The sequence below is a fragment of the Staphylococcus sp. MZ3 genome (genome assembly GCF_018622755.1).
Taxonomy (GTDB): domain Bacteria; phylum Bacillota; class Bacilli; order Staphylococcales; family Staphylococcaceae; genus Staphylococcus; species Staphylococcus aureus.
The window spans coordinates 1-115,343 of sequence record NZ_CP076026.1 but is presented as its reverse complement, the minus strand read 5'-3'; the positions used below and the strand labels follow the sequence as shown (position 1 = coordinate 115,343).

Below are 115,343 nucleotides of genomic sequence, written 5' to 3'. Positions count from 1 at the left end.
GTCTATTGGCGACATCGTACGAATCGATTGTTGAGGATGATATAGCTCATCACTTTCCCCTAACCATAGTACTGTGCCATTAAGCCTTTCTTCAGCCAAATCAACTTGGATGACATGTTCAAACTGCCATGGGTGTACAGGTATCATCTCAACATCATTTACATGTTTGCCAGACGCTTCAATTTGCTGTACAAAATGTTCATAAGTCTTATCGCCAACTTGTTGACGTAACATTTCGTTAACTACAACATTTCTTGATACCGTCGTTTCTACTTTATCTTTGTCGATAGCTAACCACTGCAGTTTAACGTTTGGTACAAAATCAGGACCAAATTTCAAATTATCACTCAACGTAAATCCTAAACGTGATTTGTAACTTGGATGATACTGATGCCCTTCCATCGCATAAAATTCATAGTCGTTAAATGTCTCAGGTGTTGCTGGTGGGTTTGATTCTCGATACTGCATACTTTGTGTATCTTTTAATTCTGTCTGTAATAACTCAACAATAAATTGTTCTAGCTTTTCATCATTTTTAGGAAATGTAAATACAACCTCTCTCAATAATTGTGTATAGTCTGTTGTTGTATCTGCCTCATCTCCTACGACACGCTCAATTGGTGATGTGATACGTATACGATCAAAGCTATGTGTCTTTTCAGCAGTAAAACGATACTCTGAATCATGTCCTTCTATTGTAAAATGACCGACACCGTCTTGATATGACGCTTTATACACAACAATATTCTCATAAATAAGTGATGATACCAGTTGGTGCATCACTCTAGTCTTTACACGATTAAGAATTGTTTGATTCACAATACGATACCTCCTTGTTATGACAAATTGGATTTGGTATATGTGTATAAATAGGGTTTGCACCACAATCATTCAATTTACTCATCAAATTCGCTTTAGCCGCAATGGTCGGCGTTTGATATAAATCTTCTACACAGTCAACAAACACTGCGTTATTCGCGTATTCTTTTTTCCAAGTCATAAGACGATGCGCTACAAGTTGCCATAACACAACTTCATTTCTAGTCGCTTTACCAATAGTTGATACTAAATGTCCTAAGTGATTTACTACAACGTAATATTTAAGACGATGCCATGCTTCATCATGTGCATATACAACAGGGCTTGATGCTGCCACAACATTTGGCACAAGTTGTTTTTCAGTAGCAATCGTTCTAGATAGACAAATGCCTTCAAGATCTCTGACAAAGCATACGTCGGGTATGCCATCTTTTAATTCAATTAATGTATTTTGTACATGTGCTTCTAGACTAATGCCTGTGTTACTAAACAGCTTTAATATCGGCAATAATGTACGATTCAAATAACATTCAAGCCATGCTTCTGGTGCTAAACCACTTTGCTCAATCACTTGTGATAACTTAGACATCGGTGAATCAGGCATTGTTTCAAATAATGACGCCAATACATGAATATCTTTATCAGCATGGTAATTCGGTATCCCTTCACGAACAATCATGGCACTATTTGTTAATAAATCCATTTCAGGTTCAACTGTTTGCCCTAATGGATTCGGTAACAATGCACGATATCCTTCTTCAAACATCAATTTAAAATGGGGTGTTTCAACCTCATCTTTGACTGATGCGATAACTTGCGCGGCATCAATTGTCCGTTCAATCTGTTCAAGGTCATTCGTACGTATAAAATTAGTGATTTTAACGTGTATCGGTAATTTTAAATAAATGTTTAATGCTTTTGAAAATACAGTTCTAACCGAAGACGTCGGGTACACTGAATCACCGGAAACGCCAAGGTCTTTTATTAAACCTTGTTCACTATATTGCATATACTGTGGATGCTGTCGCAACACATTGATTTGATAAGGATGTGTTGGTAATAAAATAAAATCTTTGGGTATCTCTGATATATCTATGTCTGCTAATTGATACAACACTTTCTCAACCTGATCTTCTTTACCTTCTACATAGCGCGTGAGCAGAACATCTTGATGCACAGCTAAATAATGCAATTGGAATGATGTATGACATTCGGGTGCATATTTCTCTAAATCTGCTTCTGAAAACCCACTTGCACTCTTAGGAGTCGGATGAAATGGATGACCTAAGTATAAAGATTGTTCTGAAACGATATAACGATCCTCTACGTAGTCTATTGTGTTACTTTGCAAATAACGCGCCGTGCGATGAATGCTATTATCGATGTCAGACATAATTTGCGCCATATGTTGTTGCACTGCCGTTTGATTATCTGCACTTTGAGCCATATGTTGCAAAATACGCGCAATTGCTTCTTTATAAGTTGTTATTTTTTTACTTTTTCCATCGATAAGCCATACCTCTGGATGATACATATGATGCCCCATCGCAGACCAATAGCGAAATTCACCCGTTAAAGTTTCGAGCTCTGATAATTGTATAGACCATTGATGATTTTGAGGTGGTACTTGATATAAATTTTCTTCTCTAAAATATTCATTTAAAATGCGTTCGATAGCCGCATACGCTGCATGTTGTATTAATTCTTTATTTTGCACTTTTTTGTTTCAACTCCCATAATTTCATTAATGTGTGATCGTTGATTTGATTAGTGATGGTTGAACAAATTAAAAATAAACTACTTACTGCAAATACTACGCCCATAACGATAAACGTAGTAGCTGGTGTAGTATAACTTGTAATGGCAGCGCCACTAAGACTGCCAATAATTTGACCAACAACTAACATACTGTTCGTCGTTCCAACAAATGTGCCTTTAAGTTGTTGATGACACGCATTCACGACAACAAACATGACACTTTGAATCAATGCACTATATGTTAATCCTTGAAGTATTCTTGCAGCCATTAAAAACTCTATATTCGTCGCTAAACCTTGCAGTATCGCACTACAACCACATGCAATCGTGGCAAATATATATACTGATTTAACATATGATTTATCATTAAAGCGTCCCCATAAAGGCGCGCTTAATATCGAAGCCGTCCAAAATGCGGACTGTAAAAATCCAATCACACTACGGTCATCTATCGCTGTATGATTCACTGATGAAGCAAGTGGTGATAATGCAGTTAGCATGCCATACATAGCAAAGTTTGCTAAAACGCCAACGATAATAAATCGACATGTTTGTTGTGTGCATAATAGACATTGAAATGAACGGCGAATACCTTTATTAATATTTGGTGTTTGTGATTTTGGCATATGTGTCGTTTCAATCAATTTTAATGCACCGAAAATACAGACAATAAAAGTAATAACGGCAATACTCATCAGTAACGCACTAAAACCTAATATCGAAGCTGTAACACCGCCAATTAATGGCCCCACAAGAGACCCTGCGCTGACTGAACTTTGCAGTCTTCCTAATACCTTTCCACGATCTTCAGCTGGCGCCTCTGCACTCGCAAACGCACTTGATGCATCAACAACACCACCAAATAGTCCCTGCAATAACCTCACAAGTACAAACTGTAATGGTGTCGTACACAATGCCATTAAAAATAAGCATACCGCCAAACCAAGTAACGCTCTTAACACCATCCATTTCCGGCTAATCTTATCACCTAGCTTCCCCCATATCGGCGAAGCTATCATCGTCGTTACAGCTGGAGCAGCAATCGCTATACCACTCCACAACTGTATTTCTACGACTGATAGATTTTGTAGTGATGCCATATAAATTGGCAATAATGGCACAAGTACTGTCAGTCCAGCAATCGCTATAAACTGACTGAGCCATAAAATGCGAAAGTTACTGCGCCATATAGACTGATTAATCATATGTCACCATTGGATTTGGTACGGTAGTTAAACCTGAAGGCATACTACCTCCACCACTATCACGTTGATATAGCAATGGTAATAAAATTTGTTTGAATGGCCACGTCTGTTTATCAAATAAAATGTGTCTGACAGCTAGCTGATCAGTTGTAACCCAGGAAATAGTTGCCACTTCATTCTTTAAAATTTGTTTTAACAACGACATAAGTTCATGCTCACTTACACCAAATAAATCTTGAATTGCATCAATAATGGCATATAGATTTACCGATACAGCTAATGTTTGAAAATAAGCAAAGAATGTTTCCAAATCTTCATTAATTAGCGTATTAGGTGTATCTTCTCTGACGACATACTTCGGCAATGAAAGCTGATGTGCTGTTAGCCATGGTTTATAAATTCTGACAGTATCATGATCACGTAACACGCATTTTTGTACACGTCCATCTTCAAATGACAACAATATATTTTGACCATGCAACTCTGGTAATGCGCCGTATTGCATAAATGATAGTGTTACCTTTAAAAAGACTTGCGCGATATCTTCAAATAACGTCATGACATCATTTTTAGAAATATTATCTTTTCCACAAATCATTTGATATAAAGTGCGATCATTTGCCGCGAGTGCTGCCATTGACACTAGCTGTTGCGTATCATTTTTGGCTAGCACTTCGGGATATTTTCTTAGCTGAACAGTTAGATGACCTAATTGATCTTTGAAAATATCATTATCTTGACCCATATATGACCACCAAGCTGTTTCATCACAAACCATGACATACTTAGCTAGTGCTTCATCTTTTTCTATAAGCTGACGTAATAATTGTTCTGCTTGTTCTCCGTTTTTCATGTAACGCGTAGGCGTTAGCCTTAATGCCCCTAATGACTGCATTGCAAATGGTACTTTGACATGGTTATACGGTGCGCCAATATCAATTAATGAACGCATACTTGAAGACGACAGATAATCTCCAAATTTTAACGGTAATAGTACAACCAACTTTTCACTAATCTCTTTCGCAAAGACGTTCGGCAAAATATGCTGATATTGCCAAGGATGTACCGGAAATAGTACATAGTCATCTATTGATAACCCTTGATCATTTAACATGTCTGTCGCTTGTTCTTTTATAGGTGCTGTCAAATTTTCTAATTCATCGATATTTGCAGTATCGCCATGAATCATATGTGTCTTTTTAACTGCTGCAACCATTAAAGGAAATGATTGATTTAATTCAGCTTGATACACTTGATAATCCGCTTCTCTTAATCCTCTTTTTTCTTTAGCTAATGGATGAAATGGACGATCTTTTAAACTTGCAAACTGCTCTGACATCACAAAAGGATGTGACGCTAAATCTAATTCTGATAATTGTTTAGCAAGCTGTGTGGCAGCAGTAGTCAGTCCTTCTTCAACTCGAGCCACTTCCCATTCATGACTTAAATCACAATTCATATTAGCAATTGTTTGCCAAAATTCAGCTGCTGTTAAAGGTTGCTTAGACGCCCTTCCCTCTATCGTAATTGGTTGTGAGCTTTCATAACGAAACATATTTAAAGCACTAAAATAAACAGGTATCTTTATTTGTTGTGTTTCACGTTCGTATATCAAAAGCGTTTGTCCATTTTCTTTAGTAATATCACTATTCGATACAATACCGGCTATATCTTCAAATAATAATGCATCAACTAAATCTCTTAATATTATCGTTTGTGCTGTATTGACTGCTGTATGATTCTGCAATGTTCAGACACCTCGCATTCTTAATATAGGTTCAATGTTGTCCCAATATTTTGTTGTTGTGCCTGTTGATAAATAAAGTAAGCACTTGAAATATCTTCGATAGCCATACCCATCGGATTAAGTAATATGATTTCATCATCGTCTTCACGTCCTGGTATGTCACCTGTCACAAGTTGTCCTAGTTCAGCATGAAGTGCTTCTTTGCTGAATTTACCTTCTAACACCAATTGGTTAATAGTTTTCTTTTCTCGATTACATTGTGACCAGTCGTCTACTACGACTTTGTCAGCTTTAATAAAGACTTCTTTATGCACATCCATGATAGAAATGTTGCTAATAAATGCACCCTTTTGTAACCAATCATATTCAATGTATGGTTGATCCGTTACGGTACATGTAATGACTACTTCACCATTTGATACTGCTTCTTTAGCATTTTCTGTCGCAATAAAATTAATTTCCGGACGCTGTTGTTGCCATCTATCAACAAAGCGTGCACATGCTTCAGAGAATTGATCGTAAACAAACACGCGTTCAATATGATCGAATTGCTCTAACATACTTTGTAATTGCTTGTCTCCGATTAGCCCGCATCCAATGATTGTTAAGTCTTTAAATCCTTTTTTAGCCAAATGCTTAGCTGCAATCACTGAAACTGCTGCAGTACGCATACTACTAATTAAACTTGCTTCCATAACTGCAATTGGATAATTCGTTTCTGGATCATTCAAAATAATGACACCACTTGCACGCTCCATATTACGTTTCGATGGATTGTCGTGCTTACTACCTATCCACTTAATACCTGAAATTGCGTGTTCACCACCGATATGACTTGGCATTGCAATTATTCGATCTGCGATGTGTCCATTTTCAGGATCCTGTCTTAAATACGGCTTAAGCGGTTGTACAAAATCATTGTGCGCATGGGCTGTTAATGCTTCTGTTAATGCGTCCACATAAACTTGTGAATGATTACCTCCCGCTTGTTCAATATCTGATCTATTTAAATACAACATCTCTCTATTCATTCTGATTTAACTCCTTGTCTTGATTTCATTTTTTCTAACCATGTATCTGAATAAACTAAATCTAAGTAACGATCGCCTCGATCTGGTAAAATCGTGACAATTGTTGCACCTTCTTCAATTGACGTTATCAACTGCTCAATCGCTGCAATAATCGAACCTGTTGAACCTCCGGCAAATATGCCTTCATAATCAATCAGTTTTCGACAGCCCAAAGCAGATTGATAATCATCTACATGGATCACTTGATTAATTTCTGATCTATTCAATATTTCGGGTACACGACTAGCACCGATACCAGGTAATTCTCTATTAATAGGTTTGTCACCAAAAATGACTGACCCTTTCGCATCAACAGCAACAATTTGTGCGTTTGGATGCACTTCTTTTATTTTTCTACTCATACCCATAATGCTACCTGTCGTGCTGACTGGCGCGACAAAATAATCTATAGGTTGCTTAATTGTTTCAACAATCTCTGTGCCTGCACCATGATAATGGGATTGCCAATTTAACTCATTCGCATATTGATTAATCCAATATGCATCGTCAATAGTGGCTAACAGTTCTTGCACCTTTGCAATACGAGTCATTAAATAACCCCCATGTGCATCAGGTTCTTCAACCATTTCTACATTGGCACCATAACTTTTAATAATTTTCAAATTTGTTGGTGATATTTTAGGATCAACAACACACGTGAGTTTTAATCCCTTGATTTTAGCTATCATTGCCAACGCAATGCCTAAATTACCAGAAGTACTTTCAATTAAATGTGTATTCTCAGTGATTAAACCATGTTTAATACCATGTTCAATGATGTACTTGGCAGGTCGATCTTTCATGCTGCCTCCAGGATTCATATACTCTAACTTTGCAAACACTTCATGTTTCGGAAATAGTTGATGAAGTTGAACCATAGGTGTTTGCCCTACAGAATCTAACAATGAATCGTGACATGCTTGACTTTTTTCAATCAAAAGCGCTTCCTCCTCAAATTTAAAATTCTATAATATTGTGTGTTACCTAATTGATAATGATTCTCACTATCAAGTAATTAGGATTATATTTTTTATGCATTTATATGTCAAATAATTATAAGTTGCATGTAAATCATAAATATTTTATTGACTTAGGAAAAAATTTAATTCATACTAAATCGTGATAATGATTCTCATTGTCATACATCACGAAGGAGGCTAATTAGTCAATGAATAAAGTAATTAAAATGCTTGTTGTTACGCTTGCTTTCCTACTTGTTTTAGCAGGATGTAGTGGGAATTCAAATAAACAATCATCTGATAACAAAGATAAGGAAACAACTTCAATTAAACATGCAATGGGTACAACTGAAATTAAAGGGAAACCAAAGCGTGTTGTTACGCTATATCAAGGTGCCACTGACGTCGCTGTATCTTTAGGTGTTAAACCTGTAGGTGCTGTAGAATCATGGACACAAAAACCGAAATTCGAATACATAAAAAATGATTTAAAAGATACTAAGATTGTAGGTCAAGAACCTGCACCTAACTTAGAGGAAATCTCTAAATTAAAACCGGACTTAATTGTCGCGTCAAAAGTTAGAAATGAAAAAGTTTACGATCAATTATCTAAAATCGCACCAACAGTTTCTACTGATACAGTTTTCAAATTCAAAGATACAACTAAGTTAATGGGGAAAGCTTTAGGGAAAGAAAAAGAAGCTGAAGATTTACTTAAAAAGTACGATGATAAAGTAGCTGCATTCCAAAAAGATGCAAAAGCAAAGTATAAAGATGCATGGCCATTGAAAGCTTCAGTTGTTAACTTCCGTGCTGATCATACAAGAATTTATGCTGGTGGATATGCTGGTGAAATCTTAAATGATTTAGGATTCAAACGTAATAAAGACTTACAAAAACAAGTTGATAATGGTAAAGATATTATCCAACTTACATCCAAAGAAAGCATTCCATTAATGAACGCTGATCATATTTTTGTAGTAAAATCAGATCCAAATGCGAAAGATGCTGCATTAGTTAAAAAGACTGAAAGCGAATGGACTTCAAGTAAAGAATGGAAAAATTTAGACGCAGTTAAAAACAACCAAGTATCTGATGATTTAGATGAAATCACTTGGAACTTAGCTGGCGGATATAAATCATCATTAAAATTGATTGACGATTTATATGAAAAGTTAAATATTGAAAAACAATCAAAATAATTAAGGAGTTTTACGATGCTACTTAAACCAAAATACCAAATCGTTATTGCTGGTTTATGTCTTGCAATAGTAGCTATCTTAAGTTTAATGATTGGAAATACGCTTGTGTCACCAGGTACGGTGATACAGGCGTTATTCAACTTTGATAGTGAAAACGATTTACATGATGTTGTCACTGGTGCACGGGCGTCGAGAACAATCATTGCGTTATTGACTGGTGCTGCCCTTGCTGTCTCAGGTTTGTTGATGCAAGCACTTACACGAAACCCAATAGCATCACCAGGGCTTTTCGGTGTCAATGCAGGCGCAGTATTTTTTGTCATTTTTAGTATTACATTTATCCAAATTCAATCTTTTAAAATGATTGTAGTTATTGCATTTTTAGGTGCCATTGTTGTTACTGTATTAGTTGTTGCGCTAGGTATGTTTAGACAAACACTATTCTCACCTCACCGTGTCATTTTGGCAGGTGCTGCGATTGCGATGCTATTTACAGCCTTTACTCAAGGCATACTTATTATGAACGAAACAGACTTACAAGGCCTATTATTTTGGTTAAGTGGCTCCGTTTCATTACGTAATATTTGGGATATCCCATGGATTATTCCGCTTGTATTGATACTTATTTTAATTGCATTTAGCATGGCTGCACACATCAACATCTTGATGACAAGTGACGACATTGCAATCGGCCTCGGTCAAAACATAAAATTAATCAAATGGATGATTATTATGCTCATCAGTATGTTAGCCGGTATTTCGGTAGCCGTAGCTGGAGCAATCGTCTTTGTGGGTCTTATCGTACCGAATATTAGCAAACGATTATTACCACCAAACTATAAGTATTTAATTCCTTTTACTGCATTAGCTGGAGCAATCCTAATGATCATTTCAGACATTGTTGCTCGTATAATAATTAAGCCACTAGAGTTGCCTATCGGTGTCGTTACCGCTGTCATTGGCGCTATTGTCTTAATCTATATTATGAAGAAAGGACGTCAACGCTTATGACCGAAAAGATTAATAAAAAAGACAATTACCATCTCATCTTCGCGTTAATCTTTTTAGCCATCGTTTCAGTGGTAAGTATGATGAGTGGTTCAAGCTTTATACCATTACAACGCGTACTGATGTACTTTATAAATCCAAATGACAGTATGGATCAATTCACTTTAGAAGTATTACGCTTACCTCGCATTACACTTGCGATTTTAGCAGGTGCCGCACTAGGAATGAGTGGTTTAATGTTGCAAAATGTATTAAAAAATCCAATTGCCTCACCTGATATTATCGGTATCACAGGTGGTGCTAGCTTAAGTGCCGTTGTCTTTATTGCATTTTTCAGCCATTTAACGATACATTTACTTCCACTATTCGCTGTATTAGGTGGCGCAATTGCAATGATGATACTATTAGTGTTTCAAACGAAAGGACAAATACGCCCGACAACACTCATAATCATCGGTATTTCGATGCAAACGTTGTTTATTGCGCTTGTCCAAGGATTACTCATTACAACGAAGCAATTATCTGCTGCCAAAGCTTATACATGGCTAGTCGGAAGTCTTTACGGTGCTACGTTTAAAGATACAATCATCTTGGGTATGGTTATTTTAGCTGTTGTGCCGTTGTTATTTCTTGTTATACCAAAAATGAAAATATCTATACTTGATGACCCTGTAGCGATTGGCTTAGGCTTACATGTACAACGTATGAAACTAATCCAATTAATCACTTCTACTATACTCGTATCTATGGCAATCAGTTTAGTAGGTAACATTGGGTTTGTCGGTTTAATCGCACCACATATCGCGAAAACAATCGTTCGCGGAAGTTATGCTAAAAAGTTACTAATGTCAGCAATGATTGGTGCCATATCAATTGTTATTGCAGACTTAATTGGGCGTACCTTATTCTTGCCTAAAGAAGTGCCAGCAGGTGTATTTATTGCTGCTTTTGGTGCCCCATTCTTCATATACTTATTATTAACCGTGAAAAAGTTATAACGATATTATTAAAACAAAATGACCTCACAACGAAGTTAGCTAAATGATTCAGTTAACTAACAGTTGCGAGGTTTTTTTATACATATAGTTGTTGTTATTGTTAACAAGCGTCGACTTTCTTAATTACATATTAATACTTTATATACAAATAACACCGACTCATATTCTATAATATCAATCAATATTCTTCGATTTTTCAAATATCGATAACTATTTCTTATTTAAATATAGTGTTTGATAATGTCATTTATTCAAAAACACAAATTTTAATAAAAATATCATATTATTTTTAATTGTAAATTATGGATTATTTTTCTTATTATATTGTGTTATATTAAAATAAAGTGCATATACAAGGAGATAAAACAATGAAATATAATAACCATGACAAAATTAGAGATTTTATAATCATTGAAGCATATATGTTTCGTTTTAAGAAAAAAGTCAAGCCTGAAGTCGATATGACTATAAAAGAATTTATATTACTGACTTATTTATTTCATCAGCAAGAAAACACACTTCCATTTAAGAAGATTGTTTCAGATTTATGTTATAAACAATCGGATTTAGTACAGCATATAAAAGTACTTGTGAAACATTCATATATTAGTAAAGTTCGAAGTAAAATTGATGAGCGTAATACTTACATTTCAATATCTGAAGAACAACGAGAGAAAATTGCAGAACGTGTTACATTGTTTGATCAAATCATTAAACAATTTAACCTTGCAGATCAAAGTGAATCACAGATGATACCAAAAGATAGTAAAGAATTTCTAAACTTGATGATGTATACAATGTATTTCAAGAATATTATCAAAAAACATCTAACATTAAGTTTTGTAGAATTCACAATTCTAGCTATTATCACTTCTCAAAATAAAAACATCGTTCTTCTTAAAGATTTAATTGAAACAATCCACCATAAATACCCTCAAACTGTTAGAGCTCTCAATAATTTAAAAAAGCAAGGCTATCTAATAAAAGAACGCTCAACTGAAGATGAAAGAAAAATTTTAATTCATATGGATGACGCGCAGCAAGACCATGCTGAACAATTATTAGCTCAAGTGAATCAATTATTAGCAGATAAAGATCATTTACATCTTGTTTTTGAATAATATCTCTATTACGCAAGTGTGCTGTATTCTAAAGTGCACTTGTGTTTTCTATTTTTTAATAAAACCTCAGCACATAATGAACAACTATCTATTTTCTATATCACTTAAAACCATTTCCGAAATTAAACCTCAGCACATTCAAAGCCCCACTTTATTCTTAAAAATATTTTTTAACTCATATGTATTAAACCGCTTTCATTATAAAAAATATCTCTATATTTTATCTGTTTTTATTAATCGAAATAGCGTGATTTTGCGGTTTTAAGCCTTTTACTTCCTGAATAAATCTTTCAGCAAAATATTTATTTTATAAGTTATAAAACTTACCTTTAAATTTAATTATAAATATAGATTTTAGTATTGCAATACATAATTCGTTATATTATGATGACTTTACAAATACATACAGGGGGTATTAATTTGAAAAAGAAAAACATTTATTCAATTCGTAAACTAGGTGTAGGTATTGCATCTGTAACTTTAGGTACATTACTTATATCTGGTGGCGTAACACCTGCTGCAAATGCTGCGCAACACGATGAAGCTCAACAAAATGCTTTTTATCAAGTCTTAAATATGCCTAACTTAAATGCTGATCAACGCAATGGTTTTATCCAAAGCCTTAAAGATGATCCAAGCCAAAGTGCTAACGTTTTAGGTGAAGCTCAAAAACTTAATGACTCTCAAGCTCCAAAAGCTGATGCGCAACAAAATAACTTCAACAAAGATCAACAAAGCGCCTTCTATGAAATCTTGAACATGCCTAACTTAAACGAAGCGCAACGTAACGGCTTCATTCAAAGTCTTAAAGACGACCCAAGCCAAAGCACTAACGTTTTAGGTGAAGCTAAAAAATTAAACGAATCTCAAGCACCGAAAGCTGATAACAATTTCAACAAAGAACAACAAAATGCTTTCTATGAAATCTTGAATATGCCTAACTTAAACGAAGAACAACGCAATGGTTTCATCCAAAGCTTAAAAGATGACCCAAGCCAAAGTGCTAACCTATTGTCAGAAGCTAAAAAGTTAAATGAATCTCAAGCACCGAAAGCGGATAACAAATTCAACAAAGAACAACAAAATGCTTTCTATGAAATCTTACATTTACCTAACTTAAACGAAGAACAACGCAATGGTTTCATCCAAAGCCTAAAAGATGACCCAAGCCAAAGCGCTAACCTTTTAGCAGAAGCTAAAAAGCTAAATGATGCTCAAGCACCAAAAGCTGACAACAAATTCAACAAAGAACAACAAAATGCTTTCTATGAAATTTTACATTTACCTAACTTAACTGAAGAACAACGTAACGGCTTCATCCAAAGCCTTAAAGACGATCCTTCAGTGAGCAAAGAAATTTTAGCAGAAGCTAAAAAGCTAAACGATGCTCAAGCACCAAAAGAGGAAGACAATAACAAGCCTGGCAAAGAAGACAATAACAAGCCTGGTAAAGAAGACAACAACAAGCCTGGCAAAGAAGACGGCAACAAGCCTGGTAAAGAAGACAACAAAAAACCTGGTAAAGAAGATGGCAACAAGCCTGGTAAAGAAGACAACAAAAAACCTGGTAAAGAAGACGGCAACAAGCCTGGCAAAGAAGATGGCAACAAACCTGGTAAAGAAGATGGCAACAAACCTGGTAAAGAAGATGGTAACGGAGTACATGTCGTTAAACCTGGTGATACAGTAAATGACATTGCAAAAGCAAACGGCACTACTGCTGACAAAATTGCTGCAGATAACAAATTAGCTGATAAAAACATGATCAAACCTGGTCAAGAACTTGTTGTTGATAAGAAGCAACCAGCAAACCATGCAGATGCTAACAAAGCTCAAGCATTACCAGAAACTGGTGAAGAAAATCCATTCATCGGTACAACTGTATTTGGTGGATTATCATTAGCCTTAGGTGCAGCGTTATTAGCTGGACGTCGTCGCGAACTATAAAAACAAACAATACACAACGATAGATATCATTTTATCCAAACCAATTTTAACTTATATACGTTGATTAACACATTCTTATTTGAAATGATAAGAATCATCTAAATGCACGAGCAACATCTTTTGTTGCTCAGTGCATTTTTTATTTTACTTACTTTTCTAAACAACTTCTGAAACGCCTCAACACTTTCTACTCTGATTACATATATGACATTTTTAGGCATTAAAAAATCGAACTAGACAAGATGCTCATTGCATTTCGTACTAGTTCGATTCATGAATAATTAGATTTAAAATGTCATTTGAATCCAAGTGACAACATTATTTATATTTAGAATATTAACGTTAGTATAAACGTCCAAACACAAATAAAAGCAACAAATATAATACTGTATTTTAACGTCATTTTTAATAATGCAGATTCTTCACCAACTTTTTTAACAGCTGCAGTCGCAATGGCAATTGATTGTGGTGAAATAAGTTTCGCTGCTACACCACCTGCAGTGTTAGCTGCCACAAGTAATGAACCGCTTGTTGAAATTTGTTGTGCCACTGTCGCTTGAATAGGTGCGAATAAAGTATTGTTATTTACAACTGAACCAGTCATAAACACACCAATCCAACCTAATACTGGAGAGAATAATGGGAAAATTGCTCCCGCTTTAGCAATACCTTGTCCAATTGCTACAGTCAAACCACCGTATGTCATAACTTTAGCAATAGCTAGGATAGCTGAAATTGTAAGGATCGGTAACCATAATTCTTTAATTGCTTCGACCAATAAAGCACCTGCACTTTTCCATTTTAACTTCGTAATTAAAATTGTAATAATTACTGTTAATAAAATCGCTGTCCCAGTTGCACCAATTAAATCGAGACGCAACGCAATTCCTTTAGGCGATAAATCACTCACAGTATTTGGAATTGGCAATTTTATTACTAAACTTTCAAGTGCACCTCCAGGTTGGAATAATTTTTTGAAGAATGGTGCACTCCATACTAATACAAAGGCAGTTAAAATTACGAACGGACTCCAAGCAAAGACAATTTCTTTAGGCGTTCGTTTTTGAATTTTATGTTCAGACGCTTCCAATCTGAAAATGTTTTTCGGTTTAAATTTACGACAAACAAATGCTAACACCACCATTGTTGCTAGTGATGGAATAATGTCTGCTAGTTCTGGACCATGGAATATTGTTAATAATAATTGTAATCCAGTATATGTACCACTCACTGTTAAAATGACAGGTAAAATTTCTTTAATACCTTTCATACCATCTACAATGAATACTAAAACAAATGGAATAATAAAGTTTAAAATTGGAAGTGTCAATGCTGAGTATCTCGCAACATCTAATGTTGTAACGCCTCCACTTAAGTTAAACGTATCAATAATACTAACTGGTAAACCAATTGCACCAAAGGCACCCGCCGCACCATTAGCAATTAAACATAACATCGCTGCTTTTAATGGTTCAAATCCAAGTTGAATTAATAATACTGCACAAATCGCAATTGGCACACCAAATCCTGCTGCACCTTCTAAAAATGCGTTGAAACAAAATCCAATTAATAATAGTTGGATTCTTTGGTCCACTGAAATACTTGCAATACTATCTTGAATAATAGAAAATTGTCCTGTTTTAATAGAAACTTTATATAACCAAACTGCCATTAAAACGATATATCCTATTGGGAAAATACCGGCAACAACGCCTTCTGTAATCGCACCTGCTGATACACGCGCTGGTAATTCAAATACAAATAAAGCCACAATCAATGTAACAACCAAAGTTGTCAATGCTGCATAAATGCCTTTCATTTTAAAAACGGTTAAGCATAATAAAAATAAAATAATAGGTACTGCTGCAACTAAGGCTGATAATCCGACATTATCGAATGGATTTACAGTAAGTAGTGTCATAATGACTCCCTCTCTTTATATAAAATATTTATCATTCTGATTAATCTACAACCTATTTCAACTTATATTTTGCGATGATCACATATTTAAAATGTAACACTCCTATATGTGACAGGCAATCGAATTTTTACAAAAAGTTCACAAAATATACACAATATTTAACTATAATAAATAATATATCATTTTAATTATAAATACTAGATATTATTTATAATAATCTCAGGAATTCGCTTCAAAACTGCATCATGAGAGTTTATATTTTTATTGAGAATCTCTCATTTTATGAATTGTAGGAAGTAAACAAAATATGACAAGCGTCAAACCAATGATAATGATAAATATCATATTAAACCATAGTAAATTGAATTGATGATGGTGTTGTATTTGCCAAATTTCTAATACTGTGAAGATAGACATATAGCTCATAATCTCTAAATTTAACGTACTTAAAAATAATTTAATCGCTCGAATTTCACGTGGTGTATGATTATAATGTGACCATTTGGCAAATCGTTCATAGTATCTACCTGCAATGAAAAATATAAGCCAAATCACTATAAATGCGCTATTAATCAAAAGCAGCACCCATTTATCAGCAAAATTATCAGCATCCCCTGCTAAATTATAATGAATAGGCACTTTGGTTGGTAATTTTGGATAGGTCACTACTGTATAGCACATCATAGCTAAGTAAATAAGTAGACTTAATATTGTAAAAGACCTGATTTTAGACATTCTATCGCCTCTTTCTTTACATTTTATGTATAACACTCTGCCTATTTTACCTTTTAATTACATTACCCCAAACGATTAAACAATATGTAATGATACTATAATTGCGTCAGGAGTATCCGCTTGTTAAATGTGCATAGCTTATATTTAGCTGTTTAACATGCCACATAATGATTCGAATTATTGTTTTAATTAAACCTTTTTCACATATGTATAAATTTTATAGAGCGCATGCTTAATATTTTCATTTGATTCAAAGGCAAAAGATAGCCTTATACTCTTTTCTTTACTGCCATAAATGTAACCCGGATTGATTAATATTTTTTCTTTACTTAACAATTCGTAAAATAAATATTTAATATCTATATCTATTTTAAAGACTAACCATACAAAATAACCTCCACTTGGAACCTCCCAATGTGCTATATCCTTAAATAAATTATTGAGGATGTTTAACATAAAGTCTCGTTTATCTTTTAAAACATACCTTAACTTTACTAAGTGTTTATCATAAGACTTATTTTTCAACATCTCATATACAACCATTTGTGACAAAATACTGGATCCATAGTCAATTTGCATTCTTACATCTGCCAATTGCTCTATTATTTTTTCAGAAGCAACAATCCAACCTATTCTTATTGCTGGTGCAATCGTTTTTGAAAAACTGCTTATATGTATAACTTTTCCCAATTTATCATAAGTTTTGATAGAAGGAGTTGGATCGCTAAAGAAAATATCTCTAAAGATATCATCTTCAATGATAGGAATATTATGTCTTTCGCTATAAGTAATTATATTTTTCTTTTGCTCATTCGTTAAAGAACGACCTGTCGGGTTATTAAACCTAGGTTCTATATAAATCGCTTTATTTTTAAAATTAATAAATCTATCAATGATGGTATCAATTTCATTAATTTGATTATAAGGAACATCAATATGTCTAAAATTCAATTGCTCAAAAACATTTGTAGAGTGAATATATGATGGTGTATTCGAAATTATTATGGCATCTTGACCTAAAAACCCAATAGATAAAAGTTGAATGGCATGTAAAGCGCCTGAAGTGATCATTACATTTTCTCTACCTACATTTATACCTTGCTTTGACATTCGTTCAACGATAATATCTCTTAACTTGATATAACCATAGCCATTATTATAACCAAAAGATAAGTCTTCAATATGACTGGCTGTATTAGACATGGCTTTTTTCAATTGAATATGTGGCATTAACGATATACCCAATTCACCTTTACTTATATGTATATACGAATCATCTGTCTCAATTTTATTAATTAATTGCACCGTATACTGACTTCTTTGTTGAGAGGACCATAACATCATTTCAGACCACTTATTTGTAATATGTGCTTCATTCAAATAGTCATTAACATATGTTCCACTACCTACTTTAGTATAGATAAATCCTTCAGCTTCTAATAACTCAATACTTTTAATAATCGTTACTCTATTTACGTTGTACTGTATCGCCAACTGCCTATGTGAAGGTATTTTCATTCCATAAAACCAATCCCCTGTGATTATTTTATCTCTTATGTCACTAGCAATATCTTTATATTTAGCCATCTTCTCCCTCCCTTTTAAAATTGGATAGGTAAATCCATTCAAAATTGGTTGTACTCATTTTAAATCATATTTTTTAATATAGAAACACATAATTAAAGGAGTGATGATATTAATGAATAAACTTCGAGACACTACTTTTCTATCATATTTATTTACTATCATATTGTGGGGATCTGCATTTCCAATGATAAAGATTGCGTTAAATGATTTTAGTGCAGAATCATTGTCGGCATTTCGTTTAATTTTAGCAACAATAATTCTCTTGCCGTTCGTAATTATAAAGAAATTGCCTACCCCTGAACTAAGAGATATCCCTGTTATTTTTATTTTAGGATTTTGTGGATTTGTGATATATCACACAGCTTTAAATTTTGGTGAAACTTTGATTAGTGCAGGTATATCTGGAATTCTAGTCTCTACAACGCCTATTTTTTCTAGTGCTTTAGCTTATATATTTTTAAAAGAGCATTTTTCAAAATGGAATTGGTTAAGTTCACTCGTCGCATTTATAGGAATATCCATTATTTCAATAAGTAAAGATGATTACACAACTATTAATGTATTAGGTGTTTTTATTATTTTACTTGCATCTTTTAGTGAAAGTTTGTATTTTACTTTCCAGAAAAAATACATAGAAAAATACGGCTTCATCGCTTTCACACTATATACAATAATGGCAAGCTCACCATTTATGCTTATTTTTATTCCTGAAATCATCAACGATATACACGGCGCCACTTTTACATCAATAGTATCGGTACTTTATTTAGCTATATTCCCTACTATAATTCCATACGTTTTGCTTGCTTATATTGTGAAGTCAGTTGGTGTCTCTGATGCAACAATGTCTCTTTATTTAACACCTATCGTTTCTTTATTATTATCTTATCTGTTATTAGACGAGCTACCAACAACCCTTGCTATTATAGGCGGAATTATCACTCTACTAGGCGTTAGTTTAAGTAACTTCTTTCAAAATACATAATTATTCCAAGTCCCGCACCTCAGAATCCAAAAACATTCGAGTGATAAAATTTTAAAAATCAAAAATATAAAAATGATCTAATTTCGTCAAATTTACCAATATAAATACTAATATTTGCAATTCACAAAGGGGTATAGTCTGAGTGTATTCCAATACGAAAGGACTTGGTGGATATGTATTACAGTTATGGAAATTATGAAGCATTTGCGCGCCCTAAAAAACCTGAAAATGTAGAAAACAAATCCGCTTACTTAATCGGATCTGGTCTAGCTTCACTTGCTGCAGCTTGTTTTTTAATAAGGGATGGTCAAATGGAAGGTTCTAAGATTCATATTTTAGAAGAGTTACCTAAAGCAGGTGGTAGTCTTGACGGAGAAAATATTCCTTTAAAAGGCTATGTTGTCCGCGGTGGTCGTGAAATGGAGAACCACTTTGAATGTTTGTGGGACTTATTCAGATCTATCCCTTCATTAGAAATCGATAACGCGTCAGTATTAGATGAATTCTATTGGTTAAACAAAGAAGACCCTAACTATTCTCGTTGTCGTGTTATTGAGAAACAGGGTCAACGTTTAGTCACAGATGGAGACTTCACTTTGACTAAAACGGCGATTAAAGAAATTTTAGATTTATGCTTAACGAATGAAGAAGATTTAGATGATGTCAAAATAACAGATGTATTTTCCGATGACTTCTTTAATTCAAACTTTTGGATTTACTGGAAAACGATGTTTGCATTTGAACCGTGGCATTCTGCTATGGAAATGCGTCGCTATCTAATGCGATTCGTTCATCATATTGGTGGTCTCGCAGACTTTTCAGCTTTAAAATTCACTAAATATAACCAATATGAATCTTTAGTATTACCTATGGTTGAATATTTAAAATCGCATGGGGTTCAATTTGAATACGATGTAAAAGTCGAAGATATTAAAATAGATGTTACGACAAGTCAAAAAATTGCCCGAGAAATATTAATTGACCGTAATGGTAATGCAGAATCTATTAAACTGACTATAAACGATCTTGTCTTTGTGACAAACGGTAGTATTACAGAAAGCTCTACTTATGGTGATAATGATACACCAGCGCCACCAACTGACGAATTAGGTGGTAGTTGGACACTATGGAAAAATTTAGCGCGACAAAGTCCTGAATTTGGTAATCCTGATAAGTTTTGCCAAAATATTCCTAAAAAAAGTTGGTTTGTTTCAGCAACTTCTACAACAAACAATAAAGAGATTATCGATACAATAGAAAGTATTTGTAAACGTGACCCACTTGCAGGCAAAACAGTTACAGGCGGTATTATTACAATCAATGATTCTGCATGGCAAATGAGTTTTACAATCAATCGTCAGCAACAGTTTAAAGACCAACCTGAAAATGAAATATCTACATGGATTTATGCCTTATATTCAGATGTAAACGGCGATTATATTAAAAAGCCAATTACAGAATGTAGTGGTAATGAAATATGTCAAGAATGGCTGTATCACTTAGGTGTATCAACTGACAAAATTGAAGACTTAGCAAAACATGCATCTAATACGATTCCTGTTTATATGCCATATATCACATCTTATTTCATGACGCGTGCTATCGGCGACAGACCTTTAGTCGTCCCGCATCAATCTCAGAACTTAGCATTTATTGGTAACTTTGCAGAAACAGAGCGAGATACTGTATTTACTACAGAATATTCGGTTCGTACTGCAATGGAAGCTGTTTATGAACTACTAAATATCGACCGTGGCATCCCAGAAGTCATCAATAGTCCATTTGATCTTCGCGTCTTAATGGATGCTGTATATGAGCTCAATGACCACCAAGATTTGCGTGAGATTACTAAAGATTCGAAAATGCAAAAACTCGCATTAGCTGGATTCCTTAAAAAGGTAAAAGGTACGTACATTGAGACATTATTAAAAGAACACAAATTGTTATAACGAGGCACATTAAATAATTTTATTTGGTGATTTCGAATCATGAGACTGGGACAGAAATAATGTTTTCATAAAAATTATTTCGTTATCCCACTCTCATGATTTTTTTGATGAAACATAATTACATGATTGATTGCATCATTTTGTTAAACAAGTGATTGCAAACCTGCCATTTCACACTGAAAATTTACATAATAAGTGACGATATTTTACAAGTCATATACAAATAACATATATTGTTAAATAATTTTACCTAATCTTAACATTAAATTTACAATTATAAGCGATAATCTAAATATAAAGCTTATTTGAGGTGAAATAATGGAAATGTCGGTTACAGAAGTCATTTTCTCCTTTTTAGGTGGTTTAGGTATTTTCCTTTACGGCTTAAAAATCATGGGAGACGGGCTTCAAGCATCAGCAGGAGACAGGCTACGAGATATTTTAAACAAATTTACATCAAATCCAGTATTAGGTGTTATTGCAGGTATCGTTGTAACTATTTTAATACAAAGTAGTTCAGGTACGACAGTTATCACAATCGGACTGGTAACAGCTGGATTTATGACATTGAAACAAGCCATTGGAGTGATAATGGGTGCTAATATCGGAACAACGGTAACTGCATTTATTATCGGTATAGATTTAGGCGAATATGCAATGCCAATTTTAGCATTAGGTGCATTTTTAATCTTTTTCTTTAAACGCTCTAAAATTAATAACATTGGCCGCATACTATTCGGTTTCGGTTCTCTATTCTTCGGTCTAGAATTTATGGGTGATGCCGTTAAACCTTTAGCATCATTAGATGGATTTAAGCAATTAATGCTTGATATGTCATCAAATCCAATACTTGCTGTCATTGTCGGCGCAGGGTTAACAGCACTAGTTCAAAGTTCAAGTGCGACGATTGGTATTTTACAAGAATTTTATCAACAAGATTTAATCAGCTTAAACGCAGCAATCCCTGTGTTACTAGGCGATAACATTGGTACAACGATTACAGCTATCTTAGCTAGTTTAGCCGGCTCAATCGCTGCAAAACGTGCGGCGCTTGTACACGTCATCTTTAACTTAATCGGGGTAATTATCTTCACAATTTTCTTGCCAGTTGTGATTCATTTGATTAGTTTGTTACAAGATGTATGGCACTTAAAACCAGCGATGACGATTGCAGTATCACATGGTATCTTCAACATAACAAATACTTTGATTCAATTACCATTTGTAGCAGGTTTAGCATGGATAGTTACAAAGCTTGTCCCAGGTAAAGATATTGCTGATGACTATAAACCTCAGCACTTAAACAAAGATCTTGTTTATCACGCACCTGGTGTTGCATTACAAGAAACTCAAAAAGAATTACAAAATGTGGGTCAGATTGTCTTAACGATGTTTGAAGACATTCGCGAAATTACAAAAGACGATAAAAAATTGATCAAAAAGCTTGAACAAAAGCACCAAGCTGTTGAAACAATCAATGATAGTATTCGCAATTATTTAGTTAGAATTTCTACAAAAGCCATTACGAAGGCAGACGTTGAGCGTTTAGCAGTTATGTTTGATGTCAATCGCTCTATTTTAAAAGTAGCAGAGCTAACAGAAGAGTATGTCGCTCAATTAAAACGCCAACATGATGAAGATATTCGCATTACAGAAGATGCACAACGCGGTATGGATAAATTATTCAACCATGTTGCTGAGTCATTTGATAAAGCCATCGACATGTTAGATGTTTATGACAAAACGAAAAAAGATGAAATTGTAGAACGTAGTAGAGAATCATTTAATATTGAACATAAACTACGCAAAGGTCATATTAAACGCCTTAATCGTGGTGAATGTACAACAAAAGGCGGATTACTATATATCGATATGATTGGTGTTCTTGAACGTATCGGTTATCATTCACGAAATGTTTCTGAAGCACTTGTTGGCCTTAACGATGATGTACCTACAGATGAAGAAATTGCAACAACTGAAATTTAATTTTTACTGTCTTATTTAAATTCATATCTTATATAAAATTAGAGATTCAGATGCATGTAAAACAGGCTGGGACATAAATCCCTAAAAAACAGTAGTAAGATAATTTTCAATTAGAAAATATCTTACTGCTGTTCTATATTTATACAATACTTCGTATTGAATGGCTTCGCTTTCCTAGGGTGCCGTCTCAGCCTCGGTCTTCGACTGGCACTGCTCCCTCAGGAGTCTCGCCATTAATACTACGTATTAACATGTAATTTTACTTTTAAATACTTTAAAAAATAAGACACTTTGTCCAACTTACACTACCAATAGAAACTTCTGTTAGAATTCCTCAAAATGATATTTCGTGATATGTTAATGAAATTGTTGAAACGATACCTGATAGTGAATTCGATGAATTCAGACACCATCGTGGCGCAACATCCTATCATCCAAAAATGATGTTAAAAATTATCTTATATGCATACACTCAATCTGTATTTTCTGGTCGTAGAATAGAGAAATTACTTCATGACAGTATTCGAATGATGTGGTTAGCTCAAAATCAAACACCTTCTTATAAAATTATTAATCGTTTTAGAGTAAATCCTAATACTGATGCATTAATTGAATCTTTATTTATCCAGTTTCATAGTCAATGTTTAAAGCAAAATCTTATTGATGATAATTCGATTTTTATTGAATGTCACAAGCTCTTTTATATTTAGCAAACTTTGTTATCTTAAATCGGCTATAATCACTGATATAATAATGCTTCATTAGTATGCGGTAAGCATGACGGACACTGTTCTCGGAGTCTGACCCCGAAACGTTTAATATACACTTTTACACGTCGCCTTCATTGAAGCGAATAGCCATTATCTTCACATTAGATATAGTTCCTTCTATATAAATGTCCAAATTTTTAGAACAACGCAATAAATAACCATCCACCTAACTTATCAAAAGTTTAAGTGGATGGTTTTTCATTTATATTTATATTAGTGTTAATCCAATCATAGATTTATCTATATGCACTGCTCTATACATTTCCTCATTTAATTTGCTTTACTTTCATTTATATCATTATCAAAACACTTGGCGTGTCATCGTTATTATTTCGCATCTTTGACACGTTTATCATCATTAGGAATCGCGAATAAAATTGCGATAAATGCCATGATTCCCATTAATACGTTAACCCAAAGTGCAATCATCGCACCTGTATGAATGCTCGTTGCAGCAACTGCACCAGCATATACAGCACCACTAATTGCGACACCGAATGCGCCACCAAGTGATGAAGCCATTTTATAAATACCTGAAGCAACGCCAACTTTATCTAACGGTGCATTCGAAATAGCTGTATCTGTAGAAGGTGTTGCATAAATACCTAAGCCTAGTCCGAAACATAAATATCCTACGACACAACTGATAACATAAAATATGCCTGGTAAGAATACTAATGAAATAAGTGCAATACCAATGACCACAATGAATGTACCTAATAACATTGGTCGCTTAGAACCCATTTTTTGTAATAATTTTTCACCAACTCGAATCATCAATAACACCATGATTAAATAAGTAATTGATAAGTATCCTGCCTGCAATGCTGTATAACCTAAACCTTGTTGCACGAATGTATTCGCTACAATTAATGTACCTGCAACACCGTTTAATAAGAAGTTCGAAATCGTTGCACCTGTATATGGTTTATTTTCAAATAATTTAAAATCAATAAGCGGATTATCTACTTTTTTCTCAACTTTTAAGAAAATAAAGAATGCTACAATTACGATTGCAATCAAACCAAAGAACCATAATGATGTGTAACCAAGTGCTGCACCTTTAGTAATGACAACGTTTAAACTTAGCAACATAACTACTAGAACAATTAGCCCTGCAACGTCAAATTTATGTGTATTGGTAATTTCTGATTTCGTTTCAGGCGTCCCTTTGATGAGTAACATTGAAAGTACGGCAACGATAATTGAGAAGATGAAAATCCATCTCCAACCCATAGTTGTCGCAACTGCACCACCGAAGAGTGAACAGATACCACTGCCACCCCAAGAACCGATAGACCAATAACTTAAGGCACGCTGACGTTCAGCACCCTGATAATAAGTTTTCATAATGGCCAATGTGGAAGGCATAATACACGCTGCTGATACACCTTGTATAACACGACCTAAAATTAATAATGCCGGTAAATTCGTAATAATAATTAATGCTGAACCAATAATACTTAACAATAAACCGATATTCGTCATTTTCACGCGCCCAATTTTATCTGCTAGACCACCTGCTCCAACGACAAACATACCTGAAAATAGTGCAGTTAGACTGACCGCTATACTAATTGTCCCCATGTCTGCACCAAAACTTTGTTGTAAATTTGGTACAACATTTACAAGTGATTGTGCAAACAACCAAAATGTAATAACACCTAATACAATACCTAAGATTAACTTGTTGCCCCCGCGATACGTTTCATTCATGTTAGTTATCTCCTTTAAGGTAATCTAAAACAACTGTCCCTACAGCTTCTGCCGAAATAAGTAATGATTTTTCTGAAATGTTAAATTTAGGATGATGATGTGGGTAAATTTCACCATCTTCCACAGCTGCACCTGTATAAATAAAGGCACTTGGACGTTCTTTAGCATAATATGCAAAGTCTTCTGAAGGTGGTTGTGGTTCACACATTTCAACACCAAAATCAAGGTTTGCTTCTTTCAACGTCTTAGCCACGTACTCAGTAAACTCTGGATCATTATATAATGCTGGATAATCATCGTTATATTCTAAGGTGCAAGTTACACCATACATATCCTCTAATCCTTTTGATAAACGTTTAATTTCTTTTTCAATTGTTGCTTTTGTAGCATCTGTTAATCCACGTACATCACCTTCAATTTCAACAACATCTTTAATGACATTGAATTGACCTTTACCGTCAAATGAACCGATTGTGACAACACCGGTTTCAAATGGACTTAGTCGTCTAGATACAACTGTTTGTAACGCTGTGACGAAGTAGCTACCTGCAACAATGGCATCATTGGCCATATGTGGTGATGAACCATGACCACCTTTACCTTGAACTTTCAATTTGAAGAATGCGCGTCCTGTTTGAACATAACCAGGTCTGTAATACACATTACCTGTTTTCATTGTGCTCATGACGTGTACACCTAATACATGATCAACACCGTCTAATACACCATTTTCAATCATTGCTTTAGCACCACCTGGTGGTACTTCTTCAGCTGGTTGATGTATCACAACGACTTTTCCTGTAAAACTATCTTTCATTTCAGCAAGCGTCTCTGCTAATACAAGCATGTATGCTGTATGTGCATCGTGACCACATGCGTGCATAACACCTTTATTTTGTGATGCAAAAGATAATCCTGTATCTTCAGTAATGGGTAATGCGTCAAAGTCTGCACGGATTGCTAATGTTTTACCAGGTTTCCCCGAATCAATCGTTACTTTAATTCCACGTGGTCCGACATTCGTTTCTACTTCCACATCTTTACCTTTGTAAAATTCAGCGATGTATTTCGCCGTTTCATCTTCATGAAAAGATAATTCTGGATGCTGATGTAAATAACGTCTGATCTCAATCATTTTGTCTTCTTTAGATTTTAAAGCTTCAATTAATTGTTGATTCATATCCTTCATCTCCTTAGTTACATCATAAATGATTAATCATTATTTATATTGCCAACAACAGAGATGTTAACCATTAATTTTTTGCAATTTTAACTTTGAATATAAAAATCACAAATTCTGCATATCAAAATTTGTGATTTGTGATCATTTTATGAACTTGGGTAACGTTTTACTTCAATTAAGTGAATCCCATTCGTAATCATTTTAATGTTTAATGCCAGTGTGTCCGTGATATCTATATCATATACTTCTAATTTCGGAAAACTCATTCGATTAACGTAATCTATAGAGTCCTTGTCCATGCCATGTATCGTATGATGTTTGCGCCAAAGATTAAATAACGCACCATTTTCTTTATCTAAGGTAAAATGTTTAACCTTATACATACCGTCTTCTAGGGCATTAATGTTCAAATGAATCATTTCCGTCGCACGCATATTCATTTGATTGTCCAGCGCTAAGTACGGATTAAAATGCTTTGCATCATATAACAATATTTGAAAATTTGAATCAGTTCCCGTGACAATACATGTATCATCAGAATACAAAATATTGCTTGTTAATTTATTAAATAGCAATGCCGTGAAATAGACCGGACGTTTTCCATTATATTGATGAAACAGTTCAATTGAATTCATATAATCGCGTTCATTTCTACAATGACTGACGTGCAAATCATAGTTCAACCAATAACCGATACCCTCTACTTTAGAACTTAATTTTAATAATTGCTCAATGATGATACCACCTCTAAAATATTCGCCGTTTGTAATAAATGTATCACCCGTCAATGTATTCCAATTGAGTAAAATGAGTGGACGCTTTAGGCGATGACGATGCATTAAGTCGATAAGGTAATTCGTTTTATTAATAATCATTTGACTCGCGGTTTTAAATTCATCATCATTCATTTTATTAAAATCAACAGCGTCATTTGAATTGGCATCAAATACAAAATGGTCGATGTGTGGCTCAAGTCGTTTCAACAATGGTAGATGTCTTTCCGTAGCTTGATCTAAGTGAATGTACAAGCCACCATTAGGGAATAATGCTTTAAAATAATCAATCATTTCAATCAAAGACGTGTGCAATGTCGTCACATACAAGTTGAACTTCAAATCTTTTCTATGACTGACATGCAGGGCAACGTGATGGATAAAAATTTTAAATGCATCGATATAATCACGTGAGTCATACTGATCCAAATGCATGGTCAAACTAAAGTTATGATCTAATAAAAAGTCTAAACACAAATCAATATCATAAAATATATTCGAAATTTCTGCATCATATGTGAATGGCGCATTGAGCTTTTTCATGATATATGGAATCACATCATATGCTAATACTTCATTGACTTGAAAATCATGATGACATGTAAGCAACTGTGATTGATACTGTGTATTGAGCAAATTCCTCAAATAGCCCACTTGAATAATATGATTAAATTGATTTAGTTGTTGATTAGTTGGTTTAAAGGCAATCTCTTTATAGTTCATCTTTTCAATATCTTCAATGAAATGATTCATTTCTTCAATGTAGTCATTTAAAAGTAATATCAATTCACGGTCGTGATAATCATGTTGTGCCGATTGCTGGTTTTCAGTGATTGCTGGACGATCACCTCGATATTGTTTAGGTGTTTGATGCGTAAAGTGTTTAAATGTTCTCGCAAAGCTCGCTGCACTTGAAAAGCCATTTTGCAATGCAATATCAGTAATGGTTTCATCTGTGTATGTTAAATCGAGTTTCGCATGCTCAATTCGCGTCGTATTTAAGAAATGCTGGAATCCTACACCTAGCGATTCTGTAAACTTTTTAGACAGATGGCTCTCTGACCACCCAACGTATTCGCTTAATTCTGAAAGGCTTAAATCTTCATGAAAATGTAACTCGATATAGTCGCATACTTGATTCACTTTATCATCATTTAAGATACTTTGGTTCGAATGATATGTACGCGGGACATAATGAATCATATGCATAAGCAACTGAATGACAAGTTGTTGCTCAGTCAATTTAGACAACTCATTATGTCGGATATGTGTTGAAACCAGTCTTGCCATTATATTTCTCAGTTGATGTATATTCTTTGTTGTGGTCGCATCTGTTAAGTGAAAATATAGACAATGCGCATCATCAAACTTGTCTGCTAAATATTTCATTTGGAATTGGATATAACATATGATGCCATCTTGTTGAAGTTGAAATCGATACAAGTCGCGGTGGTTAATAATGAAAATGTCGCCACTGTTGCATTGCGTCATATTATTTTCATCATAAATATGTGCCTCACCTTTAATAACAAAACCAATCATTAAACCATTGAGCCTTTTGAAATCTGGCATGCTTTCAGTTTCTACTCGAATTAAATAATCACGTTGCATACTATCCCTCAATTCAGTAATATGAATACGTTTATTTTACATTATTTTACAGCAATATATTTGAAATTCGTGTTGAATTGTGTGGGAGGCAGGAGGTTATTTATCCTCACTCGGTTCAAGATGTAGACTATCACTAAAGTATATATTTTCACCTTTTTTCTCCACAAAAGTAAATTCAATATCTTTATATCCAACTGATGAGCCTTTTAAATTACCTGTACCTTTCAACAATAACTTTGGTGCTTTATTCGTTGGTATATTATATCTTTTTCTTAATTGTTTTACATTATAATCATCATTAGTTAATTGATATTTGGCTGAATAACTCGGTACCTCTGGATTGTATGAAATATCTCCATCTTTGTACTTCGACAAATCTTTAAAATCGCCGTATTGAACAAAAAACTTAAAGTTTTCGATTTCTTTTTTTATTTTTTCGTCTTTGATATCTTTAGTTGGTATAATTTTATTGCCGACCATTTTAACGGGATATTCTTTATCTTTACTCTTAGGTCTACCATCTTCATCATGAAGTGTTTCACTCACTATATACTTCCCGGTTGTAGTCTTAGTGTTTCTATTCATATATAGAACCATACCTTTTGATTTCATACGTTCCCCTTTAGGTTGAACAACCATTTCAGAATTAATAATCCATGTGCCTTTATCGTTTTTATCAAATTGATCATCACGATAGCCTTCTTTATCGTATAAATCCTCTAGATTTTTAATCGGATACATACTCAATGTTTTTTCAAAACTTTTCTTTATTTCCGCTTCTTTACCTATGCCACAACCAGCAGTGATACTAATGACTAAAAATAAGAAACTAATACCTAACACTAATTTATTTAAACGTTTCATCACCTTACAACTCTCTTCTTTTTATTTTGTTTCCTTGAATCGATTTCATACTCTTTATTAGTCACGATTATTCATCATTACTCGGTTTAAAATGTAGGTTAGCTGTAAAGTAAGTGTTTTCTCCTTTTTTCTCTACGAAAGTAAATTCAATTTTTTTGTATCCAACTGATGAACCATCTAAATTTCCTGAACCTTTTAACAATAACTTTGGAGCTTTATTCGTCGGTATATCATATCTTTTACGTAATTGCTTTACATTATAATCATCATTGGTTAGTTGATATTTTGCTGAATAAATCGGGGCTTCTGGATTATATGAAATATCTCCACCTTTATACTTCGTCAAATCTTTAAAATTGCCATACTGCGCGAAAAACTTAAAGTTTTCGATTTCTTTTTTTATTTTTTCATCTTTGATATCTTTAGTTGGAATGATTTTATTGTCAATCATTTTAACGGGATATTCTATTTGATTATCCAGAGGTCTGCCATTTTCATCCTTCTTTATCGCATTAACATAGTAAAATCCTTTTGCACTTCTTGTATTTCTATTTAACTTCAAAACCATACCTTTTATATTTAAGGCTTCTCCCTTTTTCTGAATTGCCATTTCAGAACTAATAGTCCATGTTCCTTTATCATTTTTATCAAATTCGTCATCACGATAGCCTTCTTTATCGTATAAATCCTCTAGATTTTTAATCGGATACATACTCAATGTTTTTTCAAAACTTTTCTTTATTTCCGCTTCTTTCCCTGTACCACAACCAGCAACGATACTGATGATTAATATCAAAAAACTAATGTACAATACCAATTTGTTTAATCGTTTCATCATTTCACAATCCTATTTCTTTTTATTGTTTTTCCTGGATCGATTTCATAATTTGATCGAATCATGATTATTTATCCTCACTTGGATTAAAATGTAGCCCATCACTAAAGTATATATTTTCTCCCTTTTTCTCTACGAAAGTAAATTCAATTTTTTTGTAGCCAATTGATGAACCTTTTAAATTCCCTGTACCTTTCAACAATAGCTTTGGTGCTTTATTCGTTGGTATATTATATCTTTTTCGTAATTGTTTTACATTATAGTCATCATTAGTTAATTGATATTTTGCTGAATAACTCGGCACCTCTGGATTGTATGATATATCTCCGTCTTTGTACTTCGACAAATCTTTAAAGTCGCCATATTGAACAAAGAACTTAAAGTTTTCGATTTCTTTTTTTATTTTTTCAACTTTAATTTCTTTAGTTGGAATGATTTTATTATCGACCATTTTAACCGGATATCTTTTTTCGTTATCACGATGTATACCTTTATCTTCTCTTTCTATAACATCAACATAGTAATAGCCATTTGTTGTTCTTGTATTTCTATTCATATATAAAACCATGCCTTTTATATTCATATCTTTTCCATTAGATTGAATCGACATTGACGAACGAACAATCCATGTTCCCTTATCATTTTTATCAAATTGATCATCACGATATCCTTCTTTATCGTATAAATCCTCTAGATTTTTAATCGGATACATACTCAACGTTTTTTCAAAACTTTTCTTTATTTCCGCTTCTTTCCCTGTACCACAACCAGCAGTAATACTAATAACTAATATCAAAAAACTAATGTAAAATGCCCATTTACTTAAACACTTCATAACCTTACAACTCTCTCCTTTTATTAGGTTGTCCTGGATTGATTTCATATTCTGGTTAAAAGATGATTATTTATCCTCGCTCGGTTCAAGATGTAGACTATCAGTAAAGTAAATATTTTCATTTTTATTCTCTAAAAAAGTAAATTCAATTTTTTTATATCCAACTGATGAACCTTTTAAATTCCCTGTACCTTTCAACAACAGCTTCGGCGCGTTATTTGTTGGTATGTCATATCTTTTACGTAATTGTTTTACATTATAATCATCATTAGTTAATTGATATTGAGCTGAATAACTCGGCACCTCTGGATTATATGATATATCTCCATCTTTATAATTCATTAAATCTTTAAAATTGCTATATTGCGCAAAAAACTTAAAGTTTTCGATTTCTTTTTTTATGTTTTCTTCTTTAACTTCCTCAGTAGAAATGAATTTATTATTAATCATTTTAACTGGATATTTTTTTTGATTATCCTGAGCTACTTCGTATTTCTCCGTCTTTATTTCATTAGTATAGTAAAATCCTTTTGCACTTCTTGTATTTCTATCTATCTTCAAAAGCATGCCTTTTATTTTTAGAGCTTCTCCTTTATTTTGAATTGCCATTTGAGAATTTACAATCCATGTTCCCTTATCATTTTTATCAAATTGATCATCTCGATAGCCCTCTTTGTCATATAAATCCTCTAGGTTTTTAATCGGATACATACTCAACGTTTTTTCAAAACTTTTCTTAATTTCCGATTCTTTACCCATGCCACAACCAGCAGTGATACTAATGACTAAAAACAGAAGACTAATACCAAGCACTAATTTATTTACACGTTTTATCATTTCATCACTCTCTTTTTCCGGGATTGATTTCATATTCTGATTGAGCCATGATTATACATCTCCGCTTTTTTTATAATCTAAGCTATCACTAAAGTATATATTTTCTTCTTTTTTCTCTACAAACGTAAATTCAATATCTTTATATCCAACTGATGAGCCTTTTAAATTCCCTGAACCTTTTAACAATAACTTTGGAGCTTTACTCGTCGATATATCATATCTTTTGCGTAATTGTTTTACATTATAATCATCATTAGTTAATTGATATTTAGCCGAATAACTCGGCACCTCTGGATTATATGAAATATCTCCGTCTTTATAATTTTTCAAATTTTTAAAGTCGCCATATTGAACAAAGAACTTAAAGTTTTCGATTTCTTTTTTTATTTTTTCATCTTTAATTTCTTTTGTTGGAATGATTTTATTATCGACCATTTTAACCGGATATCTTTTTTCATTGTCGTGCGGTTTTCCTTCATCCTCGTCCTTAGTCACATCGACATAGTAGTAACCATTTGTTGTTTTGGTATTTCTATTCATATATAGAACCATGCCTTTAGCTACCATATCTTCATTATTAGGTTGAATAACCATTTCAGAATTTATAATCCATGTACCTTTATCATTTTTATCAAACTGATCATCACGATAGCCTTCCTTATCGTATAAATCCTCTAGATTTTTAATAGGGTACATACTCAATGTTTTTTCAAAGCTTTTCTTAACTTCCGCTTCTTTACCTATGCCACAACCAGCAGTGATACTAATGACTAAAAACAGAAAAATAATGCCTAACACTAATTTGTTTAATCGTTTCATCATCTTACAACTCTCTTCTTTTTAAAATGATTTGTTTTTGTTAATTACATATATTTATCAATTTATAACTCTTTTTCACTTTAATATTATCAAAAATTCCATAAACAATCTGTTCAATTTATAATATTGTTGAATCATTACTTATTTTCAAAATAAAAACGAGTAGTGAAAATAATTAGAATCTAACTATTTTCATACTCGTCTTAATATCATTATTGAATCCTTATTTATTACTATCTATAATTTCGCTTACGATATCATCATATCCAGGCCACGTATATCCTGCATAGTCAACAATCAGCCAACCCGTTCTAGCTTTCCCATTTGCTTTAATCGTTTTTGCAATTTCAGGATTTATATGTGACGCATAGTTATAAGTACTATTAAATGCGCTGCCTCCAGACGCTACACTCAAGAAATTCACATATACATTGTCTTTGTTACTATCCGTTTTAGCTTTAGCCAATAAATTTTTAACAGCTTCAACTTTTTTATCATAGTAATCTTTATACTCATCTTGTACTTGTAAATTTAAGCTACCATTATTAATTTTCGTTTCAAATGTCGCGTTATCTGCCCATTGAATGCCAGACGTGTCAGCACCATAACCACTTTTTATGTATGTACCACCCATTCTATTGAATAGGACAATTTTACCTTTCGTTTCTTTTAAAGTAGGATTCGCATTACTTCCTGTGTAAAAAAGATTCTGATATTGCGGGTTATTATAATAATATTCTCTAAAAATTTCTTCAAATGTCTTCGTAACTTTAGAATCGCTATCGTAGTCCTTTTTCATAGACATCACAATTGTTTCGTTTGGATAAGCACTCAAGTAATATTTAGCATCATCGAGAAATTTTCCTAATTCATGATGCAAATAAACCATGCCGTGATGGACTGAAATCATATTATCAGCACTTGCTCTACCTCTAATATCAAAAAACCTGACTCCTGACTTCATTTGAGTAAGGTAATCTTTATCTTGAGTCTTTGCCCAAACCGATTTTACTGGATCCTTTAAAGTGAATGAGCCACTATCATGCGAACCCGGTATATTAATCTCAGTTAAATGTTTGCTTTCATCAAGTTTACTCATCCAATTTTCCGGACTTTTACTCAACGAATCTGACGCATGTGCTGAATGATATAAACCACTCATCACTACTAAAATGATACTTAAAAACAAAGTCTTAATACACTTTTTCATAACATCAACTTCTTTCTATATTTAATACATTAATTATACATCTTTTTTAAATAAAAATATGTGTAAAATTTTAAAACTTATTTAAACAATATTTAAGCGTATTAATTATAGAAATTAATGACGTATGATTCAAAACTCTGGAGATAGTTCTTTACATATATAAGTAAAAAAAGGAGCTAGCTTTATAATCGCCAGCTCCTTATCGTTATTTTTTATCTTCCATTGTGTAACATACGAGGCCAAATATAATACCACCTATGCTCCAAACGATTAAATCACTTCTAGTATTTCCTAAGTCAGTGAAACCGTATATATCAGCTACAGTACCTGCTGTCAGCGCCAATGATGTAAATAAAATTGCTACTAAAATTGATTTTAGTTTAACGAAATCCTTACTATTTTTCTTATTTTCTTTATCTTTGCCACGCTTAACATCGTACGCTTTCAAGAAACGCAGTCCAATTAGTGCTTCAATTAAAATCAAAACGATGATGATTTGAGTGGTGATTGATAGTTTAGGCTCCAAAATGTGAATGAATATGTTAGAAATTACTAACGCAAGCAAAACGAGCATTGAATATGCATATAAAATGATAAATTTTGCCCCTTTTAATTCTTCAGTTGTTTCATTCTTGTCTGTTTGAGATCCACTTATTGCATTTAATATCCAGTTGTTAAATTTCTTCATTATTCAATTTTGCTCCTTTTAAAATGTATAAATTGCTCGATAATTAAGTATCACTTGATTAGCCTATAGAAATGCTGTTATTTTCAAAATCCATTAGTAACTTCACAAGTTAAAACAATGGCGATGATAATATGCTGCTTTCAGCGTTTTTTAAACTAGGCTTTTCCGATAATTCCAAACGCCATGTCACGTATAAATGCACACTGATTGTTTATTGCTTCTTGTTCAAGGTTTGATTTAAATTCATCTAGTGAAAAATCATCATTAATGACACCATGTGCTTTCATTCTTGGTAGCATTACATCTACAAGCCATGCTAAATCATTGTCCATTGATGTTTGAATCACTACCTCTGCAAAATAATCTACAACATGCATTCCATTATTATTAAACAAATTATATAAATTTTGACCGATATGAATATTGCCACCTTCTTGCTTCACTGTTTCCCAAATCCATTGAATTGCTGATTGATGTAAAGATAGTGTATCTGCACCAACACCTGCGTTAATAGCATCACTTTCTTGAAAACATAATATACCCTCAGGTTTTAAAATTGATTTCAAAATTTGTAAACACTTTTCAGCATCTGGTAAGTACATTAATACTCTTCTACCAACAATCGCATCAAAATGCCCCATAGTTTCTGGCAATTGATATATATCAGAAGATTGATATGATACATTGTTATATTGATTGTTTTCATTTGCGATTTTAAGTAATGACTCATTCACATCAACACCGACGACTTCACCATTCGTCCCCACACGTTTTGCAATTAATTGAGTGACCTCACCAGTCGCACAACCTATATCCAGTACACGCATGCCTTCTTCAATTTGAGCTCTGTCTAATAGCTTTTCTATAAAATCATTTCTATTTTGCATGAACATAACTTCCTCTATATACTTTTTTGTATGTTATTGAACATTTCTTTCTTTAAAAATCGTCTCATAAAATGGTTTTGTCTGTATTCTTTGCATGTCGCCAATTACATAAAATTCTTTTTTAGCTCTTGTCACTGCAATATCAATTCATAAAACTATTATAATAAAATTCTTTCAAGAAGTGACATACTATATCTACTTCACACAATTATATTTCAAAATAGACAGCTTAGTTTTAAATTAAATCGTACAAAGATAGTAGGCGCGACACCTGCAATGTTATTTTTTCTTGTTCTTCTGTATTTTCACTACTGTTTAGATAGATATCTAGTAGTCCGATAATACCGTTACTAATAAAATTAATATATAAGTCGTAGTCTAAGCCTTTTTCAGTAGCAACACGTGTCTGAACTTTTTTCTTAAATTCTTCTTCAATAAAATGAAGCAGTTTTTTCTTATAATTTGAAGCGTTGTTGATATTAAAAATTTTCATAAAAAATGTTCTATTATTTTCGAAAAACTCAAACCATAACTGTGTGCCTTCTTGGATACCCAGACTCTTTTTGGCTTCAGAAATTTGCTCAAGTTCTATCAATTTTTCCGATACTATTTGATCTAGTAAATCATATTTATCAATATAATGCAGATAAAATGTTTTTCTGCCAATTTGCGCAAATTCAGTAATTTCTTTAATCGAAATAGTATCAAAATCTTTTTCAAAAAGTAAGGTCATAAATGCCTTTTTAATACTAGCTCTCGTTTTAACAACACGTAAATCCCCAACATTCATAATAATACTCCTTTCTTTTAAAACCCATTTTTATAAAACTGTGTATTAAAACACATATGTGCTTCCTTGTTAATTGAATTGTACATTTAAATACTCTAGTATGGCATTATACACACAAGAGTAATAAATATCTACAACAAATGAATGACTTATATAAAAAGATGGAGGCATTTAATCTATGAAACAATCAGTTAATTTTAAAAGTAAAACAAATTTATTAGCAGCGAATTTATATACACCAGAACAATTTGATGAAAGCAAAAAATATCCAGCAATTACAGTTTGTCACCCAGGTGGCGGTGTTAAAGAACAAACTGCAGGTATGTATGCAGAGAAACTTGCGGAATTCGGCTACGTTACGGTTGTATATGATGCATCACATCAAGGTGAAAGTGAAGGCTCTCCTAGATATTTAGAAGATCCATTTGCGAGAACAGAAGACGTTAGAGCTTCAGTTGATTATCTTACAACATTAGACTTTGTGGATAATGACAGAATTGGTGCGCTTGGCGTTTGTGCAGGTGGTGGATATACAGTAAGTGCAGCAAGAACAGAACGTCGCATTAAAGCACTTGCAACTGTAAGTATGGTAGATATTGGCGCTTTATTCCGTAAAGGTCCTGGCGATGTAGTATCAATAGATGATCAACTGGCATTTATGACACAAGTTGCAGATCAACGTACAGCTGAAGCAAATGGTGCAGATTATGGTATCACTGGCTATGTGCCTGAAGAAATTGATGATTCTATGCCTGAAAATTCAACAATGGTACAAGGGCATGATTATTATTTAACTGCACGTGGTCAACATAAAAACGCACCAAACAAACTATTATTAAGAAGTTTTTCAGAAGTATTAACATTTGCGCCATTCACATATATTGATGAATTGTTGACACAACCATTCTTAGCAATCGCAGGTACAGAAGCAGACACGATTGAATATAGCGTTGATGCTGTTGAAAAAGCAGCAGGCGACAACAATGAATTATATAAAATTGAAGGTGCATCACACGTAGATTTATATGATATTCCAGAATACGTAAATCAAGTGTTACCAAAACTTGAATCATTCTATAAAGAAACTCTATAAAAACAACATGCGGTAGTGTGCATTGAGGCGGACGATTTAGTCCGCCTTTTTTAGTGCGTAGAAATATTTTGTAGATGGACTTATTATTAGATTATTGTTTGAAAAAGCATGTAATTAGAATGTCTGTTTTTAATTGCGATGAAGATTGTGGCGTTAATTTTTTACTTTACAGATACTTTCGATAGGATTTCAGCTTCACTTTTATTTTCCACTCACAAATGTTTCTGCTTCTTCATTTGCAACTAAATTTGAACACCAAAAAAGAGCACTCCTGAATGAGCACTCCCTTAATTATCTTTCCATTATATTTGTATTGTCGACGGTTTCGATTTCTTTATTTTTATTTGTAGCTTTTTTCGCAACAATTAACAACGTTGAAAGTACTGCTAAAGCTAAATAAGCATAACCGCCCGCTTGTTTCATTACAAAACTACCGTAATAGTATCTTACGCCACCTTCGTCCATATAAATTTTCGTAGTGTGAACCAAAACTAGAGATAAGCCTAGACAAATTGACAAACCAATCGTAGTGTAAACCATGTATTTTTTAAATGTCTGTTTTTTCTTTTTTTGCTTATAAAACGGTAGAAAACATAATCCATATGGCATTAAAAAAATGATACCTGCAATACCAAAGGTAAGTATGACAAGCCAAAAAAGAAACGCTGATACTATATAATATAGATAAAATTGAGAAATACCCGCCGTAGCCAAGATTAGAAATAAAAAAGTAGTAGCGAATTTATATGTCTCACTTACTTTATTAACTTGGTTTAAAAAGTTATCGATTGCTTTATTCTTTTTTGAAATATGTACTATACCTTCTATAATCACCCAAATAATACCACCAATAACTAGCAAAGCAAAAACTGGGGTTACAAGACTAATTAACATATCGTTCACCTGCTCACCTCTATTTTCAAATAATTGTGATTGAATTGAATCATTCTAGTTTTGTAAAGTTACTTATTCAATTTATTATATTTATTAACTCTATCATAGCAAAAATACTGTTTGTGTATAACAATAAATCGAGATACTCAATAATTTGATAATATGAAATTGATACTTTTCAAAATAGTTGAGTATGGCAATTTATGATTAGTTTTTCAAATCATTTTTTATGAGCTCAAATAAATTAGTGAGATTTATTGCTTCGGTAATGTCTGGAATTAATATCATTTCTTTGGCACCTGGATATGGCGAAACTAATGTATTATCTTGCAATTGATGACGTGCACTTTTAGTCGCCTTAACCAATAATCTATTATCATACAAACCACCTATAACCACGCCATCATAATAAATAATATATTCTCCCATCATCTTTCTTGTCTTAACCGCGTTTGAATTCACATGATTTAAAAACAAATCATTTATATCTTTTTCAGTAGCCATTGTAATCGCTCCTTCAGTTTTACGTTTAATCACATTCGTATTAATGAATCATTTCGTGTTGCTCTTAATTTTATCTATAATTATATGCGTAGTTAAAATCAAACCTATGGAAAAGAAAATAATGATAACAATGTTAAGAAATATAGTTATAAAATTATAGTTTGGAAGGTATGCGAATAGCAGAAACATAGGTATCGCAAAAAATAAATCCCACCAACCTAAACTTTTTAAAGAATGCTTTAAACCTTCCATAATATCACCTTTATAAATTTGTCTTTGTTATAAGATAACTAAAAAATCGCTTTACTGTAAAAGTAGCCAAAGAAAATTCTGAATCATATTCATAAGTAGTGTATCATTAATAATGAACAATTTAATACGATAATCCTTGATCTTTGTATTGATCAACTTACCACAACATTTATTTTAGACTACTCTTAGACTTCCCTTTCAAATGGTTGCATCTATTGAAATTCCTTTTGTATAAGTTAGGCTTTTGTGGTAATATCATCATGCATAAAAAATCGAGATACTAATTATAAAGAGGGTATAAATATATTATGAAAGAAAATTTTTGGAGTGAATTACCACGTCCATTTTTTATTTTGGCACCAATGGAAGACGTTACAGATATCGTCTTTCGACACGTTGTAAGTGAAGCAGCTAGACCGGATGTGTTTTTCACTGAATTTACAAATACTGAAAGCTTTTGCCACCCTGAAGGCATACATAGTGTGCGTGGACGCTTAACTTTTAGTGAAGATGAACAGCCGATGGTCGCTCACATATGGGGAGATAAGCCAGAACAGTTCCGTGAAACGAGTATTCAATTAGCTAAAATGGGCTTTAAAGGCATAGACTTAAATATGGGATGTCCTGTAGCAAATGTTGCTAAAAAGGGTAAGGGTTCCGGCTTAATCTTAAGACCGGATGTCGCTGCCGAAATTATTCAAGCAACTAAAGCAGGTGGGCTTCCGGTAAGTGTTAAAACACGCCTTGGCTACTATGAAATCGATGAATGGAAAGATTGGTTGAAGCACGTCTTCGAACAAGACATTGCCAATTTATCTATTCATCTTCGTACACGTAAAGAAATGAGTAAAGTAGATGCACATTGGGAATTAATCGAAGCTATTAAAAATTTACGTGACGAAATTGCACCAAATACATTGTTAACAATTAACGGTGATATTCCCGATAGAAAAACAGGACTTGAACTTGCAGAAAAATATGGCATTGATGGCGTCATGATTGGTAGAGGCATTTTCCACAATCCATTCGCTTTTGAAAAAGAACCACGTGAACACACAAGCAAGGAACTATTAGATCTATTGAGATTACATTTATCATTGTTTAACAAATATGAGAAAGATGAAATACGACAATTCAAGAGCTTGCGAAGATTCTTTAAAATCTATGTGCGTGGCATAAGAGGCGCTAGCGAACTTCGCCATCAATTGATGAACACACAATCAATTGCAGAAGCACGAGCACTACTAGATGAATTTGAAGCCCAAATGGACGAAGACATTAAAATAGAATTATAGTATGAGTAATAAAGGTTGAGGAGGAATTTAATGTTCCTCCTTTTTTGTTTGTGTTAAAGTCTTTTAGGTATGAACTAGGGTGATTTAAAGCTGAGTGTATTTATACATTACAAACATTTCCTCAAAACAATTTCATCTCTAATTTCAATGCCATTTTTATCAATTGTAGGAATCGACGGCTTTATTTTCCTAGCTTCTGTTACAGCATCAAAAATAACGTCTGTGATTCTATATTTATTTTTTTGATAGAAATAGAGTGCCTTAATATTTTCATTTGTAGTAATAACACGGATACTTCTTTTACTCATATCTGAGGCAATTATTTCAGCATAATTAAGTAAATGACTACCAATACCCTTGTTCTCTACAAAACTATCTAAAGAAATGATTTCAATGTACTCATCATAAACTTTATACGTTAGTAGCCCCACAATATCATTATTTTTATAGGCAACAATACATGGCAACTCAGACAAAATATAACTACCTGTTGAGACTACCATTTTATTATCGAAATTTTTTTCACTTAACAAGATAGATAAAATATTATTACTCATTTTGTTGTAAGATTTATATTCCAAAATAAGTCACTTCTCTCTGTTAAAAATCCTTATTAGTAATTATTTCTGTAAATTAAACAAAAGTTAAACCTATTTATTCTATAATAATTATTAGATTTTCTACTTTAAAAACACCCCTAAAATTGTAATAATATCCGAAGCGAAGCTAGCTATACTAGAAGATGATTTTGCAAATCTTTTCAAAACTGATAAATCTTCATGAGTGGGTGCCATTTGATTATTAAGAGTATTTTGAATATTATTAACAGCAATCATTAAGTCCACGTTACTTATATCATTTAATTCTTCTTCGTATATGAACTTCTTTGCATTTATTGAATTAATAGTTTCTGCATATATATTTATCTGATTCGCTTTTTTGATATCTACAGAGTTAGTATTTATATCAACATTGGTTTTTAATAATGCTACAGCATGCAACTCTATTGTATTATTAAAATATTTATTATAAAACCTTTCGAATCTGTCATTGCCTTTGTAATAAGACTGAAACTTGTAGCATTGGTAATCATTACCACCAAATTCTAAAATGTATTTTTGATTAATTACATAATTCAGCACATCGATTAGTTCTTTATCTTTTTTGCTAATTGGGTTAAATTTCAATTTTATGGTCAACTTATTACTTTCTATTTCCACATCTGTTCTATATTTTTCTATTACTTCAATTACTTCATTTTCCAAAGACAAACAACCCCTTTTTAAACTTATATATTTTAAAAACACAAATATAGAAATTTTTCACTTTATTACATATTAACATAAAAATGGGAATGATATTCAATTTATATAATTATCAATTGTAAGATTATATTAGACAATTAAAAAAGTGTTCTGTGTTAAACATAATAAGTATTCCCCCAAAAAGAAACCTAAGTAGTTAGTATAGAGTGGCTTATACACATAAGTTCATTGTTAAATAGGTTAAATTATGTAAGTCTCTTTTCAAATTCTATTGGACTTAAATAGTTCAATACATGCATTATCGCAACAATTCTCTTTATGACTTACACTCGTAATTTTTTCTGTTTCTCTTAATTTATTTTGACACTTTATCGATGAGTGCTGACTCCATCTATCCAAATGATGAATTAAATCTACAGATAGTTCTTATGTCATTAATGCTCTTTTTAATGACGAAATTACTAGTTCTTTTATCTAACAGCATAAATACCCCTCCAAAGTACAATATAAAAAGGTATAGTTATAATGATGTCAAAAAGTTTATCACATCGGATTCATTAATTTCATTTTTTATTGGTATCGAATTTAATATTAATTCTCTATGGCGGTAATTTTTATCATTCATTCTTAAATCCAATATAGTCAATAATCCTCTATCTTTTGCTGTTCTGATTAATCTACCGGTACCTTGTTTAAACTTCATAATCATCTCTGAAACTATTACCTTTTCAATATTACCCAATAATTTACTCTTTCTTTTTATTACTGGATCAGGAACGGGAAATGGTAGTCTTACTATTATAATTGATGTTAACTCTTTCTCTTTCAATATTTATATTTACTTAGCGTATAATTAAAATGAAATAAGTGATTTGGTGGGAATGATGATTTAACAATGCACAATTTTGATTCTTTAAACATGTGCATTTTAAAATTATTTTTAGCTATAAATGCGAAATTTGAAGTTGCTACTCTTTTAGGTTTACTAAAATAAAAGTTGATATAAAGAAACTTGAACATGAGAACAAATAAAACTAAATTCATGACAATCTTAAACCTCTAAAAATAACATTTTGAAATCACTAATCAAAATTAATAGCTTTATACTTTTAAATTTTTAATATTATTTTAGTAAAATATATCATCAACTATCTCATTCAACTGTTTTTTAATAATAGTAAAATCACTGTTCAAATCTAATGTCTTAATAATGATTTGACTACCACTCATATGAAACTTATTGTTCAAATCAATATTTTCGTCTGTTTTAGCATATAGCAACATTCCTGAGACCTGCATTGCTTTCTTTTTTAAATTTAATTGTTGGTTTTTCACGTAGGTAAATATTTGATACAAGTTAGTTGAATGGATCTTTTTAGTATCATAATAATTGTTTAATGTATTTTTATAAAATTTTGCATCGATAATTAGACATTTATTTTTATATCTCAACATAATATCACTTCTCATTATAGGAAGCATATTCACGTTGTCATAATTATCTAATGACCATTGAATATTTGATGATGTAACAACAAGCTCTGGAAATTCTTTTTTATAGTACTCTAGAACAAATTTTTCATATAGTCGAGATATTTGTTGTTCGTCTACAAACGCCATAAGATTATTTTGTCCCCTGTTTTCAGTTTGTATTACTCCTTGAAAAATTAAAGAGCATATAGATATCAACATTTTATACATCTGATTATTTCGATCAAACAAATGATGCCATTGAATATTTCTATAATCTAAAGTATCAACATTATTAAAATGAATTAATAACTTTCGGATCTTTATCTTATTCTTCCTAGAAATATCTGTTTTTATTAAACATCTCATTGTAGTTTTTAAAATCTTGTTCATGTATGTATTTAATGAAAATTCATCATAAATACAATTAATACGTTGACTTAAAACTCCTAAGCCTTGTATAGAATTCTTAACATCAACTTTTCCCCTAATAACTTTTAGAGAATCTGTCTGTTCTATATATTCATGATGAAGTCCACTATTTAACTGACTTGATATACCTTTTATAAGAATAGCTGAATATAAATCAAATATATTTTCAAATTGTTCTGTTGCTAACTTCTGATATCCTTTTTTGTTAAGTACTGTAAATGCATAAGATAACATATAATAAATATTTTTAATATTAATCATTATTTATCGAATCCCTTAATTTTTCAGACCATACATTTATTTTTGAAGGTTCATCAAACCAATACTCTTCTAGCATAGGAATAATCTCAAATTCTACAATATTAGAAAGTTCATCTTTGTCGATACATTCAATATTGCTAAAATAACTATGACCAATCACAAAGCCATTACCTAACATATCGTCTTGAACAATCTCTTTATTTAATCCTTCTATACAATTAATTACTGACTCTAATTCAGTATTATTAATTGCTTTAAGAAGTTTTTTGAATTTAGTTGTGTGAAACGCTGGTTGCATATTATAAAACGCAAAGCGTCTGCGTAATGCATAATCTAAAATTGCTAAACTACGATCAGCTGTATTCATCATTCCCACAATATAAATATTTTTAGGCACAGAAAATCTCTCACCGCTATAAAGTAATATTAGTTCTTCATCTCTTTTATCACTTTCAATCAACATAAATAATTCACCAAAAATTTTACTCAGATTACCTCTATTAATTTCATCAATAATTAAAAAATATTCATTATCACGGTCTTTATCAGCTTTCTTACAAAAATCATAAAACGTCCCCGTAGTCAGTTCAAAACCTGAACTAGTAGGTCTATATCCCATAATAAAATCTTCATATGAATAACTTTGATGAAATTGAATTAATTTAATTCGTTCTTTACACTTACTGCCAATCAATGAATAAGCAAGACGTTTTGCAAGAAAAGTTTTTCCTACACCAGGCGGTCCCTGTAGTATGACATTTCGCTTCCTTCTTAAAAGTTGTACTAACCTATCATAATCACTTTCATCAATAAAAACTTCATCTAAGAATTCTTGTTTTCCATATGGTATAACTTCAGTTGTTCTACTTCTATTTTGTATTATATTGTCATTTTCACTGACAACATTTTCTTTGATATTAGAATCAAGTTTGTTTCTGTTAGCTTCATTTATCATTTCAGAATAATGCCAAGACTCATAACTTAAATCAATAAAATCATTAATCTCTACTTCCTGGCACTTCAAAACTAGCTTTAACATATCTATCAATTCTAAATAATGTCGACCTGTTAATTTTTCTTTAGGTTTAAGTTGTTCATTAATCAATTCTTTAGGGAGTTTATATGTATCAAAAATGTACCAAATTGACCGTGAATCAAAGTTAGCAAAAGTTTCAGGTGCAATCCAGTACAAACCACTCGTAATCTTACTATTCCCATTTCCTGTTTTAGTAATATTCTTATCAAAACTATGTATAAATTTTAATTTATTATCTTCTGATGGATAATTCGCAAAATTTAATGCAGCGGTAAATAATGTCCACAGGTTCTCTATATCATTATCTTTTCCATAATCTTTAAAATTATAATATGTAGCATTCAGATTATTGACTGTTGGAATACTGTCAAAAACTGACGGAATTTTGGACTTAATATTCAATTCCGAAGCTAATTCTGTTAAAATTTTTATCTTATTAGTTTCTTTCATAGAATTTTTATTAAATAATGCAAATATTGTAAAAGGATCTATATCCATCAATACATTATCACTTGCTAAAGTAGGGAATTTTATTCCCGTTTTTTTATATACTTCCTTCACTATTTCAATTAATTCATAACGTTTATTTTGATAATCTGTTAACTTATCAGCTAATTCTTTATAATAGCTAACCCATGTTTTATCTATACACTTCATCACAATATACCTCCGTTGTAATTACAATGTATTATGAAAAGATAGAAAAATACTACTTTTTCAAAATTTTTCCCTTACAAATAAAATTTTATATAAATCTATTAGTTTCCTAGATTAATAAATTCAATGTCGCTAAGCGCCTTTTATTCTTGTTATTATTTAATTTGAAGAATATGCTTAATCATAATAATCACTTACATAAACATCATAAAAGCTTTATATATTAAATGTTATTTATTGTTACTTTTGTAACTTATATTACTATCCCATTTCATAAGACATGCATATTCTTGAGTTTCTGCTTGAAATTCCTTAGATCTTATTTCAAATTGATGTTTTGTATAAAAATGAATGGCTCCTTCATTTTTCTCATATACATGTAAATTAAGTCCATTATAATCGCTTTTTAATCTTTCCAATAATAAACTTCCTATACCTCTATTACGGTAATTGTCTGTAATAAAAATACCTGCAATATATTGCTCATATAAGCCAGCAAATCCAACAATTTGATTACCAGCATAATACACGTAAATTGATGAATCTGGGAACATTTTTTTCACTTTATCGAAGTTACTAATCCAATACTCACGTTTTATAAAATCATGAGCTTCCAAATTAGAATTTAACCATATATTGGAAATTTTTTCTATTGACTCATAATCTAAATTGTCTAATTTCTTTATCAATTTACTCACCCCTTATTTAAACCATTTCAAAACATTATTAAACCTTAATCAATCATACCTGACTTAATCCATTCATCAAATTTTACTTTTACAACATTACCATGATAATATGTGCCATTATGTATATCACTGTCTTTCGTCCACCAATTTTTAGAATTTTCATTCTTTTCAACATCAATATAATTAGAATAAAAAATGCCTGACATCACAATGGGACAAATGCCCTCTTTATTCCCAAGATCTGCTAAATTCGATGCTGTTGTTACTGCTTTTCCAATCCAAACAAAATCATTTATACCCGAACTTTTTCTACCTGCCTTTACTGCTAAATTTTCATCAGCAGCTAAACCAATACCTGCTTTGATATTTGGAAGATTTCTTTTATCTAATAATTTATTCAACATTTTTAAATAGGTATTAATGTAAACTGCACGTTGATAGACATCAAATATTTCTTCTTTGCTAGCAGTTGAATATACAGCAAATACGCAATCTCCCCTAATACCAATTTCTTTCAATTCCTTATCTTGAGTATCCTTTTATAAAATCTCTATAACTTCAGACGTAAAGCCTCTAATCACCTTGGCAACATCTACTTCTCTATTTTCTGTGAATAATTTAGTAGAATTTCTTAAATCTACAAAAATTGCACTAAGCCAAGCTTTATAGCCATTCTCATATGTAAAATCATCATTATTAGGAAATCTTTCCACTTCATGTATAAAATTAGTATTCTCTAAGATTTCTTCAACTTTTTTCTTTCTTGCCTTGTAATCATAGCCTCTTATTTTCATATTTAAAAACCTCCCGCTTTAACTAAAATAATACCGATAGAATGCAAAATTAAAATTCCTAAAATCCCCCAAAGTACCAATGCTAATCCTTTCTTATAAAAATGATATTTTTTGTAGATATTTTTGAATTTATATAAATCTGTGATAAAATATCATGGATTTCTTCTTCTGATGTTCTATTAATTCTTTGCTTTTTATACTCAGAATAAGTCTTGCTTGAAATGCTTTCAAAATAATATAAGGAGTCATTTTCTATTCCGTTATATGCCTTAACAGATTTTCTTAACTGGGGAAAAAGCACCCTAATTATATTAAATACTCCATCAAAAAATAAAAAATAGACCGCTCCTTCAAATATTAAATAAATTACATTCGAAAAATTTATATTGTTCAATGCGTTTAATACTATTTCTTTTTGACTATCTAACTCGTTTAAAAGCTCATTTTTTAAATTGTTGTTTTCCATCAGATTAATCATCCTTTTGAATTATAAAAAAATAAAAAATAATATTTTCATAATTTAAATTCCTATTTTACAGTCTACTTTATTATGAAAACTCTTACTACAAATAATTATAACAAATCAAGAACTTACGTTCTCTATATATTCATAATTCTTAAGATATAAGTATTTAAAAATGAGACATGGGTTATTTGATGAACAGCAATTGGAGGTGTGGTTGCAAGCAATAATTGGAAATATGGATACGAAAGATGTAAAAGATGTGAATCGTCTACACTTAATTGGACAAATTCTATGAGAATAGAGAACGATATTTTAAAGCAAGTAGCGCTAATCATGGGACGAAAATAGTAGTCATTCTACTAATGATGTAAATGGTCATTCTGAAAAAAGAGGTAAACAGACTTTTAAAAGACATATTTCTGAAAGAATAGAAGAATTTCCTTTATTCAATAAGGAGTTTGGGCATCTTGAAGGAGATACTATTGTTGGTCGTCGTCATGGTAGTGCAATCATTACTTTGGTAGAAAGAGTATCCAAGATGATTATCACCTTACGACCCTTAGGTCGTAAGGTAACTGATATAGAAAACGCTCTACACTCAATGTTTTCATCTTTACCTTCTCATATATTTAAATCAATTACTTTTGATTGTGGTAAGGAGTTCTCAAACTGGAAAACAATATGTAACTGTCACGATATATCTATATTTTTTGCTGATCCAGGCACGCCATCACAGCGAGGTTTAAATGAACATTCTAACGGAATAATTAGACGCAGTGGATTAGATAAAGAACTAGATTTCAATTTAGTAACGGATGATCATATCATCAGTGTTGCTCAAAAAATCAATCATCGTCCTAGAAAATCTTTAGGTTATAGAACACCATTGGAAGTATTTATGAGTTTCATCGAAGATGATAAACTGTCCAGCTTAATTTGACAATCTAAACTCCTTAAAAATAGCCCCATTTTTGATAAAATTTAAGAAAATTTTTCACTTAATATTATACACTTACTATTTTCAGTTAATTTTGAAAATGGGTACCATTGTATGTAACTTTCTAGCTTAGCTTTATTTAAATTAAAGAATGATTTACAGACTTTTCCCAGTCATTAAAATTTATATTAATCATTATTTATATCCTTCCAATTAAACTACAATTTTATCATTATAACCAATCTTTATTTTGGCATTCATTGTACAAAATAATTTTTTCAAAAGGTTTTAGTTTTATTTATGATACGCCTCTGCTTATCGGATAGTGATGCGGTTTTTTGTTAATAATTTAAATTAAATAACATAAAAACTTTAATATAAGTGCAATTACTCTGATATTCTAAAATAGAACTGAATGAACTTATTTCAGTTCATTCAGTTCTATTCCATTTTCAATCATTATAGATTTTATAACTTCTAAACCAATTTTTTTGGAAAATGCTCTTTTTTTAGTATTCATAAACTCTTTTGATTCAACGGCGTATCGCTTTTTTAATTCATTGATCAAATAACAGTATATATAAAGCATATAATAAACTTCTTTGCCTAATTGAGTATTAACCCCATTTAATAGAATTAAATCAATTGACGAGACACAATCTATAGAAATATTCGACTTATGGTCGATAAAAAATATTATATCTATTATTTCATCATGTCTAATTCTAGTACCTACTTTTTTTAGTTCTCCACCATTACTAATAAATGCCTTAGTAACTGTTAATTCAGTAGTTTGATTAGAGTTACCCGAAAAAACGTTAGTATCATCAGCTATATTCCCTACAAAACCACTTATATTTTCAATTTTAAGTTTTTCACTTATATTACCGTTTCTTTCTTCATATAAGTACATAAGCCAATTAAATATATCATTATCTATATCCAAGTCATCATTAACTATGAAATTCTCACTGCCAATTAAATTTTTAATTCTATTGACCCATGTTTTATTACTAGTAGTAATAACTGTATAAAATCTATTGTTTAGCCCTAAAAAATAAACATCTACATAGGCAATATTTAGTCGATCACTTTTCGGTAAAAATATTCCATTCTCGTTCAACTTCTTCTTCCTAGGATATTCTAATTTGGCTTTTACTTTCTTTAAATATATATTATTTTTCAAAAAAGGTAAGCTTAATTCTTCTAATTCATTTTCTTCTACGAATGAATGATAATAATTTCTCTCCTCATCAGACATTTTTTCAAGAATAGCTTTTTTCTTAACAGATGAGGATACTGGTTCTTTGACCACATTATTCACTATACCTTTGAATGTTTTCACTTCATTTATACATGCATTTAATTTAACCATAAACTCACCTTTCACGACATATTACAGACAAATTTTCATAACTAAATTCGCATAAATGTTTTACCTTTGTTTGTAAGATATTTGATTTAATACTATAGCTTAGATTACATTGATCATCTTCAACTCTTTTAGGTTTTACAATGAATTTTATAGTCTTCTCATATTGAAGATGATTAATTGCGTCTAAGTCATAATTCATTAATATGGAATAGTCAATTCTATCCATGTTACTACTAACATCCTTAATTTCACTAAAATTTGGATTGTTAATTGGTTCAACATCTAATATTTTAGGATTAAAGAAAATTGAAAATTGAAAATTCAATTTTTTTAATATCTTCATTATTAATTTTCCTTTAGGTGTTATAGCAATATTTAATGCTATTATCTTTTCTTCATACTCTCCATTAAAAGGTTCAAATACTATTTTATTTGGTTGTCTACCTGAATTATTGATTGAGACTTGTATAGTTATTCTCGATAAATACACTAAAAACATTTTTCCTAAAATTTTGAATAAACATGATAAAAAAGCTTCTATTAATATTATAGCAAAAGTGATAAGAGCTCCTAATATCACTTTTTTTATAGTCTCATCAGCAAGACCCACTCTCTCTAATCCAACATAAATAAAATTAGTGTGATTACTTGCAACTAAAACTGTTAAAATAGTAATAACTAAGGTTTTGAAGCCATTCCAAACCTTTTTCATATCTTTATTCCATTTCCATAATTTAATAAATCCATTACTTTTTTTATTGAATCAATATCATTATCTATTATATTTTGGTCTACTCCAATAACACCATTTTTTTGGACCTTAATCATTCTTTTCTGCTCACTTGTTCTAAAAATATATTCACTAATGTTAATTTCATACTCATTAATTAAAATTTCTATTCTTTTTCTATTATCTGCATTTTCAAAATCATACAATTCCTCAATCTCTTCATCAGTTAGTTCTTTTACTTTAAAATTCACCAAGTTTAAAAATTTTAATTTAGAACTATTGCTTAAAAATTCAAATTTTTCATTCGTCATCATTAACTGTTTTATAGAGGATAGTTGGTACTTTTCAAAAACTTTATCATCTCTCATCAAAATATTATAACTTTCAGGATTATATTTAACTGCTAAAGACCCTTTCGCATTACCTTTAATATAACAAATATCCTTTTCCTTCAATATTAAAGTGAAATCAAATTTTTCAATATCTCTTTGTAATAAAATTTTAAAATATTCCATTATCTCCACCTCCGACGATCAATGATATCAAATGTTATTTTGTTTGAGTCAATATATTATACCACATATAAATTACCCGATTATGAAATTTTAAAATATAAATACGTACACTCTTTGAATAAAATTATTTTATTTAAAGACTTCAACTGCTTCAAAGAATAACCCCACATTGTATTCAATATTACTACATTTAGTTTTTGTCTTGGAAAATAATATTTTTTATAATTTAGATTGTCAAATTAAGCTGGACAAGTTTATCATCTTCGATGAAACTCATAAATACTTCCAATGGTGTTCTATAACCTAAAGATTTTCTAGGACGATGATTGATTTTTTGAGCAACACTGATGATATGATCGTCTGTTACTAAATTGAAATCTAGTTCTTTATCTAATCCACTGCGTCTAAGTATTCCGTTAGAATGTTCATTTAAACCTCGCTGTGATGGCGTGCCTGGATCAGCAAAAAATATAAATATATCGTGACAGTTACATAATGTTTTCCAGTTTGAGAACTCCTTACCACAATCAAAAGTAATTGATTTAAATATATGAGAAGGTAAAGATGAAAACATTGAGTGTAGAGCGTTTTCTATATCAGTTGCCTTACGACCTAAGGGTCGTAAGGTGATAATCATCTTGGATACTCTTTCTACCAAAGTAATGATTGCACTACCATGACGACGACCAACAATAGTATCTGCTTCAAGATCCCCAAACTCCTTATTGAATAAAGGAAATTCTTCTATTTTTTCAGAAATATGTCTTTTAAAAGTCTGTCTATCTCTTTTTTCAGAATGGCCATTTGGCTTTCTTTTACCTTTCATAGGTAAATCATGTACAGCAAAAATGTTCTCTTTAAACATTCTGTAAAGTGTTTTAACAGAACAATTGATCGTGCGTTCACCTCTGCCAATAATAGTATCAGGTGTCCATCCATCAGCTACGTTCTCTCGGATATAATCAGACTGTTCTTCTGGAAGCACTATTCTATGTCTCCCACAATTAGACTTTCTTTGTTTGTATTCTTGATAATATTCAAGGGCAGACATACCCGACTTAAAAGCATTGATTACGTTATAAATTGTCTGTCTAGAACGTTTCAATCTAATCGAAATCTCTTTAACTGAAAGATTCTGGTGATAATATGATTCTATGAACGTAAGTTCATCCGTGTTAAGATGTGTATAGGCCATTCTGTACTAACTCCTTATGTTTTCTTTGGTAGGAAATACATATTGAGTTTAGCACAGAAGGCTTATTTATTTGTCTAACTTAATTTTACAATTGGCGTTTTATAAAGTCATGTGCATCTAAATTAGAATTAAGCCATATATTTGATATTTTTTCTATTGTCTCAGAGTCTATATTATCTAATTTTTTTATCATTAAATTACTTCCCTATATACATTGTTTCAAAATACCATTAAATGCTATATTTACAATATCGCCATGATAATATGTGTCATTAACTACATCGATGTTTTTCGTACACCAATTATTAGAATCTCCATTCTTTTCAACATCAATATACTTAGTAAAAAAGTGTCTGACATCACAATGGGACAAATGTCCTCTTTATTACCAAAACCTGCTATATTTGACGCTACTGTTACTGCTTGCCAACCCACACTAAATCATTTATACCTGAACTCTTTCTACCTGGCTTCACTGAAAAATTTTTATCTGTAGCCAAAATGGAATGTCAAATTTTTTTAGACACTTTATATGTTATGCGCTATAAATGCTACTGAAGTTGAATACTGTTTTATAAATTTTATCCAACTAAGCGTAAGTGATTCATTCTGTGTTCCAATCTTTGGTTCATATACTTAATAATATTGATTTTATGTTAAATTTCCTATGTTTTATCAAATTTGCGTGTCATAATCTTTTGAATTTCTATATAGACATTAGGATTATTTATAATTACTATATGAAGTTGTTTTTTCACTCTTGTCAGTGCTTGATAAATACCTTCAGGTTCCAAATATGGATAATACTCCATGTAGTCGGAATTCAATTTCCCTTCATTATCGTAAAAAAAATGTTGATCTATTATAACTACAACTTTCTCAAACTCTCTCCCTATAACTTTATGTACATCTAATGAAGCATTATAAATATATTTTCTTTTTAAAACACTTGTACTTCTAGTCAAATATTGTGTCAGCTCTATACACTGATAATGTTCTTCTTCCAATTTTCTGATGAACTCTATTGCATCTTCTTTCGTTGAAAAGTAAGTTAAATTTATATTCTTGTAATTATAATTTTTATGACCTCTAGCTGATAAATCTAATATTCTATCAATAAATGCTATCATCTCATTATTAGTTCTGATTTTTTGCTTAAGCTCAACAAATTTATTCAAATGTTTGTCATTATTGTATTCCTTTAATAGAATTTCAAATCTATATTTCTCACTTTTAGCTAATATTTGCTTTGGATCATAAGCAAAAAAAATCTTTTTTTCAGGAAACTTTTTTAATAAATTTCTATATTGTTTATCGTATATACGTTGTGCCTCGTCAATAAATATTATGTCAGCTTCATCAAGTTCTTTATTATTTATATTTTCATCTTCTAAACATCTTCTATAAGAAGATATTTCACTTATTTTAAATCCAAACTTGTCAGTTAAATCATATTTATTAGATAATTGCCCACAAAAAAGCAATAAAACTTTTTTACCCTGATTATGAAATTCTTTAGCTAAATCAAACAATAAAAGTGACTTCCCTGTTCCAGCATGGCCTCTCACAAATATTTTATTTTGTGTACAGTTCTTTATTTCATTTTTTATTTGTTTCTGATTTTGGCTTAAATAATATTCATGATTTAGAAACTCATCATCTTCAGAATAAGGTGATATTATAAATTTATTAACATCTATATCTAACAATTCATTATTTTGCAGGTAATTCTCAGAGATTGATTCTACCAAATCATCAACTGTACTTTCTATAAAATTGTCATTATTATCTATTTTATAGAATTTCTTGTCATCGGAAATGAATGTATAAGAAATTACTCTTTTATTAAGAATTGATAATATAAATTTATGCCTTCTTAATTGGTCCTCAATGGACTCTATGCCACCTTTCGGCATACTATTTTTTAGTTCAATATTAAGAATATTTTCTTCACTAAATCTTAATAAATCAAACTCTTCATCAATTTTACTATTAATTTTATATCCTAAAAAATATCCAGATTTTTGTTTTACCGATAATTTTTCACTTAACAATTCTGAAAGACAAAATAAATCATCGTTCTCTTTACTAATTTTTACATTTTTTAATCTTCTATAATAATCATCTGTAATTTTAAGAAATGAGCTCATCATATCATTATTATCCATATTATAAATTGTTAAGTAAGAATCTAAATTAAAACAATTCACACTAAATGATTCCATCGAATTATTACTCCTTGATATTCAATTTTTTAATTTATCCATAAATTTATCCCTATTTATGATACGCCTCCCCTTATTAGTGATTTTGCTAAAAGGATTTGTGTTTTATTTTTTAAAATTGTCTATTTTGAATTACTTTTCTGCTTTTATTATAATATTCAACCATTCTTCACTTTTAATTTTTTCCAGTTTAATATTGTCTAATTTCAAATTCATTCTTAGTGGGTTATTAGAAAAAAAGATTCTTATCCGATTTTCCCATTCTAATTCTTCATAATTACTTCCATGTCTCTTTATATATATATTGATTCTCACCATATCTTTACATTCTTTATCCAAATAAAAGATTAGGCATTCGAAATATTTAAAGTCTACTCCATCTAAACTAGCACCAAATAAATATATATTCACTTCTTTTTCATTAATATTGATGTGTCTTTTTAGTATTTTCTTTTCCTTTACAAGCCCTATTGGTATTTTTTCACTATTTGGTATTTTTGTGGAAATACCGAAGGTTTTTTTAATTTTATTACTATTCGGAACGTATATATCATTAAAGTCCATGTAGGGTAGTCCATTATCGTCTAAATGTAATTGAACAACTTTACTTTTCGTCATATCATAAATTTGTTCAATCAAATTTGTGTAATTAAGTGACAAAACAATAAATTCATTTTCTTCAATAATTTTTTTGAAATTCGGTTCAATCAGTTCTTCTTTGTATTTCACAGACTTTTCATCGATATCTTCGTACCAATTTTTCACTATAGTCAAAAATGTTTCTATTTCGTATTTAACAAGATTAGGTTCAACTTTTTCTAAGTTACCCCATTCTTTATTAATACTTTCTGTCGTATTTATTTTATTGAAGAGTTGTTGATTTTCACTTTCAATATTACTTCTTAAGAGTTTGAAACTATTTATACCCCTTAAGGTTGGAACTTTATAAAAATGACTTGAATCAAAACCGTTACCAATAATTAAAATATTATTCATATAATCGTCCTTTAACAACTAAACTTTAAATAGTACATACTTCCTTAATTAACTAAATAATAATCGAAAATATTAAATATAGCTAATCAAATTTTTCTTAAATATCTTAAAATTATCCCTATCTACCTTTTTCTTTGTTATATTTAGAAGGAGAATACTTTTAAGGTGGAATTATTGATTATGGCGACAATTGGATTTGAAGAAAAATTATGGCATGCAGCAGATAAATTACGTGGCAGTATGGATGCAGCAGAATATAAAAATGTAGCGTTAGGTATTATATTTTTGAAATATGTATCTGATTCGTTTGAGGAAAAATATGAAGAATTATTAAATGATGAATATGCTGATGAAGAGGATAAAGATGAATACTTAGCAGAAAATATTTTCTGGGTTCCTAAAGAAGCACGTTGGCAATATATTAACGATAATTCTAAAAAACCAGAAATTGGTCAAATTATTGATAAAGCAATGATAGCAATTGAAAGGGAAAATGAGTCCTTAAAAGGCGTGCTACCTAAAGATTATGCACGACCTGCTTTAGACAAGGAAAAATTAGGAGATATTATTGATTTGTTTACTTTCAAAGTCGGAGACACTGAAAGTAAACAGCAAGATGTCTTGGGGCGTGTTTATGAATACTTTATCGCAAAATTCGCAAGTGCTGAGGGTAAGAATGCTGGGGAATTCTACACACCAGCTTCAATAGTTAAATTGCTTGTTGAAATGATTGAACCATATCAAGGTAGAATTTATGATCCTTGTTGTGGGTCAGGCGGAATGTTTGTACAGAGTGAATATTTTATCGAACGTCATCAAGGTCGTATAGATGATATTGCTGTTTATGGTCAAGAATCTAATCCGACAACTTGGAAATTAGCAAAAATGAATTTGGCTATTCGAGGTATAGATAATGATTTAGGTGATCATCATGCAGACACATTTCATAATGATTTACATAAAGATTTGAAAGCTGATTTTATATTGGCTAATCCTCCATTCAATGCAAGTGATTGGGGACAAGAAAAATTATTAGATGATTACCGCTGGAAATTTGGTATCCCTCCTAAAGGCAATGCCAACTATGCATGGATTGAACATATGATTTCTAAACTTGCACCAAGTGGTACAGCAGGATTTGTATTAGCGAATGGTTCGATGTCTACAAGTGGTAAAGATGAATTAGAAATACGTAAAAACTTAATTGAACAAGACTTAGTTGAGTGTATTGTCACATTACCAGGGCAATTATTCTATTCAACTCAAATTCCAGTATGTTTGTGGTTCGTGACAAAAAATAAAGCTAAAAATGGTAAGAATGAACGACGTGGAGAAGTACTATTTATAGATGCTAGAAATATCGGAAGCATGGTATCAAGAACATTGAAAGAATTTTCAGATGATGAAATAAAAAATATTGCAAATGTTTATCACTCATGGCGTGGTACAACCGATAATCAATATGAAGATAAAGCAGGTTTCTGTAAAGTAGCAAAGACAGAAGAAATAAAAGATAACGAATATATCTTAACACCAGGACGTTATGTAGGCTTAGCAGAAATAGAAGAAGATTCAGAACCATTTGAACAGAAAATGGAAAGAATCACAGCAGATTTGAGCGAACAATTTGCGAAATCAAAAGAACTCGAAGACCAAATCCGAAAATCATTGGAGGGATTAGGTTATGGAGTTTAAAGAATACAAGTTAAGCGATTTAACTATTAACGGTAAAGGTGAATATGGAATAGGAGCTTCTGCAGTTGAATATAACCCTTCTCTATATAGATATTTGCGTATAACAGATATTGATGACAATGGGTTTATCAATACTGATGAATTAAAAAGTGTAAATGATAAAAATGCTGAAAATTATTTACTTAAAGAAAATGAGATTGTATTTGCCCGTACTGGAAATAGTACCGGCAAAAGTTACTTTTACAATGAAGAAGATGGGCCATTAGTGTTTGCAGGTTTCTTAATAAGATTTAAACTTGATTCAAAAAAAGTGAATCCTAAGTTTATAAGATACTATACTTTATCTGAAAATTATAAAGGATGGATTAATCAATTTGCCACAGGAAGCACGAGAAAAAATATAAATGCAAAAACATATGGCAATATGATAATAAAATTACCTCCACGTAGCTATCAAAATTATATAGTTCAAATCTTAGACTCATTAGAAGAAAAACTAAAAGAAAATAAAAAAATCATAGCAAATCTTGAAGAACTTTCACAAACATTATTCAAACGTTGGTTTGTTGATTTTGAATTCCCTGATGAAAATGGAAATCCATACAAATCAAGCGGTGGAGAGATGGTTGAGAGTGAATTAGGTGTGATACCTAAGGATTGGAGTATACAAACTTTAAATGATATATCTGAAAGTTATAATACTAAAAGGAAACCATTATCAAAGTTAGAACGAGAAAAAGTTGCATCAATTTATCCTTATTATGGTGCGACTAAAATAATTGATTATGTAGATGACTATTTATTTGATGGTAAATTCATACTTGTTGGTGAAGATGGTACTGTTCAAACCGAAGAAGGTCATCCTTTTGTGCAGTATGTTTGGGGACAATTTTGGGTTAGTAATCATGCTCATATTTTGAAAGGGAAAAATTTATCAGATGAAGTGTTAATGCTAATATTAAATAACATTGATATTCAACCTTATATTACTGGTGCTGTTCAGCCTAAGATAAGCAAAAAAAATTTAAATAGCATTAAAATAGTAGTAGGTAGTAAACTTATATATGGAAAGTTTGATCAGTATATAAACACTTATTATAAAAAAATTCGCGAAGTTCATGATGAAAATAAATATTTAACCCAACTCCGTGACACATTACTACCAAAATTAATGTCAGGTGAAATTGAGATACCTGACGATATCGAGGTGAATGAAGATGAGCTTTCAATTTAGTGAAGATGATTTAGAACAAGTGGCACTGAAGTGGTTTGAGGGGCTTGGTTATTCTGTTAAGAATGGTCGAGATAGTGGTGAAAATGGGGTTATGAATGAACGGGAGAGCGACAAAGATGTTGTGCTTGATGATCGTTTGGAAGCGGCTTTGAGACGTATTAATCCTGAACTAAATAATAGTACAATTGAACAGGCAATTCGTGAAATTTCTATTGAGAAGTCGCCTAGTTTATTAGAGAATAACCGTTCTTTCCATGAAATGATTACAAATGGTATTGAGGTTGAACATTATAATGATGACGGTGAGACGATTAATGATTTGGTATATGTATTCGACTTTGATAACCCGGGAAATAATGATTTCTTAGCAGTTAATCAATTAACTGTTGTGAATGGAGACTATAAAAAGCGACCTGATATTGTGTTATTCATAAATGGATTACCGGTAGTGGTAATTGAACTGAAAAATTCTACAAATGAATCTGTTGGTATTGAAGATGGATACCATCAGTTAGAAACTTATAAAATGAGAATTCCACAATTATTTATTCACAATGCAGTGTTAGTAACGAGTGATGGTGTTAATACAAAAGCTGGTTCTTTAACTGCTGATTATGATCGTTTTATGACTTGGCGTACTAAAGATGGCAAAACTGAAGATTCATCAATGTTTCGTAGTTTAGACATATTAATTCACGGTATGTTAAATAAAGAAGTACTATTAGATTTAATACGTCATTTTGTTTTGTTCCAAGATGATGGTAAAGGAAATATAGTTAAAATATTAGCTGCATATCATCAATATTATGCAGTGAACAAAGCTGTTGATCGTGCTATGGAAGCAACATCTGAACATGGTGATGGTAAAGGTGGTGTTATTTGGCACACGCAAGGTTCTGGTAAGAGTTTGACAATGGTCTTCTTCTCAGGAAAGTTAATTCAAAAATTAAATAATCCAACATTAGTGGTCGTAACAGACCGTAATGACTTAGACAATCAATTGTATGGTACTTTTGTTAAGTCCAAAGGACGCTCAGGTAAAGGATTATTAAGACAGACACCTAAACAAGCTGAATCACGAAAAGAATTAAAAGAACTATTATCAGTAGAATCAGGTGGTATCGTATTTACAACTATGCAGAAATTCGAACCTGAAGAAGGACAAGTGACAATGGATGCTTTAACAGAACGTAAAAATGTAGTTGTTATGGCAGACGAAGCACACCGCACACAATATGGTTTCAAAGCAACTTACGATGAAAAAGGTGAAGGTATTAAATATGGTTATGCAAAATATTTAAGAGATGCTTTACCTAACGCTTCATTTGTTGGCTTTACTGGAACACCTGTATCTTCAACAGATAAAAATACACAAATGGTATTTGGTAATTATATAGATGTATATGATATGACTCAGGCTGTTGAAGATGGAAGTACGGTTAAAATTTATTATGAAAGTCGTATTATCCCATTAAATTTACCAAGCGATTTAGATATTGATGAAGCATATGATGTCATTACTTCTGGCCAAGAAGAAGATACTAAATCTCGATTGAAATCTAAGTGGTCACGTATAGAAGCTCTATCTGGTGCAGAACAACGTGTACATGTTTTAGCGACTGACATTATTAATCACTTTGAAACAAGACAGAAGGCAATGAAGGGTAAGGGTATGATTGTCACAATGAGTCGTCGTATTGCCGTTGATTTATATGATGAAATTGTAAGACTTAAACCTGAATGGCATTCTGATGATGATGACAAAGGTGTTATCAAAGTCGTTATGACAGGTTCATCTAGTGATCCGCAAAACTTCCAAAAACATATAGGTCCGAAAAAGCGAAGAAACCTTTTAGAGAATCGTATGAAAGATGTTAATGATGAATTGCAACTCGTAATTGTGCGAGACATGTGGTTAACAGGATTTGATGTACCTTCAATGCATACAATGTACATAGATAAACCGATGAAAGGTCACAATTTAATGCAAGCTATTGCGCGTGTTAATAGAGTATTTAAAGATAAACCGGGCGGCTTAATTGTTGACTATGTAGGTATCGCTGAAAGTCTGAAGGAAGCATTAAAAGAGTATACGGATTCTGATAGAGAACAAACAGGTATAGATACAGATAAAGCGCTAGAACTAATGTTAATGAAATACGATATCATTCAAGATATGTTGTATAATCATGACTATTCTGATTTTGAGTCAGAAGATCAATTAATTCGCTATAATGCTATCTCAAATACGATGGATTATATCATTGGATTAGGTGAGAAAGAAAGAGAGCGATTTGTGACAACAGTGACAGAGCTTTCTAAGGCATTTGCATTATGTGCAACAGAGGAAGCTGCTCAAGAACTGAATAGTGAAATTGCGTTTTTAAAAGCCGTGAAATCCGGACTTGTTAAATTATTAGCTCCACCTAGTGAAGTAAGCAGCCATAAAAAGACACCTGCTGAAATAGAAGCAGAAATAAATCAATTGATTTCAAAATCAGTTGTAACTGAAGAAGTTGTAGATATTTATCAAACACTCGGAATTGAAAACCCAGATATCTCAATCTTGTCAGATGATTTCTTAAAAGATGTAGAAGGACTACAGCAAAAAAATGTTGCAGTTGAGTTGTTAAACAAATTACTTAAAGGACAAGTTAAGTCATTAATGAAAACAAATGCTACAGTATCTAAAAGATTTTCTGAGATGCTAAGTAAATCAATACAAAAATACAATAACCGTTCTATTGAAGCTTCAAAAGTCATAGAAGAATTGATTCAAATGGCGAAAGAAATAAATCAAGAAAAACAAAGAGGAAAAGACTTAGGTTTAAGCACGGAGGAAATTGCTTTTTATGATGCATTAGCCTCTCATGAAACTGCAAAAGAAGCAATGGGGGATAAAGAATTAAGGGCTATTGCACATGAATTAACAAAAACGGTCAAGAATAATATGAGTGTAGACTGGTCAAAACGTGAGAGCGCAAAGGCTAAAATGAGAGTCCAAGTAAGACGACTATTAAAGAAATATGGTTACCCACCTGATCTTCAAAAAATGGCTGTAGAACAAGTTGTAGAACAAGCAGAACTAATGGCTAGCCAACAATAAAAATAAATTAATCATAGCATCCTTCACCGCAAAGTGAGGGATGCTATAATTTTATATAAAAAGAGTCTATATCATTTTTCAAATGATATAGACTCTTGAAATGAATATTAAGTATTTATAAATGAAGTTGTTAATCTATTACAACGCCTTCACCTTCAATAATTTTAATATCCCTAGCTTGTTCCTTAGAAGAATAGTTGATCGAATCACTTAGTTCATTTTTTAATTTTTTCCCCATCGGTTTAAGAGAAGCAAAATTCATGCCTCCCGATACAACACCACCTACAATTGGAATGGCCTTAGAAACGCCTTTGGCAAAGGTATCTTTTGTTAGTTTAATACCAAATGTCTTTAGAACCTTTTTTAAAATTGGGTAGTATACTGTCTTAGTCAATGCTTTTCCAGGAATGGATTTGAGAGCTTGTGTTGAAGCCTGCTTTGATAATAATCGAACAGTAGAACCAGCAGCAGTCACACCTAGCATTACCCCTAAATAGATAATTAGCATATTTTTAGATTCCTCACTAAGCTCACCACTATCGTTAAACAAGTCCTCAAGTCCATAGATATAAGAAAGTTCTTGAGCTAGTTTTAATGCAAAACCATAAAACTGTACCATATCTGCGGGTATAGTAGCAGCTAAAGCAATGCCTCCAGGTAAACCAGTCATAAATGAGGCGCTTGTAGATTTAATTAATGCATCGTTGATAGCCCTATTAGCTACTTTATCCAAATCTTTTTTTGATACAAGTTTTACTGGTCCGTTTTCAATTAATTCATTCATATCAATGTTATAATCCGAAAACGCTTTTAGTAAAAATTCCTTGCGTTTTACTTTAACAAATGGTAGTTTTACTGCTTGTTCAATAACTTGTAAGGCTTTGCTTTCATCATTTTTTTGTTCCAATTTCATTTTCCCCTTTATATTATTTTTAGTATGTTTAATTTATAAGTGATTCAACCATTCCAATATTGTTAAAAAATCATTCTAAATAATAGTAAACGATACTTAAGTTATTAGTTATTGTAGTTAAGAGTAAACATAATTTGGTGGTTACACCTTTATGATAACTGGCTCTCCTAAAGTCATTTTTATAGTTTCTTCTAGCTCTTTGCCTAATGGACCTTTAATGGCCATAAAACGTTGATATTTAAAATTCATAAACTCAATTCCTAGAAGGCTTAGCAACAGACTTCCACCCGTCCTCGCAGACAAACCTATTAATACTCCCATTAATCCCTTATTACGTAGTTTAAATGTGTTTTTGTTAAATATAATCGTCAGGCCTATATAACCTTGGTAATTTGTTTCTTCAATGATGACTAAATAGTTACCTTTATGACTTGTAAGGTAATAAGATATAGTTTTTGCTTGACCATTAAATCCTTTTAGCAATCCAGGATTAATTTTATTGGCATTTTTAAGAATATCATTTTCATCAAGCACTTCTACTTCTTTATTAAAGTTATAGTTATTATTCAAAGAGAGATCTTTTAAGTCATTTTCAAAAGCATTTAAATCTTTAGTTTTATAATAAGTAAATTCCATTTATTATACCCCTAATTATTTTTCCCACTTGTTAGTTTCGTTATTGTAAGTATACTTTCTTTCTTCTAATAAGGATTTAGTCGCAACATAGATGTCATAATCTCCATCGTCTTTGTGTTTTTCATACAATTCTATTAATTCTTGATCAGAACTATCTTTGAACATATCTCTCATCATACCTCTATCTCCTGTTGTTTCCCAAATTGCACTAACTGCCGCACCAACGGTAGTCAGTGTTACATATGCAGCGCCTCCTATTCCTTTTCCGATTCCCTTGCCAATAGTTTTTATAATTTTATTCATAATTTTTATTCCCTTCATCATTGTTTATTTTTGAATACGTTGCTTTAGATATGTTGACTGAAGAAGTAGCAGTTCATCAATCACTATTTCTCTTAAATCTAGTGGAGATATAATACGAACTTGAGACCGATAATTAAAACAAAGTTGGATCGCTTCATAAGGCAACATATCTTCAATTGTAACTACTATTAAATTTTTGAAGTACTTCTCAATAATATAGTTTTCATAATATAAATGAATATCTTTCCAAATGTCTTTAGTCATTTCTAACGTAACTTGCGTACGTTCATCAGTAATATCTTCTTCTTTAAAGGATTTATTTGAGGTTTGAATGTTTAAATGACCAACATTTGTTCTTAGTAAATTCCCTCCCATCAAGTAGGTTAAATAAAAGCCATAGTTGTTATAGTTTAATGTAATAGGGAGTATGTTTTCGTTATCTTTCAATAAATAATTTTTTGTATTAATTGCCTGTGTAGTTATAGCTAGATTACTTACCGAAGGTATATCGCTATCAACTATAAATTTATCAAGATACTGATATAATTCATTTTGATGGTTTGAATGGTGTTTATTGATGAGCTCCTTTAAATATCGGTAGAATGGATAGCTAATAGTGGGCATGGTGACGTATAATTTTGTCAAAATATCATACATATAATACAGATTTTCATTTTTATCATGATTTATCGTGTAACTTTCAAGATCGTAATCATACTTCACTTCGTATTGAGTATTTAGCCAGTGTTCTGATTCATACAAGAAATTTCTTATATCATCGATATCTCTTTGAATCGTTCGTGTACTCGTATTTAACAATAAGGCTAATGACTTCTTATTCACTTTTTTATTTTGTAACAAACGATGGTAAATCGTGAGTATACGAAAAGCACGATCCAATATGGCACCCCCTTTGAATTACATTTTATACAATAGGTTTGTCAAAATATGTCATTTCCTATAGAAAGCGCTAATTATTTAAAAGTTTTATTTGAGGTTGAGCTTTCTTTAGTTTAGAGGCCTTTTAAAAAATAGGCGGTTTTTAGAAATGTGAAGTTGCCAAAATATGTCTTTATCCGTGTTTTATTAATGAATGATTATTCCTAACTATGACATTTTATCGATATATCTTTGGACGAGTTGATTTAAATCGTTATTAATAAACGTCAAGATAGCGTCATTGTCCATATAGTCTAAATAAATTTGGTCTAGTATTTCGTTATCATTAATGTCATAAAAATAACTCACAAGACTTTTAAAGACAGTATCATAAGCTGAATTTTGTAATATTGATTTAAGCGATTGCCAATCTATGTTTGTCATTGGTATCGTCTCCTTTTCTTATAAGGGTTTTAAATGCCATTTTTGTCTTGCTTTTGGATTGAGTGGATGCATAATTTCGTTTGTTTCAGGATTTATAAGTTTTTTCACTTTTTTCTTATGGGGTTTCAACATCTCTAATATCGTTTCAACACGTTGCTCGACCACTGGACGTTTGGCGTAAGCGCCATAAGCTAATATAATCTCATCAGCTTCTGAAATACTTTTCATTAAATGAATATCTGTATGCTTGTCATAAGGCGACTGAATATGTTTTATATTTCCGGAGGAAGAGATATTTGAAAAAAGATTAACAAAATAAATAGCGCCTAACTTGGCGTTACTTGATAATGCATTGAGAACTAATACGGTCGTTAGATCTAAAGAGGTTACCCCATCATAATGAGGATACATTGTAATAACGGTGCACGTAGATTTTGATGCGTCCCATGTCTTTTTGAGTAGATAACGATGTTGCCCGTCATCACTAAAAATAGCTTCGGTTTCGAGTGTGGATTGGATATGTTTCATTGCTAATCTCCTTTAGTATTCTTCGGGTAGTAACATTACATAATAAGAAAAGTCTACATCGTCCTCTCGGATGACGTAGACTTTACTAATGTTTACCTGATGATTGTCATTTGCTTTTGTATATTGAAAGTATTCGGGATTTTCTTGAGTATGTCTTATAAAAAGCTTTTGTTGATGCATAATAAACTGAAAGATATGAAAATAGTCCAAGGGTTCTTGTTCGTTCGATTGGTTGGTATCTTTTTGTAGGACGAGGTCCCATATTTGATGTTGTAAGGTGGGGGATAAGTTATTGGTAATACCACGTGTAATATATCTATTCATAAGCGTTTTCCCTTCTTTCTGATTCTTTCATCCAAGTTATTATTTCACTTAGAACTGTAATGACTAGTTGTGTGATTTTGATGTATTTATGCATATTATTGTCCTCCTGTTAGTAAGTATCGCTGATCCAAAAGGGGCATGATAGTGTTGTGTAGGTATAAGAAATCCATATCATGATTTTCATCGATATAACCAATGGCTATGAGTTGTTTCTGATGGTAGAGGATGAACGGGTAGATATTACTTTCATGAAGTGTATCAGAGTAGTAGGTATAGGTTTGAAGTATTTTATTACTGAGTGGGCCAAGTCTTACGTATTGATCAGGTAGAATATCATCAGCGACTTCCTCGATGGATTCACATTCCCACTTTTCTTCCTTTGGCAGCTTGAATAAGTTGGTTATATAGTGCTTGAGTTGTTGTTCCAGTGTCATATTTATGACCTCCTAATGTATTGGTTTGATGTAGTCATGTGATACATCATTTAGATAATATATATTTGATTTTTATTTCATTTCTCTCACTTTTTTCACTAATAACTAAGTGGTAAAAGTGGTAATTTGGTCGATGAAATAATTGTTTCGACCGTCTATTTCGAATTGGAATTTAGGCATAAAAAAAGACCCCCAATCTTTTTTCAAAGATTGAGGGATAAGACTTTCATCAATTTTATACCTTACAAGTTTTACTTGTTTATCTGTCGTAATTTCAATAGAATCAATCAACATTTTCATAAGTTGATTTTTAGCTTCGGGTGTAGCTTCTCTTAAGTAGATACTAAATCGGCTAATCATCATGGTTAAACGGCTTTTAAGTTTATCAAAATCAGGTACTTCAGCTTGTGATTCCCTAGCTTGTTGCGTTTCTTTAATTTGCTTATCTAACATCTCTATTTGTTCATTCATCTGACTTTGTTTAGCTTTTAACATTTCGCTATCCATTTCATCATCTAAGAACAATTCCAATAATCGTTCTTGTTGTGTTTTAACTTTTGCTTTTTGTTTTTCTAGACTATCAATATCATATTTTATTTCTGTTTGTTTACTATGCTTTTGTTTCAGTTCTTCTATCACACTTGACGCAATCTGCTTAATAACATTAGGTTGTGAAAGAATACGATTCAAATGAACATTGATTACGCGTTCGACGACTTCAGCATTAATCGCATTACTATGACAGGCAGAACTTCCTGAGCGATTGAATAATGAACAAATGTAATAGCGTTTGATTGTGCGTTCTTTGGACTTTTTCGTTTTATAATACGTCCGTCGACATACCATATTATTTCCGCATTCTGGGCATTTAATAAGGCCACGTAAGTAGAAATCTCCACCAATAGGTCGACCCGGTTTAAAACTTTTAGAAGCTAGTTTCTCATGAACTTGATCAAATACATCTTCACTTATAATGGCTTCATGCTTACCTTTGACCAATATCACATCATTTTTATCACTTTTACCACTTCTTCGCTGAACAGCCCAATTTTGATGATTATTGAATCTGACATAGCCTTTATAGACTGGATTATTCAAAATGTATTTCACGCCAAACACTGAAAATGGTTTTTGATTAATGGTACGATATCCTTTTTGATTTAGAATTGTCGTGATTGCTTTAAATCCTTTATTGTGATTCAAATATAAATCAAAGATTTCCCGTACAATATGAGCTTCATTTTCATCAATAACTAAATCATTTTTCTGTGTCAATGGATTAAGTGATAATTTGTAGCCTAAAACACGACCGGTGATTGCCTCTCCGCTCCTTGCCTTAGCATTCATAGAAAGTTTCACATTGGAAATCAAAGTCTGGCGTTCTATAGATCCTATTAGTCCAAACATTGTAACGAGTACTTCTCCAGAAGCATTGGATGTATCAATATTCTCAGAAATCGATTTATACCCTACGTCATGTTCTTTGAATTCATGAATAATATTAAACACGTCTCTCATTGAGCGAGAAATACGATTCAATTTCCAACTTAATACCATTTCGATTTTATTATCCTTAACATCTTGTAATAGACGTTTCATTGCCGGACGACCTTCAATATTTTTACCTGAAATGCCTGAGTCAGTATATGTCTCATAGTCATAACCTGGGAAATTTTTCATAACTTCTTTGATGAGTAGTTGTTCCTGCTCCTTTTCAGAATAACCATGTTCTGACTGCTCAGACGTACTAACACGTGAATAAAGTGCAATTTTACCCTTCATATCATACCGCTCCTTTTATTAGATTATTGCTACAGACCATCGGTCTTGTAACAACATATAGATAATATATATTTATAATTTCGTTTCATTTTTATCACTTTTACCACTTAATCATATGAGTACTACAGGCAACTGCCTGTAGTACGTAATTAGATTACTTACCTTTATTGATACGTTCTTCTATGATAGGCACAAGCACTTCTACAAATGCTTCAATTTGTTCATTATTCATCGTCAAAGTCCTCCCAACCTAAGTTCAAATCATCTTCGTATAAGAATTCATCATCTGTTACATTCTCATTTTTATCGAATGAAATCATGTCATCTTTTTTATCAGTTTCTTTCCATCCTAAATCGACCCAATACTTATAACCATTATTTAGTCTACTTTGTACATTAAAGTTAGCTTGAACCAAATCATTAATAACTTGAGAGCTTACTTTAATTTCATCTCTAATAACCTCATTTAGCCTAGACACTTTGATACGTGACCCTGGTTTGATTTCTATAAGTTTTCTGAGTAAATTAATACACGCTTTCTGATGTGCAATATTTGCTGATTTACTAGAAACAAATTCATATCCAAAATTTAACCAATCATGAGAAATTTCAGTAACACGATCATTTTGGAGGTACTCGATATCATTTTTTACAATTTGCTTATACACATACATCAAGTAAAGAAAGATTTCTTTCTTTTCATCCTGTAACTTTTCAATTAAGTCAGGGTCAGCTTTTTCAACATAATATTCACATGGAATAACAGCAATTCTACGCTCTAATGCTTTTGCATGTGATGATGGAAAATTGAGTACAGCATTCGTATTAAAAATGAGTTTTAAATCTAAAGTAACTTCTACTTGCGTTCTTCCTTTACGGTCAGCATGAATTGGTTCAACAGATAGTAATTTTTTGAAATCATTCACAGTTGCTTCATCAATATTAGCTTTCCCCACTTCATCACTTGCCATAATTCGTTTACCAATTAGACTTTCCTTATCGAAACGCCCGCCAAGTTCATTAAGTGTTTTAGATACGATATCATTACTATAAAAGAATGACTTAACTAATTTAATATAGACCGATTTCCCATTTTTTGCAGTTCCATACAAAAAAAGTCCACGACGTAGTTTAGTATCTGCCGTCAATAACACTGCCATATGTTGGAAAAGGAAATATTGTAAATCATGGTCATAATTCGCCAACTCTAACATATATTGTTTGAAATTCGGGGGTATCTTGTCCGTAATCGTGTCATTTATATCTAATTCCAAATCTAAGCGTGTTTTAGGGAATATTTCAAGGTCATTATCAACCACTTTAAAGGTCTTTAGATTGAACATATTTCGTCCACAACCAATGTACTGTCTATGCTCAACAAGTTTTTCTATGTCCGTTGATTTCTGTATGCCATCTACTACGTTTTTCAAAGTACTTAGTGAAGGTTTATAATCAACTAGCAACACTTGTATCATTTTAGATATCAACCCTTGCAATTCATCTTCACTTACCTTTTGCCAACCTTTATCTTTGAAAACAAACAACTCTGAATCAAAACGCTTGATATGAAAAATACATATCATCATTTCCACTAATATTGTGTCATTTGGCTTTTTTTGAATACCAAAATAACTGTATATGTTAGGTCTATAGTCGACATCTTTAGGAATGTTAAGCTGTAGCTTATCGATAAGCTCGTTATACACCATTACAGCTTGTTCAGAATCATCCATTTCATCATTTCCAATACTACTTGTTAGGATGGCAATCAGACCTTTACGGTCGATTGCCTCCATACCCACTTTTAATAATTTTATTAACATTTCTAAAATATGATTCATTACAATACCCCTCCAAATTCATCTAATGGTGCTACATCTTGAATATAATAATTTCCGTTATATTGCCCTACAAGGACCAAATGTTTTCGATCAATGTATGGATCATAATTAATGTGGTTTACGTTATAGTTACTGTGACGTTTAATCCAATCAGCAATTGATAATTGGTGACTCATAGATTTTACGGTAATATTGCGATTTACATAGTGCGTTTCTTGGTTAAGTTCTACTTCATACGTAAACTGATGTTTAATATCACCTGAGAAGTTCTTCTCGTACACAGAATGTAACGTAGCAACGTATATAGATCCTTCTTTTAACAATGTACTTTGGGGAATTTGAAGACTTTTTCCTCTATCATTATTCATTGTCTATACCTCCTAAAGCTTCCACTGTCACATGTGCAAATTCACCATTAAACAGTTGATTAGCTGTATCTTTCATGAGCTGTGCTACATTTTGTGCAATCCCCTTATCATTACATTCAATCATAATCGCATCGTGTATCGGCACTATAATCTTGAACGTTTTTTTTTCGCACTGTGCTTTGTACACTTCCAACAAAATGTGCTTGAAAATATAGCTTGCTACCGTTTGTACATAAATTGCCATAATACTACTACCTTGAAATGCGCTCATATCATGTTCAATGCCGTAAGGCGTAGGCATTGTTTTATATTTTTCGACTTGCTCCTTAAATTCAATGACCTTCTTGAATTTGCTCATTACTTGTAGCCAGTTAATTTCACTAACCTCTTGATTGATTTTGAATTTAGAGCTACTATAACGACCGCCAAAAAGAAATGACCCTATAAATGCACGTTTCACACTCACGCGCTTCTCTTTTGACAAAGATAAGTCTCTCAGTAATGCATCGTATAACCCTTCTTCATGATTCAAGTAGTCAATCAGTTGTTCGTCTTGTGTCATATACGCAGCAACTGATGGTTCGAATGATTTAAAATCTATTGTATAAACCTTTTTAAATTGCGAAGGTAAAATCATTTGTTGGACTAATTTAGGCAAGCCTTGAACATTAAATCTTTTCGTTGTGATCCGATGTGTTCGTGTGCCAATCAACGATAATTGCGTATATAATCGATTCGTACCATTTAATGACTGATCTAATCTATCAAATAGCTGTTCGATTTTATCAAAATGTTCATCGTTCTTAGCCTTTTCAAGCATTGTCGCTTTGATATCAGGTAATTTATCGGTATCAAGGTTAATAGATTCTGATTCAATCTCTTTCTTTAATGGTTCTAAATTATGGTGTACTTCCACGTATTGGTCTAGCTTAGCTTTTTCATTAGCCAAAAGCTCATTATATTGTTGATCTAGCTGTTGGCTAATTTGTCTTTGTAGCTGCTGAACTTTATCTTGATTTGAAAATTTGTTCATTAAAAAGTGTTCTGTTTTATTGCTTTGAGGCAATTTTGTAATTAAATCACGTATATTTGCTTGATACATGGTGATTTGCTCCTTCTATAAGTTATTACACAATAATCTCCCGGGCTGATTATCATGTGAACATCACAACGTTGTACCTATACTATAAATGACTCAAATTAATTGCTTAATGGCTTCCATAACATTGATTCCTGTAATGGAAGCGTAAAATTACAATTAAAAAGCCAACTCATTCTTGAGTTGGCTCATTATAGTTATTGTTTTTTTGTATTTGGACTAATATCATACAAATTGCTCTTAATTTTAACTGACAATAAATTATCGATAGAAACATTTATTTTATTCTTTAATTTGGAGTCAATATCGCTTTTATCATCAAAAGCATGATATGTTTCTTCTTTATTTTTTCTTCTCTCATCTTTATCATCAATAGCATCATCAGGATAATGTTGCTCTCTTCCGCTAGACTTACTTATTTCAAGAGAAAATGGCGTTAATTTACTTTTTATTCTACTAAGTTCCTTTAAAAACGATCTATAATATCTTGCATTTTCATCATTCGAATTTATACCATTATTTAGTAAGTAAATACCTAATCTGTCTATTGAATTTTCAACATCATTGAAAAGTTGTTTGAATAAATCTGAATCATCTTTTTCATACTTAAATTTGCTTGTTGCTACTAATTTTTCAATGGTACTACTTCTATCATATCTTTCTTTTTCAAACAATGTTTGCATATTATAATTAATACTTTCCTGACCTATTTCTTGATTCAAATAATTGATTAATAATTGATCCAAAAAGGGCATTTTTATTTTATATTTATCTACAAAATATAAAATGTAACCTCTATTTCCATTTACCCTTGCTTTTACTAAGTTATTACTAAACTCAAAGCAATGGTATAAATAATTAAAGTTTAGTTTCTGATTTCGATTTGCGTTATTAAATTGAATCTTATTATATTCATTTTGGATATCGTTAATAACTTTACCATTGAATTCAGTAATTTTCTCGCTAATCTGCTCCCAATTCTTCACCCCACCGTCTGTCAAAAAATAATCTTTAAAATAATTGAAATGAACCTTATCTTCATCAGCCTCATTGATTGTTTCTTCAATTGCATGAGACAACATTCTATATAATTTGTTACCCTCATAATAATTGCTCTCCAAAACTTTATGCATAAAACTTTCAAGTTGCAATTTTAATTTTTCACTTTCAGAGTACCATCTACATTGAGATTGATATGTAAAATCAGTCAATAATTTTTCCTTTAAAGAAGAATTTTCCATACTTATAATTTCTTTCATTATATCTTCAAAATACTCATAAAAACTATGAGAATCCCCACTTAATATTGCTTTTTCAATAGTTGGAATATGTTTATAATTATTATCTGACTTTGGTAATGGATGCTTATCAAGTATTTTCGATAACATATCTATAATTTGATATTGAAGTCTATTAAATTCATAGTTAGATCTTTGAGAAATGTATCTTTCACCAAATTGACCTCTTTCATATTCAGGATTATTAGAATTATAAAATGGCTGATATTTTGCAACATCTACACCATACATTTTGTTCAATAATTTTAATTTGTTCGTGAAAGTTGTACCCTTGACACCTTGTTTCTCTTGTAAATGTCTTTTTTTATAAGTTATTTTAGGATTTTCTTTTACAAGATTGAAATAACTAGATACTTGATACTTATATTCAGATTTTTCTTTATTGTAGAGATAAATATCAATATGAACCTTAAACACCTCTTGAAAAGCTTGCTTTTTATTTTTAGAATCATTCATGAGTTGCTTTAAAGCATTATACAATTGATTTTTATCCTCTTCTAATATTTGATTTGAAAATTTGCATAAATACCATTCTTTAGTCACATCAATGTCATTTGTTCGCTCATTTAAGTAACAATGTTCTTGAATGCCTCGTTGAATACTACTTAATGATTCACTTTCAAACTGTATTTTTATGCCTTGACTATCCAATATTACTTTACCAAAATTAATCATAAACTGCTCATATGTACTAATAAAATCTTGTACCTCTCCTGCATATTCTGGTTGTAACAACGGTGATAATGGAATTTTATCTTCCATAGGCAAAATTTTAAACTTTTTGGTACACTCTTTTATATTATTTATAATTTGATCATCGATATGAACCGTATACTGCATATATGTAGTATTTTCAGTAGATTTTAGAGCTGTAATATTTTTATTCACTTAATTCACCTTCATTGACCCATCTTTATTTAATTATAACTATTTATGTATGCTGTAGCACTACCACTACCCAATTTTAAATTTGGTAATGCTTTTTTGTATAAATTTAAATTGTTTAATGTTGTCATCTTTTTGTTATTACAATTATGATTAAATTACTATTAATACATGTTTATTATTTTAGTTAATTCAACTTTAACAGCATTTTTCAAACTATTAGGGGTCTCTACTTTTACATTGACACCACCTGTGACAATTAACTTAGCTATAAAATCTATATCTTTCGCGTTCACTTTTGATTTAAATAAATATGTCTCTTCGTCAATATTTTCAATCATATAGTCACTCCACAGGTAGCCTTTCAAGATATTCAATCCCATAACATTGCTTCTAATAAGAATATCAATAGCTGTTTCATTTTTAACCATGAACTGTTGAAAATTCTGCATAGTTATATCATTACACTCTTGAGTCTCTCCCATTTCATATAGTTCTTTTATTTTCGAAATATTTAATAGATTCACTAACTTTGATTCTATATTAGCTACAACAAAATACCATTGATGATTTTTATACATAATGCCAATACCTTTATATTGTTCTTTAATATAGTTTTGTGAATAACAGGTTTCAAAAGACTTATTCTCAATTATCAATCTAATGATTTCATTAAATAACTTATAACTTTTGAACTGATACTTATCTTCATTAAAATATTGAAATAGATCATTATATTGGTTTATTAACTCTTTTTTATTCGAGTTATTATATAATTTTTTTAATATTTCTTGATATTCTGTTTGAAAAGGTAGATTACTCACATTTGAAATACTCGAAAGTGTAAATACTAAAGCTTTCAACTCTTCATCTGAGATTGCTATTTTCGTTTGGTCTCGATTACCTATGATCGTATAACCACCATTTTTCCCTGGATTACTATATAAAGGTACTCCTAATGCTTCAATTTCTTTTATATCCCTTAAAGCGGTACTACGAGAAATATTAAATTCTGACATTAAATCATTTAATTTGAAGTTCCTATTTTCATTACAATATTCAATCATATTATATAATCTAACAGATTTTTTCATTATTATTCTCCTTTTAGTGTCAATAGATGACACTAATTAAGTATATACTCTATTTATAACAAATCTAAGGAGGAAAAAACATGAAATTTCAAGTAAGTCCATATTTTTTAATCACTCAAAATGCAGAGGGTTTAAAAAAGTTGTATGAAGAGCTGTTTGGCGCTAAAACACTGTATATTCAACGTATTAAAGATAGACCTATAGATAAGAAACTTAATATTGACGAAAATGATTTAAATAAAATTGATCAATGTGTACTTCAATTTGGAGATATAAAAATTATGATCGCAGATGACACTGAAGGTTTGCCCATAACACAAGGTAATAATATATCTCTTTGTCTCACTTTTGACCAAGTAGAAGAAACTAAACATGTATATGACCAGTTAATAGAAAAAGGCAGTGAGGTATTGAAAACATTTAGTCCAGAATTCTATACTGAAGGTTATGGTTATGTAAGAGATCCTTATGGTATCTCTTTGCATTTATTTACAAAGAGAAAAAATTAGGTTCTGCTGCAAAGTTGAAAAATAAATGTCTAATCTCAATTTTAAAATAATACTTTGTGTTAACTTGTTAGCATGATGCTAATTTCATGGCATGGCGAAAATCCGCAGATCTGAAGAGACCTGCGGTTCTTTTTATATAGACCGTAAATACATTCAATACCTTTTAAAGTATTCTTTGCCGTATTGATACTTTGATATCTTGTCTTTCTTACTTTAATATGACGGTGATCTTGCTCAATGAGGTTATTCAGATATTTCGATGTACAATGACAGTCAGGTTTAAGTTTAAAAGCTTTAATGACTTTAGCCATTGCGACCTTCGTTGAAGGTGCCTAATCTGTAATTACCTTTTGAGGTTTACCAAATTGTTTAATGAGACGTTTGATAAATACATATGCTGAATGATTATCTCGTTGCTTACGCAACCAAATATCTAATGTATGTCCCTCTGTATCAATGGCACGATATAAATAGTTCCATTTTCCTTTTATTTTGATGTACGTCTCATCAATACGCCATTTGTAATAAGCTTTTTTATGCTTTTTCTTCCAAATTTGATATAAAATCGGGGCATATTCTTGAACTCAACGCTAGACCGTTAAATGATGAACGTTTACACCACGTTCCCTTAATATTTCAGACATATCACGATAACTCAATGCATATCTTAGATAGTAGCCAACGGCTACAGTGATAACATCCTTGTTAAATTGTTTATATCTGAAATAGTTCATACAGAAGACTCCTTTTGGTTATAATTATACTATAAATTCAACTTTGCAACAGAACCGTATATTTTATATAGAGCATTCTCACTAAAAAAATTACACATATCGTGAGCAATGAACTGATTATACTTAACATTAAAAAAGATGATAACACCTTCTACACCTCCATATCACAAAAATTATAACATTATTTTGACATAAATACTACATTTGTAATATATTACAAATGTAGTCTTATATAAGGAGGATATTGATGAAAAAGATAAAAATTGTTCCACTTATTTTAATAGTTGTAGTTGTCGGGTTTGGTATATATTTTTATGCTTCAAAAGATAAAGAAATTAATAATACTATTGATGCAATTGAAGATAAAAATTTCAAACAAGTTTATAAAGATAGCAGTTATATTTCTAAAAGCGATAATGGTGAAGTAGAAATGACTGAACGTCCGATAAAAATATATAATAGTTTAGGCGTTAAAGATATAAACATTCAGGATCGTAAAATAAAAAAAGTATCTAAAAATAAAAAACGAGTAGATGCTCAATATAAAATTAAAACAAACTACGGTAACATTGATCGCAACGTTCAATTTAATTTTGTTAAAGAAGATGGTATGTGGAAGTTAGATTGGGATCATAGCGTCATTATTCCAGGAATGCAGAAAGACCAAAGCATACATATTGAAAATTTAAAATCAGAACGTGGTAAAATTTTAGACCGAAACAATGTGGAATTGGCCAATACAGGAACAGCATATGAGATAGGCATCGTTCCAAAGAATGTATCTAAAAAAGATTATAAAGCAATCGCTAAAGAACTAAGTATTTCTGAAGACTATATCAAACAACAAATGGATCAAAATTGGGTACAAGATGATACCTTCGTTCCACTTAAAACCGTTAAAAAAATGGATGAATATTTAAGAGATTTCGCAAAAAAATTTCATCTTACAACTAATGAAACAGAAAGTCGTAACTATCCTCTAGGAAAAGCGACTTCACATCTATTAGGTTATGTTGGTCCCATTAACTCTGAAGAATTAAAACAAAAAGAATATAAAGGCTATAAAGATGATGCAGTTATTGGTAAAAAGGGACTCGAAAAACTTTACGATAAAAAGCTCCAACATGAAGATGGCTATCGTGTCACAATCGTTGACGATAATAGCAATACAATCGCACATACATTAATAGAGAAAAAGAAAAAAGATGGCAAAGATATTCAACTAACTATTGATGCTAAAGTTCAAAAGAGTATTTATAACAACATGAAAAATGATTATGGCTCAGGTACTGCTATCCACCCTCAAACAGGTGAATTATTAGCACTTGTAAGCACACCTTCATATGACGTCTATCCATTTATGTATGGCATGAGTAACGAAGAATATAATAAATTAACCGAAGATAAAAAAGAACCTCTGCTCAACAAGTTCCAGATTACAACTTCACCAGGTTCAACTCAAAAAATATTAACAGCAATGATTGGGTTAAATAACAAAACATTAGACGATAAAACAAGTTATAAAATCGATGGTAAAGGTTGGCAAAAAGATAAATCTTGGGGTGGTTACAACGTTACAAGATATGAAGTGGTAAATGGTAATATCGACTTAAAACAAGCAATAGAATCATCAGATAACATTTTCTTTGCTAGAGTAGCACTCGAATTAGGCAGTAAGAAATTTGAAAAAGGCATGAAAAAACTAGGTGTTGGTGAAGATATACCAAGTGATTATCCATTTTATAATGCTCAAATTTCAAACAAAAATTTAGATAATGAAATATTATTAGCTGATTCAGGTTACGGACAAGGTGAAATACTGATTAACCCAGTACAGATCCTTTCAATCTATAGCGCATTAGAAAATAATGGCAATATTAACGCACCTCACTTATTAAAAGACACGAAAAACAAAGTTTGGAAGAAAAATATTATTTCCAAAGAAAATATCAATCTATTAACTGATGGTATGCAACAAGTCGTAAATAAAACACATAAAGAAGATATTTATAGATCTTATGCAAACTTAATTGGCAAATCCGGTACTGCAGAACTCAAAATGAAACAAGGAGAAACTGGCAGACAAATTGGGTGGTTTATATCATATGATAAAGATAATCCAAACATGATGATGGCTATTAATGTTAAAGATGTACAAGATAAAGGAATGGCTAGCTACAATGCCAAAATCTCAGGTAAAGTGTATGATGAGCTATATGAGAACGGTAATAAAAAATACGATATAGATGAATAACAAAACAGTGAAGCAATCCGTAACGATGGTTGCTTCACTGTTTTATTATGAATTATTAATAAGTGCTGTTACTTCTCCCTTAAATACAATTTCTTCATTTTCATTGTATGTTGAAAGTGACACTGTAACGAGTCCATTTTCTTTTTTTATGGATTTCTTATTTGTAATTTCAGCGATAACGTACAATGTATTACCTGGGTATACAGGTTTAATAAATTTAACGTTATTCATTTGTGTTCCTGCTACAACTTCTTCTCCGTATTTACCTTCTTCTACCCATAATTTAAATGATATTGAAAGTGTATGCATGCCAGATGCAATGATACCTTTAAATCTACTTTGTTCTGCTTTTTCTTTATCTATATGCATATATTGAGGATCAAAAGTTGTTGCAAATTGGATAATTTCTTCTTCTGTAATATGAAGGCTTTTTGTTTTGAATGTTTCTCCTACTATAAAATCATCGTATTTCATATATGTCTCTCTTTCTTATTCAAATTAATTTTTTAGTATGTAACATGTTAAAGGTAAGTCTACCGTCACTGAAACGTAAGACTCACCTCTAACTTTCTATTGAGACAAATGCACCATTTTATCTGCATTGTCTGTAAAGATACCATCAACTCCCCAATTAGCAAGTTGGTTTGCACGTGCTGGTTTGTTTACAGTCCATACGTTCAATTCATAACCCGCTTCTTTTACCATTTTTACTTTTGCTTTAGTAAGTTTGGCATCTTCAGTGTTTACTATTTTAGCATTACAGTAATCTAAAAGTGTTCTCCAGTCTTCACGAAACGAAGTTGTATGGAATATAACTGCTCTGTTATATTGTGGCATGATTTCTTCTGCAAGTTTAACAAGCACAACATTAAAGCTTGAAATGAGCACTTCTTGATTCTGATTTAAGTTTGTTAATTGTTCTTCCACTTGCTTAACCATACTTTTAGAAAGTGCTAGTCCATTCGGTCCAGTAATACCTTTTAATTCTACATTTAAATTCATATTATATTCATTTGCTATTTTTACTACATCATCGAAAGTTGGCAAATGTTCATCTTTGAATTTTTCACCAAACCAAGATCCTGCAGAAGCATCTTTAATTTCATCATAATTCAATTCAGTTATTTCCCCGGACATATTTGTAGTCCGTTCTAAATAATCATCATGAATGATAATCAGTTGTTCATCTTTTGTAATTGCAACATCTAACTCCAACCAGTTTATACCTTCTACTTCTGAAGCAGCTTTAAATGATGCAATTGTATTTTCCGGAGCTTTACTAGGTAATCCTCTATGTCCATATACAGTTAGCATATTACCTCTCCTTGCATTTTTATTTTTTTAATTAACGTAACTGTATTATCACATTAATCGCACTTTTATTTCCATTAAAAAGAGATGAATATCATAAATAAAGAAGTCGATAGATTCGTATTGATTATGGAGTTAATCTACGTCTCATCTCATTTTTAAAAAATCATTTATGTCCCAAGCTCCATTTTGTAATCAAGTCTAGTTTTTCTGTACCCCTTATCTGCAATTTTACTTAGGATTGCTTTTAACTTACCTCTTATCTGCAATTTTACTTAGGATTGCTTTTAACTTACCCCTTATCAGCAATTTTACTGAGAACTGCTTTTAACGCACCTCTTATCTGCAATTTTGCCTAGAACTGCTTTTAACGTACCTCTTATCTGCAATTTTACTGAGAACTGCTTTTAACTTACCCCTTATCAGCAATTTTGCATGGAATTGCTTTTAACGTACCTCTTATCTGCAATTTTACTTAGAACTGCTTTTAACAAACCTCTTATCTGCAATTTTACTTAGAACTGCTTTTAACAAACCTCTTATCTGTAATTTTACTGAGAACTGCTTTTAACAAACCTCTTATCTGCAATTTTACTTAGAACTGCTTTTAACAAACCTCTTATCTGCAATTTTACTTAGAATTGCTTTTACTATTCCTCTTATTAGTATAATCTCAGTAAGAATGCGTATAAAAATGAAAATTACAACCGATTTTGTAAGTGCTGACGCCTGAGGGAATAGTATGTGCGAGAGACTAATGGCTCGAGCCATACCCCTAGGCAAGCATGCACGTACAAAATCGTAAGATAAAAAAATAAGCATATCACTGTAAACTTTAAAAAATCAGTTTAGTGATATGCTTATTTATTTCGAGTTAGGATTTATGTCCCAAGCTCATCAAGCACAATCGGCCACTAGTTTATTTCTCTATCTTATATGTTCTGATATGGTCTTCTATACTGTATAAGTATACTTTTGAATATGGATCTTGTGTCAATTCACGTTCGAAATCAAATTCTTGATTATCAAATCTGTTAAAGAATGTTTCGTATTCTTCGACTGATAATTGCTCTCTAGATTCTAGCATATTTAAGTGTTTCTCTTTATCTAATGCTTTGTCATATCCTTTAACGATTGAACCACTAAAGATTTCTCCTACTGCTCCTGAACCATAACTAAATAGACATACTTTCTCTTCTGGTTGGAATGTGTGGTTCTGTAATAACGAAATTAAACTTAAGTATAATGATCCTGTATAAATGTTACCAACATCTCTATTCCATAATACGGTTCTGTTGCAAAGTTGAATTTATAGTATAATTTTAACAAAAAGGAGTCTTCTGTATGAACTATTTCAGATATAAACAATTTAACAAGGATGTTATCACTGTAGCCGTTGGCTACTATCTAAGATATACATTGAGTTATCGTGATATATCTGAAATATTAAGGGAACGTGGTGTAAACGTTCATCATTCAACGGTCTACCGTTGGGTTCAAGAATATGCCCCAATTTTGTATCAAATTTGGAAGAAAAAGCATAAAAAAGCTTATTACAAATGGCGTATTGATGAGACGTACATCAAAATAAAAGGAAAATGGAGCTATTTATATCGTGCCATTGATGCAGAGGGACATACATTAGATATTTGGTTGCGTAAGCAACGAGATAATCATTCAGCATATGCGTTTATCAAACGTCTCATTAAACAATTTGGTAAACCTCAAAAGGTAATTACAGATCAGGCACCTTCAACGAAGGTAGCAATGGCTAAAGTAATTAAAGCTTTTAAACTTAAACCTGACTGTCATTGTACATCGAAATATCTGAATAACCTCATTGAGCAAGATCACCGTCATATTAAAGTAAGAAAGACAAGGTATCAAAGTATCAATACAGCAAAGAATACTTTAAAAGGTATTGAATGTATTTACGCTCTATATAAAAAGAACCGCAGGTCTCTTCAGATCTACGGATTTTCGCCATGCCACGAAATTAGCATCATGCTAGCAAGTTAAGCGAACACTGACATGATAAATTAGTGGTTAGCTATATTTTTTACTTTGCAACAGAACCTTATTTTCCATTAATTCACCTCATATTATATTTTTTACAACCTATTTTTTAGTTTTATTTATGATACGCCTCTCCACGCATAATCTTAAACGCTCTATACACTTGCTCAATTAACACAACCCGCATCATTTGATGTGGGAATGTCATTTTGCTGAATGATAGTGCATAGTTACTGCGTTGTAAGACGTCCTTGTGCAGGCCGTTTGATCCGCCAATGACGAATACAAAGTCGCTTTGCCCTTGGGTCATGCGTTGGTTCAATTCTTGGGCCAATCCTTCGGAAGATAGCATCTTTCCTTGTATTTCTAATGTAATGACTGTTGATTGTGGTTTGATTTTGGCTAGTATTCGTTGGCCTTCTTTTTCTTTTACTTGCTCAATTTCTTTGTCGCTCATATTTTCTGGTGCTTTTTCGTCTGGAACTTCTATGATGTCTATCTTGGTGTATGGGCCTAAACGTTTTTCATATTCTGCTATGGCTTGTTTCCAATATTTCTCTTTTAGTTTCCCTACAGCTAAAATGGTGATTTTCATGTCGTTTGGTCCTCCAAATTGTTATCAACTTTCCAGTTATCCACAAGTTATTAACTTGTTCACACTGTTCCCTCTTATTATACCAATATTTTTTGCAGTTTTTGATATTTTTCTGACATTTATGCCCGATTTTTAGTGTATAACCTGTGTATTTGTGGATAACTCTGTGGGCATTGTGGGTATTTCTCTTTAAATTGTACACAATTCTGGATAACTATCCCCATTTCTGTGGATAAACACCTTGATGTCTTATTACTTATCCTCGTTTTTATATCCCATATTTATCAACGGTTATAGCTTTTTCCATAAAAAAACACTACCGTACCTCTTATTTAAGAAATACAGTAGTATTGTTTTCAATATATTTTAGCTAGCTTTTCTACGTCGTACAGTCGCGATTAAACCTATACCTGTTACTAATACAAACATCGCTGCTGGGCTTGAACTTTGATCAGTTCCAGTTTTTGGTAACTGTTTCTCATGTGCGCTACCTTTAGGCGCTGACATGCTAGCCAATTGTTTCCCACTCTTACTTGATACAGCAGTTCCTTCCAATGTGGAACCAACACCTTCTGCACCGCTACTAACAGTTCCTCTATGCGCTGGTAACAATACAACTTTACCTGGAGCTGTTTGTTTCGCTGGATCCATCATTTTGTCGTCACCAATTGGTTGTGCATCTTTACCAGACTCACTACCTTTGCTACCTTGTTGTCCTTTAGCTGGTTGTTCACTTACTGCTGGTTTACCTAATAACATACGTTGTGGTTCTGTCGTATCATACTTAGCTAAGTTAGCTGTTTTTAAATAACTTGCTAGTACTTGATCTAATGAAATACCTTCTTCTCTAGGGCCACCGAACATACTATATCCGTCGCCACCTGATGCTGTGAAGTCATTCATCGTTACGTGATATACACGTTTTAAATCAATATTTTCAAACTTACCTGTCTCTTTATTTAAAATTTGAATAGCATTAATTCGTTTGCCAGACGGTTTATTTATATCATAGTAAACACGGATTGAATCAGAGATATGTAGTAAACCGCCATTCGCTGTTAATACTGGCTTACCGTCTTTTTGTGTTGTTGGTGCACCTAAACTATGTTCGAAAGCCGTCCAGACGTCTGAACCTTTTACATCAATTTGCGCAATCGTATTTCCAAATGGTAATACTGAGATTAAATCATAGCGTGTCACCTTACCTTTTGCGATAGAGGCACGAATACCTCCACCATTTGTCACGGCAAAGTCAGTCTTTTTAGAGAAATTCTTAACGCCATACGCTTCCATAGCATCTGCAATCGCGTTTCCTAAATTTGTTTCACGCGTTCTAACGTCATCTCTTTCTCCTTTGAAATCAATCGTATTATTTGGAATAATAACCTCTGCTGTTTGTGCTCTAAATGTTTGATCAGCTTGATTAATTTGTTCAGCTAATGCTTTGTTCGGTGTTACATTTTCAACGTCTTTAACATTAATCAATGACGGTTTAATGTTCGATACCTCTCCATTGCGATAATTAAATGTAATCTTACCGATATTCGCAAGTGCTGTACCTGTTTGTGCCAATGCATCATTGTTATAAATTTGACCATTTTGAAGTACTGTATGTGAATGACCATCAATAACTGTAATACGTTTCTTCAATTGTGGATTTTGACTTAATTGTTTCACTAAGTAATCACCACGCCATGTTTCTTGTGTTGAAGGGTCAATTCCTAAATGTGATATAACAACAAATGTATCTACGTCTTTATAAATACGCATCATTTCCGCTGTCACACTTTGTAATGGATCTCTAAATTCAACACCTTTAATGCCTTCAGGTCTTGTTTTCGTCTTTGTTTCTGGTGTCGTTACGCCAATAATTCCATAACGAATACCATTTTTCGTTACAATTGTTGAAGGCTTAAACGCGCGTTTCCCATCTTTGTAAACGTTAGTACTTAGCATCGGGAAGTCTAACATACCCTCTAACTTTTTCAACTGATCGTATCCAAAGTCAAATTCGTGGTTACCGACTGCCATAGCATCATAACCTACTGCATTCATTGCTTTAGCCATTTCTTCACCTTTTGACTGGTTTGAAAGTGGTAAACCTTGGAAGGCGTCTCCTGCGTCTAACATTAAATCAGGCTTTTCTTGTTCTTTTACTGTTTTTAATTTAGCCATACCGATGACACGCCCTTTTTCTTCGGCTAGTCGGCCATGGATATCATTTGTATGTAATATTTTATGTGTCGTTGTTTGTGGTGCATTAGCAGCAAACATTCGTGGTGAAAGTGATGCTGTTTTAGCATTTGATAATTTGAATGTTGCTGTGTGAGTTGGTTTTTGTGTTGAGGCTTGTTGTGCATCTACATCGTGTCTTTCGTTTACTGTTGTTGAAACTGCTGTAGATGGTTTGTTAGATGGTGCGTTGGATGTTACTTTGTTGTTTGTATCATCAGCTGTTCCCTGTGCTGATGCTGATACGTTGGTTGCCGCTTCTTCACCAGATTGATGAGCTGCTTCCTTTGTTGGCGGTACTTGTTGCTTATCTGTTGTTGCTTTGTCTATCGTTGTTACTGCATGTGCTTTCATTGGTGTATGCTGCTCAGCCGCGTTCGAGACTTGCCATAATCCCATTGCACTAAAAAGCAAAACGAGCCATACACTTGTTTTAAGTAATAAAGCTTTCATTTCGTTCCCTCCATTAACTGTCATACACCAATATATTATCATAATCCTTATATTAAAATGATTGATTTTATGTAAATTATTTATAAATTACATTTAATATCGAATTATTTTACACATTTCAACTAGAACCTTAATCACAACAACAGCCATTTCCCACCAACAATATAAAAAAGCACCCGATAAAGTCGTCTCACAGCAGTGCGGAACTTTATAGGGTGACTCTCATTTATATTGTATATATTGGCGTTGGAATAGCTTTATCCGTATCACATAGCAATACTTCTTTTTCCGTATCAATATCGTGTTCGTTCAATACTTGGCCAACACTCATACGCGCCAAATCTTTCATGTTATTGTCTTGTGATAAATGCGATAGGTAAATACGTTTCGTGTTACCTGTAATCACATCTGTCATCGCATGACCCGCATCCTCATTAGATACATGACCCATATCGCCTAAAATACGTTGTTTCGTCTTCCATGGATAACGACACATTCTCAACATATCGACGTCATGATTACTCTCAAAAATAAACGCATCGCTGCCACGTATCATACCTTTCATACGATCAGACACGTAACCCGTATCCGTTAAAATCGTAAACTTCTTATAGTTATTATGGAAAATATAAAATTGCGGATCTATTGCATCATGTGACACGTTAAACGATTCAACATCGAAACCTGCAATAGATTTCGTTTCATAAGGATTAAAAATGAATTTCTGATCCATAGGGATGCGACTATCTTTCTTTTCAATTGCCTGCCAAGTCTTTTCATTCGCATAAATTGGCAATTGATATTTACGCGCCAAAACACCTAATCCTTTAATATGATCAATATGTTCATGGGTTACTAAAATACCATTTAAATCTTGAATATTACGGTCAATTTGACTAAACAATTCTTCCATTTTCTTGCCAGTCAAACCAACATCAACTAATAGACTACCTTTTTCATTTTCTACAAAAGTGGCGTTACCTGTACTACCACTTGCTAATACACTCATGCGTATCAAGCGGCTCATCCTTTCTCTTTAAACAGTCACTTTCTCTATATGACTGCAATATACATCAGTGCAAATATACGATTTTCCCTACAGAAACTATCAGTATATTAGCTGTTTTGTATACCTTTCCTATTATGTAACTTTAGTTCATCGACCGGTTTCTTATATTTAAATTTTGATAATCACGTGCAATGAATTTCTTAATTATTATAACAATGATTAGACAAATACTAAAGTTTTTAAAATAACAGTTACACTAATTTTACAATGCGGTTCTACTTAAAATATGAATAAATGCGCACGTTGGAGACGCAGAAATGTCGCCTGTCAGCCATAATAAACCGTACCAGCAAAAAGCTAGCACTGCTTCTCACATATGATGAGCTTGCAATGCTAGCTTATTACGATTCATATTAATGATTAATAATTTTAGGGTTATTATTTGTCGCTTCGACATAGTAAGTATTCGTTTTGTCCTTACCGTCATGCTTCACTTTAATTTCCCAGTTTGGTTGTAACAATTGAACATTCGTTTCATTAACGACTGAGTAGTAACCGAGTCTAGCATTAATGACTTCATCACCTTTTTTCAAGTAACGATTATAATATAATGCCTCGATTGCTTTTCTCACACCAATCACTTGATGCTTTTTATCAGCACCATCTGTGGGCTTAATGTCATCCATCATTGATTGTTTATAACTAGTCGCTTTGTTATCTTCTATATTAAAGTTCAACATCGCTTTACTATTATTCAAAATCGGGAAATTATCATACGTTTGTTCGTATTTTACAGAACCAGAACTAATTTCACTTAATTGATATTCTGAACCTTTGAACACACGTTTGTTAACATAATCTTTCAAATCTTTTAAGTTATTGTCACTGACCTTTACCGATTGACTAATGTTCGCATTTAATAATTTTCCACCATCTGATGTGGTCAAATCCGAATCGCCTTTAGCTTTAGAACTAAAGTCTTTTGATCGCCCTGTAATTTGCTCTAATTTTATACCTTTAACTGATTTATTCAATATACTAGACGATACTTTAATTTCTTCTTGCTGAAAATTAACTTCATTGTTACTCTCAACTTCATTAATGTGTGAGCGATTGACTTTATTAACATAAATCGATACTAACACGATGTTGACAAGAATAAACACGAAAATGAAAAGTGTCTTTGTCAGTTTCCAGTTCATTTATTCAAGCCTCCCATCGTTATAAACATACCATTCGCCATCATATTCTACATACCAACGCGGTACGAGTTCACTGTTAATCTGCACTTCAATGTGATTATGATCTGAGTTATCCTGCATTTCGTAACCGATAGCGATGTTTGTTACTTTTTCAAAATTAATATCACTATTGTTCGCTAAGCTTGAACGTACAGACTCTAATTTCGGCAACGTTTTATTATCCTCACTATTTAACACAACGTCGGTGCGCAATAACGAACGACGATAATCAAAGACGCCTTTTTCACCCCAAGTGACTTGAATTTGATTAGAGCCTTCTTTATTAAACGTTGGATAACCGTTAAGGAAACGTTGATATGTTAACTCGCCTGACTGATTATTCGTACTAAACAATCTGAAGTCTTCGTTTAAGAAACCACCATGACCATTAATAAAATCAAAGGTTCCTGGAATCGTTTCTTCCATTTTGCTGGAACTTGCTTCATCTTCGGACAAGTTTTTATAATGGTATTTTTCATTTTTATCGTTATAGTTTGCGACACCTGTATTATTGTTGTAGGTTGTAACACCACTCTTTGAACTACGAACGATGGTTGAATCGTCAAATAGTATAGCATTCATTTTCTCAACACTAATCGTGTTAAATACCATGCGATATGTTTTTAACTTTTCAGGTTTACTTGGTGCAAAAACATGCGTCGTACGATCAATTGTATCTTTGTTTGTGATGATATCTGTGTATGGTTGCATATCTTTTTTCACTGCTGCTAATGCATCTAAAAAATGATCATTTTTCGTTGTAGTTGTTAATTTTACGTAATCGTGGCGATCTTTGCTTATAGCATAAAGCACGATATTATCATCAGCATCATGATCTATGACCAAACGATTGAAATTGAAATGATTTGGTACTTTCGCATTCATGTTCAGTACTTGACCAAGATATGTTGATAACGGTAAATCATACGTAAAATCGAATAATGTAAAATCACTGCTCAAATCAGGAATCATCAAGTTATGATCACGACGAACATGTTCCACGGACTTCACTTCTTTATTTTTTAAAGGTTTCGTCAGCTTATTCACATTAGAAACCGTAGCGATCGTACCTTCTGGATGATCATTTTTCGAATGAATAATCTGAAATGGCGTAATAGTTGTATCCATTTTGGCTGTCATAGGTGTCGTTAAAGGTTTCGTTTCACTCTTCTTACTATCTGTATTGTCGACATTTGCAATATCAGGAGAAAAGTTCCATACCATATATGTCAATACGACACTCATCAAGACGAGTAGCGCTAAAATGACAGATTTAATATGCTCCTTATTATTCATCCCAATCACCGTCTTCAATGACTTCACATGGAAGTGTGATAAAGATAGATGTACCTTGACCTTCTACACTGTTTGCCCAAATACGACCATTATGCGCTTCCACAATCTCTTTCGAAATGGCTAGTCCTAATCCAGTACCACCCATTTTACGCGTACGTGCCTTATCTACACGATAGAATCGGTCGAATATCTTATCGACTTTATTGATAGGAATACCAATGCCATTATCTTTAATACGAATCGTCATTCGATTATAAAGTGGATTTTGTTTCACGTGGAACTCGACACGTTTATCGCCTCTAGAATATTTCATCGCATTTGTAATGACATTATCAAATACTTGCGTCATTTTATCAGGATCAAATTCTGTGAAAATCGTCTTTTTCGGAATATCTCGAATAAATGTTGTATCTTTCGCAGACATTTCATGTCGATTAATAATTTTATTAATGAACATGTTAAAGTCGATAATTTCTTTGTTGATTTGATCAGACTCATTATCCATTTTAGATAACTGTAGCAAGTCATTGACCAGTCGAATCATTCGTTCTGTTTCTTCACGGGTAACAGATAAAAATTGTGGCGCAAGTTCCTCATCTTTCCATGCACCTTCTTCAAGTGCTTCAATGTAACTATTCATAGAAGTTAAAGGTGTACGTAACTCATGTGATACATTGGCAACAAATTCACGACGTTCACGTTCAACTTGTTGTTGTTCAGTAACGTCATGTAACACAGCGATATAACCAGTTACAAATCCTGTTTCCTGCACAATCGTACTAAAGTTAACACGTGCGATTAGACCTTCTTCTTCATTTAAATCTAATAAGAAACTATCATTATTCTCTTGAATTTCTTCAAGTTTAAATTCATCTTCAAGACTTAATACACTTAACATGTAATATCCAATGATGTCTTCTTTCGCCATACCAAGCATCTTAAGTGCCATATCATTGACGATACGAATATGTCCACGGCGGTCTGTTGCAATAATACCATCACTCATATGGGTGATAACTGAGTCCAGTCTACGTTTCTCACTTTCAGTATTAGCCTGCGCTTCTTGTACACGTTTAGACAAGTTATTAAATGCTAAAGCTAATTCGCCAATTTCATCATTACCATAAATCTTCACACGTTGCGTATAGTTACCTCTGGACATTTCAACCGTCTGGTTACGCATATCGGTGATTGGTTTGGTAATCGTTCGCGCTATAAAGAATCCTAGGATGACTGTGATTAATAATGAAATAGCTGTACCAACAATGAATATTTGATTTATATTATTTAATTGGTTATAAACGTCATTAATTTTTGATTCGATATAAATATTACCAATTACCTTTTTATCGACTTTAACTGGGATATTATATACCCAGACACGGTCCTTACCACCGCCATAATCTTTTAAAATTAAATGATCGTTTGATTGTCCTAGTGATAGTGCTTTTTGGACAGAACTATCATTCACTTTTTGATTGATTAGACTACGGTTAGACTGCTTCGTCGTCGCAATAATAATTTGGTCTTTATCTATAAAACGAATTTCTCCAATTTCTTGACGGTTGGCATACTCACTTAATAAATTTTGAATATCTTTTTGTGCATTTACGGAGCCCTTTTCGTCATATACTTTTTCAATACTAATTTCTAATTGTTTCGCGTACTGCGTAATATTCTTCTTAAAATTATCAAGCAGCTCTTTTTCAAGGTTATTTGTAAAATACAGCCCGATAATTTGCATACCAATGATAATCAGTAATACATAAACAATTACAAGTTTAGTATGAAGGGATTGTAGTTGTTTTAGCCACTTCATTCGTTTCGACCTCTACTCATGTTGTTGGAGGAAATATCCAACGCCTCTACGCGTCACAATATATTCAGGGTGTGACGGATCATCTTCAATCTTTTCACGTAAACGACGAATCGTTACATCGACCGTACGTACATCGCCAAAGTAATCATAGCCCCATACTGTTTGTAATAAATGTTCACGTGTCATTACTTGTCCCATATGTTTTGATAAATAATGGAACAATTCAAATTCACGATGTGTTAATTCAATATCTTCGCCACGTTTTTTAATAGAATATGCGTCTGGATAAATCACAATATCTTTAATTGTGATTTCATTCGTTACATTTCCAGTGTCTTGTGCTGGTTGTGAGTAATGACGACGTAAGTTCGCTTTCACACGTGCGATTAATTCACGCGTACTAAACGGTTTCGTTACATAGTCATCTGCACCTAGTTCTAAACCAAGCACTTTATCAATTTCTGAATCTTTAGCAGTAAGCATTATAATTGGCATTTCGTATTTTTTGCGCACTTCACGACATACTTCCATACCATCACGACCAGGTAACATGATATCTAATAATACGATGTCTGGTTCTTCTTCATAAATTAAGTCGACTGCATCATTACCATCGTATGCACAGTACACATCGTATCCTTCTTTTTTTAAGTTAAATTCTAAAATATCAGCAATCGGTTTTTCATCATCAACTACAACAACTTTTCTAGCCATTTGCATAAACCTCTTTTCTTAAATCATTAATATTATTTTATCATTTTTTGTTCTTTATCGTTTATGTTTGTGTAAAAAATCACAGGATGTCGCTTACTATTTTTGTTATTGTGCGCATTTTCCGTCTTATAACGTATAGTAACCTATTATATAATTTACCATTTATAAGCTATTAATTCTATTTTCCAATATAAACTTATATATTAATATTTTTTATTAGTTTCTCACGGCGGATTGTGACAATGATATTTAACACAATGATGAGGTCTCTATTCCAATAATAAAATTAGGGTAATGGCAACTTCTAGTTGCACGTCATTGCTCAGAAAATAAATATCATTATTCGTTACTTTAACAATTGATGTTATGGAGGATTGGTGGCATATCACAACGAAGAAATATGTTGACAGTAGCATATGTTTGTACGTCTAATAAAGATTTTATTGTCTACGTTTATCTTTCATATCCAACCACTAAGTTACTTGAGGTTCATACATTATAAAGAAAATGGACGAACAGATAAATCAATATGATTATCATTCGTCCATATATCTTTTATTAATATAATATTAAACGCAAAAAAATGCCTATCCTCTTGGATAGGCATTTGTACGGTCTCGACGGGAATCGAACCCGCGATCTCCTGCGTGACAGGCAGGCGTGTTAACCGCTACACTACGAGACCTAAAAAATGGTGACTCCTACGGGACTCGAACCCGTGTTACCGCCGTGAAAGGGCGGTGTCTTAACCGCTTGACCAAGGAGCCGTTCTTAAGCACAAGATAGATTATAGCACAGCCAATCTTGCCATGACAAGATATTTTTTACATAATTTTGCTATTATTTTTTGAAGAATGTTATAAGTGAAAAATTGCATTTTATTGGCAGTCTATTTATTATAATAATTACGCTATTTTTGAAATTTTTCTATTTTAGGTACTTTCATTTACACTTACGTCTACTCTATTTTAATAGCTATTTTCGACATCAGACTTATTACATTCAAGTATTTCTTCTTAATTTCGTTAAATATCATCTAATCTTTTAAATTATGACTAGCAAATATCACCTTTACGTTAGTAATTTTTATCTAAATAATCGAATCGATACAGAAGCAAACAAAGCAAAAGCCTCCTACCAATAAAGATAGAAGGCTCATGTATTTATAATCATTGCGTATGACTTATATAAAGTTCTACCACAATTCTTTTAATAGGTTTGTTTGTTCTCTATCTGGACCAACTGAGAAGATAGAAATTTGTACATTACATAATTCTGAAATACGCTCTAAATATTTACGTGCATTTTCAGGTAATTCTTCTAAAGTACGCACACTTGTTACGTCTTCTGTCCAACCTGGTAACTCTTCAAAGATTGGTTTACAACGTTTTAATTGATCTAAGTTTGCTGGGTACTCAGTAATTTCTTTACCGTCTAATTCATAAGCTGTACAGATTTTCACTGTGTCTAGGCCTGTTAAAACATCGATTGAGTTAATAGATAAATCTGTAATACCACTTACACGACGAGAGTGACGTAATACAACTGAATCAAACCAACCTACACGACGTGGACGTCCTGTTGTTGTACCGTATTCACGACCAACCTCTCTAATATGATGTCCATCTTCATCGAATAATTCAGTAGGGAATGGACCATCACCAACACGTGATGTATAAGCTTTACATACACCAATTACCTTTGAAACGAATGTAGGACCTACACCTGTACCAACAGTAACGTTACCTGCAATTGGATTACTTGATGTAACGAATGGGTATGTACCATGGTCGATATCTAACATTACACCTTGCGCACCTTCGAAAAGTACCTTTTCATCTGCTACAAATGCATCGTCTAAGATTTTTGATGTGTCTGTTACAAATTCTTTTAAACGTTGACCTGCAGCATAGTATTCTTCAAAGATATCATCAAATGATGGACATGTTTCGTTAAACATACCTTTGAAATATGCTTGTTTATATTCAATGTTTGATTTTAATAATCTTTCGAATGTTTCTTTTTCAAGTAAATCTGCCATACGAATACCGATACGTTGAACTTTGTCTACATATGCTGGACCGATACCTTTTTTAGTTGTACCAATCTTATTGTCACCGCGTAAACGTTCTTCATATTCATCTTGTGCTAAGTGATATGGTAAAATCACTTGTGCACGATTAGATATACGTAAATTACTTGTAGGAATGCCACGTTCATTTAATCCGTCTAATTCTTTCAATAGTGCAACTGGATCAACAACGACACCGTTACCGATTACCGCTAATTTGTCTTTGTAAAAGATACCAGATGGTACTAAATGTAATTTATATGTTTCTCCGCCAAATTGAATGGTATGGCCTGCATTATTACCACCTGAAAAACGCGCGATAACATCTGACTGTTCTGCCAAGAAATCCGTTATTTTTCCTTTTCCTTCGTCTCCCCATTGTGTCCCAACTACTACGATTGATGACATGTGAGCACCTCCAAGTTTTTCTCATTTAACCATTTGATATTCTACCAATATCGAGACCATAATGCAAATAAAAATCGAACATTGATTTTCGACCTTTTTAAAAGAAAAATCATTTTAACAAATCGTCTTCAACGTCCTAAAAACCCTTTAACAGAGGCGTTGACAGTACTAATTTATCACTTTCAATACACAAACTTAACATATATCAACCCGTTCAGAATAAAATAAAAACCGTACAATTTTATCATCGTAATGATTATTGTACGGAAAAACTTTTTTACATCATATCTGCATGTGCATAATCGATATCGGTAAATTTATTATATTGTTTCATAAAGTGTAACTTAACTGTGCCTGTTGGACCGTTACGTTGCTTAGCAATGATAATTTCAATTTCACCGTTTTCATCATTCGTTTGTGGCTCGAAACCACCATCATCGTCATCATCTTCATCGCCACCACGGTTATAGTAATCATCACGGTATAAGAACGCAACGATATCAGCATCTTGCTCAATCGAACCAGATTCACGAATATCACTCATCATTGGACGTTTATCTTGTCGTTGTTCAACACCACGAGATAACTGACTTAATGCGATAACTGGACATTCTAATTCACGGGCTAATGCTTTTAATGTACGAGAGATTTCAGAAACTTCCTGTTGTCTGTTATCGGACGCACGTGAACCACTACCTTGAATCAACTGTAAGTAGTCAATCACAATCATGTCTAAGCCATGTTCTTGCTTTAATCGACGACATTTAGAACGTAAATCATTAATTCGAATACCCGGTGTATCATCAATAAAAATCTTCGTACGTGATAATTTACCTACCGCTATAGTAAAACGACTCCAATCTTCCTCAGTCATAGTACCCGTTCTTAAGCGGTTTGAGTCAACATTACCAGAACTACAAATCATACGTGTGGCTAACTGATCAGCACCCATCTCTAGTGAGAAAATACCAACTGTATACATATCTTCATGCGTTGCAACTTTTTGTGCAATATTAAGTGCGAACGCAGTCTTACCTACAGATGGACGCGCTGCAAGGATAATTAAATCATTTCGGTTGAACCCTGCTGTCATTTGGTCTAAATCTCGATACCCTGTAGGTATACCTGGTGTTTGACCACTATTTTGATCAAGCTCTTCAGCTGTTTCATACACTTGTCCTAAGACGTCTCGAATGTCTTTAAAGCCATCGCTTTCACGAGAAGATGACAGCTCTAAAATTCGACGTTCTGCATCACTTAAAATCGCATCTAGTTCAAGTTCATCATTATATCCATCATTGGCAATACTATCTGCAGTTTGAATCAATCTACGTTTTAATGCATGCTTAGAAACGATATCAGTATAATACTGAACATTTCGCGTCGTTGGTACATTTGTAGATAACTCTGCAAGATATTGCGGGCCACCCGCTTCATTCAACGTACCTTCACTTGATAACTGATCCATCAATGTTACTACATCAATTTCTTTGTTATCTTCATTTAAGTGCATCATTGCACGGAAAATATGTTGATGGGCACCCCTATAAAACGACTCAGGAAGCAACACTTCCTGAGTAGTATTAATCAATTCTGGATCAATAATAATTGAACCTAAGACAGACTGTTCAGCTTCATTGTTATGTGGCATTTGATTTTGCTCATACATTCTATCCATGAATGGTTACACCTCTTATTTCAATCCAACTTTATTGTTCAACTGTGTGTACGCGAATTGTACCTTCAACTTCTTTATCTAATTTAACAGGTACATTCGTATATCCTAGGGAATGAATTCCATTTGGTAAATCCATTTTACGTTTATCAATTTTAATATCATGTTGTGCTTTTAGTGCTTCGGCAATTTGTTTTGTACTTACTGATCCAAACAATTTACCACCTTCACCAGTTTTTGCTGATACTTCAACTTCAATGTTTGATAACGTTTCTTTTAATGCTTTAGCATCTTCAATTTCTTGTTGGCGTTCTTGTTTTGCACGTTTTTTCTGTAACTCTAATTGTTTAAGGTTACCTGGTGTCGCTTCTACAGCATAATTCTTTTTCAATAAGAAGTTATTTGCATAACCTACTGGTACTTCTTTAACTTCACCTTTTTTACCTTTACCTTTAACATCTTGTGTAAAAATTACTTTCATGCATCTTCACTCCTACTTAATTGTTCTGTAATTGCTTGTTGTAATTGTGCTATCGCCTCTTCGACTGTCACACCTTTAAGTTGTGTTGCCGCATTGGTTAAATGTCCACCGCCACCAAGTGCTTCCATTGTTAACTGGACATTTACTGAACCGAGTGAACGCGCAGATATACCAATCAGATTATCTTCACGTCTCGCAACAACATATGATGCTTCAATACCTTCTAAACTTAACAGTTCATCTGCTGCTTGTGCAACTGTTACTGGATGATAAATTTTATCGTCTGAACCATGCGCAATGGCTATGCCATTATCTTCAACTTTTACAGTTCGAATTAATTCAGATCGATTAATGTAAGTATCCACATCATCTTTTAAGAAATGTTGCGTTAAAATCGTATCTGCACCATGTGCACGTAAATAACTCGCTGCATCGAATGTTCTTGATCCTGTTCGTAATGTAAAGTTTCTTGTATCTACAATAATACCTGCATACATCACTGTTGATTCAAGACGTGTTAAACGTTGTTCTGTTGGTTGATATTCCAGTAACTCTGTTACCAATTCAGCTGTCGAACTTGCGTATGGTTCCATATATATCAACAATGGATTAGAGATGAAGCTTTCACCACGTCTATGATGATCGATAACAACTTTACGGTTTGCTTTATTTAAGACATTTTCATCTAAAACCAGTTCCGGTTTATGCGTATCAACAATCACTACGGTTGTCTTAGATGTCATCATATCCCAAGCATCATCTGATGTTATAAATCGTTCTCTTAACTCTGGCTTTTTATCAATTTCGTTCATCACGCGTCGTAATGTTGGATCAATGTCAGTCTCATTTAATACGATGTATGCTTCTAAATTATTCATCATTGCAAATCTAGACACACCGATTGCTGCACCAATTGCATCTAAGTCAGGACGTTTATGTCCCATGATAATGACTTTGTCACCCTCTGCAAGGATATCTTTTAACGCATGTGAGATCACACGTGCTCTTACACGAGTACGTTTCTCCATCGGGTCAGTCTTACCGCCATAGAAGCGCACATTACCATTAATACTTTTAATTGCAACTTGGTCGCCACCGCGTCCTAATGCTAAGTCTAGGCCTGATTGTGACAATTCACCTAAGTCGATTAAATTTTCAGTACCTTCACCAACACCGATACTTAATGTTAATTGGGCACGATAACCAACACTTTTTTCACGTAATTGACTTAAAATATCAAATTTAGATTCTTCTAAGTCAGCTAATATTTTTTGATTTAAATAGGCTACGAATTGATCGGAACTATACCTTTTAAAGAATATATTATACTCAGTTGCCCATCGACTAATGACACGCGTTACCATTGAGTTGATTTCCGAACGCTGCGTATCATTCATATTTTGAGTAATCTCATCGTAGTTATCTAAAAATAATGTCGCAATGATTGGTTTAGAATTTTCATATAGTTCATTTGTTTGTACTTGTTCAGTTATATCAAAGAAATAGAGGCAGTGATCATTCTCAGAATAACGTACTTGGAAATGATACTGATTATATTCTATTTCAACGGATTTCACTCTATCTAATTGCTTTAAAATGTTTGGAAATACTTCATTTACAGATTCAGAAATGACATTTGCTTCCATATGATCTGTCATAAATTGGTTAACCCATTCGATGTGATCATTTTCATCTAAAACAATGATACCAATTGGTAAATGTTTGATTGCTTTATTATTTGTTGTTGAAATTTGAGCACTCAAACCATCTACATAACTATCCATTTTCATTAAAGCTTGTCTGAATAAAATGATGCTAACAATAATCATCACGACAAGAACGATAGATGCAATTAATGCTATAAGACTATTAAAGATAAACCATACACCCATTAAAACAATTGCTGTGATGATCATGATGACAAATGGTATTAGTAAAGCTTTCTTAGTGGACTGCCGATTCATTATTCCACCTCTATTCACTTTTTAGAATTATTTTTCATGATTCGCTTCAAATTCAAACTTAAATCGATAACACCAAGTAGTCCTACAATATGTGTCGTAGGTGTCAGTATTGTACCGATAATCAATAGTAAAATCGTTACTGCATTCGGCAAACCTTTCGCTTTACCAAAGAAATGAATAACACTTAAACCTTGAATATACATTACTAATGATAACACAAGTTGGAAGTTTAAAAGAATGCTCTGGAACACACTCGGTTGACCTGTAAATAATAAACATATGATAACAATAATGTATATCCATAATAAAATACCGCTCATTTGCCACGCGAAAAGTGGCTTAAATACAGGTGTAGCGATTTTAAATTTTCGTAAAATCGGAAATGTAACGATTAAGTTAATTAAGACGATTAAAAATGTAATGATAATGATGAAACCTGGTAATTGAACGGTCGCTTGTCTAAACCCTTCTTCTAATATTTGGGTCATATTCGCATCGGCACCGCTCATCGTAATCGCTTCATGTAATGTTTGCTTGAAAGGTTTTACTATGCTCGCTGATGGTGGAATTCTTCCGAATGTTTGTAGTAACATAAAAGCGATTAATGAAATTAAGCTCATCGCTACTGTTGTTACGTATAATATTCTTTCTTTAGACGTTCTTTCTTTGAGCAATTGACCAATAATTAAACTTGCAATTAAGACTAATATGATGGCACTTAAAACGAAAGTATTACCTAAAACAGTTGTTATAATTACTGTAATAAGTGCACTAATCCCGAAAGATTGTATTGATTTATTCCATAAAACGATACCTGGTATGGTTGCAAATAATGCAAATATTAGTCCTAAACCAGGCACTAGATATAAAGCTAAAGCGACAAATACCAACGTAATCGTTGCAATTATTGTTGCTTTAGGTTGTATTTTTGAAAACACATAAGCCACTCCCATATTTTTAACTATAGCTATTATTTTAACCTCTTTAATGGAAATTAACAATTTATAGATTGTATGCTTCTATTTCATTTAATTGAACAATAACTTTCATGTTTTATAAGTAATTAACATACTCATTTGAATCGCTTTTGTGTGCTTTCATTTTCAACATGATTATTTAATCCCACTACACAGCAATCAAGCTTGATTTAGATTTACAATTCATTTCCACTCTCATGTACTCTAGATGTTTTTGAATATGATAACTGTGATTTAGTGGCTTCATTCTTTGAAAATATATACATTATTACTTGCGCTTAAAATGCTTTAAATTCAAGAAATGATATAAGTTAGGTGCCCAGGTACTAAAGTTTAGTAGGAATCCATCATGCCCAACATTATCAGGCACGAAGAAATGACGATGATATTTAAAACGTTCACCTAATGCACGAACTTGATCGTCCGGATATAGCAAATCATCTATGAACCCCATCGTTAACACTTTTGTTTCTAAATTTTTAAAAACATGCGTTACGTCTGTGCGGCCTCGGTCAATGTTGTGACTATCCAATACATCTAGCAGTGTCAGATAACAATTCAAATCAAAATGTTCTTTAAATTTATTACCTTGATGTTGTTGGTATGCGACTACTTCATCCGGCGTGAAACGTTCATCATAACTTTTTGATGATCGATATGTCAAAAAACCTAATTGGCGTGCAATACTTAGACCTTCCTTACCACCAAGATGAATGGCTTGCCTTGCAATTTCATTAAAAGCTCTACTATAAGATGATGTTCGGCTTGTTGCAGCAAGGATAATGGCTTTATCTACTTCAAACTGTTGATTGTAAAGTAGTTCCATTGCTTGCATTCCTCCAAGACTTCCCCCTATTAAAATATTAATCTTGTCATAACCAAGGGCTTGTATACCTCGTTCATTCGCTCTGACAATATCTCTTAATGTTAATTTTTTAGGAAAATGAGTGTCGTTTAAAGGTGAGCTTGAACCGAAAGGACTACCAATAACATCAAATGTTAAAAATTGATAATCGTGAATGGGTATATATCCCCCATCAATAATTTCTCGCCACCAACCCGGATAATCATCTGTTCCATATGTTAAATGATTACCAGTTAATGCATGACAAACTACAACTAATGGTTGTCCATGATAACCGACATGCTCATATCTCAAACGCAAGTTATCTATGACTTCCCCAGATTCTGTAATAAATTTCCCTAGATTTAAAGTATCTACTGTGTAATTTGTCATTGTTCTTTCCTCCTTAAACAAAAAACTTCTCACCCTATTGAAAAGTAAGAAGTCTTTATACTTATCATTCGAGTAACTCGTTGGTTTTAGCACCGTGCTATAAAGTCGGTTGCTGAAGTATCACAGGGCCAAGTCCCTCAACTTCTCACAATAAGAAATATGAAATTGTTATGTGTTAGTTGAGATTCAGTGATGAATTACTTTATCATTTAAAATGTTGTTATCATTGTCATGCGTTAGCCAAATCGCTTACGTATACACGATTCCCAATCTTAACATAGACGATTTGTATATCAGAATTTTCTGATTACTAACAGTTTACCTAAGTTTAAATATCTGTTCAATGATTTTCAGTTATTTTTAAAAGAAAAATCGTAATGCTGCCATGATAACAATCCCACTAATAATTGTAATAGTTAAACTACGCGTGATTATAGATAAAATAACCGTCGGAATGAGCGCGATAATGTAAGGGATGTTTAATGTATACCCCTCACCATGAGGCGTCTGTTGAATAATGCTGTCTATGACAAGTGCCGTAAATAGTGTGATTGGGATAAATGATAGCCATCGAACCACGACATCAGGCAATTGCACTTTTGAAATCATGATAAAAGGTATAATTCGAATTAATAGCGTTACGATACCACACAATAAAATAAGTATTAACATGTTCATATGAGTTATCATCGTTCCATCATCACTCCTAACGCTGCTGAAATTGTGGCTGCAATTAATATTGCTAGATATGAAGGCATAAACATACTTAGCGATAACATCATTACTATGACGGCAATAATGAGTACTATGTAAATTCTTAATCGCGATTTAGTAATTGATTCAAATTGCGCAATGGCCAAAAAGATAAACATAGCCGTGATAGCAAAATCTAACCCTAGCGTTTGCGGATTTGAGATATATTCGCCAAATAAAGCCCCAGCTACACATGAAATTGCCCAAAATAAATATGCTGTGATATTAAGACCATGCATCCAACGATCATTGATAGCTTCTCCTTTTAAATAAGGTGTAATGGCGACGCCAAACGTTTCGTCAGTTACTAATGAACCTAATCCAACACGGTTCCAAAACCCATATGTCTTGAAGTTTGGTGCAAGCGACATACTTAAAAGGAACATTCTTGAATTTACGATAAATACAGTTAGTACAATCGCTGATATCGGTGTACCTGCTATAAACAACGCGCACATAATAAATTGCGCAGCACCGGCATATATAACAAGACATAACAAGATAATTTCTAAAATACTAAAGTTTTGAGACGAAGCCACAATACCAAATGAAATACCAACACCGGCATAACCCAATAATGTTGGGATACACTCTTGTACGCCTTGTCTAAAACTTAAATGTGTTGCCATCTCAACTACCTCCTTTGCCACTTTATATTTATATAATTACGAAAAAAATAATATACCTAGTCTAATACAGTTCTATATCACAAGCAATAACATTAGACACCGGTTTGTCTGAAGTTAGACATACCGCAGTCTTTAATCAGCTTCATATTAACTTTTTATTTTTTTAGAATTTTCAATTTTTTATTTAAGACTACCTCAATATTTTCTATGGATTGTAGTTGTTTTTAAATACTAATTTTATAATTTTTTATATCTAATGATGAGTATGGGATATTGATTCATGTACCACTCCCTTATAATCATCATCCCCTCCCCCTACCCTACTCCATCGATATTACTCATACTACATCAACGAAATCAGTATTTTATCGCTTAATTTCCTATAATAGTGATGCTCAAAATTGTTACGTTTTAGATTGTTTTAGTTCATCATAATTATCCCGTATTGTTGCTATAATGAAATGCGTTCACCCCATTAAACCACAAACTTAATTTATTGTTGTTATGTGCATTGACTCAATATTATACTTTTACAGCACAAAAAAAGTGGCGACAGCTTCGTCACCACTTTTTAAAATATTATTTAAAGTATCTTGCCCTTGCTTTAAGTATACGTAGATATATACTTTTTAAAGCTTGTAGCTAAAGCCTTTATTTAACTGGTTTTGAAATTTGTGTTTTACCACCCATAAATGGTACTAATGCTTCTGGAATTGTTACTGTTCCATCTTCATTTTGGTAATTTTCAACAATAGCAGCAAATGTACGTCCAACTGCTAAACCACTACCATTTAATGTATGTGCTAATTCTGGTTTAGCTGCTTTGTCACGCTTGAAGCGGATGTTAGCACGACGCGCTTGGAAATCCGTACAGTTTGAGCATGAACTAATTTCTTTATAATCATTGTAGCTTGGTAACCAAACTTCTAAATCATATGTTTTGCTTGCACTAAATCCAATATCACCTGTACATAAAATAACACGACGATATGGTAAACCTAACTCTTCTAGAATTGCTTCTGCGTTTGTTGTCATTTCTTCTAAAGCATTCCATGAATCTTCAGGTTGTTCAAAACGTACCATTTCCACTTTATCGAATTGATGTAAACGAATTAATCCTCTTGTATCTCTACCTGCTGATCCTGCTTCACTACGGAAACATGCAGATTGACCAGTGAATTTTTCAGGAAGTACACCTGGTTGAATAATTTCATTACGGTAGAAATTCGTTAATGGTACTTCAGCAGTTGGAATTGTATATAATCCTTCTTTTTCTACTTTAAATAAATCTTCTTCAAATTTAGGTAATTGACCTGTACCATACATTGTATCTGCGTTCACAAGCTGTGGTACCATCATTTCTGTATAACCATGTTGTGTTGTATGTTTTGTAATCATATAGTTCATTAAAGCACGCTCTAATTGCGCACCTTCATTTGTTAAATATACAAAACGCGCGCCTGAAACTTTTGCTGCACGATCAAAATCAGCCATTTTCAATTCTTCTACAATATCCCAATGTGCTTTTGGTTCAAATGAAAACTCACGTGGTGTACCCCACTTTTTAACTTCAACGTTATCTTCATCAGATTCACCTTGAGGTACATCATCACTTATTAAATTTGGAATACGACAAAGGATACCTGTCATTTTATTATCAATTTCATTTAATTGACTATCTTTTTCTTTAATATCGTCACCTAATGTGCGCATTTCAGCAATCACATCATCAGCATTTTCTTTATTACGTTTTTTTAATGCGATTTCTTCGCTTACTTTATTACGACGTGCTTTCATTTCTTCTGTTGCACTAATTAATTTACGTCGTTGCTCATCCAATTCTAAAATTTCATCTACAACTTTTGGATCATCTCCACGTAATTCAATTTTGCTCTTAACTGTGTCAGGCTCATTTCTGAATAATCTAATGTCTAACATTAACCTTCATCCTTTCCCAAATAATTATCATTTATTATGGAATGACGTACGTCTTTATTTTTTAGAAAATAAAAAAAGACCACATCCCTACAAGGGACGTGGTCTACGCGTTGCCACCCTATTTAACAATTTAAGTTATAAAGATACACTAAACCTAAATTGCACTTCACTAAAATAACGGTTATCACCGATTGTTCTTTTAAATAAGTAGGTAGATTCATATATATGTTGATTCTTGTTCACACTAACCACAAGCTCTCTGATATCGAACACTATATATTACTTGTCCTACGAACAATGTCTTATTAAGTTAATTTTAATATAGCAAACTATATTTGCTTTTTCAAGTAACGATTTCAAACATCACTCATGTCGATTTAGTGACATGCAGTCGTGTGATAAATTGATTGCTTTAAATACTGTGCAACCGCTTCAATATTTTTATGAAATTGACGATCATGTGTAATGGATGGCACGATACTTCGAAACTCATCATACTTGCGACGTGTTTTTGGTGATAATCCTTCGACACCTTTCAACTCTGCTGCTTGTAATGCAATAACACATTCGATTGCCAACACACGTCTTGCATTTTCAATAATTTGATAACCATGTCTAGCAGCTGTAGTTCCCATAGATACGTGATCTTCTTGGTTCGCAGATGAAGTGATAGAATCAACACTCGCTGGATGCGCTAAAGTTTTATTTTCAGAAACGAGACTTGCAGCAGCATATTGCATAATCATCGCGCCACTTTGCAATCCTGGCTCTGGACTAAGAAATGCTGGTAAATCACCATTTAATTGAGGATTTACTAGTCGCTCTAGACGACGTTCCGATACGTTTGCTAATTCACTTACACCTAATTTAAGATGATCTAATGCAAAAGCAATAGGTTGTCCATGGAAGTTACCACCTGAAATAACAAACGTTTCATTTGCTTCCTCAAATATAAGTGGATTATCATTAGCCGCATTCATTTCAAATTCTAATTGCTGTTTAACATAATTGAATACTTGAAAACTCGCGCCATGGATTTGTGGTATACAACGCAACGTATATGCATCTTGTACACGTATTTCTGCTTGTCGCGTCGTTAATGTTGATCCTTCTAACCAATCACGCATACGCGCTGCCACATTAATCTGTTCTTGAAAATTACGAACTGCGTGCACATCATGTCGATATGCATCTATAATGCCATTAAGAGACTGATGCGTTAATGCAGCAATCCATTCAGATTGGTAACCTAAATCTTCTGCTTCTATATAACTAATGACACCTTGAGCTGTCATAGCTTGCGTACCATTAATCAATGCTAAACCTTCTTTAGCCTGAAGGTTCAAAGGTTGTCTATTTAATTCTCTTAATACATCGTCACTATCCTTTTCTTCCCCTCTGTACAATACTTTCCCTTCACCAATTAATGCTAATGCTAAGTGTGATAATGGCGCTAAATCTCCTGATGCACCGAGAGAGCCTTGCTGTGGGATTATCGGTATAATACGTTCATTTATAAAAAATTGTAATTGTCTCACTAATTCTAAAGTGGCACCTGAATGACCTTTTAATAATGTATTCAATCGTAAAATCATCATGACTAATGCTACTTCTTTTGAAAATGGCTCACCTAGCCCACAGGCATGTGAGCGTATCAGATTCACTTGTAATTCATTATATTGCGTCGGGTCTATACGTACATCACTAAATAACCCAAAACCTGTAGTGATACCGTAAACCGTTTCCTCATTTTCAATAATACGTTCAACTACCGCTCTACTTTTTTTGACACGTTCTAACGCATCATCAATAATTTCAATGTTTGATTGTTGTTGTAAAAATGATTTAATATCCTCAATTGTTAGTGTTTCACCATCTAAATATAAAGTCATATATGTTACCCCCTTGTTTATATTAAGTAACCCATCCTTCTTGAAGTATACGTTTTCATTTTTATTGAAACAATGGTTTTACGTACATTTATAACCTATTATCAGAGCACTATTGTAGTGCGTTAAAGGATATTAAGATTGTTGTAAGCATATTTAATAATTTATCTATTGACGAATTGCATATACAGGTATAGTATTTTCTATTGTATTTAACGACAAATAATAATGAATTCAGAAATTTATAATACATTTTGTTAAAAGTTACTATATATTTTTAAAATTGAATAAATTCGGAAAAGGCTTTTACATGGGAGGTTATATCACTATGGAAACGTTAAATTCTATTAACATTCCTAAGCGCAAAGAAGATTCACATAAAGGTGATTATGGCAAAATTTTATTAATTGGTGGATCTGCTAACTTAGGTGGTGCCATTATGTTAGCGGCTCGTGCATGTGTATTTAGCGGTAGTGGTTTAATCACTGTAGCTACACATCCAACAAATCATTCAGCATTACATTCTCGTTGCCCAGAAGCGATGGTTATTGATATTAATGATACGAAAATGTTGACGAAAATGATTGAAATGACTGACAGTATACTAATTGGTCCAGGTCTTGGCGTTGATTTCAAAGGAAATAATGCCATTACATTCCTACTACAAAATATACAACCGCATCAAAATTTAATCGTAGACGGCGATGCGATTACAATCTTTAGTAAACTGAAACCGCAATTACCTACATGTCGTGTGATCTTTACACCACACCTCAAAGAATGGGAACGATTAAGTGGTATTCCTATTGAGGAACAGACATATGAGCGTAATCGTGAAGCAGTTGATCGTTTAGGTGCAACTGTTGTACTTAAAAAACATGGTACTGAAATTTTCTTTAAAGATGAAGACTTTAAATTGACAATCGGTAGCCCAGCAATGGCGACTGGTGGTATGGGCGATACACTTGCTGGTATGATTACAAGCTTTGTCGGTCAATTTGATAACTTAAAAGAAGCGGTTATGAGTGCCACATATACACATAGTTTTATTGGCGAAAACCTTGCAAAAGATATGTATGTGGTGCCACCATCAAGACTTATCAATGAAATACCTTACGCAATGAAACAATTAGAAAGTTAGTCATTACTAATCATTGAATATAGTAAAGCATTACTTTCTAGCATAAAAATAAGACTCCCCTACATATAGGGAAGTCTTATTTTTTATTATTCTTCATCTGATGATTGTTGTATATCTTCTTCAACACGATCCATGAAATCTTGTCTTACTTCAATACGTCCATCTTCATCATTTTCTTCTGAATCAATCACTTCAGTATGAATTGCATTTCCTGGTGTTTCATCATTTACAACCGCTTCACGTTGTTGTTCAGTACCATCTTCAGATACAGTTGAAGTAGATTGCTCATCTTCATTCGTTTCATCTTCTGCATCTTCTTTTACTTTAGCAACCGTTGAAACAAATTGATCATCACCTAAGCGAATTAAGCGAACACCTTGTGCTGCACGACCATTTTGAGAAATATCTGCAACATCTAGTCGAATAATGACACCTGCATTAGTAACAATCATTAAATCTTCTTCACCAGTTACTGTAGTGATACATACAACATTACCATTACGCTCAGTAATCGTAGCTGTTTTAATACCTTTACCACCACGATTTGATAAACGATAGTCATTAACTGGCGTACGTTTACCATAACCATTTTCAGTAACTACTAATACTTCATCAACACTGTTTGCATGAGCTACATCAAGCCCTACAACTTCGTCACCTTCACGAAGTGTAATACCTTTCACACCCGTTGCTGTACGGCCTAAAGGACGTAATGTTGATTCAGGGAATCGAATTAATGATGCATGTGATGTACCAATCAAGATATCTTCTTGACCACTTGTTAAACGAACTGCAATTAACTCATCATCTTCTCTGAACGAAATCGCAATCTTACCATTTCTATTTATTCTTGAGAAGTTACTTAATGCTGAACGTTTAACGACACCACGTTTAGTTGCAAACACTAAGAAGTTGTCTTCACTTTCAAGGTCTTTAACAGCAATCATTGTACTAATGACTTCATCATTTTCAAGTTCAATAGCATTCACTACAGGAATACCTTTAGACTGTCTTGATAACTCAGGCACTTCATAACCTTTAAGTTTGTATACACGACCTTTGTTAGTAAAGAACAATACATGGTCATGTGTACTTAAAGTTACCAATTGACTGACAAAATCTTCTTCCAATGTATTCATACCTTGAACACCACGACCACCACGGTTTTGAGCACGATATGTAGATACCGGCAAACGTTTAATGTAGTTATTATGGCTCAAAGTAATTACTATTTGTTCTTCTGGAATGAGATCTTCATCTTCTAAATCTTCAAATCCACCTAATTGGATTTCAGTACGACGATCATCACCAAAACGATCTCTAATTTCAGTCAATTCATCTCTAACTAACTGTAATAACACTTCTTCATCAGCTAAGATGGCTTCTAATTCACTAATATAATTTAATAACTCATTATATTCAGCTTCAATTTTGTCTCTCTCTAAACCTGTTAGACGTCTTAAACGCATGTCTAAAATAGCTTGAGCTTGTTTTTCAGAAAGTTTGAAGCGTTGTTGCAAGCTTTCCATGGCAACTTTATCTGTATCTGACTCACGAATCGTTGAAATAATTTCATCGATATGGTCAAGTGCGATACGTAATCCTTCTAAAATGTGGGCACGATCTTTAGCTTTACGTAAGTTGTATTGCGTACGTCTTCTAACAACTGTCTTTTGATGCTCTAAATAATGTACCAACGCTTCTTTTAAATTAATAAGCTTCGGTCTACCATTTACAAGTGCAATCATATTCACACCAAATGATGTTTGAAGTGGCGTTTGTTTGTATAAGTTATTTAAAATGACACTAGCATTTGCATCCTTACGCACATCAATAACGACACGCACACCAGTACGTAAACTTGTTTCATCACGTAAATCAGTGATACCGTCAATTTTCTTGTCACGAACGAGTTCTGCAATTTTTTCAATCATACGAGCCTTATTCACTTGGAAAGGAATTTCAGTGACAACAATACGTTGACGTCCGCCTCCACGTTCTTCAATAACTGCACGAGAACGCATTTGAATTGAACCACGACCTGTTTCATATGCACGTCTAATACCACTCTTACCTAAAATAAGTCCAGCAGTAGGGAAATCAGGACCTTCAATATCCTCCATTAACTCAGCAATTGAAATATCAGGGTTCTTACTTAAGCTAAGTACACCATTGATTAATTCTGTTAAGTTATGTGGTGGAATATTCGTTGCCATACCTACCGCGATACCTGATGCACCATTGGCTAACAAGTTAGGGAATCGAGCAGGTAAGACTGACGGCTCTCTTTCATTACCATCATAGTTATCGATAAAATCTATTGTATCTTTATTAATATCACGTAACAGTTCAAGTGTGATTTTAGTCATACGCGCTTCAGTATAACGCATTGCTGCTGCGCCATCTCCATCCATTGAACCAAAGTTACCTTGGCCATCAACAAGCGGATAACGATAACTGAAATCTTGAGCCATACGTACCATTGCTTCATAAATAGATGAGTCACCATGAGGGTGATATTTACCCATTACGTCACCAACGATACGTGCTGATTTTTTATATGATTTATCCGGTGTCATACCTTGTTCATTTAATCCATATAGTATACGACGATGTACTGGTTTTAAACCGTCACGAACATCTGGCAATGCACGAGCAACGATAACACTCATCGCATAATCTAAAAATGATTCACGCATTTCACTGGTAATATTTCGTTCATTTATTCTTGATTGAGGTAATTCAGCCATCAAGAGTTCCTCCTTCAAAAGTTCAGTTCACAGCGCTTAGAAGTCTAAGTTTGCATAAACTGCATTATCTTCTATAAATTGTCTACGGTTTTCTACAACATCACCCATTAACATTTCAAATGTTTGGTCCGCTTCAATCGCATCTTCAAGTTTTACTTGTAAAAGAGCGCGGTGCTCAGGGTTCATTGTTGTTTCCCATAATTGATCTGCATTCATTTCTCCAAGACCTTTGTATCGTGCAATAGACCATTTTGGTGTTGGATTCAATTCAGATTTAAGTTTATCAAGTTCCCTATCATTGTATACATAATACTTTTGTTTACCTTGTGTCAGTTTATACAACGGTGGCTGTGCAATATACACATAGCCTGCTTCAATTAACGGTCTCATAAATCGATAGAAGAATGTTAATAACAATGTTCTAATATGCGCTCCATCCACATCGGCATCAGTCATAATGACGATTTTGTGATATCTTGCTTTCGCTAGATCAAAGTCGCCACCGATTCCTGTACCAAATGCTGTGATCATTTGACGAATTTCATTGTTATTCAAAATTCTATCTAATCGTGCTTTTTCAACATTTAATATCTTACCTCGTAATGGTAAAATCGCCTGCGTTCTAGAGTCACGACCAGATTTTGTAGACCCCCCGGCAGAGTCCCCTTCGACTAAGAAAATCTCACATTCTTCAGGACTTTTACTAGAGCAATCGGCTAATTTACCTGGAAGGCTTGCTACATCTAACGCTGATTTACGACGTGTTACTTCACGCGCTTTTTTCGCAGCAACACGTGCACGTGCCGCCATAATACCTTTTTCAACCACTGTACGTGCGACTTGTGGATTTTCATATAAAAATCGTTCAAAGTGCTCTGAGAATAATTTATCTACAACTTGACGCACTTCAGAATTACCTAATTTTGTCTTCGTTTGACCTTCGAATTGAGGATCACCATGTTTGATAGATATAATTGCTGTCATACCTTCACGTGTATCTTCACCAGAAAGTCTATCTTTTTCTTCTTTCATAATCTTGCTACTTAAACCATAACTATTTAAGACACGCGTTAATGCACGTTTGAATCCGTCTTCATGCGTACCACCTTCATACGTATGAATGTTATTTGCGTAAGTTAAAAGATTTGTGGCATATCCTGAGTTATATTGAATCGCAATTTCTACTTCAATATCATCTTTAGATTGATGAATATAAATTGGCTCATCATGAATAGGTTCTTTATTTTCGTTCAATAACTCAACGTACGATTTAATACCGCCCTCATAGTGATAGGAGTCTTCTCTAACGTTTTCTTCATCACGTTCATCTCTTAATGTGATTTGAATTCCTTTGTTTAAGAAAGCAAGCTCTCTAATACGCTGCTGTAATGTTTCATAGTTGTATACAGTTGTCTCTGTGAAGATTTCTCCATCTGCTTTAAAACGAATGACAGTACCTGTCTTATCAGTTGTGCCAACTTCTTTTAAGTCAAATTGAGGTACACCTTTTTTATATGCTTGATGATATATAGTCTCATTTCTGTGTACATATACTTCTAAGTCTTGTGACAATGCGTTTACAACTGATGAACCAACACCATGTAAACCACCAGATACTTTGTATCCGCCACCGCCAAATTTACCACCAGCATGTAAAACAGTTAAAATAACTTCGACAGCTGGACGTCCCATTTTTTCTTGAATATCAACTGGGATACCACGTCCGTTATCCGTTACTTTAATCCAGTTATCTTTTTCAATAACAACTTCAATTTGATTTGCATAACCAGCTAATGCTTCATCGATACTATTATCGACAATTTCCCACACTAAATGGTGCAAACCTCTCTCTGAAGTCGATCCTATATACATACCTGGTCTTTTACGTACTGCTTCTAAACCTTCTAATACTTGTATTTGCCCAGCACCATAATTATCCGTGTTGTTTACATCTGACAATGCAGTCACCATCGCTTTCTGTTACTTTATAATTTCACCTTGATTAATACGATACAATTTAGCGTTATTCATGATTTCATGATCAATACCATCTACAGATGTCGTAGTGACAAATGTTTGTACTTTATGCTGAATCGTACTTAATAAATGCGTTTGACGCGAATCATCTAATTCACTGAGTACATCATCTAATAATAAGACGGGATATTCCCCAACTTCGATATTCATTAACTCAATTTCAGCTAATTTAATGGACAAAGCCGTTGTACGTTGCTGTCCTTGAGAACCATATGTTTGAGCATCCATGCCATTCACATCAAAACTTATATCATCTCGATGTGGTCCGAATAAGCTAATGCCTCGTTCTTTTTCTCTTTGCATATTATCGCTAAGAATAGACATAATTTCTTCAAGTCGTGCCGCTTCATTTTGAGCATAATCAAATTTAAGACTAGGTAAATAATTCAGCGACAACGCTTCTTTATCATTTGTGATACCAGCATGAATCGGTTTAGCTAACGACTCTAGCTCTTGAATAAAATGTGCACGTTTATCAGTTACTTTCATTGCATATTCAGCAAACTGCTGATTTAATACTTCCAACATTGTTAAGTCCTTTTTTTGGCCTAATTGTAACTGCTTTAAGTAATTATTCTTTTGCTTTAAAATACGTTGGTATTGAGCTAAATCATTTAAGTAAACAGCAGAAATTTGGCCCAACTCCATATCTATAAAGCGTCGTCTTATTTGAGGAGAGCCTTTTACAATATTCAAATCTTCTGGCGCAAATAGAACCACATTAAGGTGTCCAATATATTGAGTTAGACGACTTTGCTCTAAGTGATTCACTTTGACTTGTTTACCTTTTTTAGTTATAAACATTGTTAATGGCATCGTGCCGTGTCTATAACTAAGCTCACCTTCTATTTTAGCATAATCAGCATTAAAACGTATGAGTTCCTTATCATTACTCGTTCTATGACTTTTTGCTAAAGCTAAGGTATAAATTGATTCAAGTAAATTTGTCTTTCCTTGTGCATTTTCTCCAATGAGGATATTCACGTCAGGATGACATTTCAACGTAACCTCATCATAGTTACGATAATTTTCTAATTGGAGTGTATTTAGCTTCATTGTTCACCTTGATGAATGATTAAGAAAGAACCAGCATCTTCAGGTAATTCTGGGATATCTATACGATCTTGATGTTCTAACTTTTTACCGCGACGTGTTTCACGCACTCCATTAATTAATACTTCAACGTCTTGCAAGAACCATTTTGCTTGACCACCAGATTCAATAATCCCTTCTGTTTTTAGAAATTGACCTAAATTAATGTCTCCTTCTACTACAACTTCTTGAACCAAAATAATCACTCCATTTCTTTGTATGTCATTAATATATTATACCTTTTTTTGTCACAAATTTCATTTAAAATAGAGGTAGAAACCGTTTACATATAAATAATTAATTCTTATTTTTTGGCAATACTGTCATTTTCAATTTTTTAACGCTATTTAACGGCGTTTAACTTTTATATTCAACTTGTTATTGACTATTAAAATTTTAAATTTAAAGGGCATATAAGCACACTTATTAAATTTTGGATACATTTGTCATAAATTTAATTGGCGTCTTTTATTTGCTGTTTAAAATGCTGTCAAATTTATTTTACATACACATCTAGAATTATTTTTGCCAAAAAATAAAGGATGACGTTTTAATTAATCACGTCATCCTTTATTTATATTTATTTTTAGTAAGTTCTGATTGGTAAAATTAATTGCGTTACCGAGTCGTCACCTTTTGGTTTTAGAATAAATGGTTTCATTGTACCGAAGAATTCAACTTCAACCTCATCATTATCGATTGCTTTTAAAGCATCCATCATATATTTAGAGTTGAATGAAATTTTCAGGCTACCACCTTCAACATCGTTTGCATCAACTTCTTCTTTTACAGTACCAATTTCTGGTGATGTAGAAGACAATTCAACAACGTCATCACCTGTACTTAATTTAATAACGTTATTACCACCTTCACGCGCTAATAAAGAGGCACGATCAATCGCATGATAAAACTCCCCATTGTCTATACTTAATTTAATTTCATAGTTTTCAGGGAATAAACGTGTTGTATCAGGATAATGTCCTTCTAATAATCGAGAAATAAAGTTCACATTTCCAACTTTAAATAAAACTTGGTTTGAAGCAAAGAAGATATCAATGTCTTCTTCATTGTCAGACATAATTTTATTTAATTCAGCTAAAGCCTTACCTGGAATGATGACATTTTTGTTTTCAGAAACATCTTCTAACTGCAACTTTCTTACAGCCAAGCGGTGTGAGTCAGTCGCTGTGCATATTAATTCATTTTCTTGTATAAGCCAGTTCACACCAGTTAGTACTGGGCGTGTTTCTGAGGTGGACACTGCAAAATTCGTTTCTGCAATCACGTTTTTAAGTACTTTTACCGACAATTGAATTGCGTCATCTCTAGAAACTTGAGGTAATAAAGGATATTGATCTGGATCTAAGCCACTCAAATTAAATTCAGAATGACCTGATGTAATTAATGTCTGGAATTGTTCATTTGTAGATAATTTAACATCTTTACCAGGTAATTTTTTTATAATATCAACAAAGAATCGTCCAGGAAGTACTACTGAGCCTGTTTCTGAAATATTGACAATATCTTCGCCATCTACAGTTTTAGGAATAGTGATTTCTATTGAGATTTCAGAGTCTGAACCAGTTAGTATAACTTCATGTTCTTTCGCATCGATTTTGATACCAGTTAATATAGGTAATGTTGTTCTTGGTGAAATAGCTTTTAATGTGTCATTTAATTGTGTAATAAAATAATCTCTTTTAATAGTGAATTCCATCATTAATTAAAACTCCTTCCAGTCGTTTATATATAATTATATAGGTTTTAAGTTCTTAGTAATAGTAGTAGGTGCTGTGGATTGGTGGATAAGTCGTAAAAACATAGATTTGGCGAAGTTATACACATGTTGATAACTTGTGTATGGTGTGTATGACTTTTAAACATTATCCACAAAATGAGTTTTGCTCATCTTGCCACATTAGTATATAGAAATGTAAAAAATGACAGTTATTATTAGTGCTGTTATATAACAGATTACATTTCCCAAAGTTTCCTACTTATACATTTCTTATTTCTTTTTCAAGATTCTCTACTTCTTGTTTAAAAATAGGATCTTCTTTTAAATCTTTAGATATTTTTTCATGAGCATGAATGACGGTCGTATGATCACGCCCACCAAATTCTTCACCAATTTTAGGTAATGAGAAATCTGTAAGCTCTCTAGACAAGTACATAGCTATTTGACGCGGATATGCAATTGACTTTGTACGTTTTTTTGCACTGAAATCTTCAATTCTAACATTATAGTACTGGCCTACAATTTTTTGAATATCTTGGATGGTAATCTTTTTAGATTTTGGTGCTTGAATGATATCTTTTAAAGCTTCAGCAGTTAATTCAGTTGTAATTGGTTTTCCTAATAATTGTGAATATGCAAGTAAACGTGTTAATGCACCTTCTAATTCACGAATATTAGATTGAATTTGATTTGCTATATAATTTAAAGCTTCTGGTGGAATATCTAATTTTTCTTCTTCAATTTTCTTCTGCAAAATTGCCATTCGAGTTTCATAATCTGGTGGCGTAATATCAACAATTAGCCCCCATTCAAAGCGTGAACGTAATCGATCTTCTAATTGTGCAATTTCCTTTGGTGGTCGATCACTCGAAATAACTATTTGCTTGTTATTCTGATGCAATTCATTAAAAGTATAGAAAAATTCTTCTTGTGTTTGTACTTTATTTTGTATGAACTGAATATCATCGATTAATAAGACGTCGATATTACGATATCTTTCTCTGAAAGCTTCACCTTCGTTATCACGAATTGATTTAATAAATTCATTTGTGAATTTTTCACTTGATGTGTAAATCACTTTGGCATCTGGATTATTATCTAAAACATGATGACCAATGGCATGCATTAAATGGGTTTTTCCTAAACCAACACCTCCATAGATAAATAATGGATTGTACGCTTTGGCTGGTGCTTCGGCTACAGCTAAACTTGCTGCATGTGGAAAGCGGTTACCAGGTCCGATTACAAAAGTGTCAAATGTGTTATGGGCATTGAATTGCTCTCTACCAAGCACATGATTATCCTCAGTTGTTTCAGTAGAAGGTTTTGTTGTTTCTTTTGGAGTAGCAGTTTCATTATTACTATAATTTGCTAATTCTTCAGTAGTAATAAAGTGAGGTTTAACTTCATAGCCTACAACATCAAATAAGATTGCTTGGATAATTTCAGCATATTGTTGATTTAACCAATTTGCATTAAAAGGAATACTCGATAATACGATAGCTTCACCATCTTTAATCGTGTAAAGCTCAGTATCTTTTAGGAAAGTTGAGTAACTTACAGCTGATAATTTTTCTTGAGCAATTTCAAGCACTTTTTCCCAAATTTCTTTTTCCGACAT

At 32.5% G+C, this 115,343-nt stretch carries 97 protein-coding genes, 2 tRNA genes, 6 pseudogenes, 1 riboswitch and 1 other annotated feature (1 of these 107 running past the window's edge); of the genes and pseudogenes, 20 read left to right on the top strand and 85 right to left on the bottom strand.

Annotated elements, in window-relative coordinates:
• The 6 genes in view from sbnF to sbnA are tightly spaced (at most 20 nt apart) and all read right to left on the bottom strand, a layout consistent with a single transcriptional unit that may run on beyond the window.
• Nucleotides 1-891, bottom strand: partial view of a 3-(L-alanin-3-ylcarbamoyl)-2-[(2-aminoethylcarbamoyl)methyl]-2-hydroxypropanoate synthase SbnF gene (gene sbnF, locus KI230_RS00505; protein WP_072384832.1) — the beginning only. The gene continues 960 nt to the left of window position 1, outside the view; the window shows 891 of its 1,851 coding nt (coding positions 1-891); its start codon is at nucleotides 889-891; its stop codon lies off the left edge, out of view.
• Nucleotides 800-2,536 carry an L-2,3-diaminopropanoate--citrate ligase SbnE gene (gene sbnE / locus KI230_RS00500; protein WP_001179888.1) on the bottom strand — a complete coding sequence of 579 codons (1,737 nt, stop codon included), beginning with the start codon at nucleotides 2,534-2,536 and terminating at the stop codon, nucleotides 800-802. Before sbnE ends, sbnF begins: the two co-directional genes overlap by 92 nt.
• The gene (gene sbnD / locus KI230_RS00495) at nucleotides 2,526-3,782 is read right to left on the bottom strand and encodes a staphyloferrin B export MFS transporter (protein WP_000610051.1); all 1,257 of its coding nucleotides are present in this window, start codon (nucleotides 3,780-3,782) and stop codon (nucleotides 2,526-2,528) included. The genes sbnE and sbnD overlap by 11 nt, the downstream gene beginning before the upstream one ends.
• Nucleotides 3,775-5,529: a staphyloferrin B biosynthesis protein SbnC gene (gene sbnC / locus KI230_RS00490; RefSeq protein ID WP_001179388.1), complete on the bottom strand. Its 1,755-nt coding sequence runs from the start codon at nucleotides 5,527-5,529 to the stop codon at nucleotides 3,775-3,777. Before sbnC ends, sbnD begins: the two co-directional genes overlap by 8 nt.
• Before the next feature lie 20 nt (nucleotides 5,530-5,549).
• Entirely contained in the window at nucleotides 5,550-6,560 is a 1,011-nt protein-coding gene (gene sbnB / locus KI230_RS00485) for an N-[(2S)-2-amino-2-carboxyethyl]-L-glutamate dehydrogenase SbnB (RefSeq protein WP_001078456.1), read from the bottom strand.
• Complete coding sequence (sbnA, locus tag KI230_RS00480) at nucleotides 6,557-7,537, bottom strand: 2,3-diaminopropionate biosynthesis protein SbnA (RefSeq protein ID WP_000570808.1); 981 nt, start codon at nucleotides 7,535-7,537, stop codon at nucleotides 6,557-6,559. Before sbnA ends, sbnB begins: the two co-directional genes overlap by 4 nt.
• A gap of 230 nt (nucleotides 7,538-7,767) precedes the next feature.
• Here sbnA and sirA point away from each other — a divergent pair, with 230 nt between their 5' ends.
• From sirA to spa, 5 genes are all read left to right on the top strand, one after another.
• The gene (gene sirA, locus KI230_RS00475) at nucleotides 7,768-8,760 is read left to right on the top strand and encodes a staphyloferrin B ABC transporter substrate-binding protein SirA (protein WP_001045111.1); all 993 of its coding nucleotides are present in this window, start codon (nucleotides 7,768-7,770) and stop codon (nucleotides 8,758-8,760) included.
• 15 nt (nucleotides 8,761-8,775) lie between these two features.
• A complete protein-coding gene (gene sirB, locus KI230_RS00470) occupies nucleotides 8,776-9,771 on the top strand; it encodes a staphyloferrin B ABC transporter permease subunit SirB (RefSeq protein WP_000924993.1) in 996 nt (331 codons plus the stop codon).
• The gene (sirC, locus tag KI230_RS00465) at nucleotides 9,768-10,766 is read left to right on the top strand and encodes a staphyloferrin B ABC transporter permease subunit SirC (RefSeq protein WP_000136643.1); all 999 of its coding nucleotides are present in this window, start codon (nucleotides 9,768-9,770) and stop codon (nucleotides 10,764-10,766) included. The genes sirB and sirC overlap by 4 nt, the downstream gene beginning before the upstream one ends.
• A gap of 368 nt (nucleotides 10,767-11,134) precedes the next feature.
• Nucleotides 11,135-11,887 carry an HTH-type transcriptional regulator SarS gene (gene sarS / locus KI230_RS00460; protein WP_000876756.1) on the top strand — a complete coding sequence of 251 codons (753 nt, stop codon included), beginning with the start codon at nucleotides 11,135-11,137 and terminating at the stop codon, nucleotides 11,885-11,887.
• Nucleotides 11,888-12,307: 420 nt separating this feature from the next.
• Nucleotides 12,308-13,834, top strand: coding sequence for a staphylococcal protein A (spa, locus tag KI230_RS00455; protein WP_049296521.1), 1,527 nt, complete (start codon nucleotides 12,308-12,310; stop codon nucleotides 13,832-13,834).
• Nucleotides 13,835-14,162: 328 nt separating this feature from the next.
• Here the strand turns inward: spa and KI230_RS00450 are convergent, their stop codons facing one another.
• The 3 genes from KI230_RS00450 to KI230_RS00440 all read right to left on the bottom strand — a co-directional run bounded on the left by KI230_RS00450 (nucleotide 14,163) and on the right by KI230_RS00440 (nucleotide 18,077).
• The gene (locus tag KI230_RS00450) at nucleotides 14,163-15,755 is read right to left on the bottom strand and encodes an L-lactate permease (RefSeq protein WP_000173902.1); all 1,593 of its coding nucleotides are present in this window, start codon (nucleotides 15,753-15,755) and stop codon (nucleotides 14,163-14,165) included.
• Nucleotides 15,756-16,016: 261 nt separating this feature from the next.
• Nucleotides 16,017-16,490, bottom strand: a complete 474-nt coding sequence (locus KI230_RS00445) for a DUF1648 domain-containing protein (protein WP_000036327.1) — start codon at nucleotides 16,488-16,490, stop codon at nucleotides 16,017-16,019.
• Between the two features lie 189 nt (nucleotides 16,491-16,679).
• A complete protein-coding gene (locus KI230_RS00440; RefSeq protein ID WP_001151814.1) occupies nucleotides 16,680-18,077 on the bottom strand; it encodes an aminotransferase-like domain-containing protein in 1,398 nt (465 codons plus the stop codon).
• Between the two features lie 112 nt (nucleotides 18,078-18,189).
• Between KI230_RS00440 and KI230_RS00435 the strand changes: the two genes are divergently transcribed.
• From KI230_RS00435 to KI230_RS00420, 4 genes and pseudogenes are all read left to right on the top strand, one after another.
• Nucleotides 18,190-19,062 (top strand): DMT family transporter, encoded by an 873-nt coding sequence (locus KI230_RS00435; protein WP_001038103.1) that lies wholly within the window; start codon nucleotides 18,190-18,192, stop codon nucleotides 19,060-19,062.
• 173 nt (nucleotides 19,063-19,235) lie between these two features.
• Nucleotides 19,236-21,011, top strand: a complete 1,776-nt coding sequence (locus tag KI230_RS00430; RefSeq protein WP_045176491.1) for an oleate hydratase — start codon at nucleotides 19,236-19,238, stop codon at nucleotides 21,009-21,011.
• Nucleotides 21,012-21,335: 324 nt separating this feature from the next.
• Entirely contained in the window at nucleotides 21,336-22,997 is a 1,662-nt protein-coding gene (locus KI230_RS00425) for a Na/Pi cotransporter family protein (RefSeq protein ID WP_072353806.1), read from the top strand.
• A 281-nt stretch (nucleotides 22,998-23,278) separates the two neighbouring features.
• Nucleotides 23,279-23,695: pseudogene (locus KI230_RS00420) on the top strand (transposase); the annotation flags it as partial.
• A gap of 399 nt (nucleotides 23,696-24,094) precedes the next feature.
• On the opposite strand, the gene norC reads toward KI230_RS00420, so the two are convergent.
• The 13 genes and pseudogenes from norC to KI230_RS00360 form a co-directional block, all read right to left on the bottom strand.
• A complete protein-coding gene (gene norC, locus KI230_RS00415; RefSeq protein ID WP_045177919.1) occupies nucleotides 24,095-25,483 on the bottom strand; it encodes a multidrug efflux MFS transporter NorC in 1,389 nt (462 codons plus the stop codon).
• Nucleotide 25,484: 1 nt separating this feature from the next.
• On the bottom strand, nucleotides 25,485-26,663 hold the full coding sequence (locus KI230_RS00410; protein WP_001075809.1) for a M20 family metallopeptidase: 1,179 nt from the start codon (nucleotides 26,661-26,663) through the stop codon (nucleotides 25,485-25,487).
• A gap of 149 nt (nucleotides 26,664-26,812) precedes the next feature.
• Entirely contained in the window at nucleotides 26,813-29,050 is a 2,238-nt protein-coding gene (gene aryK / locus KI230_RS00405; protein ID WP_045177916.1) for a transcriptional regulator AryK, read from the bottom strand.
• 96 nt (nucleotides 29,051-29,146) lie between these two features.
• Nucleotides 29,147-29,917, bottom strand: a complete 771-nt coding sequence (locus KI230_RS00400; RefSeq protein WP_086095096.1) for a tandem-type lipoprotein — start codon at nucleotides 29,915-29,917, stop codon at nucleotides 29,147-29,149.
• Nucleotides 29,918-29,981: 64 nt separating this feature from the next.
• Nucleotides 29,982-30,752: a tandem-type lipoprotein gene (locus KI230_RS00395; RefSeq protein ID WP_001641276.1), complete on the bottom strand. Its 771-nt coding sequence runs from the start codon at nucleotides 30,750-30,752 to the stop codon at nucleotides 29,982-29,984.
• 64 nt (nucleotides 30,753-30,816) lie between these two features.
• Entirely contained in the window at nucleotides 30,817-31,584 is a 768-nt protein-coding gene (locus KI230_RS00390; RefSeq protein WP_214958297.1) for a tandem-type lipoprotein, read from the bottom strand.
• A 66-nt stretch (nucleotides 31,585-31,650) separates the two neighbouring features.
• Nucleotides 31,651-32,421, bottom strand: a complete 771-nt coding sequence (locus tag KI230_RS00385; protein WP_214958296.1) for a tandem-type lipoprotein — start codon at nucleotides 32,419-32,421, stop codon at nucleotides 31,651-31,653.
• A 51-nt stretch (nucleotides 32,422-32,472) separates the two neighbouring features.
• On the bottom strand, nucleotides 32,473-33,243 hold the full coding sequence (locus tag KI230_RS00380) for a tandem-type lipoprotein (RefSeq protein ID WP_072384833.1): 771 nt from the start codon (nucleotides 33,241-33,243) through the stop codon (nucleotides 32,473-32,475).
• A 220-nt stretch (nucleotides 33,244-33,463) separates the two neighbouring features.
• Nucleotides 33,464-34,450 (bottom strand): phosphatidylinositol-specific phospholipase C, encoded by a 987-nt coding sequence (locus tag KI230_RS00375; RefSeq protein WP_000710562.1) that lies wholly within the window; start codon nucleotides 34,448-34,450, stop codon nucleotides 33,464-33,466.
• 205 nt (nucleotides 34,451-34,655) lie between these two features.
• Entirely contained in the window at nucleotides 34,656-35,138 is a 483-nt protein-coding gene (locus KI230_RS00370; RefSeq protein ID WP_000714373.1) for a hypothetical protein, read from the bottom strand.
• A 155-nt stretch (nucleotides 35,139-35,293) separates the two neighbouring features.
• Nucleotides 35,294-36,031 (bottom strand): methyltransferase domain-containing protein, encoded by a 738-nt coding sequence (locus tag KI230_RS00365; RefSeq protein ID WP_006191454.1) that lies wholly within the window; start codon nucleotides 36,029-36,031, stop codon nucleotides 35,294-35,296.
• A 27-nt stretch (nucleotides 36,032-36,058) separates the two neighbouring features.
• Nucleotides 36,059-36,172: pseudogene (locus tag KI230_RS13885) on the bottom strand (hypothetical protein); the annotation flags it as partial.
• A gap of 88 nt (nucleotides 36,173-36,260) precedes the next feature.
• Nucleotides 36,261-36,815: a TetR/AcrR family transcriptional regulator C-terminal domain-containing protein gene (locus tag KI230_RS00360; protein WP_045177911.1), complete on the bottom strand. Its 555-nt coding sequence runs from the start codon at nucleotides 36,813-36,815 to the stop codon at nucleotides 36,261-36,263.
• Between the two features lie 178 nt (nucleotides 36,816-36,993).
• On the opposite strand from KI230_RS00360, the gene KI230_RS00355 reads away from it, so the two are divergent.
• Nucleotides 36,994-37,908, top strand: a complete 915-nt coding sequence (locus KI230_RS00355) for an alpha/beta hydrolase (RefSeq protein WP_000814441.1) — start codon at nucleotides 36,994-36,996, stop codon at nucleotides 37,906-37,908.
• 291 nt (nucleotides 37,909-38,199) lie between these two features.
• On the opposite strand, the gene KI230_RS00350 is transcribed toward KI230_RS00355, so the two are convergent.
• The 3 genes from KI230_RS00350 to KI230_RS00340 all read right to left on the bottom strand — a co-directional run bounded on the left by KI230_RS00350 (nucleotide 38,200) and on the right by KI230_RS00340 (nucleotide 39,558).
• Nucleotides 38,200-38,802: a hypothetical protein gene (locus KI230_RS00350; protein ID WP_000908959.1), complete on the bottom strand. Its 603-nt coding sequence runs from the start codon at nucleotides 38,800-38,802 to the stop codon at nucleotides 38,200-38,202.
• A 207-nt stretch (nucleotides 38,803-39,009) separates the two neighbouring features.
• Nucleotides 39,010-39,306, bottom strand: coding sequence for a TfoX/Sxy family protein (locus KI230_RS00345; RefSeq protein WP_025175432.1), 297 nt, complete (start codon nucleotides 39,304-39,306; stop codon nucleotides 39,010-39,012).
• Nucleotides 39,307-39,354: 48 nt separating this feature from the next.
• The gene (locus KI230_RS00340; protein WP_000398680.1) at nucleotides 39,355-39,558 is read right to left on the bottom strand and encodes a DUF6007 family protein; all 204 of its coding nucleotides are present in this window, start codon (nucleotides 39,556-39,558) and stop codon (nucleotides 39,355-39,357) included.
• Nucleotides 39,559-39,866: 308 nt separating this feature from the next.
• Between KI230_RS00340 and KI230_RS00335 the strand changes: the two genes are divergently transcribed.
• A complete protein-coding gene (locus tag KI230_RS00335) occupies nucleotides 39,867-40,853 on the top strand; it encodes a tRNA dihydrouridine synthase (RefSeq protein WP_000662030.1) in 987 nt (328 codons plus the stop codon).
• Nucleotides 40,854-40,960: 107 nt separating this feature from the next.
• Here the strand turns inward: KI230_RS00335 and KI230_RS00330 are convergent, their stop codons facing one another.
• The 9 genes from KI230_RS00330 to KI230_RS00295 form a co-directional block, all read right to left on the bottom strand.
• Nucleotides 40,961-41,434 carry a GNAT family N-acetyltransferase gene (locus KI230_RS00330; RefSeq protein ID WP_000455976.1) on the bottom strand — a complete coding sequence of 158 codons (474 nt, stop codon included), beginning with the start codon at nucleotides 41,432-41,434 and terminating at the stop codon, nucleotides 40,961-40,963.
• Nucleotides 41,435-41,533: 99 nt separating this feature from the next.
• Complete coding sequence (locus KI230_RS00325; protein ID WP_000426894.1) at nucleotides 41,534-42,118, bottom strand: hypothetical protein; 585 nt, start codon at nucleotides 42,116-42,118, stop codon at nucleotides 41,534-41,536.
• Nucleotides 42,119-42,638: 520 nt separating this feature from the next.
• On the bottom strand, nucleotides 42,639-42,947 hold the full coding sequence (locus tag KI230_RS00320) for a helicase C-terminal domain-containing protein (protein ID WP_001566849.1): 309 nt from the start codon (nucleotides 42,945-42,947) through the stop codon (nucleotides 42,639-42,641).
• Between the two features lie 299 nt (nucleotides 42,948-43,246).
• Nucleotides 43,247-44,281, bottom strand: a complete 1,035-nt coding sequence (mcrC, locus tag KI230_RS00315) for a 5-methylcytosine-specific restriction endonuclease system specificity protein McrC (RefSeq protein WP_000608224.1) — start codon at nucleotides 44,279-44,281, stop codon at nucleotides 43,247-43,249.
• Entirely contained in the window at nucleotides 44,274-45,974 is a 1,701-nt protein-coding gene (locus KI230_RS00310; RefSeq protein WP_045177904.1) for an AAA family ATPase, read from the bottom strand. The genes mcrC and KI230_RS00310 overlap by 8 nt, the downstream gene beginning before the upstream one ends.
• A 230-nt stretch (nucleotides 45,975-46,204) precedes the next feature.
• Nucleotides 46,205-46,672, bottom strand: a complete 468-nt coding sequence (locus KI230_RS00305; protein WP_228571367.1) for a GNAT family N-acetyltransferase — start codon at nucleotides 46,670-46,672, stop codon at nucleotides 46,205-46,207.
• A 35-nt stretch (nucleotides 46,673-46,707) separates the two neighbouring features.
• A complete protein-coding gene (locus KI230_RS13715; RefSeq protein ID WP_224068185.1) occupies nucleotides 46,708-47,181 on the bottom strand; it encodes a hypothetical protein in 474 nt (157 codons plus the stop codon).
• A 21-nt stretch (nucleotides 47,182-47,202) separates the two neighbouring features.
• The gene (locus KI230_RS13710) at nucleotides 47,203-47,457 is read right to left on the bottom strand and encodes a hypothetical protein (protein ID WP_224068186.1); all 255 of its coding nucleotides are present in this window, start codon (nucleotides 47,455-47,457) and stop codon (nucleotides 47,203-47,205) included.
• A gap of 82 nt (nucleotides 47,458-47,539) precedes the next feature.
• Nucleotides 47,540-47,923, bottom strand: a complete 384-nt coding sequence (locus KI230_RS00295) for a Pycsar system effector family protein (RefSeq protein ID WP_224068187.1) — start codon at nucleotides 47,921-47,923, stop codon at nucleotides 47,540-47,542.
• Nucleotides 47,924-48,095: 172 nt separating this feature from the next.
• Here KI230_RS00295 and KI230_RS13820 point away from each other — a divergent pair, with 172 nt between their 5' ends.
• Together KI230_RS13820 and KI230_RS00290 are read left to right on the top strand one after the other, a co-directional pair.
• Nucleotides 48,096-48,218 (top strand): hypothetical protein, encoded by a 123-nt coding sequence (locus KI230_RS13820; protein ID WP_255201793.1) that lies wholly within the window; start codon nucleotides 48,096-48,098, stop codon nucleotides 48,216-48,218.
• Nucleotides 48,219-48,293: 75 nt separating this feature from the next.
• A pseudogene (locus tag KI230_RS00290) lies at nucleotides 48,294-48,863 on the top strand (IS30 family transposase); the annotation flags it as partial.
• A gap of 418 nt (nucleotides 48,864-49,281) precedes the next feature.
• On the opposite strand, the gene KI230_RS00285 reads toward KI230_RS00290, so the two are convergent.
• The 6 genes from KI230_RS00285 to KI230_RS00260 all read right to left on the bottom strand — a co-directional run bounded on the left by KI230_RS00285 (nucleotide 49,282) and on the right by KI230_RS00260 (nucleotide 55,896).
• The gene (locus tag KI230_RS00285; RefSeq protein WP_078104058.1) at nucleotides 49,282-50,235 is read right to left on the bottom strand and encodes a hypothetical protein; all 954 of its coding nucleotides are present in this window, start codon (nucleotides 50,233-50,235) and stop codon (nucleotides 49,282-49,284) included.
• A 4-nt stretch (nucleotides 50,236-50,239) separates the two neighbouring features.
• Entirely contained in the window at nucleotides 50,240-50,947 is a 708-nt protein-coding gene (locus KI230_RS00280; protein WP_045177902.1) for a hypothetical protein, read from the bottom strand.
• On the bottom strand, nucleotides 50,944-51,480 hold the full coding sequence (locus KI230_RS00275; RefSeq protein WP_045177900.1) for a hypothetical protein: 537 nt from the start codon (nucleotides 51,478-51,480) through the stop codon (nucleotides 50,944-50,946). Before KI230_RS00275 ends, KI230_RS00280 begins: the two co-directional genes overlap by 4 nt.
• Nucleotides 51,481-51,706: 226 nt before the next feature.
• On the bottom strand, nucleotides 51,707-52,675 hold the full coding sequence (locus tag KI230_RS00270; protein ID WP_045177898.1) for an IS30 family transposase: 969 nt from the start codon (nucleotides 52,673-52,675) through the stop codon (nucleotides 51,707-51,709).
• Nucleotides 52,676-53,340: 665 nt separating this feature from the next.
• Complete coding sequence (locus tag KI230_RS00265) at nucleotides 53,341-54,900, bottom strand: DNA/RNA helicase domain-containing protein (RefSeq protein WP_045177897.1); 1,560 nt, start codon at nucleotides 54,898-54,900, stop codon at nucleotides 53,341-53,343.
• Between the two features lie 132 nt (nucleotides 54,901-55,032).
• Nucleotides 55,033-55,896, bottom strand: a complete 864-nt coding sequence (locus KI230_RS00260; protein ID WP_031886441.1) for an AbiH family protein — start codon at nucleotides 55,894-55,896, stop codon at nucleotides 55,033-55,035.
• Nucleotides 55,897-56,076: 180 nt separating this feature from the next.
• Here KI230_RS00260 and KI230_RS00255 point away from each other — a divergent pair, with 180 nt between their 5' ends.
• The 3 genes from KI230_RS00255 to KI230_RS00245 are packed head-to-tail and all read left to right on the top strand — an operon-like array spanning nucleotide 56,077 to nucleotide 61,931.
• On the top strand, nucleotides 56,077-57,591 hold the full coding sequence (locus KI230_RS00255) for a class I SAM-dependent DNA methyltransferase (RefSeq protein WP_031886440.1): 1,515 nt from the start codon (nucleotides 56,077-56,079) through the stop codon (nucleotides 57,589-57,591).
• Nucleotides 57,581-58,825 carry a restriction endonuclease subunit S gene (locus tag KI230_RS00250; protein ID WP_031886439.1) on the top strand — a complete coding sequence of 415 codons (1,245 nt, stop codon included), beginning with the start codon at nucleotides 57,581-57,583 and terminating at the stop codon, nucleotides 58,823-58,825. The genes KI230_RS00255 and KI230_RS00250 overlap by 11 nt, the downstream gene beginning before the upstream one ends.
• Nucleotides 58,809-61,931, top strand: a complete 3,123-nt coding sequence (locus KI230_RS00245; RefSeq protein ID WP_214958295.1) for a type I restriction endonuclease subunit R — start codon at nucleotides 58,809-58,811, stop codon at nucleotides 61,929-61,931. Before KI230_RS00250 ends, KI230_RS00245 begins: the two co-directional genes overlap by 17 nt.
• 130 nt (nucleotides 61,932-62,061) lie before the next feature.
• On the opposite strand, the gene KI230_RS00240 is transcribed toward KI230_RS00245, so the two are convergent.
• The 15 genes and pseudogenes from KI230_RS00240 to KI230_RS00175 all read right to left on the bottom strand — a co-directional run bounded on the left by KI230_RS00240 (nucleotide 62,062) and on the right by KI230_RS00175 (nucleotide 74,759).
• Nucleotides 62,062-62,838 (bottom strand): EcsC family protein, encoded by a 777-nt coding sequence (locus KI230_RS00240; protein WP_049949215.1) that lies wholly within the window; start codon nucleotides 62,836-62,838, stop codon nucleotides 62,062-62,064.
• A 147-nt stretch (nucleotides 62,839-62,985) separates the two neighbouring features.
• Entirely contained in the window at nucleotides 62,986-63,480 is a 495-nt protein-coding gene (locus tag KI230_RS00235) for a hypothetical protein (RefSeq protein WP_031886436.1), read from the bottom strand.
• A gap of 15 nt (nucleotides 63,481-63,495) precedes the next feature.
• Nucleotides 63,496-63,783, bottom strand: a complete 288-nt coding sequence (locus KI230_RS00230) for a hypothetical protein (RefSeq protein WP_031886435.1) — start codon at nucleotides 63,781-63,783, stop codon at nucleotides 63,496-63,498.
• A gap of 24 nt (nucleotides 63,784-63,807) precedes the next feature.
• Nucleotides 63,808-64,683, bottom strand: coding sequence for a helix-turn-helix transcriptional regulator (locus tag KI230_RS00225; protein ID WP_214958294.1), 876 nt, complete (start codon nucleotides 64,681-64,683; stop codon nucleotides 63,808-63,810).
• Between the two features lie 207 nt (nucleotides 64,684-64,890).
• Complete coding sequence (locus tag KI230_RS00220) at nucleotides 64,891-65,106, bottom strand: hypothetical protein (RefSeq protein WP_214958293.1); 216 nt, start codon at nucleotides 65,104-65,106, stop codon at nucleotides 64,891-64,893.
• A gap of 18 nt (nucleotides 65,107-65,124) precedes the next feature.
• Nucleotides 65,125-65,634 carry a DUF1643 domain-containing protein gene (locus tag KI230_RS00215; RefSeq protein ID WP_031886432.1) on the bottom strand — a complete coding sequence of 170 codons (510 nt, stop codon included), beginning with the start codon at nucleotides 65,632-65,634 and terminating at the stop codon, nucleotides 65,125-65,127.
• 12 nt (nucleotides 65,635-65,646) lie between these two features.
• Nucleotides 65,647-65,958, bottom strand: a complete 312-nt coding sequence (locus tag KI230_RS00210) for a DUF960 family protein (RefSeq protein ID WP_031886431.1) — start codon at nucleotides 65,956-65,958, stop codon at nucleotides 65,647-65,649.
• Between the two features lie 95 nt (nucleotides 65,959-66,053).
• Nucleotides 66,054-66,392, bottom strand: coding sequence for an SAUGI family uracil-DNA glycosylase inhibitor (locus KI230_RS00205; protein WP_037576898.1), 339 nt, complete (start codon nucleotides 66,390-66,392; stop codon nucleotides 66,054-66,056).
• 105 nt (nucleotides 66,393-66,497) lie between these two features.
• Nucleotides 66,498-68,174: a cassette chromosome recombinase CcrC gene (ccrC, locus tag KI230_RS00200; protein WP_214958292.1), complete on the bottom strand. Its 1,677-nt coding sequence runs from the start codon at nucleotides 68,172-68,174 to the stop codon at nucleotides 66,498-66,500.
• A 224-nt stretch (nucleotides 68,175-68,398) separates the two neighbouring features.
• Nucleotides 68,399-70,015, bottom strand: coding sequence for a DUF5906 domain-containing protein (locus KI230_RS00195; protein WP_001015575.1), 1,617 nt, complete (start codon nucleotides 70,013-70,015; stop codon nucleotides 68,399-68,401).
• Nucleotides 70,015-70,383, bottom strand: coding sequence for a hypothetical protein (locus tag KI230_RS00190; protein ID WP_001058155.1), 369 nt, complete (start codon nucleotides 70,381-70,383; stop codon nucleotides 70,015-70,017). The genes KI230_RS00195 and KI230_RS00190 overlap by 1 nt, the downstream gene beginning before the upstream one ends.
• Nucleotides 70,376-71,485 carry a DNA polymerase gene (locus KI230_RS00185; protein WP_000283873.1) on the bottom strand — a complete coding sequence of 370 codons (1,110 nt, stop codon included), beginning with the start codon at nucleotides 71,483-71,485 and terminating at the stop codon, nucleotides 70,376-70,378. The genes KI230_RS00190 and KI230_RS00185 overlap by 8 nt, the downstream gene beginning before the upstream one ends.
• A 194-nt stretch (nucleotides 71,486-71,679) precedes the next feature.
• Nucleotides 71,680-73,668, bottom strand: coding sequence for a hypothetical protein (locus KI230_RS00180; RefSeq protein ID WP_001038847.1), 1,989 nt, complete (start codon nucleotides 73,666-73,668; stop codon nucleotides 71,680-71,682).
• Nucleotides 73,669-73,697: 29 nt separating this feature from the next.
• Nucleotides 73,698-73,790: pseudogene (locus KI230_RS13880) on the bottom strand (LEM-3-like GIY-YIG domain-containing protein); the annotation flags it as partial.
• A gap of 39 nt (nucleotides 73,791-73,829) precedes the next feature.
• Nucleotides 73,830-74,759 carry a helix-turn-helix transcriptional regulator gene (locus tag KI230_RS00175; protein ID WP_000750311.1) on the bottom strand — a complete coding sequence of 310 codons (930 nt, stop codon included), beginning with the start codon at nucleotides 74,757-74,759 and terminating at the stop codon, nucleotides 73,830-73,832.
• 80 nt (nucleotides 74,760-74,839) lie between these two features.
• On the opposite strand from KI230_RS00175, the gene KI230_RS00170 reads away from it, so the two are divergent.
• Nucleotides 74,840-75,268, top strand: coding sequence for a VOC family protein (locus KI230_RS00170; RefSeq protein ID WP_000671996.1), 429 nt, complete (start codon nucleotides 74,840-74,842; stop codon nucleotides 75,266-75,268).
• A gap of 59 nt (nucleotides 75,269-75,327) precedes the next feature.
• On the opposite strand, the pseudogene KI230_RS00165 reads toward KI230_RS00170, so the two are convergent.
• Nucleotides 75,328-76,002: pseudogene (locus KI230_RS00165) on the bottom strand (IS6 family transposase).
• Between the two features lie 40 nt (nucleotides 76,003-76,042).
• Nucleotides 76,043-76,150: pseudogene (locus KI230_RS00160) on the bottom strand (beta-lactam sensor/signal transducer MecR1); the annotation flags it as partial.
• Between the two features lie 96 nt (nucleotides 76,151-76,246).
• On the opposite strand from KI230_RS00160, the gene mecA reads away from it, so the two are divergent.
• Nucleotides 76,247-78,256 (top strand): PBP2a family beta-lactam-resistant peptidoglycan transpeptidase MecA, encoded by a 2,010-nt coding sequence (mecA, locus tag KI230_RS00155; protein WP_063852638.1) that lies wholly within the window; start codon nucleotides 76,247-76,249, stop codon nucleotides 78,254-78,256.
• A gap of 45 nt (nucleotides 78,257-78,301) precedes the next feature.
• Here the strand turns inward: mecA and KI230_RS00150 are convergent, their stop codons facing one another.
• The 3 genes from KI230_RS00150 to KI230_RS00140 form a co-directional block, all read right to left on the bottom strand.
• On the bottom strand, nucleotides 78,302-78,730 hold the full coding sequence (locus KI230_RS00150) for a MaoC family dehydratase (protein WP_000872606.1): 429 nt from the start codon (nucleotides 78,728-78,730) through the stop codon (nucleotides 78,302-78,304).
• Between the two features lie 96 nt (nucleotides 78,731-78,826).
• Nucleotides 78,827-79,570 (bottom strand): glycerophosphoryl diester phosphodiesterase, encoded by a 744-nt coding sequence (locus KI230_RS00145; RefSeq protein ID WP_000958858.1) that lies wholly within the window; start codon nucleotides 79,568-79,570, stop codon nucleotides 78,827-78,829.
• 916 nt (nucleotides 79,571-80,486) lie between these two features.
• Nucleotides 80,487-80,876, bottom strand: coding sequence for a hydroxymethylglutaryl-CoA synthase (locus KI230_RS00140; protein WP_020444595.1), 390 nt, complete (start codon nucleotides 80,874-80,876; stop codon nucleotides 80,487-80,489).
• Nucleotides 80,877-80,911: 35 nt separating this feature from the next.
• Between KI230_RS00140 and KI230_RS00135 the strand changes: the two genes are divergently transcribed.
• On the top strand, nucleotides 80,912-81,586 hold the full coding sequence (locus tag KI230_RS00135) for an IS6-like element IS257 family transposase (protein ID WP_001106057.1): 675 nt from the start codon (nucleotides 80,912-80,914) through the stop codon (nucleotides 81,584-81,586).
• A 112-nt stretch (nucleotides 81,587-81,698) separates the two neighbouring features.
• On the opposite strand, the gene rlmH is transcribed toward KI230_RS00135, so the two are convergent.
• The 19 genes from rlmH to hutH all read right to left on the bottom strand — a co-directional run bounded on the left by rlmH (nucleotide 81,699) and on the right by hutH (nucleotide 104,967).
• Nucleotides 81,699-82,178, bottom strand: a complete 480-nt coding sequence (gene rlmH / locus KI230_RS00130) for a 23S rRNA (pseudouridine(1915)-N(3))-methyltransferase RlmH (protein ID WP_000704775.1) — start codon at nucleotides 82,176-82,178, stop codon at nucleotides 81,699-81,701.
• Between the two features lie 366 nt (nucleotides 82,179-82,544).
• Nucleotides 82,545-84,863 (bottom strand): LPXTG-anchored adenosine synthase AdsA, encoded by a 2,319-nt coding sequence (gene adsA, locus KI230_RS00125; protein WP_045177895.1) that lies wholly within the window; start codon nucleotides 84,861-84,863, stop codon nucleotides 82,545-82,547.
• A 226-nt stretch (nucleotides 84,864-85,089) separates the two neighbouring features.
• Nucleotides 85,090-85,890, bottom strand: a complete 801-nt coding sequence (locus KI230_RS00120) for an MBL fold metallo-hydrolase (RefSeq protein ID WP_000088649.1) — start codon at nucleotides 85,888-85,890, stop codon at nucleotides 85,090-85,092.
• A gap of 395 nt (nucleotides 85,891-86,285) precedes the next feature.
• Complete coding sequence (locus KI230_RS00115) at nucleotides 86,286-87,074, bottom strand: two-component system regulatory protein YycI (RefSeq protein WP_138277868.1); 789 nt, start codon at nucleotides 87,072-87,074, stop codon at nucleotides 86,286-86,288.
• Nucleotides 87,075-88,409: a two-component system activity regulator YycH gene (gene yycH / locus KI230_RS00110; protein ID WP_001060140.1), complete on the bottom strand. Its 1,335-nt coding sequence runs from the start codon at nucleotides 88,407-88,409 to the stop codon at nucleotides 87,075-87,077.
• Entirely contained in the window at nucleotides 88,402-90,228 is a 1,827-nt protein-coding gene (gene walK, locus KI230_RS00105; RefSeq protein WP_214958291.1) for a cell wall metabolism sensor histidine kinase WalK, read from the bottom strand. The genes yycH and walK overlap by 8 nt, the downstream gene beginning before the upstream one ends.
• A 12-nt stretch (nucleotides 90,229-90,240) precedes the next feature.
• Entirely contained in the window at nucleotides 90,241-90,942 is a 702-nt protein-coding gene (gene yycF, locus KI230_RS00100; RefSeq protein WP_000101976.1) for a response regulator YycF, read from the bottom strand.
• Nucleotides 90,943-91,554: 612 nt separating this feature from the next.
• Nucleotides 91,555-91,627, bottom strand: a tRNA-Asp gene (locus KI230_RS00095).
• A 7-nt stretch (nucleotides 91,628-91,634) separates the two neighbouring features.
• Nucleotides 91,635-91,709 (bottom strand) — tRNA-Glu (locus KI230_RS00090).
• Between the two features lie 428 nt (nucleotides 91,710-92,137).
• Nucleotides 92,138-93,421: an adenylosuccinate synthase gene (locus KI230_RS00085; RefSeq protein ID WP_000095328.1), complete on the bottom strand. Its 1,284-nt coding sequence runs from the start codon at nucleotides 93,419-93,421 to the stop codon at nucleotides 92,138-92,140.
• Between the two features lie 277 nt (nucleotides 93,422-93,698).
• Nucleotides 93,699-95,099 carry a replicative DNA helicase gene (gene dnaB / locus KI230_RS00080; protein WP_000375644.1) on the bottom strand — a complete coding sequence of 467 codons (1,401 nt, stop codon included), beginning with the start codon at nucleotides 95,097-95,099 and terminating at the stop codon, nucleotides 93,699-93,701.
• Between the two features lie 31 nt (nucleotides 95,100-95,130).
• Nucleotides 95,131-95,577: a 50S ribosomal protein L9 gene (gene rplI / locus KI230_RS00075; RefSeq protein WP_000864305.1), complete on the bottom strand. Its 447-nt coding sequence runs from the start codon at nucleotides 95,575-95,577 to the stop codon at nucleotides 95,131-95,133.
• Complete coding sequence (gene gdpP, locus KI230_RS00070) at nucleotides 95,574-97,541, bottom strand: cyclic-di-AMP phosphodiesterase GdpP (RefSeq protein WP_001081634.1); 1,968 nt, start codon at nucleotides 97,539-97,541, stop codon at nucleotides 95,574-95,576. The genes rplI and gdpP overlap by 4 nt, the downstream gene beginning before the upstream one ends.
• A 14-nt stretch (nucleotides 97,542-97,555) precedes the next feature.
• Nucleotides 97,556-98,494 (bottom strand): YybS family protein, encoded by a 939-nt coding sequence (locus KI230_RS00065; RefSeq protein WP_001834404.1) that lies wholly within the window; start codon nucleotides 98,492-98,494, stop codon nucleotides 97,556-97,558.
• 292 nt (nucleotides 98,495-98,786) lie between these two features.
• Entirely contained in the window at nucleotides 98,787-99,755 is a 969-nt protein-coding gene (gene metX, locus KI230_RS00060; RefSeq protein WP_000186498.1) for a homoserine O-acetyltransferase MetX, read from the bottom strand.
• A 58-nt stretch (nucleotides 99,756-99,813) separates the two neighbouring features.
• Nucleotides 99,814-99,912, bottom strand: a riboswitch (SAM riboswitch).
• A gap of 203 nt (nucleotides 99,913-100,115) precedes the next feature.
• Nucleotides 100,116-100,445: an AzlD domain-containing protein gene (locus KI230_RS00055; protein ID WP_000628050.1), complete on the bottom strand. Its 330-nt coding sequence runs from the start codon at nucleotides 100,443-100,445 to the stop codon at nucleotides 100,116-100,118.
• On the bottom strand, nucleotides 100,442-101,137 hold the full coding sequence (locus KI230_RS00050; RefSeq protein WP_000190726.1) for an AzlC family ABC transporter permease: 696 nt from the start codon (nucleotides 101,135-101,137) through the stop codon (nucleotides 100,442-100,444). Before KI230_RS00050 ends, KI230_RS00055 begins: the two co-directional genes overlap by 4 nt.
• Before the next feature lie 651 nt (nucleotides 101,138-101,788).
• The gene (serS, locus tag KI230_RS00045; protein WP_000884334.1) at nucleotides 101,789-103,075 is read right to left on the bottom strand and encodes a serine--tRNA ligase; all 1,287 of its coding nucleotides are present in this window, start codon (nucleotides 103,073-103,075) and stop codon (nucleotides 101,789-101,791) included.
• 89 nt (nucleotides 103,076-103,164) lie between these two features.
• Nucleotides 103,165-103,380: a binding site (T-box leader), on the bottom strand.
• 72 nt (nucleotides 103,381-103,452) lie between these two features.
• Nucleotides 103,453-104,967 carry a histidine ammonia-lyase gene (gene hutH / locus KI230_RS00040; protein WP_045177886.1) on the bottom strand — a complete coding sequence of 505 codons (1,515 nt, stop codon included), beginning with the start codon at nucleotides 104,965-104,967 and terminating at the stop codon, nucleotides 103,453-103,455.
• 325 nt (nucleotides 104,968-105,292) lie between these two features.
• On the opposite strand from hutH, the gene KI230_RS00035 reads away from it, so the two are divergent.
• A complete protein-coding gene (locus KI230_RS00035) occupies nucleotides 105,293-106,105 on the top strand; it encodes an NAD(P)H-hydrate dehydratase (protein WP_000449218.1) in 813 nt (270 codons plus the stop codon).
• Nucleotides 106,106-106,191: 86 nt separating this feature from the next.
• Here the strand turns inward: KI230_RS00035 and gyrA are convergent, their stop codons facing one another.
• From gyrA to dnaA, 6 genes are all read right to left on the bottom strand, one after another.
• On the bottom strand, nucleotides 106,192-108,855 hold the full coding sequence (gene gyrA / locus KI230_RS00030) for a DNA gyrase subunit A (RefSeq protein WP_000819084.1): 2,664 nt from the start codon (nucleotides 108,853-108,855) through the stop codon (nucleotides 106,192-106,194).
• A gap of 36 nt (nucleotides 108,856-108,891) precedes the next feature.
• Complete coding sequence (gene gyrB, locus KI230_RS00025) at nucleotides 108,892-110,826, bottom strand: DNA topoisomerase (ATP-hydrolyzing) subunit B (RefSeq protein WP_000255586.1); 1,935 nt, start codon at nucleotides 110,824-110,826, stop codon at nucleotides 108,892-108,894.
• A gap of 9 nt (nucleotides 110,827-110,835) precedes the next feature.
• The gene (gene recF, locus KI230_RS00020; protein WP_000775115.1) at nucleotides 110,836-111,948 is read right to left on the bottom strand and encodes a DNA replication/repair protein RecF; all 1,113 of its coding nucleotides are present in this window, start codon (nucleotides 111,946-111,948) and stop codon (nucleotides 110,836-110,838) included.
• A complete protein-coding gene (gene yaaA, locus KI230_RS00015) occupies nucleotides 111,945-112,190 on the bottom strand; it encodes a S4 domain-containing protein YaaA (RefSeq protein WP_001789359.1) in 246 nt (81 codons plus the stop codon). Before yaaA ends, recF begins: the two co-directional genes overlap by 4 nt.
• A gap of 380 nt (nucleotides 112,191-112,570) precedes the next feature.
• Nucleotides 112,571-113,704 carry a DNA polymerase III subunit beta gene (dnaN, locus tag KI230_RS00010; protein ID WP_214958290.1) on the bottom strand — a complete coding sequence of 378 codons (1,134 nt, stop codon included), beginning with the start codon at nucleotides 113,702-113,704 and terminating at the stop codon, nucleotides 112,571-112,573.
• Between the two features lie 277 nt (nucleotides 113,705-113,981).
• Entirely contained in the window at nucleotides 113,982-115,343 is a 1,362-nt protein-coding gene (gene dnaA / locus KI230_RS00005; RefSeq protein ID WP_001290433.1) for a chromosomal replication initiator protein DnaA, read from the bottom strand.

Excerpts from the sequence above, each read along its gene's own strand:
- sbnD (WP_000610051.1), bottom strand. The coding sequence starts at position 3,782 with ATGATTAATCAGTCTATATGGCGCAGTAACTTTCGCATTTTATGGCTC.
- sbnB (WP_001078456.1), bottom strand. The coding sequence starts at position 6,560 with ATGAATAGAGAGATGTTGTATTTAAATAGATCAGATATTGAACAAGCG.
- sirA (WP_001045111.1), top strand. The coding sequence starts at position 7,768 with ATGAATAAAGTAATTAAAATGCTTGTTGTTACGCTTGCTTTCCTACTT.
- sirB (WP_000924993.1), top strand. The coding sequence starts at position 8,776 with ATGCTACTTAAACCAAAATACCAAATCGTTATTGCTGGTTTATGTCTT.
- sirC (WP_000136643.1), top strand. The coding sequence starts at position 9,768 with ATGACCGAAAAGATTAATAAAAAAGACAATTACCATCTCATCTTCGCG.
- sarS (WP_000876756.1), top strand. The coding sequence starts at position 11,135 with ATGAAATATAATAACCATGACAAAATTAGAGATTTTATAATCATTGAA.
- KI230_RS00450 (WP_000173902.1), bottom strand. The coding sequence starts at position 15,755 with ATGACACTACTTACTGTAAATCCATTCGATAATGTCGGATTATCAGCC.
- KI230_RS00445 (WP_000036327.1), bottom strand. The coding sequence starts at position 16,490 with ATGTCTAAAATCAGGTCTTTTACAATATTAAGTCTACTTATTTACTTA.
- KI230_RS00440 (WP_001151814.1), bottom strand. The coding sequence starts at position 18,077 with ATGGCTAAATATAAAGATATTGCTAGTGACATAAGAGATAAAATAATC.
- KI230_RS00435 (WP_001038103.1), top strand. The coding sequence starts at position 18,190 with ATGAATAAACTTCGAGACACTACTTTTCTATCATATTTATTTACTATC.
- KI230_RS00430 (WP_045176491.1), top strand. The coding sequence starts at position 19,236 with ATGTATTACAGTTATGGAAATTATGAAGCATTTGCGCGCCCTAAAAAA.
- KI230_RS00425 (WP_072353806.1), top strand. The coding sequence starts at position 21,336 with ATGTCGGTTACAGAAGTCATTTTCTCCTTTTTAGGTGGTTTAGGTATT.
- norC (WP_045177919.1), bottom strand. The coding sequence starts at position 25,483 with ATGAATGAAACGTATCGCGGGGGCAACAAGTTAATCTTAGGTATTGTA.
- KI230_RS00410 (WP_001075809.1), bottom strand. The coding sequence starts at position 26,663 with ATGAATCAACAATTAATTGAAGCTTTAAAATCTAAAGAAGACAAAATG.
- aryK (WP_045177916.1), bottom strand. The coding sequence starts at position 29,050 with ATGCAACGTGATTATTTAATTCGAGTAGAAACTGAAAGCATGCCAGAT.
- KI230_RS00395 (WP_001641276.1), bottom strand. The coding sequence starts at position 30,752 with ATGATGAAACGATTAAACAAATTGGTATTGTACATTAGTTTTTTGATA.
- KI230_RS00390 (WP_214958297.1), bottom strand. The coding sequence starts at position 31,584 with ATGAAGTGTTTAAGTAAATGGGCATTTTACATTAGTTTTTTGATATTA.
- KI230_RS00385 (WP_214958296.1), bottom strand. The coding sequence starts at position 32,421 with ATGATAAAACGTGTAAATAAATTAGTGCTTGGTATTAGTCTTCTGTTT.
- KI230_RS00380 (WP_072384833.1), bottom strand. The coding sequence starts at position 33,243 with ATGATGAAACGATTAAACAAATTAGTGTTAGGCATTATTTTTCTGTTT.
- KI230_RS00375 (WP_000710562.1), bottom strand. The coding sequence starts at position 34,450 with ATGAAAAAGTGTATTAAGACTTTGTTTTTAAGTATCATTTTAGTAGTG.
- KI230_RS00370 (WP_000714373.1), bottom strand. The coding sequence starts at position 35,138 with ATGAAGAAATTTAACAACTGGATATTAAATGCAATAAGTGGATCTCAA.
- KI230_RS00365 (WP_006191454.1), bottom strand. The coding sequence starts at position 36,031 with ATGTTCATGCAAAATAGAAATGATTTTATAGAAAAGCTATTAGACAGA.
- KI230_RS00360 (WP_045177911.1), bottom strand. The coding sequence starts at position 36,815 with ATGAATGTTGGGGATTTACGTGTTGTTAAAACGAGAGCTAGTATTAAA.
- KI230_RS00355 (WP_000814441.1), top strand. The coding sequence starts at position 36,994 with ATGAAACAATCAGTTAATTTTAAAAGTAAAACAAATTTATTAGCAGCG.
- KI230_RS00350 (WP_000908959.1), bottom strand. The coding sequence starts at position 38,802 with ATGTTAATTAGTCTTGTAACCCCAGTTTTTGCTTTGCTAGTTATTGGT.
- KI230_RS00345 (WP_025175432.1), bottom strand. The coding sequence starts at position 39,306 with ATGGCTACTGAAAAAGATATAAATGATTTGTTTTTAAATCATGTGAAT.
- KI230_RS00340 (WP_000398680.1), bottom strand. The coding sequence starts at position 39,558 with ATGGAAGGTTTAAAGCATTCTTTAAAAAGTTTAGGTTGGTGGGATTTA.
- KI230_RS00335 (WP_000662030.1), top strand. The coding sequence starts at position 39,867 with ATGAAAGAAAATTTTTGGAGTGAATTACCACGTCCATTTTTTATTTTG.
- mcrC (WP_000608224.1), bottom strand. The coding sequence starts at position 44,281 with ATGATTAATATTAAAAATATTTATTATATGTTATCTTATGCATTTACA.
- KI230_RS00310 (WP_045177904.1), bottom strand. The coding sequence starts at position 45,974 with ATGAAGTGTATAGATAAAACATGGGTTAGCTATTATAAAGAATTAGCT.
- KI230_RS13710 (WP_224068186.1), bottom strand. The coding sequence starts at position 47,457 with ATGAAAATAAGAGGCTATGATTACAAGGCAAGAAAGAAAAAAGTTGAA.
- KI230_RS00295 (WP_224068187.1), bottom strand. The coding sequence starts at position 47,923 with ATGGAAAACAACAATTTAAAAAATGAGCTTTTAAACGAGTTAGATAGT.
- KI230_RS13820 (WP_255201793.1), top strand. The coding sequence starts at position 48,096 with ATGAGACATGGGTTATTTGATGAACAGCAATTGGAGGTGTGGTTGCAA.
- KI230_RS00285 (WP_078104058.1), bottom strand. The coding sequence starts at position 50,235 with ATGGTTAAATTAAATGCATGTATAAATGAAGTGAAAACATTCAAAGGT.
- KI230_RS00280 (WP_045177902.1), bottom strand. The coding sequence starts at position 50,947 with ATGAAAAAGGTTTGGAATGGCTTCAAAACCTTAGTTATTACTATTTTA.
- KI230_RS00275 (WP_045177900.1), bottom strand. The coding sequence starts at position 51,480 with ATGGAATATTTTAAAATTTTATTACAAAGAGATATTGAAAAATTTGAT.
- KI230_RS00270 (WP_045177898.1), bottom strand. The coding sequence starts at position 52,675 with ATGGCCTATACACATCTTAACACGGATGAACTTACGTTCATAGAATCA.
- KI230_RS00265 (WP_045177897.1), bottom strand. The coding sequence starts at position 54,900 with ATGGAATCATTTAGTGTGAATTGTTTTAATTTAGATTCTTACTTAACA.
- KI230_RS00260 (WP_031886441.1), bottom strand. The coding sequence starts at position 55,896 with ATGAATAATATTTTAATTATTGGTAACGGTTTTGATTCAAGTCATTTT.
- KI230_RS00255 (WP_031886440.1), top strand. The coding sequence starts at position 56,077 with ATGGCGACAATTGGATTTGAAGAAAAATTATGGCATGCAGCAGATAAA.
- KI230_RS00250 (WP_031886439.1), top strand. The coding sequence starts at position 57,581 with ATGGAGTTTAAAGAATACAAGTTAAGCGATTTAACTATTAACGGTAAA.
- KI230_RS00245 (WP_214958295.1), top strand. The coding sequence starts at position 58,809 with ATGAGCTTTCAATTTAGTGAAGATGATTTAGAACAAGTGGCACTGAAG.
- KI230_RS00235 (WP_031886436.1), bottom strand. The coding sequence starts at position 63,480 with ATGGAATTTACTTATTATAAAACTAAAGATTTAAATGCTTTTGAAAAT.
- KI230_RS00230 (WP_031886435.1), bottom strand. The coding sequence starts at position 63,783 with ATGAATAAAATTATAAAAACTATTGGCAAGGGAATCGGAAAAGGAATA.
- KI230_RS00220 (WP_214958293.1), bottom strand. The coding sequence starts at position 65,106 with ATGACAAACATAGATTGGCAATCGCTTAAATCAATATTACAAAATTCA.
- KI230_RS00215 (WP_031886432.1), bottom strand. The coding sequence starts at position 65,634 with ATGAAACATATCCAATCCACACTCGAAACCGAAGCTATTTTTAGTGAT.
- KI230_RS00210 (WP_031886431.1), bottom strand. The coding sequence starts at position 65,958 with ATGAATAGATATATTACACGTGGTATTACCAATAACTTATCCCCCACC.
- KI230_RS00205 (WP_037576898.1), bottom strand. The coding sequence starts at position 66,392 with ATGACACTGGAACAACAACTCAAGCACTATATAACCAACTTATTCAAG.
- ccrC (WP_214958292.1), bottom strand. The coding sequence starts at position 68,174 with ATGAAGGGTAAAATTGCACTTTATTCACGTGTTAGTACGTCTGAGCAG.
- KI230_RS00195 (WP_001015575.1), bottom strand. The coding sequence starts at position 70,015 with ATGAATCATATTTTAGAAATGTTAATAAAATTATTAAAAGTGGGTATG.
- KI230_RS00190 (WP_001058155.1), bottom strand. The coding sequence starts at position 70,383 with ATGAATAATGATAGAGGAAAAAGTCTTCAAATTCCCCAAAGTACATTG.
- KI230_RS00185 (WP_000283873.1), bottom strand. The coding sequence starts at position 71,485 with ATGTATCAAGCAAATATACGTGATTTAATTACAAAATTGCCTCAAAGC.
- KI230_RS00175 (WP_000750311.1), bottom strand. The coding sequence starts at position 74,759 with ATGAAAAAATCTGTTAGATTATATAATATGATTGAATATTGTAATGAA.
- KI230_RS00170 (WP_000671996.1), top strand. The coding sequence starts at position 74,840 with ATGAAATTTCAAGTAAGTCCATATTTTTTAATCACTCAAAATGCAGAG.
- KI230_RS00150 (WP_000872606.1), bottom strand. The coding sequence starts at position 78,730 with ATGAAATACGATGATTTTATAGTAGGAGAAACATTCAAAACAAAAAGC.
- KI230_RS00145 (WP_000958858.1), bottom strand. The coding sequence starts at position 79,570 with ATGCTAACTGTATATGGACATAGAGGATTACCTAGTAAAGCTCCGGAA.
- KI230_RS00135 (WP_001106057.1), top strand. The coding sequence starts at position 80,912 with ATGAACTATTTCAGATATAAACAATTTAACAAGGATGTTATCACTGTA.
- rlmH (WP_000704775.1), bottom strand. The coding sequence starts at position 82,178 with ATGAAAATCACCATTTTAGCTGTAGGGAAACTAAAAGAGAAATATTGG.
- adsA (WP_045177895.1), bottom strand. The coding sequence starts at position 84,863 with ATGAAAGCTTTATTACTTAAAACAAGTGTATGGCTCGTTTTGCTTTTT.
- KI230_RS00120 (WP_000088649.1), bottom strand. The coding sequence starts at position 85,890 with ATGAGCCGCTTGATACGCATGAGTGTATTAGCAAGTGGTAGTACAGGT.
- KI230_RS00115 (WP_138277868.1), bottom strand. The coding sequence starts at position 87,074 with ATGAACTGGAAACTGACAAAGACACTTTTCATTTTCGTGTTTATTCTT.
- yycH (WP_001060140.1), bottom strand. The coding sequence starts at position 88,409 with ATGAATAATAAGGAGCATATTAAATCTGTCATTTTAGCGCTACTCGTC.
- walK (WP_214958291.1), bottom strand. The coding sequence starts at position 90,228 with ATGAAGTGGCTAAAACAACTACAATCCCTTCATACTAAACTTGTAATT.
- yycF (WP_000101976.1), bottom strand. The coding sequence starts at position 90,942 with ATGGCTAGAAAAGTTGTTGTAGTTGATGATGAAAAACCGATTGCTGAT.
- KI230_RS00085 (WP_000095328.1), bottom strand. The coding sequence starts at position 93,421 with ATGTCATCAATCGTAGTAGTTGGGACACAATGGGGAGACGAAGGAAAA.
- dnaB (WP_000375644.1), bottom strand. The coding sequence starts at position 95,099 with ATGGATAGAATGTATGAGCAAAATCAAATGCCACATAACAATGAAGCT.
- rplI (WP_000864305.1), bottom strand. The coding sequence starts at position 95,577 with ATGAAAGTAATTTTTACACAAGATGTTAAAGGTAAAGGTAAAAAAGGT.
- gdpP (WP_001081634.1), bottom strand. The coding sequence starts at position 97,541 with ATGAATCGGCAGTCCACTAAGAAAGCTTTACTAATACCATTTGTCATC.
- KI230_RS00065 (WP_001834404.1), bottom strand. The coding sequence starts at position 98,494 with ATGGGAGTGGCTTATGTGTTTTCAAAAATACAACCTAAAGCAACAATA.
- metX (WP_000186498.1), bottom strand. The coding sequence starts at position 99,755 with ATGACAAATTACACAGTAGATACTTTAAATCTAGGGAAATTTATTACA.
- KI230_RS00055 (WP_000628050.1), bottom strand. The coding sequence starts at position 100,445 with ATGATAACTCATATGAACATGTTAATACTTATTTTATTGTGTGGTATC.
- KI230_RS00050 (WP_000190726.1), bottom strand. The coding sequence starts at position 101,137 with ATGGCAACACATTTAAGTTTTAGACAAGGCGTACAAGAGTGTATCCCA.
- serS (WP_000884334.1), bottom strand. The coding sequence starts at position 103,075 with ATGTTAGACATTAGATTATTCAGAAATGAGCCTGACACAGTTAAGAGC.
- hutH (WP_045177886.1), bottom strand. The coding sequence starts at position 104,967 with ATGACTTTATATTTAGATGGTGAAACACTAACAATTGAGGATATTAAA.
- KI230_RS00035 (WP_000449218.1), top strand. The coding sequence starts at position 105,293 with ATGGAAACGTTAAATTCTATTAACATTCCTAAGCGCAAAGAAGATTCA.
- gyrA (WP_000819084.1), bottom strand. The coding sequence starts at position 108,855 with ATGGCTGAATTACCTCAATCAAGAATAAATGAACGAAATATTACCAGT.
- gyrB (WP_000255586.1), bottom strand. The coding sequence starts at position 110,826 with ATGGTGACTGCATTGTCAGATGTAAACAACACGGATAATTATGGTGCT.
- recF (WP_000775115.1), bottom strand. The coding sequence starts at position 111,948 with ATGAAGCTAAATACACTCCAATTAGAAAATTATCGTAACTATGATGAG.
- dnaN (WP_214958290.1), bottom strand. The coding sequence starts at position 113,704 with ATGATGGAATTCACTATTAAAAGAGATTATTTTATTACACAATTAAAT.
- dnaA (WP_001290433.1), bottom strand. The coding sequence starts at position 115,343 with ATGTCGGAAAAAGAAATTTGGGAAAAAGTGCTTGAAATTGCTCAAGAA.